Source organism: Pseudomonas sp. R9.37 (assembly GCF_963878885.1).
In the GTDB taxonomy this organism is placed as follows: Bacteria; Pseudomonadota; Gammaproteobacteria; order Pseudomonadales; family Pseudomonadaceae; genus Aquipseudomonas.
The window spans coordinates 681,699-780,182 of the sequence record NZ_CAWNZA010000011.1 but is presented as its reverse complement, the minus strand read 5'-3'; the positions used below and the strand labels follow the sequence as shown (position 1 = coordinate 780,182).

97 protein-coding genes and 1 pseudogene (1 of these 98 cut by a window edge) are annotated in these 98,484 nt (G+C 60.4%); 48 read left to right on the top strand and 50 right to left on the bottom strand.

The features are described from left to right. Window positions 1-237: 237 nt before the first annotated feature. Window positions 238-1,458 carry a CaiB/BaiF CoA transferase family protein gene (locus AACU78_RS10235; RefSeq protein ID WP_106576067.1) on the bottom strand — a complete coding sequence of 407 codons (1,221 nt, stop codon included), beginning with the start codon at window positions 1,456-1,458 and terminating at the stop codon, window positions 238-240. 12 nt (window positions 1,459-1,470) lie between these two features. Continuing rightward, window positions 1,471-2,652 (bottom strand): acyl-CoA dehydrogenase, encoded by a 1,182-nt coding sequence (locus AACU78_RS10230; RefSeq protein WP_053253703.1) that lies wholly within the window; start codon window positions 2,650-2,652, stop codon window positions 1,471-1,473. Between the two features lie 157 nt (window positions 2,653-2,809). Between AACU78_RS10230 and AACU78_RS10225 the strand changes: the two genes are divergently transcribed. The 20 genes from AACU78_RS10225 to AACU78_RS10130 all read left to right on the top strand — a co-directional run bounded on the left by AACU78_RS10225 (window position 2,810) and on the right by AACU78_RS10130 (window position 23,279). Then, window positions 2,810-3,709 (top strand): LysR family transcriptional regulator, encoded by a 900-nt coding sequence (locus AACU78_RS10225; protein ID WP_106576066.1) that lies wholly within the window; start codon window positions 2,810-2,812, stop codon window positions 3,707-3,709. A gap of 452 nt (window positions 3,710-4,161) precedes the next feature. Further along, complete coding sequence (locus AACU78_RS10220) at window positions 4,162-5,283, top strand: Re/Si-specific NAD(P)(+) transhydrogenase subunit alpha (RefSeq protein WP_106576065.1); 1,122 nt, start codon at window positions 4,162-4,164, stop codon at window positions 5,281-5,283. Window positions 5,284-5,298: 15 nt separating this feature from the next. Beyond that, window positions 5,299-5,619, top strand: coding sequence for an NAD(P) transhydrogenase subunit alpha (locus AACU78_RS10215; RefSeq protein ID WP_003187417.1), 321 nt, complete (start codon window positions 5,299-5,301; stop codon window positions 5,617-5,619). Beyond that, a complete protein-coding gene (locus tag AACU78_RS10210) occupies window positions 5,619-7,055 on the top strand; it encodes an NAD(P)(+) transhydrogenase (Re/Si-specific) subunit beta (RefSeq protein ID WP_106576064.1) in 1,437 nt (478 codons plus the stop codon). The genes AACU78_RS10215 and AACU78_RS10210 overlap by 1 nt, the downstream gene beginning before the upstream one ends. A 179-nt stretch (window positions 7,056-7,234) precedes the next feature. Next, window positions 7,235-8,728: an acetyl-CoA hydrolase/transferase family protein gene (locus tag AACU78_RS10205; RefSeq protein WP_106576063.1), complete on the top strand. Its 1,494-nt coding sequence runs from the start codon at window positions 7,235-7,237 to the stop codon at window positions 8,726-8,728. A 318-nt stretch (window positions 8,729-9,046) separates the two neighbouring features. Continuing rightward, window positions 9,047-9,262, top strand: a complete 216-nt coding sequence (locus AACU78_RS10200; protein ID WP_003214752.1) for a DUF1127 domain-containing protein — start codon at window positions 9,047-9,049, stop codon at window positions 9,260-9,262. 262 nt (window positions 9,263-9,524) lie between these two features. Further along, window positions 9,525-9,704 (top strand): DUF1127 domain-containing protein, encoded by a 180-nt coding sequence (locus AACU78_RS10195; protein WP_106576062.1) that lies wholly within the window; start codon window positions 9,525-9,527, stop codon window positions 9,702-9,704. Window positions 9,705-9,863: 159 nt separating this feature from the next. Then, window positions 9,864-10,184, top strand: a complete 321-nt coding sequence (locus tag AACU78_RS10190) for a DUF2388 domain-containing protein (protein WP_106576061.1) — start codon at window positions 9,864-9,866, stop codon at window positions 10,182-10,184. A 105-nt stretch (window positions 10,185-10,289) separates the two neighbouring features. Then, complete coding sequence (locus tag AACU78_RS10185) at window positions 10,290-10,598, top strand: DUF2388 domain-containing protein (protein ID WP_106576060.1); 309 nt, start codon at window positions 10,290-10,292, stop codon at window positions 10,596-10,598. 26 nt (window positions 10,599-10,624) lie between these two features. After that, window positions 10,625-10,945 carry a DUF2388 domain-containing protein gene (locus AACU78_RS10180; protein ID WP_106576059.1) on the top strand — a complete coding sequence of 107 codons (321 nt, stop codon included), beginning with the start codon at window positions 10,625-10,627 and terminating at the stop codon, window positions 10,943-10,945. Then, entirely contained in the window at window positions 10,942-12,903 is a 1,962-nt protein-coding gene (locus AACU78_RS10175) for a DUF7844 domain-containing protein (protein WP_106576058.1), read from the top strand. The genes AACU78_RS10180 and AACU78_RS10175 overlap by 4 nt, the downstream gene beginning before the upstream one ends. Before the next feature lie 274 nt (window positions 12,904-13,177). Then, a complete protein-coding gene (locus AACU78_RS10170; protein ID WP_106576057.1) occupies window positions 13,178-14,485 on the top strand; it encodes a CitMHS family transporter in 1,308 nt (435 codons plus the stop codon). A gap of 65 nt (window positions 14,486-14,550) precedes the next feature. Further along, a complete protein-coding gene (locus AACU78_RS10165; RefSeq protein WP_106576056.1) occupies window positions 14,551-15,318 on the top strand; it encodes a TerC family protein in 768 nt (255 codons plus the stop codon). Window positions 15,319-15,527: 209 nt separating this feature from the next. Further along, window positions 15,528-17,186: a Na/Pi cotransporter family protein gene (locus tag AACU78_RS10160; protein ID WP_106576055.1), complete on the top strand. Its 1,659-nt coding sequence runs from the start codon at window positions 15,528-15,530 to the stop codon at window positions 17,184-17,186. Between the two features lie 57 nt (window positions 17,187-17,243). Continuing rightward, a complete protein-coding gene (locus AACU78_RS10155; protein WP_106576054.1) occupies window positions 17,244-18,626 on the top strand; it encodes a M16 family metallopeptidase in 1,383 nt (460 codons plus the stop codon). 70 nt (window positions 18,627-18,696) lie between these two features. Then, window positions 18,697-19,728: a DUF5924 family protein gene (locus AACU78_RS10150; RefSeq protein ID WP_106576053.1), complete on the top strand. Its 1,032-nt coding sequence runs from the start codon at window positions 18,697-18,699 to the stop codon at window positions 19,726-19,728. A 54-nt stretch (window positions 19,729-19,782) separates the two neighbouring features. Then, on the top strand, window positions 19,783-20,931 hold the full coding sequence (locus tag AACU78_RS10145) for an ABC transporter permease (RefSeq protein ID WP_106576052.1): 1,149 nt from the start codon (window positions 19,783-19,785) through the stop codon (window positions 20,929-20,931). Beyond that, window positions 20,928-21,731: an ABC transporter ATP-binding protein gene (locus tag AACU78_RS10140; RefSeq protein WP_106576051.1), complete on the top strand. Its 804-nt coding sequence runs from the start codon at window positions 20,928-20,930 to the stop codon at window positions 21,729-21,731. Before AACU78_RS10145 ends, AACU78_RS10140 begins: the two co-directional genes overlap by 4 nt. 1 nt (window position 21,732) lies before the next feature. Continuing rightward, complete coding sequence (locus tag AACU78_RS10135; protein ID WP_106576050.1) at window positions 21,733-22,671, top strand: MlaD family protein; 939 nt, start codon at window positions 21,733-21,735, stop codon at window positions 22,669-22,671. After that, window positions 22,668-23,279, top strand: a complete 612-nt coding sequence (locus AACU78_RS10130) for an ABC-type transport auxiliary lipoprotein family protein (RefSeq protein ID WP_106576049.1) — start codon at window positions 22,668-22,670, stop codon at window positions 23,277-23,279. The genes AACU78_RS10135 and AACU78_RS10130 overlap by 4 nt, the downstream gene beginning before the upstream one ends. Window positions 23,280-23,382: 103 nt before the next feature. On the opposite strand, the gene AACU78_RS10125 is transcribed toward AACU78_RS10130, so the two are convergent. The 5 genes from AACU78_RS10125 to AACU78_RS10105 form a co-directional block, all read right to left on the bottom strand. Next, window positions 23,383-24,612, bottom strand: coding sequence for a nucleoside recognition domain-containing protein (locus AACU78_RS10125; protein ID WP_106576048.1), 1,230 nt, complete (start codon window positions 24,610-24,612; stop codon window positions 23,383-23,385). A gap of 97 nt (window positions 24,613-24,709) precedes the next feature. Continuing rightward, the gene (gene gltP, locus AACU78_RS10120; RefSeq protein ID WP_106576047.1) at window positions 24,710-26,041 is read right to left on the bottom strand and encodes a glutamate/aspartate:proton symporter GltP; all 1,332 of its coding nucleotides are present in this window, start codon (window positions 26,039-26,041) and stop codon (window positions 24,710-24,712) included. 730 nt (window positions 26,042-26,771) lie between these two features. Continuing rightward, window positions 26,772-27,239, bottom strand: a complete 468-nt coding sequence (locus tag AACU78_RS10115; protein WP_106576046.1) for an inhibitor of vertebrate lysozyme family protein — start codon at window positions 27,237-27,239, stop codon at window positions 26,772-26,774. 2 nt (window positions 27,240-27,241) lie between these two features. Then, window positions 27,242-27,406 (bottom strand): DUF1328 domain-containing protein, encoded by a 165-nt coding sequence (locus tag AACU78_RS10110; RefSeq protein ID WP_003170804.1) that lies wholly within the window; start codon window positions 27,404-27,406, stop codon window positions 27,242-27,244. A gap of 78 nt (window positions 27,407-27,484) precedes the next feature. Further along, on the bottom strand, window positions 27,485-27,769 hold the full coding sequence (locus tag AACU78_RS10105; RefSeq protein ID WP_106576045.1) for a hypothetical protein: 285 nt from the start codon (window positions 27,767-27,769) through the stop codon (window positions 27,485-27,487). Between the two features lie 392 nt (window positions 27,770-28,161). Here AACU78_RS10105 and algB point away from each other — a divergent pair, with 392 nt between their 5' ends. Then, window positions 28,162-29,508, top strand: coding sequence for a sigma-54-dependent response regulator transcription factor AlgB (gene algB / locus AACU78_RS10100; RefSeq protein WP_078740007.1), 1,347 nt, complete (start codon window positions 28,162-28,164; stop codon window positions 29,506-29,508). Window positions 29,509-29,518: 10 nt separating this feature from the next. After that, entirely contained in the window at window positions 29,519-31,306 is a 1,788-nt protein-coding gene (locus AACU78_RS10095; protein ID WP_106576044.1) for a KinB sensor domain-containing domain, read from the top strand. Window positions 31,307-31,309: 3 nt separating this feature from the next. On the opposite strand, the gene AACU78_RS10090 is transcribed toward AACU78_RS10095, so the two are convergent. From AACU78_RS10090 to AACU78_RS10065, 6 genes and pseudogenes are all read right to left on the bottom strand, one after another. After that, complete coding sequence (locus AACU78_RS10090; protein ID WP_106576043.1) at window positions 31,310-32,086, bottom strand: N-acetylmuramoyl-L-alanine amidase; 777 nt, start codon at window positions 32,084-32,086, stop codon at window positions 31,310-31,312. An 88-nt stretch (window positions 32,087-32,174) separates the two neighbouring features. Then, window positions 32,175-34,220 carry a GGDEF domain-containing protein gene (locus AACU78_RS10085; RefSeq protein WP_106576042.1) on the bottom strand — a complete coding sequence of 682 codons (2,046 nt, stop codon included), beginning with the start codon at window positions 34,218-34,220 and terminating at the stop codon, window positions 32,175-32,177. Beyond that, window positions 34,217-35,095 (bottom strand): endonuclease/exonuclease/phosphatase family protein, encoded by an 879-nt coding sequence (locus AACU78_RS10080; RefSeq protein ID WP_106576041.1) that lies wholly within the window; start codon window positions 35,093-35,095, stop codon window positions 34,217-34,219. The genes AACU78_RS10085 and AACU78_RS10080 overlap by 4 nt, the downstream gene beginning before the upstream one ends. A gap of 10 nt (window positions 35,096-35,105) precedes the next feature. Beyond that, on the bottom strand, window positions 35,106-35,744 hold the full coding sequence (locus AACU78_RS10075; protein ID WP_106576040.1) for a thiol:disulfide interchange protein DsbA/DsbL: 639 nt from the start codon (window positions 35,742-35,744) through the stop codon (window positions 35,106-35,108). Window positions 35,745-35,913: 169 nt separating this feature from the next. Continuing rightward, complete coding sequence (locus AACU78_RS10070) at window positions 35,914-36,540, bottom strand: c-type cytochrome (protein WP_106576039.1); 627 nt, start codon at window positions 36,538-36,540, stop codon at window positions 35,914-35,916. 33 nt (window positions 36,541-36,573) lie between these two features. Then, window positions 36,574-36,863, bottom strand: a pseudogene (locus tag AACU78_RS10065) (c-type cytochrome). Window positions 36,864-37,067: 204 nt separating this feature from the next. Between AACU78_RS10065 and yihA the strand changes: the two are divergent. Then, window positions 37,068-37,709 carry a ribosome biogenesis GTP-binding protein YihA/YsxC gene (yihA, locus tag AACU78_RS10060; RefSeq protein ID WP_106576038.1) on the top strand — a complete coding sequence of 214 codons (642 nt, stop codon included), beginning with the start codon at window positions 37,068-37,070 and terminating at the stop codon, window positions 37,707-37,709. Between the two features lie 269 nt (window positions 37,710-37,978). Here the strand turns inward: yihA and polA are convergent, their stop codons facing one another. Then, window positions 37,979-40,774 (bottom strand): DNA polymerase I, encoded by a 2,796-nt coding sequence (gene polA, locus AACU78_RS10055; RefSeq protein WP_106576037.1) that lies wholly within the window; start codon window positions 40,772-40,774, stop codon window positions 37,979-37,981. Between the two features lie 74 nt (window positions 40,775-40,848). Here polA and AACU78_RS10050 point away from each other — a divergent pair, with 74 nt between their 5' ends. Beyond that, complete coding sequence (locus AACU78_RS10050) at window positions 40,849-41,139, top strand: DUF2782 domain-containing protein (protein ID WP_106576036.1); 291 nt, start codon at window positions 40,849-40,851, stop codon at window positions 41,137-41,139. A gap of 55 nt (window positions 41,140-41,194) precedes the next feature. Then, window positions 41,195-42,148 carry a homoserine kinase gene (locus tag AACU78_RS10045; protein WP_106576035.1) on the top strand — a complete coding sequence of 318 codons (954 nt, stop codon included), beginning with the start codon at window positions 41,195-41,197 and terminating at the stop codon, window positions 42,146-42,148. Window positions 42,149-42,290: 142 nt separating this feature from the next. Here AACU78_RS10045 and AACU78_RS10040 read toward each other — a convergent pair whose 3' ends face one another. Next, window positions 42,291-43,220 (bottom strand): zinc ABC transporter substrate-binding protein ZnuA, encoded by a 930-nt coding sequence (locus AACU78_RS10040; RefSeq protein WP_106576034.1) that lies wholly within the window; start codon window positions 43,218-43,220, stop codon window positions 42,291-42,293. A gap of 58 nt (window positions 43,221-43,278) precedes the next feature. On the opposite strand from AACU78_RS10040, the gene AACU78_RS10035 reads away from it, so the two are divergent. The 4 genes from AACU78_RS10035 to AACU78_RS10020 are packed head-to-tail and all read left to right on the top strand — an operon-like array spanning window position 43,279 to window position 46,084. Continuing rightward, window positions 43,279-43,761, top strand: a complete 483-nt coding sequence (locus AACU78_RS10035) for a Fur family transcriptional regulator (protein WP_106576033.1) — start codon at window positions 43,279-43,281, stop codon at window positions 43,759-43,761. After that, window positions 43,761-44,546, top strand: a complete 786-nt coding sequence (gene znuC, locus AACU78_RS10030; protein ID WP_106576032.1) for a zinc ABC transporter ATP-binding protein ZnuC — start codon at window positions 43,761-43,763, stop codon at window positions 44,544-44,546. The genes AACU78_RS10035 and znuC overlap by 1 nt, the downstream gene beginning before the upstream one ends. Next, window positions 44,539-45,327, top strand: coding sequence for a zinc ABC transporter permease subunit ZnuB (gene znuB, locus AACU78_RS10025; RefSeq protein WP_106576031.1), 789 nt, complete (start codon window positions 44,539-44,541; stop codon window positions 45,325-45,327). The genes znuC and znuB overlap by 8 nt, the downstream gene beginning before the upstream one ends. 37 nt (window positions 45,328-45,364) lie before the next feature. Further along, entirely contained in the window at window positions 45,365-46,084 is a 720-nt protein-coding gene (locus AACU78_RS10020) for a PA5502 family lipoprotein (RefSeq protein WP_106576030.1), read from the top strand. 100 nt (window positions 46,085-46,184) lie between these two features. Here AACU78_RS10020 and katE read toward each other — a convergent pair whose 3' ends face one another. After that, window positions 46,185-48,326 carry a catalase HPII gene (katE, locus tag AACU78_RS10015; RefSeq protein WP_106576029.1) on the bottom strand — a complete coding sequence of 714 codons (2,142 nt, stop codon included), beginning with the start codon at window positions 48,324-48,326 and terminating at the stop codon, window positions 46,185-46,187. 264 nt (window positions 48,327-48,590) lie between these two features. On the opposite strand from katE, the gene AACU78_RS10010 reads away from it, so the two are divergent. Genes AACU78_RS10010 through AACU78_RS10000 form a run of 3 tightly spaced genes read left to right on the top strand, consistent with a single transcriptional unit; the run spans window position 48,591 to window position 51,096 of the window. Then, window positions 48,591-49,598: a methionine ABC transporter ATP-binding protein gene (locus AACU78_RS10010; protein ID WP_106576028.1), complete on the top strand. Its 1,008-nt coding sequence runs from the start codon at window positions 48,591-48,593 to the stop codon at window positions 49,596-49,598. Beyond that, window positions 49,598-50,272 carry a methionine ABC transporter permease gene (locus AACU78_RS10005; protein WP_106576027.1) on the top strand — a complete coding sequence of 225 codons (675 nt, stop codon included), beginning with the start codon at window positions 49,598-49,600 and terminating at the stop codon, window positions 50,270-50,272. The genes AACU78_RS10010 and AACU78_RS10005 overlap by 1 nt, the downstream gene beginning before the upstream one ends. Window positions 50,273-50,322: 50 nt before the next feature. After that, entirely contained in the window at window positions 50,323-51,096 is a 774-nt protein-coding gene (locus tag AACU78_RS10000; protein WP_106576026.1) for a MetQ/NlpA family ABC transporter substrate-binding protein, read from the top strand. Between the two features lie 812 nt (window positions 51,097-51,908). Here the strand turns inward: AACU78_RS10000 and AACU78_RS09995 are convergent. From AACU78_RS09995 to AACU78_RS09975, 5 genes are read right to left on the bottom strand one after another with little or no spacing between them, the layout of a single operon-like run. Next, entirely contained in the window at window positions 51,909-52,544 is a 636-nt protein-coding gene (locus AACU78_RS09995) for an SCO family protein (protein WP_106576025.1), read from the bottom strand. Beyond that, window positions 52,541-53,440 carry a heme o synthase gene (gene cyoE, locus AACU78_RS09990; protein ID WP_106576024.1) on the bottom strand — a complete coding sequence of 300 codons (900 nt, stop codon included), beginning with the start codon at window positions 53,438-53,440 and terminating at the stop codon, window positions 52,541-52,543. The genes AACU78_RS09995 and cyoE overlap by 4 nt, the downstream gene beginning before the upstream one ends. Then, the gene (locus AACU78_RS09985) at window positions 53,428-54,507 is read right to left on the bottom strand and encodes a COX15/CtaA family protein (protein WP_106576023.1); all 1,080 of its coding nucleotides are present in this window, start codon (window positions 54,505-54,507) and stop codon (window positions 53,428-53,430) included. The genes cyoE and AACU78_RS09985 overlap by 13 nt, the downstream gene beginning before the upstream one ends. A 10-nt stretch (window positions 54,508-54,517) precedes the next feature. Next, window positions 54,518-55,102: a hypothetical protein gene (locus tag AACU78_RS09980; RefSeq protein ID WP_106576081.1), complete on the bottom strand. Its 585-nt coding sequence runs from the start codon at window positions 55,100-55,102 to the stop codon at window positions 54,518-54,520. Beyond that, window positions 55,068-55,832, bottom strand: a complete 765-nt coding sequence (locus tag AACU78_RS09975; protein WP_106576022.1) for an SURF1 family protein — start codon at window positions 55,830-55,832, stop codon at window positions 55,068-55,070. Before AACU78_RS09975 ends, AACU78_RS09980 begins: the two co-directional genes overlap by 35 nt. A 28-nt stretch (window positions 55,833-55,860) precedes the next feature. Here AACU78_RS09975 and AACU78_RS09970 point away from each other — a divergent pair, with 28 nt between their 5' ends. Continuing rightward, on the top strand, window positions 55,861-56,064 hold the full coding sequence (locus tag AACU78_RS09970; RefSeq protein WP_016969525.1) for a twin transmembrane helix small protein: 204 nt from the start codon (window positions 55,861-55,863) through the stop codon (window positions 56,062-56,064). Between the two features lie 6 nt (window positions 56,065-56,070). Here the strand turns inward: AACU78_RS09970 and AACU78_RS09965 are convergent, their stop codons facing one another. The 4 genes from AACU78_RS09965 to coxB form a co-directional block, all read right to left on the bottom strand. Further along, on the bottom strand, window positions 56,071-56,958 hold the full coding sequence (locus tag AACU78_RS09965; protein ID WP_106576021.1) for a cytochrome c oxidase subunit 3: 888 nt from the start codon (window positions 56,956-56,958) through the stop codon (window positions 56,071-56,073). Window positions 56,959-56,993: 35 nt separating this feature from the next. Next, entirely contained in the window at window positions 56,994-57,545 is a 552-nt protein-coding gene (locus AACU78_RS09960; RefSeq protein WP_106576020.1) for a cytochrome c oxidase assembly protein, read from the bottom strand. A 150-nt stretch (window positions 57,546-57,695) separates the two neighbouring features. After that, a complete protein-coding gene (ctaD, locus tag AACU78_RS09955; RefSeq protein WP_106576019.1) occupies window positions 57,696-59,282 on the bottom strand; it encodes a cytochrome c oxidase subunit I in 1,587 nt (528 codons plus the stop codon). A gap of 58 nt (window positions 59,283-59,340) precedes the next feature. Next, entirely contained in the window at window positions 59,341-60,468 is a 1,128-nt protein-coding gene (gene coxB / locus AACU78_RS09950; protein WP_106576018.1) for a cytochrome c oxidase subunit II, read from the bottom strand. Between the two features lie 369 nt (window positions 60,469-60,837). Here coxB and AACU78_RS09945 point away from each other — a divergent pair, with 369 nt between their 5' ends. Further along, window positions 60,838-61,485 carry a hypothetical protein gene (locus AACU78_RS09945; protein ID WP_106576017.1) on the top strand — a complete coding sequence of 216 codons (648 nt, stop codon included), beginning with the start codon at window positions 60,838-60,840 and terminating at the stop codon, window positions 61,483-61,485. 131 nt (window positions 61,486-61,616) lie between these two features. On the opposite strand, the gene AACU78_RS09940 is transcribed toward AACU78_RS09945, so the two are convergent. The 6 genes from AACU78_RS09940 to AACU78_RS09915 all read right to left on the bottom strand — a co-directional run bounded on the left by AACU78_RS09940 (window position 61,617) and on the right by AACU78_RS09915 (window position 69,183). After that, window positions 61,617-63,158 (bottom strand): SulP family inorganic anion transporter, encoded by a 1,542-nt coding sequence (locus AACU78_RS09940; RefSeq protein ID WP_106576016.1) that lies wholly within the window; start codon window positions 63,156-63,158, stop codon window positions 61,617-61,619. 85 nt (window positions 63,159-63,243) lie between these two features. Then, entirely contained in the window at window positions 63,244-63,975 is a 732-nt protein-coding gene (locus AACU78_RS09935) for a carbonic anhydrase (RefSeq protein WP_106576015.1), read from the bottom strand. Window positions 63,976-64,203: 228 nt separating this feature from the next. After that, the gene (locus AACU78_RS09930; protein ID WP_158266152.1) at window positions 64,204-65,262 is read right to left on the bottom strand and encodes a PA0069 family radical SAM protein; all 1,059 of its coding nucleotides are present in this window, start codon (window positions 65,260-65,262) and stop codon (window positions 64,204-64,206) included. 70 nt (window positions 65,263-65,332) lie between these two features. After that, entirely contained in the window at window positions 65,333-66,631 is a 1,299-nt protein-coding gene (locus AACU78_RS09925; protein ID WP_106576013.1) for a cytochrome c, read from the bottom strand. Window positions 66,632-66,643: 12 nt separating this feature from the next. Then, window positions 66,644-68,428, bottom strand: coding sequence for a GMC family oxidoreductase (locus AACU78_RS09920; protein WP_106576012.1), 1,785 nt, complete (start codon window positions 68,426-68,428; stop codon window positions 66,644-66,646). Window positions 68,429-68,430: 2 nt separating this feature from the next. Continuing rightward, on the bottom strand, window positions 68,431-69,183 hold the full coding sequence (locus tag AACU78_RS09915; protein ID WP_106576011.1) for a gluconate 2-dehydrogenase subunit 3 family protein: 753 nt from the start codon (window positions 69,181-69,183) through the stop codon (window positions 68,431-68,433). A 273-nt stretch (window positions 69,184-69,456) separates the two neighbouring features. On the opposite strand from AACU78_RS09915, the gene AACU78_RS09910 reads away from it, so the two are divergent. Then, entirely contained in the window at window positions 69,457-70,143 is a 687-nt protein-coding gene (locus AACU78_RS09910) for a dual specificity protein phosphatase family protein (protein WP_106576010.1), read from the top strand. A 6-nt stretch (window positions 70,144-70,149) separates the two neighbouring features. On the opposite strand, the gene AACU78_RS09905 is transcribed toward AACU78_RS09910, so the two are convergent. Both AACU78_RS09905 and prlC read right to left on the bottom strand, forming a co-directional pair. Next, the gene (locus AACU78_RS09905; RefSeq protein ID WP_065902760.1) at window positions 70,150-70,422 is read right to left on the bottom strand and encodes a YheV family putative zinc ribbon protein; all 273 of its coding nucleotides are present in this window, start codon (window positions 70,420-70,422) and stop codon (window positions 70,150-70,152) included. After that, a complete protein-coding gene (gene prlC, locus AACU78_RS09900; RefSeq protein ID WP_177410055.1) occupies window positions 70,419-72,518 on the bottom strand; it encodes an oligopeptidase A in 2,100 nt (699 codons plus the stop codon). The genes AACU78_RS09905 and prlC overlap by 4 nt, the downstream gene beginning before the upstream one ends. A gap of 54 nt (window positions 72,519-72,572) precedes the next feature. Here prlC and AACU78_RS09895 point away from each other — a divergent pair, with 54 nt between their 5' ends. Further along, complete coding sequence (locus AACU78_RS09895) at window positions 72,573-73,115, top strand: gamma carbonic anhydrase family protein (RefSeq protein ID WP_106576008.1); 543 nt, start codon at window positions 72,573-72,575, stop codon at window positions 73,113-73,115. After that, on the top strand, window positions 73,112-73,771 hold the full coding sequence (locus AACU78_RS09890) for an HAD family hydrolase (RefSeq protein ID WP_106576007.1): 660 nt from the start codon (window positions 73,112-73,114) through the stop codon (window positions 73,769-73,771). Before AACU78_RS09895 ends, AACU78_RS09890 begins: the two co-directional genes overlap by 4 nt. 94 nt (window positions 73,772-73,865) lie before the next feature. On the opposite strand, the gene AACU78_RS09885 is transcribed toward AACU78_RS09890, so the two are convergent. Further along, entirely contained in the window at window positions 73,866-74,909 is a 1,044-nt protein-coding gene (locus AACU78_RS09885) for an aminopeptidase (RefSeq protein WP_106576006.1), read from the bottom strand. A 142-nt stretch (window positions 74,910-75,051) separates the two neighbouring features. On the opposite strand from AACU78_RS09885, the gene AACU78_RS09880 reads away from it, so the two are divergent. Continuing rightward, window positions 75,052-75,474, top strand: a complete 423-nt coding sequence (locus tag AACU78_RS09880) for a PA0061/PA0062 family lipoprotein (protein WP_106576005.1) — start codon at window positions 75,052-75,054, stop codon at window positions 75,472-75,474. Here AACU78_RS09880 and AACU78_RS09875 read toward each other — a convergent pair whose 3' ends face one another. Both AACU78_RS09875 and AACU78_RS09870 read right to left on the bottom strand, forming a co-directional pair. Next, on the bottom strand, window positions 75,475-75,714 hold the full coding sequence (locus AACU78_RS09875) for a DUF1161 domain-containing protein (protein WP_010207769.1): 240 nt from the start codon (window positions 75,712-75,714) through the stop codon (window positions 75,475-75,477). Window positions 75,715-75,965: 251 nt separating this feature from the next. Beyond that, window positions 75,966-76,397, bottom strand: coding sequence for an OsmC family protein (locus tag AACU78_RS09870; RefSeq protein WP_027608131.1), 432 nt, complete (start codon window positions 76,395-76,397; stop codon window positions 75,966-75,968). 216 nt (window positions 76,398-76,613) lie between these two features. Here AACU78_RS09870 and AACU78_RS09865 point away from each other — a divergent pair, with 216 nt between their 5' ends. Next, on the top strand, window positions 76,614-77,615 hold the full coding sequence (locus AACU78_RS09865) for an LLM class flavin-dependent oxidoreductase (protein WP_106576004.1): 1,002 nt from the start codon (window positions 76,614-76,616) through the stop codon (window positions 77,613-77,615). Between the two features lie 61 nt (window positions 77,616-77,676). Here AACU78_RS09865 and AACU78_RS09860 read toward each other — a convergent pair whose 3' ends face one another. Together AACU78_RS09860 and AACU78_RS09855 are read right to left on the bottom strand one after the other, a co-directional pair. Beyond that, entirely contained in the window at window positions 77,677-77,904 is a 228-nt protein-coding gene (locus AACU78_RS09860; protein ID WP_106576003.1) for a DUF1161 domain-containing protein, read from the bottom strand. A gap of 115 nt (window positions 77,905-78,019) precedes the next feature. Next, entirely contained in the window at window positions 78,020-78,235 is a 216-nt protein-coding gene (locus AACU78_RS09855) for a dodecin (protein ID WP_003187305.1), read from the bottom strand. Window positions 78,236-78,389: 154 nt separating this feature from the next. Here AACU78_RS09855 and AACU78_RS09850 point away from each other — a divergent pair, with 154 nt between their 5' ends. Continuing rightward, complete coding sequence (locus AACU78_RS09850) at window positions 78,390-78,716, top strand: DUF883 family protein (RefSeq protein ID WP_003170746.1); 327 nt, start codon at window positions 78,390-78,392, stop codon at window positions 78,714-78,716. Window positions 78,717-78,724: 8 nt separating this feature from the next. Here AACU78_RS09850 and AACU78_RS09845 read toward each other — a convergent pair whose 3' ends face one another. Continuing rightward, the gene (locus AACU78_RS09845) at window positions 78,725-79,621 is read right to left on the bottom strand and encodes a LysR family transcriptional regulator (RefSeq protein ID WP_106576002.1); all 897 of its coding nucleotides are present in this window, start codon (window positions 79,619-79,621) and stop codon (window positions 78,725-78,727) included. Window positions 79,622-79,730: 109 nt separating this feature from the next. On the opposite strand from AACU78_RS09845, the gene trpB reads away from it, so the two are divergent. From trpB to AACU78_RS09830, 3 genes are all read left to right on the top strand, one after another. Further along, on the top strand, window positions 79,731-80,957 hold the full coding sequence (trpB, locus tag AACU78_RS09840) for a tryptophan synthase subunit beta (RefSeq protein ID WP_106576001.1): 1,227 nt from the start codon (window positions 79,731-79,733) through the stop codon (window positions 80,955-80,957). Continuing rightward, window positions 80,957-81,766, top strand: a complete 810-nt coding sequence (trpA, locus tag AACU78_RS09835; protein ID WP_106576000.1) for a tryptophan synthase subunit alpha — start codon at window positions 80,957-80,959, stop codon at window positions 81,764-81,766. The genes trpB and trpA overlap by 1 nt, the downstream gene beginning before the upstream one ends. Before the next feature lie 138 nt (window positions 81,767-81,904). Then, entirely contained in the window at window positions 81,905-82,354 is a 450-nt protein-coding gene (locus AACU78_RS09830; RefSeq protein ID WP_106575999.1) for an anti-virulence regulator CigR family protein, read from the top strand. Window positions 82,355-82,577: 223 nt separating this feature from the next. On the opposite strand, the gene AACU78_RS09825 is transcribed toward AACU78_RS09830, so the two are convergent. The 6 genes from AACU78_RS09825 to AACU78_RS09800 form a co-directional block, all read right to left on the bottom strand. Then, window positions 82,578-83,888 (bottom strand): MFS transporter, encoded by a 1,311-nt coding sequence (locus AACU78_RS09825; protein WP_106575998.1) that lies wholly within the window; start codon window positions 83,886-83,888, stop codon window positions 82,578-82,580. A 174-nt stretch (window positions 83,889-84,062) separates the two neighbouring features. Beyond that, on the bottom strand, window positions 84,063-85,211 hold the full coding sequence (dgoD, locus tag AACU78_RS09820) for a galactonate dehydratase (protein ID WP_017137927.1): 1,149 nt from the start codon (window positions 85,209-85,211) through the stop codon (window positions 84,063-84,065). Window positions 85,212-85,272: 61 nt separating this feature from the next. Further along, entirely contained in the window at window positions 85,273-85,893 is a 621-nt protein-coding gene (locus tag AACU78_RS09815; RefSeq protein ID WP_106575997.1) for a 2-dehydro-3-deoxy-6-phosphogalactonate aldolase, read from the bottom strand. Window position 85,894: 1 nt separating this feature from the next. Next, entirely contained in the window at window positions 85,895-86,854 is a 960-nt protein-coding gene (locus AACU78_RS09810) for a 2-dehydro-3-deoxygalactonokinase (RefSeq protein WP_106575996.1), read from the bottom strand. A gap of 162 nt (window positions 86,855-87,016) precedes the next feature. Then, entirely contained in the window at window positions 87,017-87,343 is a 327-nt protein-coding gene (locus AACU78_RS09805) for a DOPA 4,5-dioxygenase family protein (RefSeq protein ID WP_106575995.1), read from the bottom strand. A gap of 30 nt (window positions 87,344-87,373) precedes the next feature. After that, window positions 87,374-88,324 carry a choline sulfate utilization transcriptional regulator gene (locus AACU78_RS09800; protein WP_106575994.1) on the bottom strand — a complete coding sequence of 317 codons (951 nt, stop codon included), beginning with the start codon at window positions 88,322-88,324 and terminating at the stop codon, window positions 87,374-87,376. A 103-nt stretch (window positions 88,325-88,427) separates the two neighbouring features. On the opposite strand from AACU78_RS09800, the gene betC reads away from it, so the two are divergent. The 3 genes from betC to AACU78_RS09785 all read left to right on the top strand — a co-directional run bounded on the left by betC (window position 88,428) and on the right by AACU78_RS09785 (window position 92,617). Next, the gene (gene betC, locus AACU78_RS09795) at window positions 88,428-89,942 is read left to right on the top strand and encodes a choline-sulfatase (RefSeq protein WP_106575993.1); all 1,515 of its coding nucleotides are present in this window, start codon (window positions 88,428-88,430) and stop codon (window positions 89,940-89,942) included. Window positions 89,943-89,960: 18 nt separating this feature from the next. Continuing rightward, complete coding sequence (choX, locus tag AACU78_RS09790; protein ID WP_106575992.1) at window positions 89,961-90,875, top strand: choline ABC transporter substrate-binding protein; 915 nt, start codon at window positions 89,961-89,963, stop codon at window positions 90,873-90,875. 173 nt (window positions 90,876-91,048) lie between these two features. Then, entirely contained in the window at window positions 91,049-92,617 is a 1,569-nt protein-coding gene (locus AACU78_RS09785) for a SulP family inorganic anion transporter (RefSeq protein WP_106576080.1), read from the top strand. Between the two features lie 128 nt (window positions 92,618-92,745). Here AACU78_RS09785 and aroE read toward each other — a convergent pair whose 3' ends face one another. Both aroE and hemF read right to left on the bottom strand, forming a co-directional pair. Next, complete coding sequence (aroE, locus tag AACU78_RS09780; protein WP_106575991.1) at window positions 92,746-93,564, bottom strand: shikimate dehydrogenase; 819 nt, start codon at window positions 93,562-93,564, stop codon at window positions 92,746-92,748. Further along, the gene (hemF, locus tag AACU78_RS09775) at window positions 93,564-94,496 is read right to left on the bottom strand and encodes an oxygen-dependent coproporphyrinogen oxidase (RefSeq protein ID WP_106575990.1); all 933 of its coding nucleotides are present in this window, start codon (window positions 94,494-94,496) and stop codon (window positions 93,564-93,566) included. Before hemF ends, aroE begins: the two co-directional genes overlap by 1 nt. Before the next feature lie 176 nt (window positions 94,497-94,672). Between hemF and AACU78_RS09770 the strand changes: the two genes are divergently transcribed. Then, entirely contained in the window at window positions 94,673-95,650 is a 978-nt protein-coding gene (locus tag AACU78_RS09770; protein ID WP_106575989.1) for an NADPH:quinone reductase, read from the top strand. A 132-nt stretch (window positions 95,651-95,782) separates the two neighbouring features. Here the strand turns inward: AACU78_RS09770 and AACU78_RS09765 are convergent, their stop codons facing one another. The 3 genes from AACU78_RS09765 to AACU78_RS09755 all read right to left on the bottom strand — a co-directional run bounded on the left by AACU78_RS09765 (window position 95,783) and on the right by AACU78_RS09755 (window position 98,320). Next, window positions 95,783-96,340, bottom strand: a complete 558-nt coding sequence (locus AACU78_RS09765) for an L-threonylcarbamoyladenylate synthase (protein ID WP_106575988.1) — start codon at window positions 96,338-96,340, stop codon at window positions 95,783-95,785. A 54-nt stretch (window positions 96,341-96,394) separates the two neighbouring features. Further along, window positions 96,395-97,489 carry a DNA-processing protein DprA gene (gene dprA / locus AACU78_RS09760; RefSeq protein ID WP_106575987.1) on the bottom strand — a complete coding sequence of 365 codons (1,095 nt, stop codon included), beginning with the start codon at window positions 97,487-97,489 and terminating at the stop codon, window positions 96,395-96,397. 63 nt (window positions 97,490-97,552) lie between these two features. Then, the gene (locus AACU78_RS09755) at window positions 97,553-98,320 is read right to left on the bottom strand and encodes a peptidoglycan-binding protein (protein WP_106575986.1); all 768 of its coding nucleotides are present in this window, start codon (window positions 98,318-98,320) and stop codon (window positions 97,553-97,555) included. Window positions 98,321-98,455: 135 nt separating this feature from the next. Here AACU78_RS09755 and def point away from each other — a divergent pair, with 135 nt between their 5' ends. Further along, window positions 98,456-98,484, top strand: the 5' portion of a protein-coding gene (gene def / locus AACU78_RS09750) for a peptide deformylase (RefSeq protein ID WP_016970668.1). It continues 478 nt past the right edge of the window; the window shows 29 of its 507 coding nt (coding positions 1-29); it begins with the start codon at window positions 98,456-98,458; the stop codon falls past the right edge of the window.

The following is a 98,484-nucleotide window of genomic DNA, read 5'->3' as shown; positions in this document are numbered from 1 at the left end:
CACTGCTCTACCAACTCCTTCTGGGCTTCGATGAACTGAAGCAACTCGCTGTCGAATTCTGCGTAACTCTTTGTTTACCAAGGAGTTTTCCGTTTCGACTGCGCCGGAAGTGGGGCGAATTATAGACTTCCAGAATCTGCCGTCAACCCTTAATTTTGCTTTTCTATCAATTAGTTAGGATTGATTAAAAAACGACCGATATGGAGCGCTTCACACACTCTATATAGAGGGAACCGCTCATATAACCCCCGCTTCCTTTAAAGCAGCCACACTCGCCGGCCCCAGCCCAAGCACTCCTTGCAGCACCTGAACCGTGTGCTCCCCCAATAGGGGAGGCGCGCTACGATACTCAACCGGCGTCTTGGACAGCCTGATCGGGCTCGCTACCTGAGGCACCATCCCCGCCAACGCGTGCGGCAATGCCATCGCCAGCCCCCGCGCCTTGACCTGTGGGTCGGCGAACACCTGTGCCAAGTCATTGATAGGCCCGCAAGGCACACCCACTCGCTCCAGCTGCGATACCCACTCAGCCGTGGTCTTGAAGACCGTAGCCTGGCGAATCAACGGAATCAGCTCTGCGCGATTAGCCACCCGCAGCTTATTAGTAGCAAAGCGCGGATCCTCTGCCCATTGAGGCTGACCCGCCACTTCAGCGAACTTGCGAAACTGCCCGTCGTTACCCACCGTGAGGATGAAGTCACCATCAGCCGTGGGGAAATCCTGATAAGGCACGATATTGGGATGAGCATTGCCCAAACGCTTTGGCGAAATACCTGTCGTCAGGTAATTCATCGCCTGGTTAGCCAGGCATGCCACCTGCACATCCAGCAACGCCATATCAATGTGCTGCCCGCCACCATCATGATCGCGATGGGCCAGCGCTGCGAGAATGGCCACCGTCGAGTAGAGCCCGGTCAGGATGTCGGTCAACGCCACGCCCACCTTCACAGGCCCGGCCCCTTCGTCACCCTCTGGCCGACCGGTCAGGCTCATCAGGCCACCCAGCCCCTGGATCATGAAGTCATAACCCGCGCGCGTCGCATAAGGCCCCGTCTGACCAAAGCCTGTGATCGAGCAATAGATCAACTCGGGATTGATCTCCTTCAGCGATTCATAGTCCAGCCCATATGCCGCCAGACCACCCACCTTGAAGTTCTCGATCAGGATGTCGGACTTGGCCGCCAGGTCACGCACCAGCTTCTGCCCCTCCGGTCGCGTGAAGTCGATAGTCACCGACTCCTTGTTACGGTTGGCCGACAAGTAATACGCCGCTTCACTGGTGTTCTCGCCAAATGCATCCTTGAGAAAGGGCGGCCCCCATGCACGCGTGTCGTCGCCATTACCAGGCCGCTCGACCTTGATCACTTCAGCCCCAAGGTCCGCAAGGATCTGCCCGGACCAGGGGCCCGCCAGCACTCGCGATAAGTCCAGCACCCGCAGATGTGAAAGCGCGCCCATACCGTGCTCCTATTAATAGAACGCCTGAAGACCGGTTTGCGCACGCCCAAGAATCAAGGCGTGCACGTCATGCGTTCCTTCATAGGTGTTGACCACCTCCAGGTTGACCAAATGGCGCGCCACCCCGAACTCATCGGAAATACCGTTGCCACCCAACATGTCACGCGCCATACGGGCGATATCCAGGGACTTGCCGCACGAGTTGCGCTTCATGATCGACGTGATCTCAACCGCCGCCGTTCCCTCATCCTTCATGCGCCCCAGACGCAGGCACCCTTGCAGCGCCAACGTGATCTCGGTCTGCATATCGGCCAGCTTCTTCTGGATCAGTTGGGTTGCCGCCAATGGACGCCCGAACTGATGACGATCCAGGGTGTACTGGCGAGCGGTATGCCAGCAGAACTCGGCAGCACCCAGCGCGCCCCAGGAGATGCCGTAACGCGCCGAGTTAAGGCAGGTGAAAGGCCCTTTCAAACCACGCACATCCGGGAAAATGTTTTCTTCCGGCACAAATACGTTATCCATGACGATTTCACCGGTAATGGAGGCCCGCAAGCCGACCTTGCCGTGAATCGCTGGAGCGCTCAGACCCTTCCAGCCCTTCTCAAGGACAAAACCACGGATATCCCCGGCATCGTCCTTGCCCCATACCACAAACACATCGGCGATCGGGCTATTGGTGATCCACATCTTGGCGCCAGTCAGGCTATAGCCGCCGTCTACCTTGCGCGCCCGCGTAATCATCGCGCCCGGATCAGAACCATGGTTAGGCTCCGTCAGGCCAAAGCAGCCGATCCATTCCCCGGATGCCAACTTCGGCAGGTACTTCTGCTTCTGCGCCTCGGTACCAAATTCGTTGATCGGCACCATGACCAGTGACGACTGCACACTCATCATCGAGCGATAGCCGGAGTCGACACGCTCGACCTCACGGGCGATCAGTCCATAACTGACGTAATTCAAGCCACTGCCACCGTACTGCTCAGGGATCATCGCGCCGAGCAGGCCGGTTTCGCCCATCTCGCGAAAGATCGCCGGGTCAGTCTTTTCATGGCGGAAGGCTTCGAGCACACGCGGCGCCAACTTGTCCTGGGCGAATTGCTCAGCACTGTCACGCACCATGCGCTCTTCTTCGGTGAGCTGTTGATCCAGCAGCAGCGGATCGATCCAGTTGAAGCTTGCCTTACCAGCCATGAATAAGCCCTCGCGGAAAAAATCAGAAGTCGTGGATGCAGCCTAGGCTGGGCAGACGCAGAGGGCAAACGAGGTTTCTGCATAGGGTTGTGCTAATTTCTCACTCCGAAACGACTGAGAAGGGCGCAGACGCGCTTTATAAGTGAGTACTCCGTACATGCGCAGAAAAATTCCCAGTACGACGGCCTTGGTCAGCTTTGAGGCTGCGGCCCGCCACGAGAGCTTTACCAAGGCGGCGCACGAGCTTTCCATCACTCAAGGCGCCATCTGTCGACAGATCGCCAGCCTTGAAGAGTTTTTGAGTGTCGAGCTATTTCGGCGCTCAAGGCGCGGGGTAAAACTGACGGAAGCGGGCCTGTCCTATAGCCGGCGTGTCGCCATGCAACTGGACGCCGTAGAGCGCGACACCTTGTCTGTAATGGGACAGCAGGGCGCCAACGTCATTGAACTGGCCGTGGTGCCGACCTTCGGCACGCAATGGCTGATCCCTCGACTAAAAGATTTTCAACGACAGCACCCAGAGGTGACCGTCAATCTCACCAACCGGACGCGCCCGTTTCTATTTGCCGATACCGAATTCGATGCTGCGATCTACTTCGGCGATGCGGACTGGTCCGGCACCGAGTCCCACCGCTTGATGGGGGAAAATCCGCTGCCGGTGTGCAGCCCGCGCTTGCTGGGTGACCGTGACCACTTCAGCCCTCAGCAGATCGCGCAATTGCCGCTACTGCAGCAAACCACTCGGCCATACGCCTGGCGCCAGTGGTTCAGCGCGCAACAACTGAACATACCCCGTGACATGACAGGCCCACGTTACGAGCTATTCTCGATGTTGTCTCAGGCCGCCATGCATGACATGGGCATTGCGCTGATTCCGCCATTCCTTATCCAGCGCGAGCTTGAGGAGAAGCAATTAGTGATCGCAAGCACCGAGGCTCTCAGCAGCTCGAAGGCGTACTACCTGATGATTCCCGATAGAAAAGTCGAATCCGCCTCACTGCACGCCTTCAGAGACTGGTTAATTGATCAATCACAGCGCTATAACCCCAATGTTTAAAGGCCCGACGCCACTTACTGACCCTGTAGTCAGGAAATTCTAAATCCTACAGATGTACGGATATGTCGCATTTACACAGACTGTACCTGCCAGCCAGAAATCCGGCGCGAAGCTATGATCCACATGGCTTGCAGCGCCGATGAGCAGCCAATGCCCGCCCATTCACCGCGACAATTGTAAAAAGTCTAAAAACAGCCTGAACCCCTCTAAACACCTGTATTTGAAGCGGTTATTAAAGGGCATTGCGACAATCAGTCACAGGGTGACTTGTAGTTAATTTTTCGTCACCCGTCATAATCCCTTGATGGCCGTAAAGTTCGCCTGCAAAATGCCGCGCCCCGCTGTCATTTCGGCGGGATCGTGCTGATCGGCCGCCCCAGTTGCGCCACTCGCGGTGCACTGGCCTTTTTACAAAAAGATCAAAAGCAAAAAGATCATGCAGGAGATTTGACGTGCACATTGGTGTTCCTCTCGAAACCCAGACCGGTGAAACGCGGGTGGCTGCCACCCCGGAAACCATCAAGAAGCTGATCGGCCAGGGCCATAAGGTCACGGTTCAAAGCGGTGCAGGCACTAAAGCCAGTGTCGTGGACAGTGCCTATGAAACGGCAGGCGCAACCATTGGCAGTGCCGAGGATGCGTTGGGTGCCGAGCTGATTCTCAAGGTGGTTGCCCCCAGCGACAGCGAACTGGCGCTGATCAAAAGCGGCACCGTGTTGGTGGGCATGCTCAACCCGTTCAGCAACGAAACCATCGCCAAACTCGCCGAGCGCGGCGTTACGGCCTTCGCCCTTGAAGCTGCACCGCGCACCTCGCGGGCCCAGAGTCTTGACGTGCTGTCATCGCAAGCGAACATCGCCGGCTATAAAGCGGTATTGCTGGCAGCCCATCACTACCCACGCTTCATGCCGATGCTGATGACTGCCGCCGGCACCGTCAAAGCCGCGCGCGTGCTGATCCTCGGCGCTGGCGTTGCAGGCTTGCAGGCGATTGCCACGGCCAAACGCCTGGGCGCAGTGATCGAAGCATCCGACGTGCGTCCGGCAGTAAAAGAGCAGATCGAATCCCTGGGTGCCAAGTTTGTCGACGTGCCCTACGAAACCGATGAAGAACGCGAATGCGCCGTCGGCGTCGGCGGTTATGCGCGCCCCATGCCTTCCAGCTGGATGCAGCGCCAGGCCCTGGCCGTGCACGAACGCGCCAAGCAAGCCGACATTGTTATCACCACCGCGCTGATCCCGGGCCGCAAGGCACCGACCCTGTTGAGTGCTGAAACCGTCGCACAAATGAAACCCGGCTCCGTGGTCATCGACCTCGCCGCAGCCCAGGGCGGTAACTGCCCGCTGACAGTCGCCGATCAGGTGATCGTGGAAAACGGCGTGACCATCTGCGGCCCGACCAACTTGGCCGGCGCAGTCGCTGCTGATGCGTCTGCTCTGTATGCACGCAACCTGCTGGACTTCCTGAAGCTGGTCTTCACCAAGGAAGGGCAGTTTGAAATCAACCTCGAAGACGACATCGTCGCCGCGTGCCTGATGTGCCGCGACGGCCAAGTCATCCGTAAAAACGCCTAAGCAGGGATTCAGACGATGGAAGAGCTTATCTCCCCCGGTATCTACAACCTGATCATCTTTGTGCTGGCGATTTACGTCGGTTACCACGTGGTTTGGAACGTCACCCCCGCGTTGCACACGCCATTGATGGCCGTGACCAACGCGATCTCGGCGATTGTGATCGTCGGCGCCATGCTGGCGGCGGCCCTTACCGTGACACCCCTGGGCAAGACCATGGGCACTCTGGCCGTGGCTCTGGCGGCGGTCAACGTGTTCGGCGGCTTTCTGGTAACGCGCAGGATGCTCGAGATGTTCAAGAAAAAAGCCCCGAAAGTAAAAGAAGAGGCGCCGAAGTAATGAGCATGAATCTTGTAACGACGCTCTACCTGATCGCGTCGATCTGCTTTATCCAGGCCCTTAAAGGCTTGTCACACCCCACTACGTCGCGACGCGGCAACCTGTTTGGCATGCTCGGCATGGCGCTGGCGGTGCTGACCACCGTGGGCCTCATCTATAAGCTGGGCGCAGAGTTGGCTACAGCAGGCATTGGTTACGTCATTGTCGGCCTATTGATCGGCGGCACCGCCGGTTCAATCATGGCCAAGCGCGTAGAAATGACCAAGATGCCCGAGCTGGTGGCCTTCATGCACAGCATGATCGGCCTGGCCGCAGTGTTTATCGCCGTCGCCGCCGTGGTCGAGCCGCAATCCCTGGGCATCGTCAAACACTTGGGCGACTCGATCCCTGCCGGTAACCGCCTGGAACTGTTCCTCGGCGCGGCCATCGGTGCCATCACCTTCTCCGGCTCGGTGATCGCTTTCGGCAAGCTCTCGGGCAAATACAAGTTCCGCCTGTTCCAGGGCGCACCGGTACAGTTCGGCGGCCAGCACAAGCTGAACCTGGTGCTGGGCCTTGCAACCCTGGGTCTGGGCCTGGCGTTCATGTTCACTGGCAACCTCAGCGCCTTCGCATTGATGCTGGCCCTGGCGTTTGTGCTTGGGGTGCTGATCATCATCCCGATTGGCGGCGCCGACATGCCGGTCGTCGTGTCGATGCTCAACAGCTACTCCGGCTGGGCGGCGGCGGGTATCGGCTTCTCGCTGAACAACTCGATGCTGATCATCGCCGGCTCGCTGGTAGGCTCCAGCGGCGCGATCCTGTCGTACATCATGTGCAAGGCGATGAACCGCTCGTTCTTCAATGTACTGCTCGGCGGCTTCGGCAACACAGCCGATGCGGCGGGTCCTGCGGGTTCGAAAGAAGCGCGCCCGGTCAAATCCGGCTCTGCCGACGACGCGACTTTCCTGCTGACCAACGCCGACACCGTGATCATCGTGCCGGGCTATGGCTTGGCGGTGGCACGTGCGCAACATGCGCTTAAAGAGCTGACCGAGAAGCTGACCCACCGCGGCGTGACCGTGAAGTATGCGATCCACCCGGTGGCGGGCCGTATGCCTGGCCATATGAACGTGCTACTGGCTGAGGCCGAAGTGCCTTATGACCAGGTGTTCGAGATGGAAGACATCAACTCCGAGTTCGGCCAGGCCGACGTGGTACTGGTGCTGGGCGCGAACGACGTGGTCAACCCGGCCGCCAAGAACGACCCTAACTCGCCGATTGCCGGCATGCCGATCCTTGAGGCGTTCAAGGCCAAGACCATCATCGTCAACAAGCGCTCGATGGCCAGCGGCTACGCGGGCCTGGACAACGAGTTGTTCTACCTGGACAAAACCATGATGGTCTTCGGTGATGCCAAGAAGGTCATCGAAGACATGGTCAAAGCCGTCGAATAACACTGCGCCAGCGCAATACCCGAAACCCTGGCCTGCAGTAGGCTGGGGTTTTTTATTGCTGGATTAAACCCGACCAAAGGCTCTAAATCGCCGCCTGGCATTCGACCATGGTAGCGGGCCGAATTTTTTTGAAATCACTACACTGCCCACCTTGCTTCCGTAGCCTGAGATAACAATTCATGTACCGTGATCGTATCCGCTTGCCTTCGTTGTTGAACAAGGTCATGAGCGCGGCAGACGCCGCCGCACTGATCGAGGACGGCATGACCGTCGGCATGAGCGGCTTCACCCGAGCCGGTGAAGCCAAGGCCGTCCCTCACGCCCTGGCCGAACGCGCCAAGACTTCGCCGCTGAAAATCACCCTGATGACCGGCGCCAGCCTGGGCAATGACCTGGACAAGCAACTGACCGAAGCCGGTGTGCTGTCCCGACGCATGCCATTTCAGGTCGACAGCACCCTGCGCAAGGCGATCAACGCCGGCGAGGTGATGTTTATCGATCAGCATTTGTCGGAAACCGTCGAGCAACTGCGCAACAACCAGCTCAAGCTGCCGGATATTGCCGTGATCGAAGCCGTCGCGATCACCGAGCAAGGCCATATCGTGCCGACCACCTCCGTGGGCAACTCGGCCAGCTTTGCGATTTTCGCCAAGCACGTGATCGTTGAGATCAACCTGGCGCACAACCCGAACCTGGAAGGGTTGCACGACATTTATATTCCAACCTACCGGCCGACGCGCACGCCGATCCCGCTGGTCAAGGTCGACGACCGCATCGGCAGCACCGCGATTCCGATCCCGCCGGAAAAGATTGTCGCTATCGTAATCACCAACCAGCCTGATTCCGCGTCCACCGTGACGCCGCCGGACGCCGATACCCAAGGCATCGCCAATCACCTGATCAATTTCCTCAAACAGGAAGTGGACGCCGGTCGCATGACCAACAAGCTCGGCCCGCTGCAGGCCGGGATTGGCAACATTGCCAACGCAGTGATGTGCGGTTTGATCGAATCGCCGTTTGAAGACCTGACGATGTATTCGGAAGTCCTGCAGGATTCGACTTTCGACCTGATCGATGCGGGCAAGCTGAGCTTCGCTTCCGGCAGCTCGATTACCTTGTCGCAACGGCGCAACGCCGACGTGTTCGGCAACCTGGAGCACTACAAGGACAAGCTGGTGCTGCGGCCACAGGAAATCTCCAACCACCCTGAGGTGGTGCGTCGCCTGGGCATTATCGGCATCAATACCGCGCTGGAATTCGACATCTACGGCAACGTCAATTCCACCCATGTATGTGGCACGCGGATGATGAACGGTATTGGCGGCTCCGGGGACTTCGCGCGCAATGCGCACCTGGCAATCTTCGTTACCAAGTCGATCGCCAAGGGCGGCGCCATCTCCAGCGTCGTGCCGATGGTCAGCCATGTGGACCACACTGAGCATGATGTCGACATCCTGGTCACCGAAATTGGCCTTGCCGACTTGCGCGGCCTAGCGCCACGGGAACGGGCCCGGGTGATCATCGACAACTGTGTGCATCCGGCGTACCGCGATGCGCTGAACAGCTACTTCAATGCCGCCTGTGCTATCGGCGGGCATACCCCGCATATCCTGCGCGAGGCACTGAGCTGGCACATTAACCTGGAAGAAACCGGGCATATGCTCAAGGCGTGATTGATACAGCTTCGAGCTGATGCACACACAGTGGCTTCAGCTCGAACGCACCCGAATCAATTCAGAGAAAAACTGTACTGCTGTACCGGTCATTTCCCACCGAATATTCCTGCATACCTCACCTAAATCGCCTATTTCGCACTGTTTCAGTGCGGACAGGTACAGTTGCCCCATTTCCGTACAGTACAGCGGGTATAAACAGTTAACTGGCCCTTCACAATACAGGTGAACTGTATCTACAGAGTCTTGCGCCGGAGGAGGATCATTGGCATCAGTTAAACCACTATCTAATCCCGCCACAAGCGGAAGGATGTCATCATGGAACGTACACTCAGTTCCGATCTGTTCTTCGAAGAAAAAGCTGTAAACACCCAGGCTTCCCTGCCTTTGCGCGTTCTCGCCAACCTGATGTTGTGGCAGCGCCGCATCTCCAGCCGCCATCAACTCGCTCGTCTGGATTCGCGTCTGCTGGCTGACGCCGGTATCAGCGAAGCTCAACGCTACGAAGAGCTGAGCAAGCCGTTCTGGCGCTAATTGGCGCCCGCTGGCCCTGACCCACCGGGTCCACTGCCAGCACCCTGATTTGTCAAAGCAAAGCCCGCCCCGGGTAGCCGGAGGCGGGCTTTGCTGTTTCTGGATTTCGGTTCTTGCATCGCCAAACAGATAAACTGTCTAGCGACCAGTACAGTTTAAAAAATACTACAGTTAAGCAGTACAATTTAGACTTGGTGTATCTGTATTGGTATCAAAGACGCGCCCAACATGGAGTTTCACTCCCTCATGAAAGGCCATCCCCATGCGCGCCTCGTCCAGTAAACGACTGCTTATTCGTACCGCCAGTGCCCTGGCTCGATGGGCTAAACGGGCCTATGAGCGCCAACAACTGGCCCAACTCAGCGTTCGGGAGCTGTCGGACGCAGGCATCAGCCAGGGCGACCGGATCGCCGAGCTGTCCAAACCGTTCTGGCGCGACTAAACCGCTGCGAGGCTTTCCGAATAGATAAACGGCAGCTTAAGATCGCGTCATCACGTGGCGAACCTTGTAGAACCGACGTCTGATGCTCAATTGCAACAACGTCGGTTTCACGGTGGCCGCTTTGCGCCGCTTTATTTGTTCATCTACAGGAGTCATTCCATGTCCCGTCTTCGCCTGCTGAGTGCCGCAGCCCTGTTGGCCGTGGCTGCCAATGCCAACGCAAGCAGCCTTATCGTGACCACCGATTCGATCGTCGGCGCGCTGAAAGCCACCTCCGATGCCAGCTCGGATGCCACCTCCTCCCTGCGTGACAACAAGGTCGTCCAGGCCGCTCGCGATGACGCCGCCAGCTTCGTTGCCAGCGAAGGCGCCATCCGTGGCGTGAAGCTGGAAAGCGCCCTGGCCCAGATCCGCCAACAAGCCCCGCAACTGAATGCCGCGAGTGACACGCAGCTCGCCCAAGCGATCCTGGCTATCTGACGCAGATCGGCATAAAAGCGCGCCAGCTGCTACCTCATGTGTCAGCGCTGGCTCTCGCCCGGGCGTTGCGCTAGCCTTGGCGCTCGCTTTCAGTTGTCGAGTCTCATGGTTTTTTCATACCGCCTGTTGATCGTTCCCGTATTATTTTCCGTCTGCTGGTCACCCTTGGCTTCGGCCTTTGATGTGTCCACCCAGAGCACCGTCATCAGTGCCTACGCCACCAGCAAGGTGACGTCAGCGCCCTTTGACAGAAAGTTGGTAATGGCCGCCCAGGATGACGCTGCCGCTTTTATCGCCACTGACGGCCAATGGCGGGGCGCTCGTCTGGAATCCGCGCTGGATTATCTGCGCCGCACCCAGCCAAAACTTCATGCAAGCGACCTTGAACTGGCGCAAGCAATTCTCGTCCAATAATCATCTTTGTATTTTGGAGTTATTCCATGCGTAGCCCGCTGATCGCCGCCGCTCTCGGCCTGCTGTTGTTGGCCGATGTCGCCCACGCGCAAACCTTGAAGGCCACCAGTAACATCGTCGTGCGTGCCTCGGCCCGCACCATTGACTTCACCTCGGACACCACCACGTCCATACGCGACTCCAAAGTCGTACGCGAAGCCCACGACGACGCCGCCAGTTTCGTCGCCACCAATGGCGAGATCCGTGGTGCGCAATTGGAAGCCGCCTTTGACACCCTGCGAACCCGCGTGCCGCAAGCTCGCGATGCCAGTGACCAGACGCTCGCCGAAGCCATCCTCGCTCTGTGAGGCGCCTGGTCGCCTGGCTATTGGCCGGGACTGTGCTGCTCTGTGCAGGCGCAGCCCAGGCCAGCCTGCAACTGCGGCTCAAGACCGATGGCTTGAGCCCGGCCGAACAGCAGGCCAGCCAGGCATTGCTTGATGAAGCGATGCGCGCCTTGCCGCCGCGCTTTGTCGAGCAACTGGACCGACGCATCGATGTCGGCTGGACCGACAAAATGCCTGAAAACGCCTATGGTCAGGCCTCACTGGTGTCCGAGCTTGATCTGAATCAGAACCTGCTCGCCAGCCTGACCGACGGCAGCGCCGCCACCCAAAAAACCAATCGCCCACACGGCACTGTGCGCCGCGAAATGCTCGCCACCGTGCTGCATGAGCTGACCCACATCTATGACCGTGCGCGCCTGTGGTCCAAAGACGACCGCGCGCTCATCCAGCGGTGTAGCCGCCAAAACAACATCACCGGCCTGATCGGTCTGCCCGATCAATGCCGTGGCCAGAATGATCGCCGCTTTACCTTGAGTGACGACCCGCGCCTGCTGGACCTCGCCGGCTGGCCGCAATACGTGGGCCGTCGCGGCGAGCGTGAACAACACAACCACCAGGTTGCCCGTAGCCCGGACATCTACGAAACCACCAGCCCGCTGGAGTTCGTGGCAGTCAACATGGAGTACTTCCTGCTCGACCCGAGCTACGCCTGCCGTCGCCCCGCGCTGTTTCGCTACTACAAGGAACACTTCGGCTGGGCGCCGCCCGAGCAAGACACCTGCGCCAAAACCTACGCCTTCCTGAATGCAGGCAACGATTTCGCCAAGACGCCACTGGGCCAGATCGATCCGGAGCGCGTGTACGAAATCGACTACCTGCTGGCCGAAGCCAACCAGAACCTGGTCAGCCGCTGGGGCCATAGCATGTTGCGCCTGGTGATCTGCGCGCCCGGTCGCCCGCGCGGCCCGGATTGCCGCCTGGACCTGGACCAACACCTGGTCCTGTCCTACCGCGCCTTTGTCGGTGACGTACAGCTGTCGAGCTGGGATGGCCTGGTGGGCAAATACCCGTCACGCCTGTTCGTGCTGCCCCTGGCCCAAGTCATCGACGAATACACCAAGACCGAACTGCGCGGGCTGGCATCCGTACCGCTGAAACTCACCCGCCAAGAGATCAACGACACCGTCGAGCATGCCGCCGAAATGCATTGGAGCTACGACGGCAACTACTTCTTCATCTCCAACAACTGTGCGGTCGAAAGCCTCAAACTCCTGCGCAGTGGCAGCGCCAACCCACAGCTGACCGGGCTGGACAACATCACCCCCAACGGTCTGCTGGAAGTGCTCAGCGCACGCGGCCTGGCCGACACCAGCGTCCTCAAGGACAAACGCGAGGCACTGCGCCTGGGTTATCACTTCGACTCGTTCCGCGAGCGTTACCAGGCGATGTTCGATGTCCTGCGCAAACACTTGCCGATCAAGCAGACCGAGGTCGAAGACTGGCTGTCCCTCAGCGCAGAAGAACGCCGCCAATGGTTCAGCCAGGCCGACCTGCGCACCAGCGCCGCGCTGTTGCTGCTGGAACAGGCGAGCTATCGCAAACAGCTGATGTTGGCCCAGGACGAAGTCAAACAACGCTACCTCGGTGCTCGCGAGCTGAAAAACGGCGGCATGGAAAAAGCCAACAACACCCTGCAACAGATCCTCGCCAACAGCGGCTTCCTCAGCCGCCCGGCGGAGCTACTGGGCAGCAGTGGCTACGGCCTGCCACAACCGTCGGAATCCAAACGCCTGGAATCGGAAAGCGCCGAGCGCCAGAAGCAGCTGCAATCTTTGACCGGCGATCTGGATAAAGAGGTGAGGGTGCTGCTCGAACCTTCCCGCGCCGCCGAAATTGCCGCGTGTGAAGCCAATCTCAAACAGGTGGGCGAGCACCTGAGGGCGCTGCACAAAGCGGCGGGGGGCCTGGAGCTTCCATAATTCGCCCCACACAAGCTGACTCGCCCTACAGAAGAACCAGAAAAACCTCTCATCATCTGATTACACAGCGAAAGCTGGCTGAAAGCTTCCACGTCTAGGATCGCCACCACTGTCGGCAACAGACCGGCTGTTAACAACAACAATGGTGATTCCCGATGTCCGCTCGTCCTTGCCTTTTCGCTCCAACTCCACCCGTACGCCACGTGCCTTTCGTACTGCGCTGACCCCAAACCGGTTCGCCATTCCCTAGCCGCGCTACGCCTGGAGTATTCCTATGCTGACTTTCCTTGGCTTTGCCATGGTCATCACGTTCATGTTCCTGATCATGACCAAGCGCCTTTCCGCGCTGATTGCCTTGATCATCGTGCCCATCCTGTTCGCCCTGTTTGGTGGCTTTGCACCCGAGATCGGGCCGATGATGCTTGCGGGCATCACCAAGCTTGCGCCGACCGGCGTGATGCTGATGTTCGCCATTCTGTACTTTGCCCTGATGATCGACTCCGGGCTGTTCGACCCGGCCGTGCGCAAGATCCTCAAGATGGTCAAGGGCGACCCGCTGAAAGTGTCGGTCGGTACCGCCGTGCTGGCACTGGTGGTGTCTCTCGACGGTGACGGCGCTACCACCTACATGATCTGCGTCGCCGCCATGCTGCCGTTGTACCAGCGCATCGGCATGAGCCCGCGGATCATGGCCGGCCTGATCATCCTCGCCGGTGGCGTAATGAACATGACGCCATGGGGCGGCCCGACCGCCCGCGCCGCCAGTGCGCTGCACGTAGACCCCTCGGATATTTTCGTACCGATGATCCCCGCCATGGCCGCCGGCGTCGTGGCCATCCTGGCGATTGCTTATATGTACGGTAAACGCGAACGAGCTCGCCTGGGCGAACTGCACCTGCAGGGTGACGAGATCGACCACAGCGAGATCAGCGTGTCGCAGTTCCCGGATGCTCGTCGTCCGAAGCTGATCTGGTTCAACGGCGCCCTGACCTTTGCCTTGATGTGCACCCTGATCGCCGGCTTGTTGCCGCTGCCAGTGCTGTTCATGGTGGCGTTCAGCATCGCGATGATCGTCAACTACCCGTGCCTGCAACAGCAGAAAGACCGCGTCGCTGCCCACGCAGGCAGCGTACTGGCGGTGGTGGGGCTGATCTTCGCTGCCGGTATTTTCACCGGCATCCTGTCGGGCACCGGCATGGTCGACGCCATGTCCAAAAGCTTGCTGGCGGTCATCCCCGAAGCGATGGGCCCTTACCTGGCGGTGATCACCGCGCTGGTGAGCATGCCGTTTACTTTCTTCATGTCCAACGATGCGTTTTACTACGGCGTACTGCCGGTACTCGCCGAAGCCGCCAGCCACTATGGCATCACCGCCGTGGAAATGGCCCGCGCGTCTATCGTCGGCCAGCCCGTGCATCTGCTCAGCCCGCTGGTCCCTTCGACCTACCTGCTGGTAGCCCTGGCCGGTATCGAATTTGGCGATCACCAACGCTTTACCCTCAAGTGGGCAGTGCTGGTATGCCTGTGCATAATGTTCGCCGCTTTGCTGATGGGGATTTTTCCGCTGTTCAGCACTCTATAATCGTACCCACTCACCCGCGCGGCGCTGCAGCTTGCGCGGTTTAACATTTGCTCAAAGGAATACACATGGAATGGCTGACCAATCCGGAAATCTGGATTGCCTTCTTCACCCTGACGGCCCTCGAGATCGTCCTGGGCATCGATAACATCATCATGATTTCGATCCTGGTCAGCCGCATGCCCAAGCATATGCAGGCGCGCACCCGGATCTTCGGCCTGGCCCTGGCCATGGTCACGCGAATCCTGCTGCTGCTGTCGATCACCTGGGTCATGCAACTGACCGCCGACCTGTTCGTGGTCTTCGGCCAAGGCATTTCCGGCCGCGACCTGATCCTGTTCTTCGGTGGCCTGTTCCTGCTGTGGAAAAGCTCCCAGGAGATGTACCACGCACTGGAAGGCGAAGACGAAACCCACGACGAGCCGAAAGGCGCCGGCGGCAAGTTCATCTACACCATCATTCAGATCGCCATCATCGACATCGTGTTCTCGCTGGACTCGGTGATTACTGCGGTTGGCATGGTTTCTCACGTGCCGGTGATGGTGGCAGCGATCGTGGTGGCCGTTCTGGTGATGATGCTGGCTGCTGGCACCATCAGCGAATTCATCGACAAGCACCCGTCGCTGAAGATGCTCGCGCTGTCGTTCCTGCTGGTAGTGGGTACGGTGCTGATTGCCGAATCCTTCGACGTGCACGTGCCAAAAGGCTACGTCTACTTCGCCATGGCGTTCTCGCTGGCGGTGGAAGCGATCAATATCAAGATGCGCACCGCCATCGCGAAAAAGAAGAAACAGCAGGATCCAGTGAAACTGCGCAAGGACATTCCGGGTCAATAACACCGACCCGCTGCTGAAAAGGGGCTTTCGAGCCCCTTTTTTCATCTGCAAAAAACTGATTTCATGACAGTTTTATTTCAAACACGACTTTAGCTATGCGATGCTGGCGCGCAGCCCATTCGCCAACTACAGCTTAAGTACAAGACGTAGAGCGGCACGCGGCAATTCTTATTTGCTCTTTTTGAGCTAACCCACACGGGGGGCCGAGCATGCTGACCTTGCTCAATCTGCTTTCCGCCGTGACCCTGCTTATCTGGGGCACGCATATCGTCCGTACCGGCATCTTGCGGGTCTACGGCTCCAACTTGCGCCAAGTCATCGGGCAGAACATGTCCAAGCGCTGGCTGGCGTTTGTCGCCGGTATCCTGGTGACGGCCATGGTGCAAAGCAGTAACGCCACGGCAATGCTGGTGACATCCTTTGTCGGCCAGGGCCTGATGGGGCTCACGCCTGCCTTGGCGACCATGCTCGGTGCCGACGTCGGTACAGCGTTGATGGCGCGCGTGCTGACCTTTGACCTGTCCTGGCTGTCGCCGCTGCTGATTTTTCTCGGGGTGATTTTCTTCCTGTCGCGCAAACAGACGCGAGCAGGGCAGATGGGCCGCGTCGGCATCGGCCTGGGCCTGATCATTCTGGCACTGCAACTGATTGTCGAAGCCGCCGGGCCCATCACTCACGCCCAAGGCGTCAAAGTGCTGTTTGCCTCGCTGACCGGCGACATCCTGCTGGATGCCCTGGTCGGTGCATTGTTCGCGATGATTTCCTACTCCAGCCTGGCTGCCGTACTGCTCACGGCAACCCTGGCCGGGGCGGGCGTGATCGGCCTGCACGTGGCCATCGGCCTGGTGATCGGCGCCAACATCGGCAGTGGCGTGCTGGCGTTTCTCAGTACCAGCATGCAGAACGCGGCCGGTCGGCAAGTGGCACTGGGCAGCCTGCTGTACAAACTGATCGGCTTGCTGCTGATCATCCCGGTGCTCGACCCGCTCGTGGGCTGGATGGACGGCCTGGACTACAGCGCCCAAGGCATGGTCATTACCTTCCACCTGCTCTACAACGTCAGCCGCTGCCTCATTCTGCTGCCGACGATCGGCCCAATGGCGCGCCTGTGCGCCTGGTTGCTACCGGAACAAGCCGAGACCAACGGCAAAGCCAAACCGCGCCACCTCGACCTTGCCGCACTCGACACCCCAAGCCTGGCATTGGCCAACGCCGCGCGCGAAACCCTGCGCCTGGGCGACCTGATCGACAACATGCTCACCGCAATGCTCGAAGTGTTGCGCGGCAAGCAAACCGCCATCACTCAGGAAATGCGCAGCCTCAGTGACGACGTTGAAGCCCTGTACAGCGCGATCAAGCTTTACCTGGCGCAAATGCCGCGTGAAGACCTCAGCGAACAGGACAGCCGTCGTTGGGCCGAGATCATCGAACTGTCGATCAACCTGAAACTGGCTGGCGACCTGATCGAGCGCATGCTGCGCAAAGTCCAGCAGCAGAAAACCTCGCAACGTCGGCAGTTCTCCGAAGTAGGCCTGGAGGAGCTGGCCGGCCTGCATACCCAGCTGATTGCCAACCTGCGTCTGGGCCTGTCGGTGTTCCTCAGTGCCGACCCGGAAAGCGCCCGCCAACTGCTGCGCGAGAAGCGCCGCTTCCGCGCTCAGGAACGCCGCTTGGCTCACGCCCACGTCAGCCGTCTGCAACGCAAGATCGTACAGAGCCTGGAAACCAGTTCCCTGCACTTGGAGCTGATTGCCGACATGAAACGCCTCAACTCGCTGTTCTGCAGCAGCGCCTACGTCGTGCTCGAAACGTCCGACACCGGCGCACTCTCGGCCGAAGATATCGCCGACATCACCCATTCACCCTGAACGTACGACGGTGAGTGAAGTCAGTTAACAGTGGACCTCACTCGCCAGGAAGCTGTTATGCGTCGCCTGTTATTCGCCTGCCTGCTCATGGGCTCGGCACATACCTTTGCCTTTGACCGCCTGCAAGTCGAGGGCTACACCTTGCCCAACGGCCTGCAATTGCTGCTCAAACCGGGCACCGAGCGCGGGCACGTGGCTATCCGCCTGGTGGTAGGCGTAGGCCTGGATGACTTCCCTTGTGAAGAAAAGGAGCTGCCGCACCTGCTCGAACACGTGTTGTTCAGTGGCATCGATGGCGGCGGCGAGGGCGACCTCGAAGAACGCATGCAGGCCTTGGGCGGCGACTGGAATGCCTACACCAGCAACGCCGACACCACTTTCGTGATTGAAGCGCCCGCACAAAACCAGCGCAAAGTGCTGGATTTGCTGTTGGCCATCATTACTCGCACAGAACTGACCGACGCCAACATCACTGCGGCCAAGCGCGTGGTCGAACGCGAAGACGGCGGGCATTACTCGCACCTGCAACGCCTGCTCGACCGCCAGGACCTTGGCCACACCGCCAGCAACCAATTAGCCGTCGAGCTAGGGCTCAAGTGCGCTGAACGCGCCGAGGTCGACCACTTGACCCGCGATCAATTGCAAGCGCTGCGCAAAAACTGGTACGCGCCCAACAACATGACCCTGATCATCGTCGGCGACCTCGACAAACTGCTGCCGGCCTACCTGGAACGCACCTACGGCCAACTTGATCCGATCGAGCCGAGCGAGCATTTGCCGCTTCCGGAAATCCAGCACGCCGCCGCCAGCCATCGCGACCTGATCCACGGCTGGATCGGTGACAGCGCCAAACTGCACTGGCTGTTCCCGGAACCGGTACTGGACGACCAGCATGATGAAACCTACGACCTGCTCAAGGACTACCTCGACTGGGCGCTGTACCGCCAACTGCGCCTCAAGCACGGTTTGTCCTACGGCCCCTGGAGCGAGCGTGAAGTGCTCGGCGGCGTCGGTTTCCTGAGCCTGAATGCCGACCTTGAGCGCGAAAACCTGCCGCAAGCCGAACAGGTGCTGCAAGCGCTCAAGGCGCAACTGCTCAAGGACGGCCTCGACGCGGCCACCTTCGCCCGCCTGCAGCAAGCTGCCATCGCGCGCCAGGCGTGGGCCGTGCAGGGCAACAGTGCGCTGGCCGATTACTACTGGAGTGCATCCGGCGACTACGCCGACGGCCACTTCAGCGACCCGGTCAAACGCATCAAGGCGGTCAACCTGAAGCAGGCCAACCAAGCCATGCGCCAACTGTTTGACCAGGCGGGTTACTGGCGTATCGAAAAACCGCTGCTGAGCTACGACAGCCTGACCTGGATCGGCGCGGGCGTGCTCGGGTTGATCGCTATTGTGTTGGGCGGCCTGCGGCTTTATCGCAAACGGATCGCGTAATGAGGCACCGAACACAGGGCTAAGACGCTATTCTGTCTGGGTTTTTTCCTACACACATTGTGGATCGCTCATGCCAAAGCTGCCGCCCCTTATCCAGCGCATTCTCGTCCTGATCAAGCGCTACCCTGGGGTCATCGCACTCGGTGGGTTTATCTCGGGTGTGTGCAGTTTCATGCTGGTGGATCGCCAGCAGGGCATGGCCAGCTGGATCGCCGTGATCATGCTGGTGAGCTGGCTGTGGCTGATGCTGGAAAACAGCTTCACCCAGCTGTTCGCCAAGGTCTTCAAACGCGAAATCCCCGAACCCTTGCTGCGCTACGCTACCCAGATGATCCACCAGGAAAGTCTGTTTTTTGTGCTGCCCTTCTTTTTCGTCACCACCACCTGGAACAGCGGCCAGTCGGTTTTCACCGGCCTGCTCGGCGCGGCGGCACTGGTGTCGATCACCGACCCGCTGTACTACAAATGGCTGGCGCCGAAACGCTCGCTGTTCCTGGCGCTGCACACACTGACCTTGTTCGCCGCGCTGCTCACCGCGTTGCCGATCATCCTGCACCTGACCACCGCTGAAAGTTACAAATTGGCACTGGGTGTGGCCATGGCGCTGTCGATCCCGAGCCTGGCGGTCAGCTTGCCGCTGCGCAGCTTCAAAGGTTGGGCGATGCTGCTGGGGGTGACGGCCGCCATCGGCTGCGCCGGCTGGTTCCTGCGCACGTGGGTACCGCCGGCCACGCTGTGGATGACCGAAGTGGCGATCAGCACCCAACTGCAGGACCGGACGCCCGGAGATGACCTCAAGGAAGTCACCGCCGCCCAACTGCGCAGTGGCGGGCTGTACGCCTACACCGCAATCAACGCGCCGCGCGGGCTGGATGAGCGGATTTACCATGTGTGGAAATTCAACGGCAAAGAGGTCGACCGCATTGCCCTGGATATCCACGGCGGGCGCGACGAAGGCTACCGCGCCTGGACGCACAAGCAGAACTTCCCCGCCGATGCGGTAGGCCGCTGGCAAGTGCGGGTGCTGACGGAGGACGGCCAGGTCATTGGCGTGCTGCGCTTCAAAGTCACTGACACAGCACAAACGGACACGCCAAAGTAGGCCGTATCGTGCTATTACGTAGGAATTCTGGATAGCCAAACAAGCTCGGAGCTTATGACCACCAGTACTACGGCGGGCGCCGCCCATCTCGACACGACCACCGCTCCTCCGTTACTCAGGATTACGGGGGACTGGACGCTTGCCCACTATGCAAACCTGAAGCAGCTGTCGGACACACTCGACGGCCAATACGACGCCGGCGCACGCATCGACCTCAATGGCCTGGGCGCCCTGGATACCGCGGGCGCGTCGCTGCTGGTAGAGCTGCTGGGCCCCGACCGTATCGAGCAATCGGCCGAACAGACCGATTGCAGCTTGTCCGCCGCCGACCGCGCACTGCTCAAGACCGTCTACCGCTCGCTGAATGATTTTTGTGTGCCGGACAAAGCCCCGGAAGAAGCCGCCGGCATCCAGGTGCTGGCGCGCATCGGCCGCGCGGTGGACACCGTGTGGCAAGACAGCAAGAAGCTGCTCGGCTTTATCGGCTTGATCCTGGAAACCTTTGCCCGCGGCATCTTGCGCCCCAAGCGCTGGCGCATTACGCCAATGGTCGCGCATATCGAACAGACCGGCCTCGACGCCGCCCCCATCGTGGCCTTGCTGACCTTCTTGGTCGGCGCAGTGGTGGCATTTCTCGGCGCTACGGTGCTCAAGAGTTTCGGCGCAACCATTTTTACCGTGGACTTGGTGGCGTTCTCTTTCCTGCGTGAATTTGGCGTGCTGCTCACTGCAATCCTGATCGCCGGCCGCACTGCCAGTGCCTTCACCGCGCAAATCGGCTCGATGAAGGCCAACGAAGAAATCGACGCCATCCGCACCCTGGGCCTGGACCCGATGGAGCTGCTGGTGTTGCCGCGCGTGATGGCGCTGCTGGTGTCGCTGCCGATGCTGACCTTTCTGGCGATGCTCTCGGGGATTGTCGGCGGCGGCGTGGTGTGCGCGGTGGCACTGGATATTTCACCGGCGATGTTTTTCTCGCTGCTGCAATCGGACATCGGTGTACAGCATTTTCTGGTGGGCATGGTGAAAGCGCCGATCTTTGCCTTCCTGATCGCCGCGATTGGCTGCCTCGAAGGCTTCAAGGTCAGCGGCAGCGCCGAATCGGTCGGCGCCCACACCACCTCTAGCGTGGTGCAATCGATTTTTGTGGTGATCGTGCTGGACGCGATTGCCGCGCTGTTCTTTATGGAGATGGGCTGGTGAGTCGTCTACACCGAGCGCCCACCGAGGCGGTGATCGAAGTGCGCGGCCTGTGCAACCGCTTTGGCAGCCAGAGCGTGCACGAGAACCTCGATCTGGATTTATACAAAGGCGAGATCCTCGCGGTGGTGGGCGGTTCCGGCAGCGGCAAGTCGGTGTTGCTGCGCAGCATCGTCGGCCTGCGCCGGCCCAGCGAAGGCGAGGTGCGGGTGTTCGGCAAGAACCTGCCGAGCCTGCCGGAACAGCAACGCTCACAGGTGGAGCGACGCTTTGGCGTGCTGTTTCAGAAGGGCGCGCTGTTTTCGTCGCTGACCGTCACCGAAAACGTCGCCCTGCCGCTGATCGAGCACGCGGGCCTCAGCCGCGCCGACGCCGAGCACCTGGCTGCAGTCAAGCTTGCCCTTGCGGGGTTGCCGCTGTCGGCGGCCGACAAATACCCGGCGTCGCTCTCCGGCGGCATGATCAAGCGTGCGGCCCTGGCCCGAGCCCTGGCGCTGGACCCGGACATCCTGTTTCTCGACGAACCCACCGCCGGCCTCGACCCGATTGGCGCGGCGCAATTCGACCAACTGATCCTGACCTTGCGCGATGCGCTGGGGCTGAGCGTGTTCCTGGTCACCCACGACCTCGACACGCTGTACACCATCACCGACCGTGTGGCGGTGCTGGCGCAGAAGAAAGTGCTGGTGGCCGATGCCATTGATGTCGTCTCGGAAACGAACGACCCCTGGATTCACGAATATTTCCACGGCCCCCGCGGCCGCGCGGCATTGGATGCCGCTCAATCGCTCAACGAGGTATGACATGGAAACCCGAGCCCATCATGTGATGATCGGTCTGTTCAGCGTAATCGTGGTGGTCGGCGCGATGCTGTTTGGCCTGTGGCTGGCCAAGTCCAGCGTCGACAGTGCCTTCCAGGATTATGAAGTGGTGTTCAACGAGGCGGTCAGCGGCCTGTCGCAAGGCAGCTCGGTGCAGTACAGCGGGATCAAGGTGGGCGACGTCACCAGCCTGCGCCTGGACCCCAACGACCCGCGCCGCGTACTGGCACGTATCCGCCTGGCCGGGCAGACGCCGATCAAGGAAGACACGCAGGCCAAACTGGCCCTGACCGGCATCACCGGCACCTCGATCATCCAGCTCAGCGGCGGTACACCGCAAAGCCCGGAGCTCAAGGGCAAGGACGGCAACCTGCCGGAAATCATCGCCTCACCATCGCCGATCGCGCGCCTGCTCAATAACAGCAACGACCTGATGACCAGCATCAACCTGCTGCTGCACAACGCCAACCACATGTTCTCCCGGGAGAACGTCGAGCGCCTGAGCAACACGCTGGACAACCTGCAACAAACCACTGGCGCCATCGCCGAGCAACGCGGTGACATCAAGGTGGTGATGCAGCAATTGATGCAGGTGAGCAAGCAGGCGACGGCCGCCCTGGAGCAAACCACCGTGCTGATGCGCAACGCCAACGGACTGTTGAACGATCAAGGCAAGCAAGCCTTCGGCAGCGCCGAGCAGGCAATGAAATCGCTCGAACAAAGCACCGCAACCATCAACACCTTGCTGACCAATAACAAGGACTCGGTGAACAGCGGCATGCAGGGCCTCAACGAACTGGCGCCGGCCGTGCGCGAACTGCGCGAAACCCTGGGTTCGCTGCGCGCCATCTCCCGCCGCCTGGAAGCCAGCCCCAGCGGCTACCTGCTGGGCAGCGACAAGAATAAGGAGTTCACGCCATGAAGCGCGCTTATCAACTGATCGCCCCTGTGGCCTTGGTGCTGATCAGCGCCTGCTCGATTTTGCCCAAGCCCGACCCTTCGGACGTGTACCGCCTGGCTTCGGCCCAGACGACCACCCAAGGCGCGCCGGTGAGCTGGTCGCTGCGCGTGAGCAAGCCGCAGAGCAGCGAGTTTCTCGACAGCCCGCGCATTGCCGTGGTGCCCAACGGTGACCTGATCAGCAGCTATGCGAACTCACGCTGGAGCGACCCGACGCCGGTGTTGCTGCGCAACCGGTTCATGGACGGTTTCCAGCGCGATGGGCGGGTGACGCTGTTGAGTACCGACGAGACCAACTTGCAGGCCGATTATGAGCTGGGCGGGCAATTGCAGGCGTTTCAGAGTGAGTACCATGGCAGCGCGGTAGAAGTGCTGATCCGCCTGGATGCGCGGTTGGTGCGCGGGAGTGATCAACGGATTATTGCCAGCCGCCGGTTTGAGGTCAGACAGCCGGTGGGTGACACCAAAGTGCCGGCGGTGGTTGCCGCGTTTGGGCAGGCGGGGGATCAGTTGAATAGGCAGGTGGTGGATTGGGTGGTGCAGCAGGGTCAAAGTGCTGCGAAACGCTGAGGGCCTCTTCGCGAGCAAGCCCGCTCCCACATTTGACCGCGTTTATTCTGACGAAATGCGTTCGAATGTGGGAGCGGGCTGGCTCGCGAAAGCGGTGTGAGCCTTAACCAAAGAACCAGTAGCACACCGCAATCGCCGCCACGACACCGGCAAACTCTGCCAGCAACGCACACCCCACCGCATGCCGCGCCCGCTGGATCCCCACCGAGCCGAAGTACACCGCCAACACGTAGAAGGTGGTTTCCGTACTGCCCTGAATCGTCGCCGCCACCAACGCCGGGAAGCTGTCCACGCCCTTGGTTTGCATGGTCTCGATCAGCAGCGCCCGCGCGGCACTGCCGGAGAAGGGCTTGACCATGGCGGTCGGCAACGCGTCGACAAAACGCGTGTCCATGCCCGTCCAGGCCACCAGGTGGCGAATGCCTTCAAGGCCGAAGTCCAACGCACCCGAGGCGCGTAACACGCCCACCGCGCACAGCATCGCCACCAGATACGGCAGCAGGTTCTTGGCAACGTCGAAGCCCTCTTTGGCGCCTTCGACGAACGCCTCGTACACCTTGACCTTGCGCAGCGCACCGATCAGCAAAAACAGCATGATCAACCCGAACAGCGTCAGGTTGCCAAGGATCGATGACAAACCGGCCAGCGCCGTGGCGGACAAGGTCGCCAGCAACGCCATAAAGCCACCGAGGATCAATGCGCCGGGCACCAGGTAGGCCAGCACCACCGGATCCCACAGCCGCAGGCGCTGCATCACCGCCACCGACAATAGGCCGACCAGGGTCGAGGCGCTGGTTGCCAGCAGGATCGGCAGAAACACCAGCGTCGGGTCCGCTGCGCCTTGCTGGGCGCGGTACATGAAGATGGTCACCGGCAACAGCGTCAGCGAAGACGCATTCAGCACAAGGAACAGAATCTGCGCGTTACTGGCGGTGTTGGGGATCGGGTTGAGTTCCTGCAGCGCCTTCATGGCTTTCAGGCCAATCGGCGTGGCGGCGTTGTCCAGCCCAAGGCCATTGGCGGCGAAGTTGAGGGTGATCAAGCCGATGGCGGGGTGGCCGGCCGGCACTTCCGGCATCAGGCGGCGAAACAGCGGGCCGAGGGCCTTGGCCAACCAGTCGACGATCCCGGCTTTTTCGGCGATGCGCAAAAAGCCCAGCCATAAGGTCAGGGTGCCGAACAGCAGCACCATGACTTCCACCGACAATTTGGCCATGGCGAAAATGCTTTCCACCATCGCCGCAAAAATCCCGGCATTACCGCCAATCAGCCATTGCGCCAGTGCTGACACCATTGCCACGACAAAGAAGCCAAGCCACAGGCCATTAAGCATCTGTTGAATCCCCCGAAAGATGGGGCGAATGATAGCGGGGCTGGCAGAAACGACAAACCCCGGAATTTTCCGGGGTTTGTGTTCACGCCGCGGGCTATCAGCCGCGGGTGGCTTGGGTGGCTGGCGAGGCCTCTTTGCTGCGCCAGTGCGGCAGGGAGTTCCAGTAGCGCTCGCCTTTGGCGTCGTCGTACATGCCTTCCCAACGGGAGATGACCAATACGGCCAAAGCGTTGCCGATCACGTTGAGTGCGGTACGCGCCATGTCCATCACACGGTCGACACCGGCGATGAACGCCAGGCCTTCCAGCGGAATGCCCACGCTGCCCAGGGTAGCCAGCAAGACGACGAAGGACACACCCGGCACACCGGCGATACCTTTGGAGGTCACCATCAGGGTCAGCACCAGCATCAGTTGCTGGCCGATCGACAGGTCAATGCCGTACAGCTGGGCGATAAAGATCGCCGCGATGCTCTGATACAGGGTCGAACCGTCGAGGTTGAACGAGTAGCCGGTCGGTACCACAAAGCTGCAGATGGCCTTCGGCGCGCCGTAAGCTTCCATCTTCTCGATGACGCGCGGCAGCACGGTTTCGGAACTGGCGGTGGAGTAGGCCAGCACCAGCTCATCCTTGAAGATGCGCATCAGCTTGATCACCGAGAAGCCGAACAGGCGAGCGATCAGGCCCAGCACCACGAAGGCGAAGAACAGAATGGCGACGTAAACCAGAATCACCAGCTTGGCCAGCGGCAGCAACGAGGCGAAGCCGAAGTTGGCGACGGTCACCGCGATCAAGGCAAATACGCCGATCGGGGCGTACTTCATGATCATGTGGGTGACTTTGAACATGCTCTCGGAAACGCCCTGGAACATTGTAACCAGAGGCTCGCGCAGTTCCGGCTTGAGGCTCGACAAGCCGAGGCCGAACAGCACCGAGAAGAAGATGATCGGCAGCATGTCGCCACGGGCGACGGCGGCGAAGATATTCGAAGGAATCAGGTTGAGGATGGTCTCGATGAACGCATGCTCATGCTGCACTTCGGCAGCGGTGGCGGTGTACTTGGAGATATCGACAGTACCCAGGGTACTCATGTCGATGCCAGCGCCTGGGTGGAACAGGTTGGCCAGCAACAGACCGACCACGATGGCGATGGTGGTGACCACTTCGAAGTAAAGGATGGTTTTGACGCCGATGCGACCGAGCTTCTTCGCGTCACCCACGCCGGCGATGCCAACGATCAGTGAGGAAATCACAATCGGGATCACGATCATCTTGATCAGGCGGATAAAGATATCGCCCGCCGGCTGCAACACATTGCTGATCCACCAGGCTTTTTCAGCACTGAAATGGTTGAGCACTGCACCGATTGCGATCCCCAGCACCAAACCGATGAGGATCTGCCAGGCGAGGCTTAGCTTTGCCTTCTTCATGTCATTACCCTTACTTCAAGTGGACTTAAGGCAAATGCGCCATCTGGAACGCTCGGAAGCGAAAAAGTGTGTGCATCTGCCTCCGTAGAAGGTCACCGCAGCGTGGCCGAAATGGCTTACTGGCAGGCGAAAAAAGGCGCAACTATTCCCATGCAAGGGGGCGACGTCTAATGCCGTAAACGCCTACCCTATGCCGAATCGGCATGGCTTTTTTTGAAAATAGTTGTCTGAACGGTCAGTTCGATTCCGCCATTCAACCCGGTGAATATGCCGTGAACCGGCCACTAGCGGCTCGCTCAGAGATGTTGGACGTCTGTGAGCTACTGGCAAAAATGCCTGGAATTAGATGGGGTTGGCGTCCGAAGAGTCCTATAGCGCGAGCATAATTTTCTAGATAGAAGGTCGCACCGACACACCAAGTAACGGTTAGGAGAAGGCGAGATAGAAAATAGCGACTATGGGCGACATACAAGAGGGTTAATGCGCACGATAAGCCCGCCGCAAGTTCATCAAGCTTGAGGACTTGTGAACTTGCGTCGCAGCTTTTCGCCTGACCCGGCCCTTGCGCAGGCACTCCCTGTACCCGTAGGTCACGCCGATCCGAATCGATCAGAGCAACCCGGCCCCCTGGTCATGCATCACTCTTGGCGAGTGGTGCAGACAGAAAGAAGCAAAGAGGCTTCTTTCTATGGACGCCGGCTCCGTTGACGACAGATGCGTCAGACGGAACCTAGTACCAATTCGGATCTTTCTTAAGCTGTTCCATCAGCAGTTTTTTCATGCCTTCGTTCGGTTTACCGATAAAACGGTAATCGGCGTGCCGCGTTGGGGATTTGTCTGCCGGCAAACCGGCCGGGACTTCAACCAACATGGCGTAGGCGTCTTCCTTGTCGTAGCTGAAGGCGACGATCAGGCGCTTGTTCAGGCACGTGTCTGCGGTCTCGCAGAGTGGCCCGACCAGGTATTTGTCGCCATCTTCTTCCACGGCATTCATTTGTTCGGCCGTACCGGACAGGTTCATCACCCATTCCGGCAGGCGCTGTTCTTTCTTCACCACGCTTTGCCAGGTTTCGCGGTACTGCTTGTCCGCACTGAGCAATTCGTTAGCCCGGGATTGGCCGTCATTGGCGGCCATCGCCAGGCCGCTACCGCCCAGAATCAGGGCGGCAGCACAGGCTTTGATAAACAAAGTGGTCATATTCAGCCTCGGCCGCGACGACCAAAGAAGAACGAAGCGATGAACATCACCAGGAAGACCACAAACAGAATTTTTGCGATACCCGTGGCGGTGCCCGCGATACCACCGAAGCCCAGGACTGCAGCCACAATGGCGATGATCAGAAATGTGATTGCCCAACTCAACATGGTGATTCTCCTTACGCTTTTATAGGGGTAACAGCGGTAGTGCCGTGCAGCCGCTCAACACAAGCGACCTTTTGTTGCCTAGAACACCCAACGTTCTTGAGCAGGCAACTCGCCAAGAGTCGAATCCTGGTCTGCCACTCTCAATTGCGGGGCGGTAACGTCGGCAGCCACGCTGCTGACGGAACTGAAATGGTGCTGGGTCATTACCGGACGTTCGAATTGCAGGGTTTGCTGCTGACTCTGCTGCCAATGCTGGAACTGCTGGCCCGCAATCAACGTGACCATCAAGGCCAAGCTGGCAAACAGGCCTTGCTGCAAGCGCAGTGGCGATACACGCAATTGGCTGAGGCTTTGGCGAGTCATGCTGCATTTCTCCCGCATTCTGATTATTCGGTCATGACACTGTTGAGGGGGATATTGCAGGGCGCGTGCCAGTTTTTTTACAAAATAAAACTCAATAAAATCAATAGGTTAACAATACATCTCGGATCGACGGCCCAGCATCCTGCACGATGCCCCTATCCAGGCCGTGCGAAATGCACGATGGTCAGTGGTCGGGTCAACGGATCGAAAAGAGAAATAGCGTTGCCGAAGTGGCTACTGGACATGAAAAAGCCATCAAATCGCGTGTTTGTAGGAGGTTGTGCAGATACCTGCGCGAAGATGGCTTTTATCGATCAGAATAAACCATGCAACTTGCCCGATTATTCCGGGACTAAACACCATCATTCATAGTTAAGGGGAGCGCGGGACAGATGGAATCAGCCAAGGAACTTCAAGGCCGCATTCTTTTAGTGGATGACGAATCCGCGATCCTTCGCACCTTCCGTTACTGCCTGGAAGATGAAGGCTACACCGTAGCCACCGCCAACAGCGCTGCGCAGGCGGATGCGCTGATGCAGCGCCAGGTGTTCGACCTATGCTTCCTGGACCTGCGCCTAGGCGAGGACAATGGCCTGGACGTGTTGGCGCAGATGCGCATCCAGGCGCCGTGGATGCGCGTGGTGATTGTGACCGCACACTCGGCCGTGGATACCGCGGTAGACGCGATCCAGGCTGGCGCCGCCGATTACCTGGTCAAGCCCTGCAGCCCAGACCAACTGCGCCTCGCTACCGCCAAGCAATTGGAAGTGCGCCAACTCTCCGCTCGCCTCGAAGCACTGGAAGGCGAAGTTCGCCAGCCAAAGGATGGCCTCGACTCCCACAGCCCGGCCATGATGGTAGTGCTGGAAACCGCGCGCCAAGTCGCGGGCACCGACGCCAACATCTTGATCCTTGGTGAATCAGGCACAGGTAAGGGTGAATTGGCCCGCGCCATTCACGGCTGGAGCAAGCGCTCGAAGAAGTCCTGCGTGACCATCAACTGCCCATCACTGACGGCAGAGCTGATGGAAAGCGAACTGTTCGGTCACAGCCGCGGCGCCTTTACCGGTGCCAGCGAAAGCACCTTGGGCCGCGTCAACCAGGCGGATGGCGGCACGCTATTTCTCGACGAAATCGGCGATTTTCCCCTCACCTTGCAACCAAAGTTGCTGCGCTTCATTCAAGACAAGGAATATGAACGCGTGGGCGACCCGGTCACCCGACGCGCCGATGTACGCATTCTTGCGGCGACCAACCTCAACCTGGAAGACATGGTGCGCGACGGCCGCTTCCGTGAAGATTTGCTCTACCGCCTGAATGTCATCACCTTGCACTTGCCACCGCTGCGTGAGCGCAGTGAAGACATTTTGACGTTGGCCGACCGCTTCCTGGCGCGCTTCGTCAAGGAATACGCCCGACCGGCACGCGGCTTCAGCGATGAAGCGCGCGAAGCACTGCTCAACTACCGCTGGCCGGGGAATATCCGAGAACTGCGTAACGTTGTGGAGCGAGCCAGCATCATCTGCCCTCAGGAAAAGGTTGAAATCAGCCACCTCGGGATGGCCGAGCAGCCGACCAACAATGCACCGCGCATTGGTGCGGCACTGAGCCTGGATGAGCTTGAGAAAGCCCACATTGGCGCGGTACTCGCCACCAGTGACACGCTGGACCAGGCGGCCCGCACTCTCGGTATCGACGCGTCGACCCTGTACCGCAAACGTAAACAGTACAACTTGTGAGCTGTACCCTATGAAGCTAGCGATGAAACTGCGCACTCGTTTGTTCCTGAGTATCTCAGCGCTGATCACCGTCGCCCTGCTGGGACTGGTCCTGGGACTGGTCAGTGTCATGCAAATGGCCAAGAGCCAGGAGTCACTGATCCGCAGCAACTTCATCACCCTAGACCTTGGCCTCAAGCTGCGTCAGACCCTGGGTGACCAGTTGATCCTGATGCTGCAGGAGCAACCGGACCCCGAGGTACTGAAAACTTCAAAAGAGCAATATTTCGCCTTGCTGGATGAGGGCATCGCGCATGAACAGCAAGACGGCAAGCTCAGCGGGTTCAGTCAGGCACGCATTGACTACCTGAACTTCCTCAAGGCATTTGACGAAGCCCAGCAAAGCCCACTGGCAAATAGCAAAGACCCGAAGCTGACCGAAACCTTCAACGCCTTGCGCAATGGCCTGATCGCCGAGCACAAGCACGCGCTGGAGAATATCAACGAGAGTGAACACAAATCCCGCGACCGGGCGCTGCTGATTGCCGGTCTTCTCGGCCTGGTCGGGCTGGCAGTGTTGATCATCGGCTTCATCACTGCACACGGTATCGCCCGACGCTTTGGTGGCCCCATCGAAGCCTTGGCCAAAGCCGCCGACAAGATCGGGCAGGGTGATTTCGAAGTGACGCTGCCCATCTCGTCTGCCGCGGAGATGAACCAGTTGACCCGCCGCTTCGGCATCATGGCCGAAGCGTTGCGCCAGCATCAGGCAACCAATGTCGACGAACTGCTGGCCGGCCAGCAGCGTCTGCAAGCGGTGCTCGACAGCATCGACGATGGCCTGCTGATGATCGACCGCCAAGGCCGCCTCGAACACCTCAACCCCGTAGCACAGCGCCAGCTGGGCTGGGACGAGGCACGGCTGGGGCAGGGTTTGGGCGAAGCATTGGGTCGCCCGGAAATGGATGAGCAGCTGCAACTGGTGCTGCGCGGCGGCAACCTGGAGCGGGCACCTGAGGACTTGGAAGTGGAGGTCGAGGGCGAATTGCGCCTGCTGACCTACAGCCTGACGCCAGTCAGTCATACCCAGGGGCATATTCTTGGGGCGGTGATGGTGCTGCACGATGTGACCGAGCAGCGCGCTTTCGAGCGCGTGCGTAGCGAATTCGTCTTGCGGGCCTCCCACGAACTGCGTACGCCCGTCACCGGTATGCACATGGCCTTCGGGCTGTTTCGCGAGCGCGCGAAGTTTCCCGCAGAGTCCCGTGAAGCGGACCTGCTGGATACGGTTAATGAAGAAATGCAGCGCTTGATGCAATTGATCAACGACTTGCTCAACTTCTCGCGCTACCAGAATGGCCTGCAAAAACTCACGCTAGGGCCGTGCGATGTCACCGATCTGCTGGAGCATGCACGAGCCCGCTTTACCGAGCTGGCAAATGCTCAGCACATCGAACTGCTGGTGGAAGCCCAATCTGACTTGCCCAGGCTGTACGCAGACCAGGCCCAGCTTGAGCGCGTACTCGACAACCTTTTAGGCAATGCATTGCGACATACCGCCGATGGCGGGCAAATTCGCCTGCAGGCGCGCCGTCATGGTGAACGGGTGATTATCAGCGTCGAGGATAACGGCGAAGGTATCGCCTATGGCCAGCAAGGACGTATCTTCGAACCTTTCGTGCAGGTTGGACGCAAGAAAGGCGGCGCCGGCCTGGGGCTGGCGCTGTGCAAGGAAATTGTGCAACTGCACGGCGGGCGCATGGGCGTCTACTCGCGGCCGGGGCAGGGCACGCAGTTCTACATGGCGCTGCCGCTTTAGCGCCTAACTCCGATTCAGTGCGCGCAGGATCGCAGCGCTTTCTGCATCCGGCGTGCCATCAAACAGCGATGGCCGGAAATGCATCTGGAACGCCGCGATCACATGCCGCGTGGCAACATCCAGCTCGCCGGTCTGTGGTGTCTGATAGCCCAACCGCGCCAACTCTTCCTGGAACCAGGTGATGCTCGGCAGGTTAGCGGCGTACTGCGTCTGGAATCGAGCGACGGCCTGCGCATTCGGCCAAGCTCCCAGACCCTCAGCTGCCAAGCGCTTCCACGGGAACAACGGGCCCGGATCGAGCTTGCGCAGCGGCGCGATATCGCTATGACCAATGATGTTCTTGGGGTCGATGCCATTGCGCTTGCTGATGTCCTTGAGCAACACCACCAACGACTGCACCTGCGCCTCGGAATACGGGTACCAGACGCGGCCAGTCGGCGTGTCGCGATAACCCGGGTTGACGATCTCGATACCAATGGAGCTGGAGTTGAGCCACGTACGGCCCATCCACTGGCTTTCTCCGGCGTGCCAGGCACGTTGGCTCTCATCCACCAGCTTATAGATGGTGCCTGAAGCATCGTCGCCGATCAGGTAATGACTGCTGACCTGGCCATGCGTCAATAGCGCCAGGGAGCGTTCAAGGTTGGTGGAGGTGTAATGGACGACAACGAACTGCACACGATTGTCGTGATTGAGCGAAGGATGGTTGGTGTCCAGGCGAGGGCCGCTCGCGCAGCCGGCGAGCAGGAGCAATACGAAGGCGAGGTAAAAGGATTTCATGGCAGAAGACATTACGCTGAAGACGATAATGCAACAGTGTAACGTACGGATTGTGCCTGAGCGGTCAAATTACAAAATGGAACATCTTTTACGCCGCCTGCACCTGATTACGTCCCGCCGCCTTCGCTCGATAAAGCGCTTCGTCGGCACGCTTTAGCGCCAAGTCACTGCGCTCACCCGGCTGGAACTGCGCCACACCCATGGACACCGTTATCGTCACCGGTTCGCCCTTGAAATGGAAAGGGCAAGCCTCGATTGCCGCGCGCAACACCTCACCCACGCCCAAGGCGTCCGACAAAGCGGAGTCAGGCATCAGCAATACAAACTCTTCACCGCCAAACCGCGCGATAAAGTCAGTCGGGCGCAGGTACTTGCGCAACACATTGGCGATGATCTTCAACACTTTGTCGCCCGCCAAGTGTCCGTAGCCGTCATTGACGCGCTTGAAGTGATCAAGGTCCAGCATGGCCAGCGACAGGCTGTTGCCGCGCTGGTGCCAGGCGTTGACTTCGTGGTCCAGACGCTCGCTCCAGGCTGCCCGGTTGGGCAGGCCGGTGAGCGGATCGATCAACGCCTTCTGGCGCTGGACTTCCAGATGCTCGCGATACCCTTGGGCTTCCTGCTCCATATTCGCCACCCGCTCAGCCAGCCCCTTGAGGCGCGCCGCCACTTCCTGCTCTCGCTGATCACGCTGCTGCTGATGTTGATCCATGGTGCCGAGCAGGCCTTCAAGGTGGCTCTCTAGCACGTGCTTGAGGCTGTCCAGGTCGGCCGCCTCCTGCACGCTGCTTTGCAGGCCGTCGACTTGTTCACGAATCTGCGTGTCCAGCTCACGCGCGGCCGAGCGGCTGTCAGCGTGACCATCACTGGCTACTTGCAGATGGCCCTGGAACGCTTCGAGGCGCTCATTGAGCTGTTTGAGGTAAGCCTCGAACTCGTGCTGGCCACTGTCGGTGATCGCCAGCATCAACACCGCCAAGTCATCGAGAATCGGCAGCAGTTCGTACCAGTTCAAGCCATGAGCCAGGCGTTCGCGCATGGCCTCAGCCTGGGGACGGTGACGCTCGGGCAGTGACAGGTCTTCCAGCAGGCCAAGCAAGGTGTCTTCGATGTGCTTGGCAACCGAGCTGTACGAAGGTTCGGGCGAGTCGGGCAGTGCGTAGACGCCATCCGATTCCAACGCATCGGGGTCAGGCTCCAGACCTTCCAGCACAGGCGGGAGCGACAAGCTGCCAATGGCGGTTTCGTTTGGAGTGTCGACCTCGACCTGCGCCTCTTCGATAAAGGCGGCAAGTGCGCTTTCTGGAGCGGTTTCTTCTACCAGCACCTCCACCGCTTCAGGTTCAGGCACCTCGACAGGCCCCTCTGCAGCCGGTGCCTCGAAGACAAAGGTTTCGCCGGCAACCTCCGCCACTTTGACAGGCACAACGTGTTCGGGTTGTGACGTTGCCGGGGTGTTCGGCAGTGGCGCAAAGGCGCGCAAGGCTTGGGTCAGTTCTTCCGATTGCTCCGGTTCCTGAGGCTCAGGGGCGAGCTTGGGCGCCGTGGATTTTGGCGCAGCCGGCGCTGGTGTAGCTTCAACCACCGGCGCTTCATTCGAACCCTCTTTCGCGCCAAACAGGCGTTGCAGCAAACCCGGCCCAGGGCGCGGGGTTTCGCCATCCGAATCCAGGTTATTCAGCGCCTGCCCTTGCAAGCTGCTCAGCTCGCTGAGCAACAATGGAATCTCGCGTGCCTGGCCGACACGCCCCTCCAGTTGCTTGGCAAAGGTTTTCAGCGGGCGTGCGACTTCACGCGGCAGCGGCAGCTTTTGCAACTGCGCGACCAGGGCCGTGAGCGCATTGCTGATCTGGTCGACCCGGGTTTCGCGGCGCTGTTCTGAATCCAGCACGGCCTTTTCCAGGCGCGGCAGCAAGGCTGCGAGGGCCGCGTCCATGTCGTCGGTACGCACGACGTCGCGCATCTCTTTCATGCATTGGTCAACCGCGCGATCGGTGCCCTCAGCCGCCAGCGTGCTGCGCACCAGGCCTCGACGTAACAAGTCGAGGCGGGCAGCCCAGCGACGTTCGAGCTTGTCTTGCTGCTCGACGCTTTTCAGGTATTTCTCTTTCCAGCGCTGGGCGTCGTCGCTCATGCAAGGGGTCCGCGAGGGCCTGGGCTCAACGCGGGTAATGCATCAGCCGTAAGCGAACCCGGCAGACGAATCTCTACCGCGACGGGCAGGTGATCGGAGATGGGCTGCGCCAGTACTTGCACACTTTCGAGTGTGAGTGTCGGACTGAGCAGGATGTGGTCGAGACAGCGTTGCGGGCGCCAACTGGGGAACGTGGCTTCGACTTGCGGCGCCAGCAACCCGAGGTCCCTCAACGGGGAATTCTGCAACAGGTCGTTGGCATGGGTGTTCATGTCACCCATCAGTACCTGGTGCTTGTAGTTGCCAATTAATTCACGAATGTAGGCGAGCTGCAGGTTGCGCGTACGCCCCCCGAGTGCCAGGTGCATCATCACCACCACAAAGGCTTCGGGGCCTTCGCCGAAACGCACGAGGATCGCCCCGCGCCCTTTGGGGCCTGGCAAGGGGTGATCTTCGATGGCAGTCGGCTTCAAGCGGCTGAGCACGCCATTGCTGTGCTGCGCCAGACGCCCGAGGTTGCGGTTGAGTTGCTGATACCAGTACGGGAACGCACCGAGCTGCGCCAGGTGTTCCACCTGGTTGATGTAGCCGGAGCGTATGCTGCCGCCGTCAGCTTCCTGCAGGGCGACCAAATCGAAGTCGTTCAGCAGGTTGCCGATTTTTTGCAGGTTAACGGCACGCCCATTGTGGGGCAGCAAATGCTGCCAGCCACGGGTGAGGTAGTGCCGATACTTTTCAGTGCTGATGCCCACCTGAATATTGAAGCTGAGCAAGCGCAAGCGGCTATCTGCCGGAAGGCCTGTGGATTCCAGGTGATGCTCGTTGACCTTCGCATCATGCAGGCCAACGACACGTTCAGTACCCCAGCGGCGCATGGTAGGCCCCTTACTTGGCTGCGCGCTCTTTGGCGATCAGTTGGTCGGCAACGTTCAGCGCTTGCTCTTCGCCACCAGCACTGCCGATGTCGAAACGGTATTTACCGTTGACGATCAGCGTAGGTACGCCTTGTACGCCGTACTTCTGGGCGAGCTCTTTGTATTGGGCCATCTTGCCCTTCACAGCGAACGAGTTGAACGTTTCAAGGAATTTGGTTTTATCGACGCCCTGAGTGGCGACGAAATCAGCCATGTCTTCAGGTTTGACCAGGCGCTTGCCTTCTTTCTGAATGGCATTGAACACCGCTGCGTGCACTTTGTGCTCTACACCCATGGTGTCCAGCGTGATGAAGAGTTGACCATGAGCATCCCATGGGCCGCCGAACAACGCTGGGACGCGTTTGAAATTCACATCCTCAGGCAGCTTATCGACCCATGGATTGATGACCGGCTCAAAAGCATAGCAATGCGGGCAGCCATACCAGAACAGCTCCACGACTTCGATCTTGCCCGGCACCGAAACCGGCACCGGGTTGGCCAATTCAACGTAGGTTTTACCGGCTTCAAGCGGCACATTGTCGGCAGCTTGTGCGGTCATGCCGAAGAGGCTGGCAGTGATGAGAGCGGCGCTGAGGATCAGATTACGCATGCTTTACTCCTGGACAAATAAAGTCGCCTCACGCGACCTTTAGGTGTGACAGGTCTACGCGGGCATGAGTTCGTTAGTGTAACGGCACCGGCCACAAAAAAGGGCGGCCTAAGCCACCCTTTTTATGCTTGCATCGACGGATTAATCGAGCGTTAACGTCCTGCCCGGATCAGTGCAGGCCTTGAATGTAGCTGGACAGCGCTTCGATGTCTTTATCCGAAAGCTTGGCCGCAATATCAGTCATCATTTTGTTACCCGCGTCGCCATCGATATAGCGAACCTTCTCGCGAAAATCCTTCAATTGCTTGGCCGTGTACTGAGCATGTTGACCACTCAGGTGAGGGAAGCCCGCCGCTGCGACACCGCCGCCGTCCGGAATGTGGCAAGCCTTGCACGCCGGCATGCCGCCGATAGGCTGGTCTTCGGCGAGCTTGCCACCGCGGAACAACGCTTGGCCTTTTTCCACCAGTTTCGGATCGGCAGCTCCCACACTGCCTTTCTGGCTGGCAAAATACGCCGCGATGTCCGCCAGGTCTTGATCGCTGAGGTTGGTCAGCAGGCCGGTCATTTCCAGCACCGTGCGCTTGCCGTCCTTGATGTCGTGCATCTGCTTGGTCAGGTAACGTTCACCCTGGCCGGCGAGTTTGGGGAAGTTTGGTGCCGGGCTATTGCCATCCGGTCCATGGCAAGCACCACACACGGCGGCTTTCGCCTGACCCGCTGTAGCGTCGCCTGCAGCATGGGCAACACCGGTGATGCCCAAGGTCAACAGCAGACTCACGATCAGTTTGTTCATCAGCTAATCCAACTACGGCTAAGGGTTTAAGAGTTATCTACCGGGTTTACTCACCATCAATTCAATGATGGCCTGGTAATCCTCAGTACTGCAGTCCATCCACAAACCACGCGGCGGCATCGCCTTGAAACCCTGGTCACGTGTTGCACCAACGTGTCCATGCCCTTGGCCAGTCTTGGCTGCCAGGCTGCCTGGTCACCCCGTTTAGGGGCGTTAGGCAGCTGGCCGGCATGGCAAGCTACGCAAACTCGGTTGTACACCGCCTCCGGATCCTGTGTAGCCTGAGCGCCGTAAAGCGGAATCAGGACACCAAAAGCGAGCAACTATCGGGTCATACATCGACCTTTTCAGGGTTTGAGAGCGTTTTGCGTTCTAATGCGCAATGAAGGTCTTTCGCTCCCGTGAACCTCATCCTTCGCTGGGACAAAGCACACACAAAATCTGCGGCATTATATACTGGCGCTACTGAAACGGAAACGACACCGCTTGCCGCACCCTTTTTCGGCACCGCCCACATCGGAAATCTCATGCAACTCAAGAATCCCATCCTCGGCCTGTGCCAACAGTCCACGTTCATGCTCAGCGCCGCCAAAGTAGACCAATGCCCCGATGACGAAGGCTTTGAAGTCGCCTTTGCCGGTCGTTCCAACGCCGGCAAGTCCAGCGCGCTGAACACCCTGACCCATGCCAGCCTGGCACGCACCTCGAAAACCCCGGGCCGCACGCAACTTCTCAATTTCTTCAAGCTAGACGATGATCGGCGTCTGGTCGACCTGCCGGGCTACGGTTACGCAAAAGTACCTATCCCGTTGAAGCTGCACTGGCAGCGTCACCTGGAGGCTTACCTGGGTGGCCGGGAGAGTTTGAAGGGTTTGATTTTGATGATGGACATCCGTCATCCAATGACCGACTTCGACCTGCTGATGCTCGATTGGGCCGTCGCCAGCGGCATGCCGATGCATATCCTGCTGACCAAGGCAGACAAGCTGACCTACGGCGCAGCCAAGAACACCCTGCTCAAAGTGCAGTCCGACATCCGTAAGGGTTGGGGTGATGCAATCACCATCCAGCTGTTCTCCGCGCCCAAGCGCATGGGCCTGGAAGACGCCTACACGGTGTTGGCCGGTTGGATGGAATTGGCGGACAAGGGCGCTGAAGTCGCGGAATAACTTTTCTGCGGGCAAAAAAAACCCCGGACTTCGTATGGGGAGGGGAAGTTCGGGGTCCAAGTTCCGGACCGCTAGGGCGGGGTCCAGATATCTGCCAACACTTAACACAACATAGGAGCATTGAAGGGCTTCACCACCCATTCAGTAACTCTGAGTAGCAGTTCACAGGTTAAGTTCCGGCAGCTTAAAAAAACTATTGGAAATAACTGACACCGGTTTCCGATCTAAAGCGCTCTGCCACCACCCCCGGCAGTGACAGAGCCGCGAAATCAGTGCGCCTCGTCCCAGTTATCGCCCACGCCTACGTCCACGACCAACGGTACATCCAGCTTGGCCGCTGCGCTCATGTGCTCGCGGATCTTCTCGCTGACTTGCGCAACCAAGTCCTCGCGCACCTCAAGCACCAGTTCATCGTGCACTTGCAGGATGACCTTGGCATCCAGGCCCGACTCCGTCAGCCAGTTATCCACCAACACCATGGCCTTCTTGATGATGTCAGCCGCGGTGCCCTGCATCGGCGCGTTGATCGCCGTGCGCTCGGCCGCCGCGCGCTCCTGAGGCTTGTTGGAATTGATGTCCGGCAAGTACAGCCGACGCCCGAAGAAGGTTTCTACATAGCCTTGGTCTGCCGCTTGGGCCCGCGTGCGCTCCATGTACTCGCGAACGCCAGGGTAGCGCGCGAAATACACGTCGATATACGCCTTGGCGGTCTTGGTATCGACGCCGATATCCTTGCCCAGCTTCTGCGCGCCCATGCCGTAGATCAGGCCAAAGTTGATCGCCTTGGCACTGCGACGCTGGTTGGAACTGACCTCAGCCAACTCAACCTTGAACACCTCAGCCGCTGTAGCGGTGTGCACGTCCAAATCGTTGCGGAACGCGTTCATCAAGCCCTCGTCCTTGGACAAGTGCGCCATGATCCGCAGCTCGATCTGCGAATAGTCCGCCGCCAGCAGCTTGTAGCCCTTGGGCGCGACAAACGCCTGGCGAATTCGCCGCCCTTCAGCGGTTCGCACCGGAATGTTCTGCAGGTTCGGATCGCTCGAAGACAAGCGTCCAGTCGCCGCCACAGCCTGATGATAAGAGGTGTGAATACGCCCGGTACGCGGGTTGATCTGCTCGGGCAGCCGATCGGTGTAGGTGCTTTTCAGCTTACTCATGCTGCGGTACTGCATCAGCACTTTGGGCAGCAGGAAATCATCTTCGGCCAACTTGGCCAGCACTTCCTCGGCCGTGGACGCCTGCCCCTTGCCCGTCTTTTTCAGCACCGGCAAGCCGAGCTTTTCGTAGAGAATCGCCCCGAGCTGCTTGGGCGAACCCAGGTTGAATTCTTCACCGGCGATCTCGAACGCCTGGCGCTCCAGCTCAACCATCTTGTTACCCAGCTCGATGCTCTGGATGCCCAGCAGGTCCTTATCCACAAACGCGCCCTGGCGCTCGATACGAGCCAGCACCGGCACCAACGGGATTTCGATATCGGTCAGCACACTGGCCAGGCTCGGTATGGCTGCCAGCTGTGCATGCAACGCCTGGTGCAGGCGCAGCGTTATATCCGCATCTTCAGCCGCGTACGGGCCAGCCTGCTCAAGCGCGATCTGGTCGAATGTCAGTTGCTTGGCGCCTCTGCCGGCGATGTCCTGGAAGCTGACAGTGTCGTAGTCCAGGTACTTCTTGGCCAGGCTGTCCATGTCGTGCCGGGTTGCGGTGGAATTCAACACGTAGGATTCAAGCATGGTGTCGAAGGCGATGCCGCGCACGGTGATGCCGTGCGCAGGGTCACCACCGATGGCGCAATTGGCCAGGATGTTCATGTCGAACTTGGCGTGCTGGCCGACCTTGAGTTTGGTCGGGTCTTCGAGCAGAGGCTTCAACGCCAACAGAACCGTGTCGCGATCCAACTGCTCGGGCGCACCGACGTAGGAATGGGTCAACGGGATGTAGGCGGCTTCATGGGGCTGCACGGCGAAGGAAACACCGACCAACTGCGCTTTTTGCGCGTCGATCCCGGTGGTTTCGGTATCGAATGCGAACAGCTTGGCGTCGTTGAGTTTCTTCAGCCAGCTATCGAATGTCGCCTGGTCCAGGATGGTCGTGTAGGACGCCTCCACCGGCGCGGCCGCTACCACCTCAACGACGGTTTCGGCAGACGGCGCCGCCTCGGTCGAGGCCTTGAGCTCGACACGCTTGGCGTCGCGCTGAATCTCATCAATCCAGCTCTTGAACTCCAGCAGCGTGTACAGCTCAAGCAGCTTTTCGCGGTCAGGCTCGATCAGGTGCAGATCTTCCAGGCCTACATCCAGCGGTACGTCGATTTTGATCGTCGCCAGTTGATAGGACAGAAACGCCATCTCCTTGTGCTCTTCCAGCTTGGCCGGCAGATTCTTGGCCCCGCGAATCGGCAGGGTCGGCACGATATCCAGCTGTTCATAAAGCTCTTTGAGGCCGCCATTCACGCCTACGAGCAAGCCGGAGGCGGTCTTCGGGCCAATGCCCGGAACGCCCGGGATGTTGTCGGACGAATCGCCCATCAGCGCCAGGTAATCGATGATCTGCTCGGGAGCGACACCGAATTTCTCCTTCACGCCCTCAATGTCCATCGCGCTACCGGTCATGGTGTTGACCAAGGTAATGTGCCCGTCGACCAACTGCGCCATGTCCTTGTCGCCAGTAGAAATCACTACCGGGCGGTCTGCCGCCGCACTGCTGCGGGCCAAAGTGCCGATGACGTCATCAGCCTCGACGCCTTCGACGCACAGCAGCGGGAAGCCCAGCGCGATGACGCTTTGGTGCAGCGGCTCGATTTGCAGGCGCATGTCATCGGGCATGCTCGGGCGGTTGGCCTTGTATTCGGCGAACATCTCATCGCGGAAGGTCCCACCCTTGGCGTCGAACACGACGGCGAACGGGCTGTCCGGGTACTGCCTGCGCAGGCTTTTGAGCATGTTCAACACGCCCTTGACCGCACCGGTTGGCAGGCCTTTGGAGGTGGTCAGCGGTGGCAGCGCGTGAAAGGCGCGGTACAGATAAGAAGAACCGTCCACCAGGACGAGGGGGGCTTGGCTCATGAGCAGGATCAACCTTTTCGGCGGGTCAGGCGCTAGAATAGCCGGACCAATGACGACAAAGGGACAAGGTTATCATGCGTACAGTAAATCGCCTGTTGTTGACCGGCTTGATTGCGCTCTTGCCGCTGGCCGCCACGGCAGCTGACAGCGCACCCTCGGGAGACCCGGAAGTCACGATCCGCACCGAAGGTGACAGAACCATCCAGGAGTACCGCCAAAACGGTTTCCTGTACGCGATCAAGGTCACCGTGAAGGGCGCGCCGCCGTATTTCCTGGTGCGCGCGGACGGATCCGATGCAAACTTCATCCGTTCTGACCAGCCGGATATGCTAATCCCGTCATGGAAGATCTTCGAATGGAAATGATTTCTTAACTTAAATTGGCGCCGCCCCTCGCGGCGCCCGTACTGGCAGTTTAACCATGTCTGTGTTCACCCCGCTGGCTCGGCCCGAGCTGGAAACCTTTCTCGCCCCTTACGGGCTCGGCCGCCTGCTTGATTTCCAGGGGATTGCCGCCGGTAGCGAAAACACCAACTTCTTCATCAGCCTGGAACAGGGCGAATTCGTCCTGACCCTGGTTGAGCGCGGCCCAGTCGCAGAAATGCCGTTTTTCATCGAACTGCTCGACGTGCTCCATGACGCTGACTTGCCCGTACCCTATGCGCTGCGCACCACCGACGGCGTGGCCTTGCGCGAATTGAAGGGCAAACCGGCGCTGCTGCAACCCCGTCTGGCCGGCAAACACATCAAGGAAGCCAACGCACAGCATTGCGCCCAGGTTGGCGACCTGCTCGGCCATTTGCACCTGGCGACTCAAGGCGAGAAAGTGCTGGAGCGCAAGACCGATCGAGGGCTGGACTGGATGCTCACCGAAGGTGCGCAGCTGATTTCGCACCTTAACGACGCGCAGCAGCGCCTGCTGAAAGAGGCGCTGAGCGAGATCGAAGCCCACAAGGCTCAAATCCTCGCACTGCCACGCGCCAACGTTCACGCCGATCTGTTCCGCGATAATGCGATGTTCGAAGGCACGCACCTGACCGGGCTGATCGACTTTTACAACGCTTGCTCAGGCCCGATGCTGTACGACGTGGCGATCGCCTTGAATGACTGGTGTTCGGACGCCGACGGCGTGATTGATGGGCAACGCGCCCGTGCGCTGCTAGGTGCCTACGCGGGCCTGCGGCCGTTCACGGCCAAGGAAGCGGAGTTGTGGCCAACGATGCTGCGGGTAGCGTGTGTGCGCTTCTGGCTGTCACGCCTGATCGCGGCGGAGTCGTTTGCCGGGCAGGACGTGTTGATTCATGACCCTGCAGAGTTCGAGCATCGGCTGGCGCAGCGCCAGCAAGTCAGCGTCCACCTGCCGTTCGCGCTCTAAAGCTGCACCCGGTCAGAAATTGTGGGAGCGGGCTTGCTCGCGAATGCGGTGGATCAGTAACAGAGGTATTGACTGACACTCCCATTCGCGAGCAAGCCCGCTCCCACACATGCCCGCTCACACAGTGGTTCTGTGTCGGCTATTACAACGACTCCAGGCACCCAGCCAGGTCATTCCCCAATTTCTCCAATACCTGCTCGTAACCCTGCGCCGTGGCCGGGGTGTAACCACCCAACGCATCCAATTCCGCCAACTTCACCGGCAACCCGGCCACCAACGTCTCAGCCAATCGCGGACGCAACGGCGGTTCGCTGAATACACAGGTCTTGCCGACTTCCTGCAGCCGTGTACGCATTGCTGCCACGTGCTGGGCGCCTGGCTGCACTTCGGCGGCCACGCTGAACACGCCAGTGTGCTTGAGCCCGTAAGCGTCTTCGAAGTAATCAAAGGCCTCGTGGAACACGAAGTAAGGTTTGTCGCCCACGCTCGCCAAGCGCGTTTTCAAACGGGCATCCAACGCATCCAGACGCTCATCGAATGCCTGCACGTTGCTCTGGTAACGCGCAGCATTGGCCGGGTCGGCAGCGCTCAAATCAGCCGCCATGCGCGCCGCAATCACCCGAGCATTGACAGTCGACAACCACAAGTGCGCATCCAGGCTGCCTGGGCGGTGATCATGGTCATGTTCATCAGCATCATCGGCGTGCGAGTGGCTATCTTCGGCGAAACGCCGCAATTTCATCCCCGCAAGATCCTGCACCGCCACGGTAGGCAGGCTTCGGCCTTTAAGCACGCGTGGCAGAAAGCTTTCCATGTCCGGGCCGATCCAATAAAGCAGGTCCACCGACTGCACGCGCCGTACGTCGGATGGACGCAAGGCGTAGTTGTGCGGTGATGCGCCGGGCGGCAGCAACACCTCGGGAATGGCCACACCGTCCTGCACAGCCGCGGCAATCAACTGCAACGGCTTGATGCTCGTCAGCACCTTGACCTCGGCCTGAGCGGCCCCAGCAATGAACAAACTGGTGACAAATACGACAAAAACGGGAAAAAGTCGGGACACGATGACCACTCAATGACGTAGGAACGGGTAACATAATAACGTCTCTATCAAATGTCTGTCGCCGCTCATGCCTAAAACACCCATTGCCAGCCGCCCCCACGACCACTCTCACTGCGTGCACACCGCGCTGTCGGAGGCCGATACCCTGTGCGCACAGAAGGGCCTGCGCCTGACCGCGCTGCGTCGCCGGGTGTTGGAACTGGTGTGGCAAAGCCACAAGCCGCTGGGCGCCTACGACATTCTTGGCGTGCTCAGCGAGCAGGACGGCCGCCGCGCCGCGCCGCCGACGGTGTACCGCGCGCTGGATTTCCTGCTGGAAAACGGCCTGGTGCACCGCATCGCCTCGCTCAATGCCTTTGTTGGCTGCAACCACCCGGAACACGCGCATCAGGGCCAGTTCCTGATTTGCCGCGAGTGCCATGCCGCCATCGAGCTTGAACAAAAAAGCATCAGCGACGCCATTATCAAAAGCTCGGCCGATGTCGGCTTCAGGGTCGAAGGGCAAACGGTCGAAGTGGTCGGGCTCTGCTCGGGTTGCCAGGGGGCTTGATGAGCACTGCGTTAATCCGCCTCGAAGGGGTCGGTGTCACGTTCGCCGGGCAAGACGTGCTGGATAACATCGCGCTGAGCGTCGAGCCGGGCCAGATCGTCACGCTGATCGGCCCCAATGGCGCCGGCAAGACTACGCTGGTGCGCGCAGTACTCGGCTTATTGAAGCCGGACAGTGGCAGCGTATGGCGCAAGCCCAAGCTGCGCGTCGGTTACATGCCGCAAAAATTGCACGTCGACCCGACACTGCCGCTGTCCGTGCTGCGTTTTTTGCGCCTGGTGCCCGGTGTAGACCGCACCCGCGCGCAGGATGCGCTCAAGGAAGTCGGTGCCGAACAGGTGATCGACAGCCCGGTGCAAAGCATCTCCGGCGGCGAAATGCAGCGCGTGCTGCTGGCCCGCGCCTTGCTGCGCGAGCCTGAACTGCTGGTGCTCGATGAACCCGTGCAAGGCGTTGACGTTGCCGGCCAGGCCGAGCTGTACAGCCTGATTACCCGCCTGCGTGACCGCCACGGCTGCGGCGTATTGATGGTCTCCCACGACCTGCACTTGGTCATGAGCACCACCGATCAGGTGGTGTGCCTCAACCGCCACGTTTGCTGCTCCGGCCACCCGGAACAAGTCAGTAGCGACCCGGCGTTTGTCGAGTTGTTCGGCAAAAATGCCCCGAGCCTGGCGATCTACCACCACCATCACGACCACGCCCATGATTTGCACGGCGCCGTGGTTGGCGATCCCGCCACCCCTCATACACACGTTCATGGAGATAGCTGCAAGCATGGCTGATTTTCTGCTCTACGCCCTGCTGGCAGGCTTGGCTCTGGCGCTGGTGGCGGGCCCGTTGGGCTCGTTTGTGGTGTGGCGGCGCATGGCCTATTTTGGCGACACGTTGTCGCATGCCGCGCTGTTGGGCGTGGCCATGGGCTTTTTGCTGGACGTGAGCCCGACCATCGCCGTCACCGTGGGCTGCCTGCTGCTGGCCGTGCTGCTGGTGACCCTGCAACAGCGCCAACCGCTAGCCTCCGACACACTGCTGGGAATCCTGGCGCCGAGCACGCTGTCCCTGGGCCTGGTGGTGCTGAGCTTTATGCATGAAGTGCGCATCGACTTGATGGCCTACCTGTTCGGTGACCTGCTGGCGATCAGCCCTACAGACCTTGCGTGGATACTCGGTGGCAGCGCTGCGGTGCTGCTCTTGCTGGTGGCCCTGTGGCGCCCACTGCTGGCAATCACCGTGCATGAAGAACTGGCCACGGTGGAAGGTTTGCCCGTGCCGGCACTGCGCATGACCCTGATGCTGTTGATCGCGGTGGTGATTGCTGTCGCGATGAAGATTGTCGGCGTATTGTTGATCACCTCGCTGCTGATCATTCCCGCAGCCGCCGCCCAACGCCATGCGCGCTCACCCGAGCAAATGGCCGTCGGCGCCAGCCTGTTGGGCATGCTTGCAGTGTGCGGGGGCCTGGCGCTGTCGTGGTTCAAGGACACGCCAGCCGGCCCGTCGATTGTCGTCACGGCGGCCGCCCTCTTTCTGCTGAGTTTTGTCCTGCCCCGTCGAGGGGTGTAGACTTGCTCGCTTTTTGCGCAAATAGAGAGTCGCAGGAATGAAGCTGTTCAACGCCCGTTATCTGCTCCTTGCCGCATTTTCCCTGCTGCTGGGCGCCTGTCAAAGTACGCCGCCCGCCGCCCCCGAGGTACCGGACGCACGCGCTGCGGCCATCGCGCAGCTGGAGCAAAACCTGGCCAGCAGTGAGCTTGCCACCGCCGAAGACGAACTGGCTGCGTTACAGGCCCAGTCGCCCAACGACCCGGCCCTTGAGCCTTACCAGCGTCAATTGGCCGAAGCCTACCTGCAGCGCAGCCAGATTGTGCTGCAAAAAGGCGATGTCAACGCCGCCGCTACGGCCCTGAGCCGTGCCCGTGCACTGATGCCCAAGGCCCCGGCGCTCACCGGTGGCGTCAACAGCGCCATCAGCCATGCGCGCAAAGCCGAGCTGGATAAAGCCGAAGCCGCCTTGAAAGCCGCTGAAGCCAAGCCGCCCGCCAAGGTCATCGACCCGGCCGCTGAAAGCACCACAGTGGCGCTGAACCTCGTCGATATCGAAGAACTTCGCCATCAACTGGATGCGATCGCCACCGACGTGGTGAATTACCAGTGTGACGTGACCATTCAGGCGCCGCGCACGCAGGACTACCCATGGCTGGCCACATTGCTGACCAAACGGGTGAAGCGAATTGATTCGGGGTATGACCTGAAGATACACCGGCAGATTGTGAAACACATTCCGGCGCAGGTAGTGCTGACTCCGCGCAAGGCGCAATAAAAGTATCGCAGGCAAGCCCGCTCCCCTAGTTGAGTGTATTCACACTTCAACTGTGGGAGCGGGCTCGCCCGCGATAGCTGTCTAACACACAACCAATGAATTAAGCCGGAATCGCCTTGGCCTTCGGCTCACGATCCCAAACCCGGTGCTGTGCAATCGCGGCGAAGAACGCCTTGAACGCTTTCGCATCCGACCCCACGATCAGCCCCGCATCCACCTCAAGCTTCAGCAGATCCAGCAACGGCTTGGCATCATTGGCAACCGTAATCGCCTTCAGGTGCTTGTACGCCTCCAGCAGGAAGTGCAACGCCACACCGTCCCCGCTCAATGCCTGCACCGATTTGGCGCCGCCCGGCACGAACACCGCGTCAAAGGCAATCGACGGCATGCCTTCCATCGACGCATCCACCTTCAGGCTCTTGCCATCGGCGGTGGTCACCGGCGCCGAAGTCGGCCCCAGCAACTTGGCGTGCGCGCCCTCAGCCTCCAGCGCTTTCTTCAACGCAGCAATTGCCGCGCCGTCCACACCGTTAGCCGCGAGGATCGCGACTTTGCGCGTTTTGATATCGCCCGACAGCAGGTTCACCTGGCTCAACGCCGGCGACTCTTTGAGCGACGATTCACGCGGTGGCACGGTGCCTTTGGTTGGCGCTGGCAAACCGAGGTTCTGTGCTACGCGCTTGGCCAGCTCCAGGTCGATATTGGCCAGAATCTCGTTGACCTGACGGGCGCGGATAAACTCACGCTCCACCTTGCCCAACTCGAAGCTGTACGCCGCGATGATGTGCTCTTTCTCGTGGTGGCTCATGCTGTGGAAAAACAGCGTCGCTTGTGAGAAGTGATCGCCAAACGACTCGCTGCGCTCACGCACTTTATTGGCGTCGACACGTTCGTAATAGGTCTCGAAACCGCCATCCTGCGCAGCCGGTGGCGTTTCTTTCGGCCAGCCGCCATCAATCGAGTTCGGCTCGTAGGCAGCGCGGCCTTTGTCGATCACAGTGCGATGCTGAGCGTCGCGCTGGCCGTTATGGAACGGCGTGACCGGCCGATTGATCGGCAGCTCATGAAAGTTCGGGCCACCGAGACGGCTGATCTGCGTATCCGTGTAGGAAAACAGACGGCCTTGCAGCAGTGGGTCGTTGGTGAAGTCGATACCCGGCACAATATGGCCTGGGCAAAAAGCGACCTGTTCAACCTCAGCGAAGAAGTTATCCGGGTTACGGTTAAGCACCATCTTGCCCAGCGGCGTAATCGGCACCAGCTCTTCAGGGATGATCTTGGTCGGGTCGAGCAGGTCGAAGTCGAACTTGTGCTCGTCTTCTTCCGCAACGATTTGCACGCCCAGTTCCCACTCAGGGTAGTCGCCGCTCTCGATCGCTTCCCACAGGTCGCGACGGTGGTAATCGGTATCTTTACCGGCAAGCTTTTGCGCTTCGTCCCACACCAGCGAGCAGGTGCCCACTTTTGGATGCCAGTGGAACTTCACAAAGCTCGACTTACCCTCAGTATTGATCAAGCGGAAGGTGTGAATGCCAAAGCCCTGCATGGCGCGCAGGCTTTTGGGGATGGCACGGTCGGACATGGCCCACAGCACCATGTGCGCAGATTCTGGCTGCAGCGAGACGAAATCCCAGAACGTGTCGTGGGCAGAACCGCCGGTAGGAATCTCGTTATGCGGCTCAGGTTTGACCGCGTGCACGAAGTCGGGAAACTTGATCGCGTCCTGAATAAAGAACACCGGCATGTTGTTGCCCACCAGGTCGAAGTTACCTTCGTCGGTGAAGAACTTCACGGCAAAACCGCGCACGTCACGCACCGTGTCGCCCGAGCCGCGCGGGCCCTGCACGGTGGAGAAACGCACAAACACAGGCGTTTTATGCTCGGGGTTGCGCAGGAAACCGGCCTTGCTCAGCGCCGAATGGTTCTCATACGTCTGGAAGTAGCCGTGGGCGCCAGTACCGCGAGCATGCACGATGCGCTCCGGGATACGCTCATGGTCAAAGTGCGTGATTTTTTCACGCATGATGAAGTCTTCCAGCAGCGATGGGCCACGGGCGCCGACTTTCAGGGTGTTCTGGTTGTCAGAAATCTTTACACCTTGATTGGTGCGCAGCGCCTGGCCGGTTGCGTCGGAACGGAACTCTTCCAGGGCCTGCAGCTTGGCGTTGGTGTTGCCACGGTCCAGGGTGTCGGTGCCCGCGAGTTCACTCTTCGGCGGGGTAGCTGGCTTCTTGGTACTCATCAGTCAAAACTCCTTATCAAATTGGCCAGAGCGGTCCCCGGCTCGTTTGAGCAAACCCCCAGGCACGGCACCCGGGAAATTGAGTTGCTTAAGTAGTGACTGACACGGTTTTGCACCGTTCCTTTTTTATGACCTTTGATCGCGTTATTGCCAAATCGCTGGTTGAATGCGAAATAAATGCTAAGAAACACTATACGGACAGGCTAAAATGCGCGCCCGGCTAACCGCTGATCCCTTTTCCATGCGCCCCACAAGGTTCGCTACGTGATCGAGTTTCATAACGTCCATAAAACCTACCGCGTTGCCGGTAAGGAAATCCCCGCGCTGCACCCCACCAGCCTGCGTGTCGAAAACGGCCAGGTGTTCGGCCTGATTGGCCACTCCGGTGCGGGAAAAAGTACCCTGTTGCGTCTGATCAACCGCCTGGAGCAACCCAGCGGTGGCCAGATCAATGTCGACGGCGAAGAAGTCACCGCCCTGGACGCCAACGGCCTGCGCCGTTTCCGCCAGCAAGTCGGGATAATCTTCCAGCACTTCAACCTGCTTGCCTCCAAGACCGTCGCCGACAACGTGGCGCTGCCGCTGACGCTGGCTGGCGAACTGTCGCGCAAGGAAATCGACCAGCGCGTGGCTGAGTTGCTCGCCCGTGTTGGCCTGTCGGATCACGCCAAGAAATACCCGGCGCAGTTGTCCGGCGGCCAGAAGCAGCGCGTCGGCATCGCCCGCGCCCTGGCAACCAAGCCAAAGATCCTGCTGTGCGACGAAGCCACCAGCGCCCTCGACCCGCAAACCACCGCCTCGGTGCTGCAACTGCTGGCTGAGATCAACCGCGAGTTGAAGCTGACCATCGTGCTGATCACCCATGAAATGGACGTGATCCGCCGCGTGTGCGACCAAGTGGCGGTGATGGATGCCGGCGTGATCGTCGAGCAAGGCTCCGTGGCCGATGTGTTCCTGCACCCCAAGCACCCGACCACCAAGCGCTTCGTGCAAGAAGCCGAGCAGGTCGACGAAGGCGAGCAGCGCGATGACTTCGCTAACGTACCAGGCCGTATCGTGCGCCTGACGTTCCAGGGCGAAGCAACCTACGCGCCGCTGCTGGGTACCGTCGCCCGCGAAACAGGCGTGGACTACAGCATCCTCGCCGGTCGTATTGACCGCATCAAAGACATTCCCTACGGCCAACTGACCCTCGCCGTGACCGGTGGGGACATGGACGCCGCCTTCGCCCGCTTTACCGCGGCAGACGTCCACATGGAGGTTCTGCGCTAATGGAAATCCTGTTGAGTTTCTTCGCCAATATCGACTGGTCCGAGATCTGGCTCGCCACCGGCGACACCATGACCATGCTGCTCGGTTCGCTGTTCTTCACCATCCTGCTCGGCCTGCCACTGGGTGTGCTGCTGTTTCTTACCAGCCCGCGCCAACTGTTCGAACAAAAAGGCCTGTACGCGCTGCTGTCGCTGATCGTGAACATCCTGCGTTCGCTGCCGTTCATCATTCTGCTGATCGTGATGATCCCGTTCACCATATTGATCACCGGCACCTCGCTGGGCGTGGCCGGTGCGATTCCGCCACTGGTCGTAGGCGCGACGCCGTTCTTCGCGCGCCTGGTGGAAACCGCCCTGCGTGAAGTGGACCGCGGCATCATCGAAGCCACGCAGTCCATGGGTGCCAGCACGCGTCAGATCATCATCAATGCACTGCTGCCCGAAGCCCGCCCCGGTATTTTCGCTGCGATTACGGTGACGGCCATTACACTGGTTTCCTACACGGCCATGGCCGGTGTAGTCGGTGCCGGCGGCTTGGGCGACCTGGCGATCCGCTTTGGTTACCAGCGCTTCCAGACCGACGTGATGGTTGTCACCGTGGTGATGCTGTTGATCCTGGTGCAAATTCTGCAAACCGTCGGCGATAAGCTGGTGGTGCACTTTTCTCGAAAATAACGGCCATGGCCGGCCCCCGCCGGCGCATGCCCGAACAAGGAGCTTGCTGGATGAAAAAACTACTGGTTGCTTTCGCCGCCGTTGCCGCGTTTTCCGCCCACGCTGCCGAGACCCTCACGGTCGCCGCGTCGCCAGTGCCGCACGCGGAAATCCTGGAGTTTGTGAAGCCCGCACTCGCCAAAGAAGGCGTCGACCTGCAGGTCAAGGTTTTCACCGACTACGTGCAGCCGAACGTACAGGTGGCTGAAAAGCGCCTGGACGCCAACTTCTTCCAGCACCAGCCGTACCTGGATGAGTTCAACAAGGCCAAGGGCACTCACCTGGTGAGCGTCGGCGCCGTGCACCTGGAGCCTCTGGGCGCCTACTCCAGCAAGTACAAAAAACTCGAAGACCTGCCGGATGGCGCCAATGTCGTGATCCCGAACGACGCCACCAACGGTGGCCGCGCGTTGCTGCTGCTGGCCAAGCACAACCTGATCACCCTGAAGGACCCGACCAACATCCTGTCGACCATCAAGGACATCTCCGGTAACCCGAAAAACCTGAAATTCCGCGAACTGGAAGCCGCCACACTGCCGCGCGTGCTGACCCAGGTCGACCTGGCGCTGATCAACACCAACTACGCCCTGGAAGCCAAACTGGACCCATCCAAGGACGCCCTGGTGATCGAAGGCAACGACTCGCCTTACGTGAACATCCTGGTGACCCGCGAAGACAACAAAGACTCGGACGCCGTGAAGAAGCTGGTTGCAGCCCTGCACACGCCGGAAGTGAAAGCGTTCATTCTTGAAAAGTACAAAGGCGCGATTCTGCCGGCGTTCTGATCTGACCCGATCTGCAACACACTGAAGATCAAAAAATGTGGGAGCGGGCTTGCTCGCGAAAGCGCTGTGTCAGTCACCGAATTTATCGACTGAACCACCGTCTTCGGGGGCAAGCCCCCTCCCATATTTGTTGTGTGCTGCTTGAAAAACCAGGCCCGCACTCTTAACTGCTTACGCATCGCTCAAACCTTGCACAAACCCCCTGTGGGAGCGGGCTTGCTCGCGAAAGCGCTGTGTCAGTCACCGAATTTATTGACTGAACCACCGTCTTCGGGGGCAAGCCCCCTCCCACATTTGTTGTGTGCTGCTTGAAAGATCAGGCTCGCACTCTTAACTGCTTACGCATCGCTCAAACCTTGCACTAACCCCCTGTGGGAGCGGGCTTGCTCGCGAAAGCGCTGTGTCAGTCACCGAATTTATTGACTGAACCACCGCCTTCGGGGGCAAGCCCCCTCCCACATTTGTTTTTGCGTTGCTTGGAAGATCAGGCTCGTACTCTTAACTGCTTACGCATCGCTCAAACCTTGCACTAACCCCCTGTGGGAGCGGGCTTGCTCGCGAAAGCGCTGTGTTAGTCACCGAATTTATCGACTGAACCACCGCCTTCGGGGGCAAGCCCCCTCCCACATTTGTTTTTGCATGGCTTGGAAGATCAGGCCAGCACACTTGCCTGCTTACGCATTGTTCAACCCTTGCACAAAGCACTGTGGGAGCTGGCTTGCGGGCGATGACGGTAGGTCAGTCAGCCTATTAGCCCCTGAACCACCGCCATCGCCGGCACGCCAGCTCCCACATGTATGGTGCGGTGCCTGTTATTTCCGCTGCAGCAACCCCGGCAACTGCGCCACCAGCTTTTGATTGTTCAGCGGCGCACGAATAAACCCGCGCTGCGTGCCGTCCGGTCCGATCAGCGCCAGGTTGCCGCTGTGGTCGACGGTGTAGTTGGGCTTGCTGGTATCCGCTGGAATAAACGGGATGCTCACCGCATTCGAGACCTTCTGCACATCGTCCACATTCGCGCCGGTCAGGCCTTCGAACTGCGGATCGAAGTAGCCCAGGTATTGCTTGAGCTGAGCCGGGGTGTCGCGGTTCGGGTCGACGCTGACCAGAATCACCTGCAACTTATCCACCGCCTCTTTGGGCAGCTCGCTCTTGATCTGGCGCAGCTGGGCGAGGGTGGTGGGGCAGATGTCGGGGCAGAAGGTATAGCCGAAAAACAGCAGGCTCCATTTGCCTTTCAACTCGTTGACCACCACCGGCTGGCCGTTCTGGTCTGTCATGGTCACCGGCGGCAGCTGGCGGCTTTGCGGCAGCAGGATGATGCCCGCGTCGATCAGCGCAGTAGGGTCGCCCTGGCCCTTGCTGTTCAGCACTTTGTTGACGGTCAGGCCCATGATCAACGCGACGATGGCCACCAGGATAAAGACGGTTTTTTGAGTTCGAGTCATAGGTTCAACAGTAAGTAGTGGTCTACGAGCAGGGCGATAAACAGCACAAACAGGTACCAGATAGAGTACTTGAAGGTGTTGATCGCCGCGTGCGGCTGGCTGCCACGGTACAGCACCCAGGCCCATTGCAGAAAGCGCGCGCCCAACACCAGCGCACACGCCAGGTACAGCAGGCCGCTCATGTGAATCACATACGGCATCAGGCTTACTGCCAGCAGGGCGAAGGTGTAGAGCAGGATGTGCACCTTGGTGTAATGCTCGCCGTGGGTGACCGGCAGCATCGGGATGTCGGCCTTGGCGTATTCCTCCTTGCGGTGAATGGCCAGGGCCCAGAAGTGCGGCGGGGTCCAGGCGAAGATGATCAGCACCAGCAGCAGCGGCTCGGCGCTGACATGCCCGGTAACGGCAACCCAGCCCAGCAGCGGCGGCGCCGCGCCAGCGAGGCCACCGATGACGATATTTTGTGGCGTGGCGCGCTTGAGAAAGCCGGTGTAGATCACCGCATAACCGAGCAGCGAGGCCAGCGTCAGCCACGCCGCCAAAGGGTTGGTAAACGCCAGCAACAGGGCCAAACCTGCAACAGCCAGAAACAAAGCAAAGGCCAGGGCGGCCACCGGCGACACCCGCCCTTCGGCCATCGGCCGCTTATGTGTGCGCGCCATCACCGCATCGATGCGCCGATCCACCACATGGTTGACCGCCGCCGCACCGCCGGCACACAGTGCAATGCCCAGGTTGCCAAAAATCAGCACCGCCCATGGCACCCCGGCGCGGGTGGCGAGGAACATGCCCACCAAGGAGGTGATGAGCATCAGCACCACCACTTTTGGCTTGGTCAGTTCCAAATAGTCTCGCCAGATCGCCTGATCGCGGCGCGCGTCGATCAAGGTCGCCATGGCGTCTCTCCTTTAAGGGTGATGAGGCCCGAAACGTGTTTGCGTGGAATAAAGCGCCAGCCGAACGGCAACTGATGGCGCACCCGGACCAGGCTGGTACGCGCGTGGTAATTGACCAGCACCAATGTCAGCAGCAACGCTGCGCCGCCTGCGTTGTGGCCGACCGCCACCGGCAGCGGCAAGCCGAACGCCACATTGCTCACCCCCAGGCTGATTTGCACCGCCAGGGCGATCAGCAACAAGCCCGCCAGTCGCGTCATGCCCACTGCGCGCAATTGCCAGGCCAGCCCCAACAGCACCAGTGTCACCAGCATCGCGCCCAGGCGGTGGGTCAGGTGGATAGCGGTACGCGCTTCACTGTCGAGCTGGCCGCCGAGGTAATTGGGGCCGATATGCTGGGTGAGGTGAAAGCCGTTCGCAAAGTCCGCCGCCGGCCACCACTCACCATGGCAGGTGGGCAGGTCGACACAGGCCACCGCCGCATAGTTGGAACTCACCCAGCCGCCCAGCGCAATCTGGCCGATCACCAACACCAGCCCGGCCGTGGCCCAATATTGCAGGCGCTTGGGCACGATCAACGCGGGCAACACGCCAGACAGTCGCAGGGTCAGCAGAAACAATAAGCTCAAGGTGGCAAAACCGCCGAGCAGATGGCCCGTTACAACTTGCGGCCACAACTTCAATGTCACCGTCCACATGCCAAACGCGGCCTGGGCGAACACCACCGCCAACACAAACAGCGGCAATTTCACCGGCTGGCCCGGATCACGCCGATGGCTCCACGAACGCGCCGCCAACAGCACGATGAGCAAACCCAAGGTGCCGGCAAAGTAGCGATGGGTCATCTCTGCCCAGCCCTTGTCAGCCTGCACCGGTGTGTCGGGAAAATGCAGCTCGGCATGCGCCAGCTGGGCTTCGCTCTGCGGCACGCTGATAAAACCGTAGCAGCCGGGCCAGTCCGGGCAACCGAGGCCGGCGTGGGTCAGGCGCGTATAGGCGCCGAGCAGCACAACGATCAGCGCCAGCAAGGTGGCAAACAACGCGAGGCGAAATCCAGGTTTGGCCATGACGATGCCCTTATCCGATGTTCGACAGTTTCAGCAGCAAGCGCAGGTCGTTGAGCAGGTCCTTGCCCTTGACCTTGGCGTCGTAGCGCAGCACCAGATTGCCGTGTGGGTCGACGATCCACAGTTGCGCATCGCCGGGTGCGGCGGCGTCCCTGGTGAAGGTCGACAGGTCCAGCGGGTAGCGTTGCAGTTGCGGGTATTCGGCCTTGAGCTTGGTCTCGTAGGCGGTGCTCACTGGCTGCGCGCTGGCCAAGGCATGGCTGGCGCGCGAGGCATCACGGCCCAGGCTGATTTGCAGCTGGCGCGCCAGGTACACCAACTGCTGGCACTCAGCGGCGCAGGCAGTGGGCGCGGTGACCAGCAGTTGCCAGCGATCTTCATCGGCCTGCACGCCAATGTCGGCGCGGGTCTGGCCGTTACCGATCAGTTCGCCGTGGTAGCTGCGGCTGTCCGGCACCCAGAACTGCAACTTGTACATGAACGTGGCCAGCGCCATCGGGCCGACCACCATCATCAGGATCAAGATCAGCTGCCAGCGGCCTTTGCGCCGGTCGGGCGCCTCAGACATGCTGGGTGGATTCATGGCCGCTCCCATGGGACTTCTCCTTTTTGTTGTGCCATCCGAGGTAGAGGTAAAGCGCCAGCAGCGCCAAGGCCATGGCGAACCACTGCACGGCGTACCCCAAATGTTTTTCCGGGCCCATGGCGACCACCGGCCACGTGGTGTCGTACGTGCCCGGGCCGGGTTCGGCGCGCAGTTCGTAGGCAAAGCCGCCACGCCCTAACTCAGCCCACAGTGCGGCGGGATGCAGCGCGGTGAGCAGGCGCGGCCATTGCGTGGTGGCCGGGTCAGCGTGCAGTTGGAAGGTTTCACCGGGGGCGACGTAGACCCACGCGTCGAGGTTCAACGGCTGATCGGGTGTAGTGAAGGCTGGTGGCGTACGCCGGTCTGGCCACGGCAGCCAGCCTCGATTGAGCAACAGCCACTGGCCGCTGGCCTGCTCGTGAAAGGGTTGCAGCAACTCGACGCCGGCCTTGCCGTCGCGCATGCGGTTGTCGAGCAACACGCTGTGCTCGGCGTCGAACTGGCCGCGCAGGCGCACGCGGCGAAAGGCGGGGTCGGGCATCTCATTGAGCTGGACACTGCTGATGGGGTCGGCCACGCGGCGTTCGGCGTAACTGTCCACCAGCAACTGTTTTTCATGGCCGCGCGCCAGTTGCCAGAACCCCAGGCCTACCATCAACGGCAGCAGCACCAGCACCACCAGCGTGGGTGCGAGTCCTGGGCGAAAGTCTTTTATGGCGCTGGCTATACTTGTTTTCATTGCCCGCCCATCCGAAGGGAACCTGACCATGCTCAAAGCAGCCATTGCCCTGATGCTGATCGCGACTGTCGTGAGCCTGTTCAGTGGCTTGTTCTTTCTGGTCAAGGACGAGGGCAACTCCAACCGCCTCGTCACCGCCTTGACCGTGCGTGTCGTACTGGCCGCGATCACCGTGGGCTTGATCGCCTGGGGCTTTTTCAGCGGCCAGCTGGTGTCTCACGCGCCGTGGTAAGGCGCCTTACAGCACATAAACGAAGAAGAACAGGCCGATCCACACCACATCCACAAAGTGCCAATACCAGCTGGCTGCCTCGAAACCAAACTGGTGCTCGGCATTGAAATGCCCGCGCAGGATGCGCATCAGCATCACGAACAGAATGATGGTGCCGATGGTCACGTGGGCGCCGTGAAAGCCCGTGAGCATGAAGAAGGTTGCGCCGTACACGCCCGAGCCGAGGGTCAGGCCCAGTTCTTTGTAGGCATGCATGTACTCCTCGGCCTGGAAGGCCAGGAACGCCCAGCCCAGCAGCACGGTCAGCGCCAGCCAGATTTTCAGTGCGCCGCGATGGCCCTTGCGCAAGGCATGGTGGGCGAGGGTGATGGTGACGCTGGAGCTGACCAGCAAGACCGTGTTGATCAGCGGCAAGCCCCAGGGGCTGATGGTGCCCTCCGGTGGCGGGTACATTTTTGGGTCAGGGTTGTTGAGCAGCGGCCAGGTGAACTGAAAGTTCGGCCACAGCATGTGCGCGATGCCCTTGTGCCCTTCACCGCCCAGCCATGGCCCCGACATGTGCCGCACATAAAACAGTGCGCCAAAGAACGCGACGAAGAACATCACCTCGGAAAAGATGAACCAGGTCATGCCCCAGCGAAACGAGCGGTCCATCTGCGGGCTGTACAAACCGGCGCGGCTTTCCTTGATCACCGCGCCAAACCAGCCGAACAGCATGTAGGCCAGCAGCAGCCCACCAACGAAAAAGATCCACGGCCCGTGGGATTCCGGGCGCGCCGCCTTCAGATCGTTGAACCACACAGCCAAACCGTACACGGTGGTGAGCATGCCCAAGGTGGCAATTATTGGCCATTTGCTTTGCGCTGGTACGTAGTACGTATCATGAGACGACATGTATTCGCTCTCCTGATTGAGGGGGCAAACAGTAGCTAGCCGCCGGTATGGACGGCCACCGGCGGTTGGCGCGCAGTGATGTCAAACAGCGTGTACGCCAGGGTCAAATGCTTCACATCCTTGGGCATGTCGCGGTCGACGATAAAACGCACCGGCATTTCAATCCGCTGACCGGGCTGCAGCACTTGCTGGGTGAAGCAAAAGCACTCGGTCTTGTGGAAGTACATCGCCGCTTCGGCCGGGGAAATGCTCGGTACTGCCTGGGCTTTCATGACCTTGTCGGTGGGGTTGTAGGCGACGAACAGCATCTCGGTGACCGCGCCGGGGTTGACCACCACTTCGTCAGCCTTGGAATGAAACTCCCACACCATGTCGATGGCATTGGTCGACAGAAACTGCACTCGCACCTGGCGCGTGGGGTCGACGATTTGCTCACCTTCGTACTGCCCGGCGGTCTTGCCGTTGATGCCGAACGCCTTGCACATCACGTCGTAAATCGGCACCAGGGCGAAGCCGAAGGCGAACATTGCCACCACCAGAATCAGCAGGCGGGTGACGAGGCGCTTGATGGGGATGGACTCAAGCATGGCGATCACCTGAACCGAACGCGGACAATGTGGGAGCGGGCTTGCTCGCGAATGCGGTAGGCCAGGCCCCATTTGCGGCGACTGAAACACCGCTCTCGCGAGCAAGCCCGCTCCCACAGGGGATTTGTACAGGCATGGCGAACCGGGTATTCACTTGACCTCCGGCGGCGTGGTGAACGTGTGATACGGCGCGGGCGAGGGGATGCTCCACTCCAAACCTTCGGCACCATCCCACGGCTTGGCGGGCGCCGGCGGGCCGCCGCGGATGCACTTGATGACGATGAACAAGAAGAAGATCTGCGTGGCGCCAAACATGAATGCACCAATCGAGGAGACCATGTTGAAGTCGGCAAACTGCAGGTTGTAGTCCGGTACCCGGCGCGGCATGCCGGCCAGCCCCACGAAGTGCATCGGGAAGAACGCCATGTTCATGCCGATGAAGGACAGCCAGAAGTGCAGCTTGCCCAGGGTTTCGTCGTACATGTGCCCAGTCCATTTAGGCAGCCAGTAGTAGGCCGAAGCGAAGATGCCGAAGATCGCGCCAGGCACCAGTACGTAATGGAAATGCGCCACCACAAAGTAGGTGTCGTGGTACTGAAAGTCCGCTGGAGCAATCGCCAGCATCAGCCCCGAAAAGCCGCCAATGGTGAACAGGATCACGAAGGCCACGGCGAACAGCATCGGCGTCTCGAAGGTCAGCGAGCCTTGCCACATGGTGCTGACCCAGTTGAACACCTTCACGCCCGTCGGTACGGCGATCAGCAGCGTGGCGTACATGAAGAACAGCTCGCCCACCAGCGGGATGCCGACCACGAACATGTGGTGCGCCCACACAATGAACGACAGGAACGCGATGCTCGCCGTGGCGTAGACCATCGAGGTGTAGCCGAACAGCGGCTTGCGCGAGAAGGTCGGGATGATCGAGCTGACGGCGCCGAAGGCCGGCAGGATCATGATGTACACCTCGGGGTGGCCGAAGAACCAGAACACATGCTGGAACAGCACCGGGTCACCGCCACCGGCGGCGCTGAAGAAGCTGGTGCCGAAGTGGATGTCCATCAGCATCATGGTCACGCAGCCGGCCAGCACCGGCATCACCGCGATCAACAGGAACGCGGTGATCAACCAGGTCCACACGAACAGTGGCATTTTCATCAGAGTCATGCCCGGCGCGCGCAGGTTGAGAATGGTCGCGACCACGTTGATCGCGCCCATGATCGAGCTGATGCCCATCAGGTGGATGGCAAAGATAAAGAACGTCACACTTTCGGGCGCGTAGGTGGTGGACAGCGGGGCGTAGAAGGTCCAGCCGAAATTCGGCCCGCCGCCGGGTGTGAACAACGTGGAAACCAGCAGCAGGAACGCCGCTGGCAGCAGCCAGAAACTGAAGTTGTTCATGCGCGGCAGGGCCATGTCCGGCGCGCCGATCATCAGCGGGATCATCCAGTTGGCCAGGCCCACGAAAGCAGGCATCACCGCGCCAAACACCATGATCAGGCCGTGCATGGTGGTCATCTGATTGAAGAACGCCGGCTGCACGATCTGCAGGCCGGGCTGGAACAGCTCGGCGCGGATCACCATGGCGAACGAGCCGCCAAGCAGGAACATGGTGAAGGCGAACCACAGGTACATCGTGCCGATGTCTTTGTGGTTGGTGGTCAGCACCCAGCGCATCAGGCCTTTAGCGGGGCCATGGGCATGGTCGGCGTGACCATGGTCATCGATCACAGTGCTCATGGCCGTTCTCCTGCAAAGGAATGGGCTGTGCGGTTCAGGGCATACGCAGTTGAGGCCGTCATTTGCTTTCCGCCTGTTTCAAAGCCAGCACGTCTTTGGGCGTGACCATGTCGCCTTTGTTGTTGCCCCAGGCGTTGCGTTCGTAGGTCACCACGGCGGCGATGTCCACTTCCGACAGCTGTTTGCCGAAGGCGGCCATGGCGGTGCCGGGCTTGCCGAAATACACGCGGTGCAGGTGATCTTCCTTAGGCCCGGTGGCGATCGGCGAACCTTTGAGCGCCGGGAACATCGGCGGCAGGCCTTGGCCCTCAGCCTGGTGACAGGCCACGCAGGTGGTGTGGTAGACCTTGTCGCCACGCGCCACCAGCTCTTCGAGCGTCCATTCTTTGGAGGTCAGCTCTTTAAGCTTGGCCGCTTCTGCCTTGCGCTCGCCGAGCCAAGTGTCGTAGTCGGCCTGGGATTTGACCTCGACCACAATCGGCATGAAGCCGTGGTCCTTACCGCACAATTCTGCGCACTGGCCACGGTAGATGCCGGGCTTCTCGATGCGCGTCCAGGCCTCGTTGACGAAGCCGGGAATGGCGTCGCGCTTGACCGCAAAGGCCGGCACCCACCACGAATGGATCACGTCGGCGGCAGTCACCAGAAAGCGCACTTTGGCGCCCACCGGCAGCACCAAAGGCTGATCGACTTCGAGCAGATAGTGCTCGCCCTTGGTGGCCTGGTTATGGATTTGCTCGGCGGGCGTGGCCAGGTTGCTGAAGAATTCCACGTCCTGGCCCAGGTATTTGTAATGCCACTTCCACTGGTAACCGGTGACCTGGATATCGATATCCGACTCGGTGCTGTCGTAGATGTTGATCAGGGTCTTGGTCGCCGGAATGGCCATCGCTACCAGGATCAGCAGGGGCACCACGGTCCAGAGGATTTCCACGGTCGTGCTCTCGTGAAATTTGGCAGCCACCTGGCCCGTGGACCGGCGGTGCAGGATCATCGACCAGAACATCGCGCCAAACACGACAATGCCGATCACCACACAAATCCAGAAGATGGTCATGTGCAGGTCAAACACGGCGTGACTGACTTCAGTAGCCCCTGGCGCCATATTCGTTGTCCAGGCGGCGTGCGCCTGGCCGAATACCGAACACAACAGTAGGCCCATCCAAACGTGTGGATGTCGCGTCATTGCGGGTTCCCCTTTATGTTTCTTGTTATCCCGCCGGTTTGCACCTGCGGCGAAGGGAGCGGCTTCCATACTGCTTACAACCGCCAAGCCTTGCCTGCTTCATGCAGTTGGGCGTCATCAGCTAATTGCGTACAAAATCGAGTATAGACAGCCGGGGCAACCCCGCAATGTGTAGGGGCAAATGAGCACAAACAGACGGGCGGGCCCAATAAATACGGGGGCGCAAACGTTTATCCGACGAACGATGGCGATTCGATATAACGCATGCGCATAACCATGAAATAATTATGACAAACGCGTCTTAGGCCCTCGTATAAACGAGCTACCTTGTCCTTTCCCTTTTCCCACGCCTGTTTCACTGGAGCTTTCATGAACACCGCCGCATTGCGCGAGCAGATTTCCCGTGCCCATCAACACGAAGCCAGCACTGGCCAGCTTGCCCAGCAACTGGAAAAACAATTGCCGCACCTGCATTCGGCCATTTCCCTGGCTGACGGTGATCGCAACATTGTCATGACCCGTTTTGTTACCGCCTATATCGAGCTTGTCCCTGACTTGCTGGAAGCCGCCAATGACGTGGCCCGCGAAGCTGGCATCGAAAGCCAGATCAAGCCGGTACTGAAAATCGCCGAGCATTTCTTCCTGCAACCGCCCGCGATTCTTGCTGGCCACGAAGGCCTCGACGGCCTGTTGGACGAGGCCTACCTGGCCCATCGCCTGGTAGAAGAAGTCAACGATCTGTACATCAAGCACTTTGGTCAGCCGTTGATTCCGGCGGACACCACCGTGGCCAACTTGATCGCTCATCAGCTGATCGGCGAAGCATTTGCCAACCAGTTGGACGAAGCCGTGCATTTGGCGGTGGATGAAATGCTCAACGAAGACAGCTTTGCGCTGGAGTCGGTCGAGGCTTACCGCGAGACGCTCAAGAGCCCGAACACGGAAGCGGCGTGGAAGCGCTGGCCGTGCCTGTCGCGTCAGTTGGGCGTTGAGCTGGCGTTGGATCAGCCGGCGTAAACGTGCGGACTGCACAGCAATCACTGTGGGAGCCGGGCTTGCCCGCGATGGCGGTGGATCAGTCAGTTAATGGGTTGACTGACACGCCTTTAATCGCGGGCAAGCCCGGCTCCCACATTGGTTTGTGGTGTTCAGACGGGCGCCGAACCTATCCCCACGGTCGTGCGCACCCGGCCTTCAAGCCTGCGCTTCAAGCCGCGCGCCTCGATTACCAGTTGTGAGCCCTTGGCCGCATTGGCCCGGCCCCATTCCTCGAGTAATTCCAGGCAGGAATGGTCGATGTAACTCAAGTTGCTCAGCGGCACGTGCAACGCGGTCCCCGCAGGCACCGTCGACAGCACTTGGGTCAGTGCCGGCACTTTCAGGAAGGTCGCCGCACCGGTCAGGCGCAACTCCATCTCACCGTCCTGGGGCAGGTCGATCAGGCTGATTTTCAGTCGCGACGCCTTGAAGGCCAACTTGACCAACGTCAGCCCGAAGCCCACCAGTACACCGGTCAGCAAATCGGTAAAGATGATCGCCAGCGCCGTCGCGGCATAGGTGAACATCGGCATCCGCCCGTATCGGCCCAAGGCGCGAAACGCTTTCACGTCCACCAGCTTGATCCCGGTGTACACCAGCACGCCCGCCAAGCTCGCCACCGGGATGCTTTGCAGCACGCTCGACAGCAGCAGCACGAACCCCAGCAGCCATACACCGTGGAACATCGCCGACAAGCGCGTGGTCGCACCGGCCTGCACGTTGGCCGAGCTGCGCACGATCACGCCGGTCATCGGCAGCGCGCCGACCAGGCCACAAAGCATGTTGCCTACACCTTGTGCGGACAATTCCTTGTCGAAATCGGAGCGCTGACCGCTGTGCATGCGGTCAACCGCAGCAGCCGACAGCAGGGTTTCGGCACTGGCGATAAAGGCCACGGCGAACGCGGCGATCAACAGTTGCGGATCGGCCAGGTTCAGCAAGTCGCTGGGGCGTAGCCAGTCAATGGCATCGGCAAGGTTTTCCGGGACTTCCACACGCTTGACCTGCAACGCCAGCACCAGGCTGGTGACCGTCGCCAAGCCCACGCCCAACAACGCGCCTGGCACAAATCGCAGTTTTTGCGGGCGTAATTTATCCCACAGGTACATCACCAGCATCGTCGACAGCCCCAGCAAACCCGCTTGCCAGCCAAGGCCACCGCCCAGGGTCGGCATCGCCTCAACCACGGCGGCCGGGAAGCCCGCCAGGTTATCCAGCCCGGAAGGCTTGGGCGCGCCGTCGAGCATCACATGGACCTGCGACAGCACAATCAGCACGCCGATCCCCGCCAGCATGCCGTACACCACCGCCGGCGCCGTGACACGGAACCAGCAGCCCAGACGCAATCGCCCGGCGACCAATTGCAGGAACCCCGCCAGCAACAGAATAGGGCCGAGCATCATCATGCCGTGCTGGCGCACCAGTTCGAACACCAACACTGCCAAACCTGCGGCGGGCCCGCTGACTTGCAGCGGCGACCCAGCCAGCCAACCCACCACCAGGCCACCGATGATCCCGGTGATCAGCCCTTTGGCCGGCGGCATGCCAGACGCAATCGCGATGCCCATGCACAAGGGCAGGGCGACCAGAAACACAACCACGGACGCGAGCAGCTCCCGAGGCAATACAGCTTTCAATTGAGCAGCACGCATAATGACTCTCCCAAGGCATTCGCCGGGCGCGGCAATGCCTGGCTGCATCCATGGCAGCCACCGCATTACCCGGCAGGGAAGTGTTTTAGAAGCGCGCTTTAGGCGTCGCGCAAGGGATGGGGCCGTCGCCGCTCAGCGGTCGAAATGCCGCCTGATCTGCATCGTAGGCTCGAATTTCGCTGGTCTCGATGTTGTAGATCCAGCCATGGATAAACAAATGACCATTGGCCATGCGTGAGGCCACGGAAGGGTGGGTGCGCAAATGCTGCAACTGGGCGATGACGTTTTCTTCGGTCAGCACCTTCATGCTTTCGCCTTCATTGGCGCAGTCGCAGTTGTCCTCAACCATCGACTTGGCGACCTCGGCATGACGCAGCCAAGCCCGGACTGTCGGCATTTTTTCCAGGCTCTGGGGGTTGAGTACCGCGCGCATGGCGCCGCAGTCGGAATGCCCGCACACGATAATGTGCTGCACGCCCAGGGCGAGAACCGCGTACTCGATGGCCGTGGAAACGCCGCCGTTCATCTGTCCGTAGGGCGGCACCACGTTGCCGACGTTACGCGTGACGAACAGGTCGCCAGGGGAGCTTTGGGTGATCAGCTCAGGCACGATCCGCGAATCGGCACAGGTGATAAACATCGCCCGTGGGCTCTGGGCCGTGGCGAGTTTTTTGAAGAGTTCTTCCTGCTGGGGGAAGACGTCGTGATGGAAATGCAAAAAGCCGTCAACGATGTGCTTTAGCGCTGCATCGGCGGATTCGGCCACCTGAGGGGCTGAAGCCGACGCAGCCAACGGCTGTTTATCCTTGTCACTCATGATTCATCCTCTTGATTAATGCAGGGAGAGTGTTCAGGTCATTTCGACGCTGGGCCAGTGGATTAGTTGTAAAACGCTGAAGACCACGGTTTCGACCCACCCGTCACTCGCTGAACAAGGTAACCGTCGAAACTTAACTCAAACTGAATGAACCGCTCTAGATCGCGGGTTTCAGTGATATCAAAACGCGACTATTCCTACAGACCTATCGCGCTCTTCGTCGTCAGTTTACAACAATGCCATCTGCCTGCCCGGTGGGCAGAACGCCGTGCAATCCAGATTAAACCCTTCCCGGCGATTAAGCCCCAGGCGCTTGATCGCCTTGCTGAAGCGCTGCGCCAGCAGATCGGCGAACGGCCCCTCACCCCGCATGCGCACACCGAAGCGGCTGTCATACACCTCACCCCCGCGCACCTGGCGTACCAGGCTCATCACATGGGCCGCCCGCTGCGGGTAATGCGCCGCCAGCCACTCCTCGAACAGCGGCGCCACCTCCAGCGGCAGGCGCAGCATCATGTAGGCCGCACTTTGGGCACCCGCCGCGTGGGCTTCGGTCAGCAGACTTTCGAGCTCGCTGTCGTTGATCATCGGAATCATCGGTGAACACAACACGCCCACCGGAATGCCGGCCTTACGCATTACCCGAATCGCCCGCAACCGCGCCTTGGGCGCCGCCGTGCGCGGTTCCAGAATGCGCTTGAGCTCATCGTCCAGGCTGGTGAGGCTGATCATCACTGCCACCAGCCGCTGCCGGGCCAGCTCGGTCAGCAGGTCGAGGTCACGCAAAATCAGCGAGCCCTTGGTGATGATGGTCACCGGGTGGCGGTAGCGCAGCAGCACTTCGAGGGTCTGCCGGGTGATCGTGTACTCGCGCTCGATGGGCTGGTAAGGGTCGGTATTGGAGCCCAGATTGATCGGCGCGCACACATACCCCGGCTTCGACAGCTGTTGCTCCAGCACCTGGGCGGCATTGGTCTTGGCGATCAGCTTGGTTTCGAAATCCAGCCCCGGCGACATGTCCCAGTAGGCGTGACTGGGCCGCGCGTAGCAGTAGATGCAACCGTGCTCGCAGCCGCGATAGGGGTTGATCGAGCGATCGAACGGCAGGTCCGGCGAGTTATTGCGGGTGATGATGCTTTTGGCCGTTTCGATGCGCACTTCGGTGCCTTGGGTAGGCGGCACTTCCTGAAACCAGCCGTCATCCTCGGCCACACTGACGGTAGGCGCAAAGCGATTATGCAGGTTGGTGGCCGTGCCCCGGCCACGGGGCGGTAAAGGTGTAGACATGAAAACGCCCCAATACTGTTTTTATATACAGTAAAGGGGCGTGATGGTTATGACCAGTGCCGTCTGGCGGTCAATGCTTTTGCGTCACTTGCCCCAGGTCATCGCCCGAGGTGGTGCGCATATCGCTCTTGCGCAGGTCCGCCACGTCGCTGGCTTTTACTGGCGCGCCTTTGTTACCCCAGCTGCCGCGGACGAAACTGACTACATCCGCCACTTCCTGGTCCGACAACCGCCAGGCAAACGCCGGCATGGTGAACGTCGAAGGCGCCGTGTGCGTAGCCGGCAAGGTGCCGCCGTTCAACACAATGTTGATCAGCGACGTGGCATCCGCTGTCTGCAACACCGGGTTACCCGCCAGCGCCGGGAACACCCGCGTATAGCCATGGCCATCGGTGCGGTGGCACGCCGCGCAATTGTCGATGTACACCGACGCGCCCGGCTTGCTGTCGTCACCTTTCCACAACGCCTCGGCGACCTGTTTGTCGTACTGATGCGGCTGATCCTTGGGATCCACCGCCGGCAGGCTTTTGAGGTAGCGGGCGATAGCGGTCAGGTCGTCCTGCGACATGTACTGCATGCTGTGCACCACCACATCGCTCATACCGCCAAACACGGCGCTGCGATCACTGCGGCCGGTCTTGAGGAATTGCACCAGTTGCTCTTCGCTCCAGCTGCCGAGGCCGTCCTTGTGATCGCCACGCAGGCTTTTCGCGATCCAGCCTTCCAACGGCGCGCTGCCGGACAGGAAGGCGTTGCCGTCAGTGGCGCTGAGGGCTTTTTCCTGCATGGTCAGGGCGCGCGGCGTATGGCAGGCACCGCAGTGTCCCAAGCCTTCAACCAGATACGCGCCCCGGCTGACCACCGGATCGGCGGCCGGCTGTGCCGGATGCTCCTCAACGGCCGGCGCAAACATCCAGCGCCAGGCCGCCAACGGCCAGCGCATGCTCAAGGGCCAGGGAATATCGCTGTCCTTGTTCTCTTGGGCGACCGGCTCCACACCCTTCATGAAGTAGGCATACAACGCCTGCATGTCGCTGTCGCTGACACGCGCGTAAGACGGATAGGGCATCGCCGGGTAAAGCGTACTACCGTTCTTGGCGACGCCATGGCGCACGGCCTTGTCGAAATCTTCGAAGCTGTAGTCGCCCAGGCCGGTCTTGTCCGGGGTGATGTTGGTGGAGTAGATCACGCCGATCGGAGTTTCCATCGGCAGCCCGCCGGCAAAGGGTTTGCCACCCTTGGCGGTGTGGCAGGCCACGCAGTCACCGGCGCGGGCCAGGTATTCACCCTGCTTGACCAGGTCGGTTTCAGCGGCGCTTACCGAACAGCTGCTCAAGAGGGCCAGGGAGGCGATAACAAGTGCTTTCATGGTCATCGCTCCTTATGCCTGAACCAGTGGGCCGGGGTTTTTCAGGTACTGCTCGCGGATCGCCCGCGCCGACCAATAGGTCAGTGCCGCCACCAGGCCGGTAGGGTTGTAGCCCAAGCCTTGTGGGAAAGCTGACGCGCCTGGGACAAACACGTTGTGTACGTCCCAGCTCTGCAGGTAGCGGTTCAACGCACTGGTTTTCGGGTCGGTGCCCATGATCGCGCCACCGTTGAGGTGAGTGGTCTGGTAGGCCGCTGTGTTGAAGTGCTCACCGACCTTTTTGCCGAGCACAGCAATGGCCTTGGGGTTCATCGCTTCGGCGACCTTGCCCATTTTCTCCATCATGAAGCGGTTCATCTTGATGTCGTTTTCCTGCCAGTCAAACGTCATCCGCAGCAATGGGAGGCCGTAGGCATCGCGGTACACCGGGTCCAGATCCAGGTAGTTGCCCCGGTAGGACTGGTGCGCGCCGTGGGCGTCCATCGACACCTGGTGGGTGTAGTAATCGGCGGTGGCGCGTTTCCACGCACTGCCCCAGGCCGGCGTACCGGGTGGGTTGGACGTACCGGCAATCGGGCGGCTGCCTGCCTGGTTGACCCACATCGGCGAACCGCCGACGAAACCGTGTGGCCCGTGGTCGAAGTTGTCCGCGTTGAAGTCATCAAGGGCCACGCCGTTGCCGCCTGCACCGATGAAGTTATTGGTGTGGGTGTCCTTGTCGAAGAAGGCTTTGATGGTGCCCATGTTCTGGTAGGCGAAGTTGCGGCCCACCACGCCCTCATTGGTAATCGGGTCGTAGGGTTTGCCGATACCCGAGAGCAACATGAGGCGCACATTGTTGAACTGGAAAGAGCCGATGATCACCAGGTCAGCCGGCTGCTCGCATTCGCGACCCTGGGCGTCGATATAGGTCACGCCGGTGGCCTTGCTCTTGGTGCTGTCGAGGTTGACCTTGAGCACGTGGGAATTGGCCCGCAGCTCAAAGTTCGGTACCTGACGCAGCGCCGGCAGGATGTTCACATTCGGCGAAGCCTTGGAGTACATGTAGCACACATAACCGCTGCAGAAACCGCAGAAGTTGCACGGGCCCATCTGTGCGCCGTAGGGGTTGGTGTACGGCCCCGACGTATTGGCAGACGGCAGGTTGTAGGGCTTGTAACCAACCTCGGCGGCCGCTTTCTGAAACAGCTGTGCGGAGACGGTGTTTTTCTGCGACTCCAACGGGAACGGGTTGGAGCGATCCGGCGCATACGGGTTGCCACCACGGCCTTCGCCCACCACCTGACCTTTTACGGTCCAGGCCTGGCCGGAGGTGCCGAAGACTTTTTCCGCGTAGTCGAAAAACGGTTCCAGCTCTTCGTAGCTGACGCCGAAGTCCTGGATGGTCATGTCCTTGGGAATGAAGTTTTTGCCGTAGCGCTCTTCGTAGTGGCTGCGCATGCGCAACTCGATAGGGTCGACACGAAAGTGCACACCCGACCAGTGCAGGCCCGCGCCGCCCACGCCATTGCCCGGCAGAAACGCACCCAGCTGGCGGTTGGGCAGGGCGACGTCATTCACGCTATGGCGAATGGTCACCGTTTCTTTGGAGATGTCCTGGAAGAGTTTTTTACGCACGCTGTAGGTCAATTCGTCGATGACCTGCGGATAGTTGCCGTCCGGGTAGGTGTCCTGCATCGGGCCGCGCTCCAGCGCTACCACGTTGAGGCCAGCTTCCGTGAGTTCCTTGGCCATGATCGCGCCGGTCCAGCCGAAGCCCACGATTACCGCGTCCACTTTCTTCATGATGGTCGCCACGTTTATGCCCTCTCGCCGCGAATGGAAACAGCCGGGAAGGGGTATTGCTCGTTGCGTTCAACCCAGTCCATAAAGTCGGCGCGGGCGCCGGGGAAGCCGATCATGGTCCAGCCAACCATGCCTTTGTTGCCGCCGTGGATCGGGTCGCAGAAGAACCCTTCCTTGGTGTTTTGCAGCAGCAGGTTGAAGAACATCTTTGCCGGCACCGTCTCAAAGTGCGCAGCCACTTCGCTGCCCCCTGCTTCAAGGCGACGCAGCATATCGTCTTGGGTAGCGCTGTCTTGCGCAGCAAAGGCCTTGCCGTTGAACGCCTTCGACCACGCATCCGTCGCGGCAATGCCCAGGCGATAAATATCCTTGGGCACCAGCTTGCTCTGCCAGCCCATCTCCGGGGCCGCATCGGCGTTGAACGGGCCCTGCATGAACCACAGCGCGCCCGCGGCGTAAGGCGTGTTCATCTGGCGGTCGATGTACTCCGGCGCACCGGCCTCCAGGGCGCCAGGGCCTTGGGCATCAGCGGGAATCAAACGCGCGACCGCGGCGTTGAGAAACGCCCACTCTTCGGCGGTGAAGTAGCTCGGTTCGTAGGCTTTGTCGCTGACCGGCGGTTTAGCCTCGGCAGCCTGCACCGGTTCCGGCGTGGCCATCAGCATCGAACCACCAAAGCCGGTGCTGGCAACCGTGACCACCGGGATCAAGGTCAAGGATTTGCGCAAAAAATCACGCCGGGGGTTGTCTTGATCTTGATCAGACATGGGTGCACCTCATCATGTGGTCACGGGTTTATCAGCCGCTTCTGGGAGCAGCGTGAAGGCTTGCCAGGAAATGGGATCCAAAGGGATAGAACACAGTGGCAAACAATAGTTACAAATGATAGCAGGCTAAGAATTGAGAAGAATCGGTTCAGCGAGAAAAACAGCAGATCAGATCGGTCTTCACGATTCTTTGACGAGTACCTCACGCCGCATTGACCCCGCGTAGGCGAATCTTTGGCCCATCAGCCATTTCCCTATTCGGTTACAACGCGCATGTTCGAGATTCGATTGCTGCCTGCCCTCGGCATGGCGTTCCTGGCCTTGTTCGCCACCGCGCACGCCCGGGCTGACGGCGCCTCTTCCCTACGCTCACCGGAGTGGGCTCAGCCTGTGGGCGACCAGTTCAATCTGCACCAAATGACGCCCACGCTGTATCGCAGCGCGCTGCCCAACAGCAATGCGCTTCCCGTATTGGAAAATCTGAAGATCGCCACGGTGATCAACTTTCTGCCGGAATCTGATGCGACGTGGCTAAAGACATCTGATATCAAACAGGTGCAGCTGACGTATCGCACCAATCACGTCGACGATTCGGACGTGCTCGCGGCATTAAGGGCCATCCAGGATGCAGAAATCAAAGGCCCGGTGCTGATGCACTGCAAACACGGCTCGGACCGCACAGGTCTGATGGCGGCGATGTACCGCGTGGTGATCCAGGGCTGGAGCAAGGAAGATGCGCTGAACGAAATGACCCTGGGCGGTTTTGGTACCAGCAACGGTTTCAGGGACAGTGTTCGCTACATGATGAAAGCCGATGTCGACAAATTGCGTACGGCCTTGGCGAATGGCGATTGCAGCACCAGTGCGTTTGCCCTGTGCTCGATGAACAGTTGGCTCAACACGGCCAATAGCAGCCGTGTCGACACCAAAAAAGACGCTGAACTGGTGCTGACACCCTGATGGGCGTCAGTCTTTTTTCAGCTTAGGATTGGGAAAAAACTGCACGGCCTGCACCTTCGGGTCCGGCGCTTTCAATGCCGATGTATTCACCCGCGTGCCCAACTCCTTGGGCACCGACAGACCTTGGTCATTCAACGTATCGGTATAACCGCAGGCCACACATTCGCGGTGCGGCACGTTGTCTTCGGTCCACATCTTCAACTTGTCTGGCTCACTGCACGCCGGGCAGACCGCCCCGGCGATAAATTGCTTTTTGGTAATCACAGGCCCTTCGCTCATGCTGCCGCGTCCTCACTCAGGCCGCTGTGGCGCAAGAGTGCGTCAATCGACGGCGCACGTCCGCGGAAGTCGACGAACAGCACCATCGGGGCCTGCGAACCGCCGCGCGCCAGAATGGCTTCGCGGAAGGCGCGGCCGGTCTCGGCGTTCAGCACGCCGTCTTCTTCAAACTTGGAGAAGGCATCCGCCGACAGTACTTCCGCCCACTTGTAGCTGTAGTAACCCGCCGCGTACCCGCCGGCAAAGATGTGCGCGAAGCTGTTAGGGAAGCGGTTGTACGCCGGTGGACGCATGACCGAGACCTCATCGCGCACGCCTTCAAGCACTTGCGCAACGCTGCGGCCATCGCCGTGGGTGGCATGCAGCTCGAAGTCGAACAGCGAGAATTCGAGCTGGCGCACCATCATCAGGCCGGACTGGAAGTTCTTCGCCGCAAGCATTTTTTCCAGCAGGTCCTGGGGCAGCGGCTCGCCGGTTTCATAATGACCGGAGATCAGCGCCAGGCCTTCCGGCTCCCAGCACCAGTTCTCCATGAACTGGCTCGGCAATTCCACTGCATCCCAGGCCACGCCGTTGATGCCGGAAACGCCGGCGTGTTCGACACGGGTCAGCAGGTGATGCAGGCCGTGGCCGAATTCGTGGAACAGCGTGGTCACTTCATCGTGGGTCAGCAGGGCAGGCTTGCCGCTGTCGGCCGGGGTGAAGTTGCACACCAGGTTAGCCACCGGGCTTTGCAGCACGCCGTCAACCGTGCGGCGACGGTCACGCGCGCCGTCCATCCAGGCGCCGCCACGCTTGTTGGCGCGGGCGTACAGGTCGAAGAAAAAGCGGCCGACGTGCTGGCCATTTTCCTTGATTTCGAACAGGCGAACGTCCGGGTGCCAGGTGTCGAAACCTTTTTGCTCGGCAATCTCGATGCCGTACAGGCGCTGAACGATGGCAAACAGGCCGCCCAACACTTTGTCGATCGGGAAGTAGGCGCGCAGGGCTTCCTGGGACACGCTGTAGCGCTGCTCGCGGAGCTTTTCGCCGTAGAAACCACTGTCCCAGCTTTGCAGATCGGCACAGCCTTGTTCGGCGGCATACGCCTTGAGCTGTTGCAGGTCCTGGGCGGCAAACGGCTTGCTGCGCTTGGCCAGGTCGCGCAGGAAGCTCAGCACCTGGTCGCTGGACTCGGCCATTTTGGTCGCCAGGCTCAACTCGGAGAACGACGCATAGCCCAGCAGTTGGGCCAGCTCCTGACGCAGGTCGAGGATCTGTTCCATCACCGGGCCGTTATCATTCTTACCGGCATTCGGGCCTTGGTCCGACGCGCGGGTGCAGTAGGCCGCGTAAACCTCTTCGCGCAGGGCGCGGTCGTGGGCGTAGGTCATTACCGCGTAGTAGCTGGGGAACTCCAGGGTGATCAGCCAGCCATCGAGGCCTTTGGCCTGGGCGGCGGCGGCCATTTGCGCCTTGGCCGAGTCGGTCAGGCCGGCGAGGGTGGCTTCATCGGTGACGTGCTTGGTCCAGGCCTGGGTGGCATCCAACAGTTGGTTGGAAAATTTGCTGCCCAGCTCGGACAGCTTGCTTTGCACTTCGGCGTAGCGCTTTTGCTGCTCAGGCGGCAAATCGATACCCGACAGGCGGAAGTCGCGCAGCGAGTGCTCAAGGATAGTTTTTTGCGCCACGTCGAAATTGGCAGCCTCGGGGCTGTTGGCCAAGGCTTCGAAGGCCTGGAACAGTGCGCGGTTCTGGCCCATCTCGGTGGAGTAGGCGCTCAACGCCGGCAGGCAAGCCTCGTAGGCTTCGCGCAATTCAGCGCTGTTGCACACGGCATTGAGGTGGCTGACCGGGCTCCAGGCGGCGCCCAGGCGGTCATTCAATTCGTCCATGGCCAGCACCAGGCCAGCCCATGTCGGATGTTTACCCTGGCTTTGCAGGATGCCTTCGATGGCAACACGGTTGTCGGCGAGGATCTGTTCGATGGCCGGTTGCACGTGCTCGGCACGGATCGCCGAGAACGGCGGCAGGTCGTAGGACTGCAGAAGAGGGTTGTTCGCGCTCACGGTGGGCACCTTGGCTGAAGAAACATGTAAGAACAAAGATGGGGCCATCTTAATTACAATCAACACCCACCGCAGCTATCAGCAGAAGAGAGAGAGGCTATCGTGACCCTTCGCACCTATCAGAACCACACGCCAACCCTGGGCGCCGGGGCTTTTGTCGATATTTCGGCGGTGGTGATCGGCGATGTCGAAATCGGCGCCGACAGCTCGGTCTGGCCGCTGACGGTGATTCGCGGCGACATGCACCGCATCCGTATCGGTGCACGCACCAGCGTGCAGGACGGCTGCGTGTTGCACATCACTCATGCCGGGCCATTCAACCCGGACGGCTTCCCCCTGCTGATCGGCGATGACGTAACCATCGCCCACAAGGTCATGCTGCATGGCTGCACGGTGGGCAACCGCATCCTGATCGGCATGGGCAGCATCGTGATGGACGGCGCCGTGGTGGAGGACGACGTGATCATCGGCGCCGGCAGCCTGGTGCCGCCGGGCAAGAAGCTCGACAGCGGTTTTTTGTACGTGGGCAGTCCGGTAAAACAAGTCCGCGCGCTGACTGACAAGGAACGCGCCTTTTTCACCTACAGCGCGGCGAACTACGTGAAGCTCAAAGACCTGCACCTGGCTGAAGGATTCGATCAATGACCCAGCGTTACCAAACCGTCCTGTTCGACCTGGATGGCACCCTGACCGACCCGCGTGAGGGCATCACCCGTTCGATCCAGTACGCCCTCGCCAAACTCGGCATCGACGAACCGGACCTGACCCAGCTGGAACACTTCATCGGCCCGCCATTGCTGCAAGCCTTCATGCAGTTCTACGGTTTTGACGAGGCCAAGGCGTGGGAGGCGGTGAATTTCTATCGCGAGCGCTTCAAGGTTACCGGGCTGTATGAAAACCGCGTGTTCGACGGCGTGATGCCGCTGCTCGAAGCGCTCAATGGCCAGGGCCGCCAGCTGTATGTGGCCACGTCCAAGCCTTGGGTATTCGCCCGCGAGATTGCCCGGCACTTCGATTTTGCCAAGCACTTCAAGGTGATCTACGGCAGCGAGCTGGACGGCACGCGCACCAACAAAGTTGAGTTGATTGCACACTTGATGAATGAAGAGCGCCTGGACCCGGCGACCACGTTGATGATTGGGGATCGCAAGCATGACCTGATCGGCGCGCGCAGCAATGGGCTTGACTCGGCGGCGGTGGGGTATGGGTTTGGCAGTTTTGAAGAGTTGAGCGCTGAGGCGCCGACTTGGCATTTTGAGACGCTGGATGAGATGCATCAGGCGTTTTTGCAGCGCGCTTGATACCGCTTTCGCGAGCAAGCCCGCTCCCACACTGACCGAGTTTCAACATGAGCATGCGGTCGAATGTGGGCGCGGGCTTGCTCGCGAAGAGGCCCTAGTGGCCACCACCCACCAACTGCCGCAACGCCGCCTTACGCTGCTCCACCGGCAACCCACCCAGCTTCTCCACCGCTGCATAGAACTTCACCCAGTCCCCGCCTTCCTGCGCAAACAACGCCGCAAACGCCGGCACCCATTGGTCATACAGCCCAAACGGCAGCAACCGCGCGTTGTTCATCGGTTGGTTGATCCACACGTCGTAACGTTTATCACCTCCCCACTGGCTATCGCGCATTTGCCGGTAATCGCTGCGCAAACGCTCGAACTCCGCCGCTTTGGCCTGTCGCATCACATCAACTGCCAAGGGCTGTGCGTAGAGCTTTTCGAGGCGTTTACGGGTATCCAGCACCAATCGGATAAATTGATCACGCTGCTGCAACGCTGCATCGCTCAGAGGCGCCAAGCCCAGCGCCGCACGCCATTGACGCGTGCCTTCCTGCTCGACGAAGTTGGCATACGACTCGTTGAACTCGGTGTCGTCCTTCACATAAAAACGCTGGTGCGCCAGCTCATGAAAAATCAGTGTGGCCAGACGCTCATCGCCCCAGTTCATCATCGAATTCATGATCGGGTCGTTGAACCAGCCCAAGGTGGAATAGGCCTCGACGCCACCAATCGACACGTCCATGCCTCGTTGCTGCAGCAACGCCGCCTCACCGCGCGCCGCGCCCTGGTTGTAATAACCGCGATAGGCGACGCATCCGGCAATCGGGAAGCAATGGGTTTCGGGAGAGAGGGAAAATTCCGTCGTAGCGAATACATTCCAGACTACGTAAGGCCGGCCAATGTCCGCGTACAACCTGTAACTCTGGTTGTCGGGCAAGTGCAGGAGCTCACTGGCGAACGTGCGGGCTTTTTGCGACTGCACCAAGTGCTCACGCAATACCTGTGGGCGAGAAGGGTCGGCAATCACCTCGGCAACCGGCTCACGGGCCCGCAGCAATTGCCATTGGCCGCTGGCGAGCTGGCTGTAATAACTGACACTCGAGCAGCCGCTGAGCAGCACCACCATCAACCCTGGAAGAAAACGCCTCAACATGCTCCGACTGCTCCTGGGTAATTTGCTCGCCAGCCTATCCTGCCTGCACGGAATTTTTCCATGGCGTAGCGTGTTTATACTCAAGAGGAGTCTGCTGCCATCGGCGCCGGGCTCAATTCCTTCCTATCGTTGAGTGCCTGCCATGCGCCAGCTCCTGTTACCTGTCACCGTCCTGTTTCTCAGCGCCTGTGCTTCTACGCCGATTCCCCCGGTGGATCCGCACCAAGCCTGGGTCGACTTCGCCACCCCGACACCCGGCGCCAAACTGGTGATGGCCCAGCGCCTGGACGGCAAGAATCTGAATGACGGGCGTTTTTTCCAAGTGCCACCCGGCAGCCACGAGCTGATGGTGCGCTTTGATTTCGAAGTGAACACGGGTACAGGCTTTGGCGGGCTGGACCAGACGCACGACCGCACCTGTTTCATGACCCTGCAGTACGACAATTTCCAGGCAGGCCAGCGCTATGTGCTGGAAGGGCGCTCGCTGGCCTTCACGCCCAACATTCGGCTGTATAACTCAGCGCGTCAGTTGCTGGCGCAGGAACGCAGCGTGAATTGCATCTGATCAGTCGTTGTTCTTCTGATACACGATGGCTTTGGTGCCGTTTTCACAGCTGCCGACGACCATGGCGCTGTCATGCTTGTCAGCTTCTTCCTTGCTGACGATTTCCAAGGTGTAGGACGGCACGGCGTTAGCCTGGATCTTGACCTCGATCTCTTTTCTAAGCTCTTCACAATCTTTTGGAGCGGCCACGGCCGAAGTGGCCAAAACACCGCAGATGATCGCCAAGGCAAAACGTTTCATGTGTGAAGCTCCCTGAATGCATGCGCACGAGTGTGCACCTAGCTGCATAGGCTATAGGACCACATAGGGGAAACACGAGTTCTGATTTAAAGCAGAACTAAATGTGGGAGTGGGCGTGTGTGAGAAACTGGCTTGCCTGCGATGGCAGCGCCTCGGTGCAACTGCAAAACCGAGGTGTACCTATCGCGGGCAAGCCCGGCTCCCACACACACCCACTCCCACACTGGATCTACGCGGTTACGCAGACCGCATTAGCTGACGAGCGTCGCATCCAGGCTGATCTTGGCATTCAGCACCTTGGACACCGGGCAGCCTTCCTTCGCCTTCTTGCTCAGTTCGTCGAACTGCGCCTGGCTTGCGCCCGGGATCTTGGCTTTCAACACCAAATGCACGGCAGTAATTGCAAAGCCACCGTCGACCTGGTCCAGCGTCACTTCAGCCTGGGTGTCGATGCTGTCAGCCTTGAGGCCGGCGTCGCCCAGAATCATCGAAAACGCCATGGAGAAGCAGCCGGCGTGCGCCGCACCAATCAGTTCCTCAGGGTTTGTGCCCTTGCCGCCTTCGAAACGGGCCTTGAAGCCGTAGGGCGCTTCACGCAGTACGCCGGTTTCAGTGGAAATGGAACCCAGGCCTGTCTTCAGATCACCTTCCCAATGCGCGGATGCTTTTTTAACGATACTCATAGCGGTCTCCTCGAACGGTGGTTTTGCTTCAGTAAGGTTCTGAGGATAGAAGCTCTGGCAAAGTTCATCTTGTCGGAGAAACCTAGCATTCCAGTAGGAAATTTCCCCACCTGCTATTGAATCTCGGGTATATGCCCTCATTGCATAGAACATGCACATGAAGCGGCAGGTTTTGGTTCGTCTATAAGCCTGCGCACCTATTGGAGAAGCAGGCTTATGAAATCGCTGTCCGACGTGAAATTCTCGACCCTGGACCTGGTGCCCGTGCGCGCCAACGGCAGCCCGGCGCAGTCGTTGCGCAATTCCCTGGACCTGGCCCAGCACGTGGAAAAGTTTGGCTACAACCGTTTCTGGGTCGCCGAACACCACAACATGGATGGCATCGCCAGCTCTGCCACCTCGGTATTGCTCGGCTACCTGGCCGGTGGCACCTCGACCATCCGTGTCGGCTCCGGCGGCGTAATGCTGCCCAACCATGCACCGTTGGTGATCGCTGAGCAGTTCGGCACCCTGGAAAGCCTGTATCCGGGCCGGATCGACCTGGGCCTGGGCCGCGCGCCGGGTTCTGATCAGATGACCGCCCGCGCCCTGCGCCGCGAACGCTCGGGCAGCGCCGACGACTTCCCTGATGATGTGGCCGAGCTGATGGCTTATCTGGGCCCTCGCACGCCGGATCAACGGGTTATTGCCGTGCCGGGCACCGGAACCAACGTGCCCGTGTGGTTGCTTGGCTCCAGTTTGTTCAGCGCGCAATTGGCCGGTGAGCGCGGTTTGCCCTACGCGTTCGCCTCGCATTTCGCACCACGCCTGATGCATGAAGCTATTCGCGTGTACCGCAATCACTTCAAGCCTTCAGCCGTATTGGACAAGCCCTACGTGATGCTGGGCATCCCGCTGGTGGCCGCCGATACCGACGAGCAGGCCGATTACCTGGCCACCTCGGTGTACCAGCGCATCCTCGCGCTGATGCGCGGGCAAAGCCTGGTGCAACGTCCGCCGGTCAAGACCATGGACGGCCTGTGGCTGCCCCATGAAAAAGACGCGGTCGGCAGCTTCCTCGGCCTGGCGATGGTCGGCAGCCCGGCGAAGATCCGCGCGAAACTGGACGTGCTGGTTGAGCAGACCGGTGCCGATGAGCTGATCTTTACCTGCGACCTGTACGAGCATGCCGACCGGATTCATTCCTACGAGCTGCTGGCGCAGTTGATGAAGGGCTAACATCGGCAGGCAAAAAAAAACGACGCACCTGTGCGTCGTTTTTTATGTCTGGAGCAAGGGGTTAACCGCGCTTGTAGACGATTTCCTTGGTGCCGGCTTCGCAGCTACCGACGACTTTGTGGTCGCTGGGTGCCGCGCCTTTGTCTACCACCTCCAGCGAGTAACCCGAGGCGCCCTTGGCGTCGATTTTCGCTGCGATTTCGCCTTTCAGCTCTTCACAAGGCTTGCCCGCCGCCAGGGCTGTGCCCGCAATGCTCAACAAACCTACCGCTAACAGGAACTTCTTCATCCGTTACTTTCCTTGCGCTGATCGAAAAGAGCGTGCCGACGCTTTCGCATCGGCACCCATTGGTTGTAGCGCAGGTTATGGCAATCGGCCAGTCGGCAAAGTTCAACCGACGTGATCAACTACTGGCGATTCGGAATCCCACCTTGAGCGTGACCTGGAAGTGCGCGGCCTTGCCGTCCTTGATGTGCCCACGGGTTTCAGTCACTTCGAACCATTCCAGGTGCTTGATGCTTTTGTTCGCTTCGGCGAGGGCATTGTTGATGGCGTCTTCGATGCTGGTCGCCGACGAACCCACCAATTCGACTTTCTTGTACGTGTGATGATCAGACATGGCGTTTCTCCTGAGGTCTTTAGTGAGCGTAGCAGTCAATGTTCGTACTGCTTCTGGCGACTATTCCCACTCAAAAGTTCAGATTTACTGCACTTTCTGAAAACGCTGGAGTCGGTATCTACACATGCCACTCAATCACTTCAGGAGAGTCCACATGGCCAACACTTCTTTACGCAAAGCGTCGCTGGAAAGCATGGAAGCCGAGATTTCGAGCCTTCTCAAGTCCCTTGAGAGCCTTAAGGACGATGCGTCCGACGAGTCGCGCAAAACGCTGAAGGCCCTGAAAAGCAATGCCGAGAATGCCCTCAAGCACTCCCGTCATCTGATCAGCGATGCCTACGAAGAAAGCAAAGTCAAAATCCGCGAAACCGGTGTTGCAACCCGGGACTACGCACAAGAGCACCCATGGACTACCGCCGGCGTCGCCGTTGGCGCGCTGGGTCTGCTGGCGGCTTACCTGCTGTGCAAACGCGGCGACTGAAATACCGGCTACACCGGCTGGCGCAACAGCTCTGCCTTGAGCCACTGCGCCAGTTGACCCGCGCGCCCGTCTGCGGCGCGCTTGGGTAGCCACAGCGCCAGGTGCGCCGGCGTTTCGCTGAAACCCCACGGCGCCACCAGGCGACCCGCACGCAGGTCCTCTGCCACCAGCGGTTCTGGCGCAATTGCCACCCCAAGCCCTGCCACCGCCGCCTCCAGTAAATAATACAAATGCTCAAACCCCTGGCCGTGTTTCAACGCGCCGGGTGCGATGCCGTATTGCTGCGCCCAACTGGGCCAGGCTTGCGGGCGCGAGGTGGTGTGCAACAAGGCTTCGCCGCACAGGGCTTGCGCCGGGGCTTGGCGCAAACGCTCGTAACCGGCGAAGCGCGGGCTCATCACCGGGCCGATGCGCTCACTGGCCAACTCGTACACCTGCATGTCCGCCGGCCACGGCGGCTCAGCGAACACCAGCAGGGCGTCGAGGCCGGGACGCCTGGGGTCGAGATCGCCGTCACCTGCTGACAGGTGCAAGCGCAAGTCCGGCAGGTCGGCGTTCAAGCGGCCCAGGCGCGGGATCAACCAACGCGCCAACAAACTGCCCGAACAGCCCAGCACGAACGGCGCGTCGACGCTGGCCTGGGTCAGCTCGGCGCAGACATCCCTCAAACGTTCGAACGCCTCTGCGCTGGCATCGCGTAGCCGAACACCGGCATCTGTGAGTTTAAGGCCGCGTCCATCCTTGGCGAACAGGCTGACACCCAAATGCTCCTCCAGCACCTTCAACTGGCGGCTGACGGCGCCGTGGGTCACATGGAGTTGCTCGGCAGCCTGGCTTACGCTGTTGAGCCGGGCTGTGGCTTCAAATGCACGCAAGGCATTGAGGGGTGGAAGGTCTCGGCTCATCTGTGAGTTTTCCTGACAGGTTGCGGCGATCTTATCGGTTTTCAGCGTAGCGCGTCAGGGGTAGAGTGGCGCTCATTGCCTCTCCTCACATTCTTTACTGGAGCGCCCCATGACTCAGTCCCAGACCGATCTACGCAACGGCCCAGACGCCAACGGCTTGTTTGGCGCGTTCGGCGGCCGCTACGTCGCTGAAACCCTGATGCCGTTGATCCTCGACCTGGCCCGCGAATACGAAGCGGCCAAGATCGATCCGGCATTCAACGAAGAGTTGGCCTACTTCCAGCGCGACTACGTCGGACGTCCAAGCCCGCTGTATTTCGCTGAGCGTCTGACTGAATTCTGCGGCGGCGCCAAGATTTACCTCAAGCGCGAAGAGCTCAACCACACCGGCGCGCACAAGATCAACAATTGCATCGGCCAGATCCTGCTGGCGCGGCGCATGGGCAAGAAACGCATCATCGCCGAGACCGGCGCCGGCATGCACGGCGTGGCCACCGCCACCGTGGCCGCGCGCTTTGGCCTCGACTGCGTGATCTACATGGGCACCACCGACATCGAGCGCCAGCAGGCCAACGTGTTCCGCATGAAGCTGCTGGGCGCCGAAGTGATCCCGGTGGTCGCCGGCACCGGCACCCTCAAAGACGCGATGAACGAAGCCCTGCGTGACTGGGTAACCAACGTCGACGATACCTTCTACCTGATCGGCACCGTAGCCGGCCCACACCCCTACCCGGCGATGGTGCGCGACTTCCAGGCCGTGATCGGCAAAGAAACCCGCGACCAACTGCAAGCCCAGGAAGGCCGCCTGCCGGACAGCCTGGTGGCGTGCATCGGCGGCGGTTCCAATGCCATGGGCCTGTTCCACCCGTTCCTGGATGACACCAGCGTCGAGATCATCGGCGTTGAAGCGGCCGGCCACGGCATCGAAACCGGCAAGCACGCCGCCAGCCTAAACGGTGGCGTACCTGGCGTGCTGCACGGCAACCGCACCTTCCTGCTGCAGGATGACGACGGCCAGATCATTGACGCCCACTCGATTTCCGCCGGCCTCGACTACCCGGGCATCGGCCCTGAACACGCCTGGTTGCATGATATCGGCCGCGTCCAGTACACCTCGGTGACCGACGACGAAGCCCTCGAGGCGTTCCACAAATGCTGCCGCCTGGAAGGGATTATTCCTGCACTGGAAAGCGCACACGCCCTGGCCGAAGTGTTCAAACGCGCACCGAACCTGCCGAAAGATCACCTGATGGTGCTCAACCTTTCTGGCCGTGGCGACAAAGACATGCAAACCGTGATGCACCATATGGAACAGTCGAAGCAGGAGAAACACTGATGAGCCGCCTGCAAACACGTTTTGCGCAACTCAAAGAACAAAATCGCGCCGCCCTGGTGACTTTCGTCACTGCCGGCGACCCGGGTTATGACACCTCGCTGGCGATCCTCAAAGGCCTGCCGGCAGCTGGTGCCGACGTGATCGAGCTGGGCATGCCCTTCACCGACCCGATGGCCGACGGCCCGGCGATTCAGCTGGCCAACATCCGCGCGCTGGAAGCCAAGCAGAACCTGGCGAAAACCCTGCAGATGGTTCGCGAGTTCCGCAAAGACAACAACGACACGCCGCTGGTGCTGATGGGCTACTTCAACCCGATCCACAAATATGGCGTGCCGCAGTTCATCAGCGACGCCAAGGAAGCCGGCGTAGACGGCCTGATCGTGGTCGACATGCCGCCTGAGCATAACGGCGAGCTGTGCGACCCGGCCCAGGCAGCAGGCATCGACTTTATCCGCCTGACCACGCCGACCACCGATGACGTGCGTCTGCCGACCGTGCTCAATGGCAGCTCCGGCTTTGTGTACTACGTGTCGGTGGCCGGTGTGACCGGTGCCGGTGCGGCCACCCTGCAGCACGTTGAAGAAGCCGTGACTCGCCTGCGTCGGCATACCGATCTGCCGATCAGCATTGGCTTTGGTATCCGCACGCCGGAACAGGCCGCCGCTATCGCGCGCCTGGCAGACGGTGTGGTGGTGGGTTCGGCGTTGATCGATCACATCGCCACTGCCAAAAATGATCAGCAGGCAATTGATGGCGTGCTGACCTTGTGCGCGGCGCTGTCGGAAGGCGTTCGCAACGCCCGTAAGTAAACGCCATGTAGCAGTAGGTAAAGTTCCTGATACAGAGGAATCATACTGTCGAATCAGTACCTAAACTGACAAGACCAAGGGATTTCGAACCCGGTTCGAAATCCCTTTTTTGTTCGTGCAGTATTGAGGAAACACCCCATGAAAATGCCTAAACGCTTGATCGCTGGTCTCGGCGTGCTGATGCTCGGCGCGAGTGCCTTGGTGCAGGCCGCGCCGCCCGACCAACGGGGCGATGACAATGGCCCTGGCCGTGGCGGTCCGCAAGGCCAGCACGAGCAACGTGGCGATGACCACCGTGGCCCGCAGGACAACCGTCGCGGCCCGCCTCAGGACTTCGGCCCGGTACGGCAGATCATCCACGACAACCACGGCCAGTTCGCCCGTGGCGCACCGCCGCCACCGAATGTACGCCTGGTCCGCGGCCAGCCACTGCCACGCGGCTACTACGGCGAACGTCTGGACAACCGCGCCCTGGCACGCCTGCCGGTTTACCAGGGTTATGAATGGCGCCGTTCCGGCCCGGACGTGGTCTTAATCGCTGTCGGCACGGGCATCGTCTACGAGATTCTGGACGGCGTACTCAACTAATCCCTCGCACTACCTGTGGTGAGCGGGCTTGTCGTGGCGAAGGAGCTTGGCGTGGTGAGCGGGCTTGCCCCGCGTTGGAGTGCGAAGCGCCCCCGGAACCGGATAACGCGGTGTCCCTGAAAAACCGCAGCAGCCTTGATGGGGCTGCTGCGCAGCCCAACGCGGGGCAAGCCCGCTCGCCACAGCAAGCCCCGCTCGCCACAGGAGGCCCGCTCGCGACAGGCTATTCCTTCAGTTCTATACGTTCGACTTTGCCTACAAGCAACACATAGGACAGCGCGCCCAACAACGCCAGCACCGCGATGTAGGTAATCGCCGGCGCAAACGAATCACCACTGGCCAAAAAGCCAATCACAATCGGCGTAGTAATCGCCGACAAGTTACCGATGAAGTTAAACACTCCACCGGTCAACCCCAGCAGCCGCGCCGGCGCCAAGGTCGACACCAGCGACCAGGTAATCGACGCCAAGCCATTCCCAAAGAACGCCACCGCCAGAAACGCAATCACCCACGTCGTCGAATCCACATAGTTGGCGCCAATGATCGCGGTGGAAATCAACAGCCCACCAATAATCGGCAACTTGCGCGCAAAGCCTACCGACGTGCCTCGGCGAATCAGCCAGTCAGAAAACAGCCCCGAACACAGCACACCCACAAACGCCGCCAGAAAGGGCAGCGACGCCAGCAAGCCCGACTTGATGAAGTCCATGCCGCGATATTTCACCAGGTAGGTCGGGAACCACGTCAGAAAAAACCACAACGTGGAGTTCAGGCAGAACTGCCCCAGGTAGATGCCCCACAGTTTGCGCTTGCTCAGCACGATCCCAAGATCGACCCAACTGAATGGCGCCTTGACCGCCTTGGCCTGCATATCCACCAGCCCGCCGCCTTCGCGGATCAGCTCGATTTCAGCCGCATTGGCGCCTTTGAAGTCCTTCGGCTCGCGGTACACCGCGTACCAGATCAGCGCCCACACAATGCCCACGCCACCGGTGGCGACAAACACCATGTGCCAGCCGAACGCGTGTTGCAGCCAGGCCAGTACCGGCGTGAGAAACGCCAGCCCGACAAACTGGCCAGAGGTGTAAACGCCAATGGCCGTGGCACGCTCGCGTTCGGGAAACCAGGTGGTGACCACGCGACTGTTGATCGGATAGGCCGGCGCTTCCAGCGCGCCGACCGCCATGCGCAGCACAAACAGCGCGATAAAGCTGGCGGCAAAACCGAGCATCACGGTGGCAATCGACCACAGCAGCAAGGCCACGGTGTAGAGAATGCGGGGCGGCACACGGTCCACCAGCCAGCCGCCGGGGATCTGCATGGCGGCGTAGGTCCAGCCGAACGCCGAGAAGATCAGCCCGACATGCACCGGGTCGATGCCCAGCTCGCTGGTCAACGCCGGGGCGGCAATCGACAGGTTGCTGCGGTCGAGGTAGTTGATCACCACGGTGATAAACAGCAGCACCATGATGAAGAAACGCTTTCTGCTGGGCGTGACAAGAGAAGCCTGCCCGGTGAAGGATTCAGGGTGCATGGGGGGGTTGCCTCTTCTTATGTTTATTGAGGACAGGTCTTACTGAGTAAACCGGGATGTGGGAGGGGGCTTGCCCCCGATGAGGAGTGCCAGTCACCGAATGCATCAACTGATACACCGCCATCGGGGGCAAGCCCCCTCGCACATTTTGTGTCCGATTTCGTCAGGGGTTGATTACCACTCGGCAAAGCTGCCGTCGGCATGCCGCCAGATCGGGTTGCGCCAGCGGTGGCCGATAGCCGCGCGCTCGATCACGTATTCCTCGTTGATCTCGATGCCCAGGCCTGGCCCGTTGGGGATTTTCACAAAGCCTTTGTCATAGTCGAACACGCCCGGGTCACGCACATAGTCGAGCAGGTCGTTGCTCTCGTTGTAGTGGATGCCCAGGCTTTGTTCCTGGATAAACGCGTTGTAGCAAACCGCGTCCAATTGCAGGCAGGCCGCCAGGGCGATCGGGCCGAGCGGGCAGTGCAGGGCCAGGGCCACGTCGTAGGCTTCGGCCATGTTGGCGATCTTGCGGGTTTCGGTGATGCCGCCGGCGTGGGAGGCGTCCGGCTGGATGATGTCGACGTAACCTTCGCTGAGCACGCGCTTGAAGTCCCAGCGCGAGAACAGGCGCTCGCCCAAGGCAATCGGCGTGCTGGTCAGCGGCGCCAGTTCTTTGAGCGCTTCGTAGTTTTCGCTGAGCACCGGCTCTTCGATAAACATCAGTTTGTAAGGGTCGAGTTCTTTCATCAGCACCTTGGCCATGGGCTTGTGCACGCGACCATGGAAGTCGACGCCAATGCCGACGTTCGGGCCCACCGCATCGCGCACGGCGGCAACGTTAGCCAGGGCCAGGTCGACTTTTTCGAAACTGTCGACAAACTGCAGCTCCTCGGTGCCGTTCATTTTCACGGCAGTGAAGCCACGGGCCACGGCCTCTTTGGCGGCACGCGCGGTATCGGCGGGGCGGTCGCCGCCGATCCATGAATACACGCGAATCTTGTCGCGCACCTGGCCGCCCAACAGATCGCTGACCGACACGCCCAACGCCTTGCCCTTAATGTCCCACAGCGCCTGGTCGATACCCGCGAGAGCGCTCATGTGCACGGCGCCGCCCCGGTAGAAGCCGCCGCGATAGAGCACCGTCCAGATGTCTTCGATATTGCGTGGGTCTTTGCCGATCAGGTAGTCGGAAAGTTCTTCGACAGCCGCCGCCACAGTGTGCGCGCGGCCCTCGACCACAGGTTCACCCCAGCCGGTCACGCCCTGGTCGGTTTCGACCTTTAGGAAGCACCAGCGCGGCGGGACGATGAAGGTGGTCAGTTTGGTGATTTTCATCTTTTTATCTCTCTTGTCGATGCAGCGCCGAGGGCGCAAAACTTGTGTTCTTTTCAGGGCATCAATTCAGCGCATTCCAGGCGGCGACATACGCCTGGGCACTGCTCGCCACTTGACCCACAGACATGCCCGGCTTGAACAACCCGGACCCCAGGCCGAAGCCCTTGGCGCCTGCGTCGAAATACACCTGCATGTTGTCCGGGGTCACGCCGCCGACCGGCAGCAGCAATGTGCCGGCTGGCAATACCGCCAGCCACGCCTTGATCACTGCCGGGCCCATTTGCTCGGCCGGGAACAGCTTCAGCACGTCGGCGCCCTCGGCCAACGCGGCGAAGGCTTCGGTGGGCGTGGCCACACCCGGCGACAGGTACAAGCCCGCCGCTTTCGCGGCGCGTAGCACCTTGGCATCGCTGTGGGGCATGACGATCACTTGGCCACCGGCGGCTTTGACGTGCTCGACCTGCTCGGGCGTCAACACGGTGCCCGCGCCGATCAGGCAATCGGCGGGCAGGCTGTCGCGCAGCGTGCGGATGCTGGTGTAAGGGTCCGGCGAATTGAGCGGAACTTCGATCACGCGAAAGCCGGCCTGGTAGAGCACTTGGCCGATTGCTTCAGCTTCGTCCGGCCGTACACCGCGCAGGATTGCGATCAAACCGTTGTGTGCGAGTGCTTGCTTGAGCATGTCAGGCCTCCAGGGCCGGTTGAGTGAGCCCGGCCGCCACGGCCAATTGCCACAGGCCGCGTTCGGTGGCGGCTTGCGCCAGGCTGACGTGGGCGAAACCGCAGAGGGCGAGGGCGCGCTGGTAACGGGCGCAGAGCGCTGCGGTGCCGACCAGGACGATGGGCTTGTGTTTTGCAGGGGCCGGCAAGCCGGCGAGTTCATGCCCGATCAGCAGGCCGGACAGGTAATCCGGTTGCTGGTCGGGAGCCAGTTCGGCGGTCAGCCCGAGTGTGCGGGCGCTGAACAATGTCGAGAGCACGCCACGCTGGCCGTCGTTGGAGAGTGCCACCTGCACGCCGCGATCAAAGGCCTCGGCCTGGAAGTGGTCGGCGGTTTTTTGCGTACGGCCGAGAATGCTGTGCTGGCTCAGCACGGCAAACAGTTCGCCGGTCATGAAGGTGTCAAAGTGCGTGATGCAGCCATCCACCACCTCGACCCATTTGGAATGGCTGCCCGGCAGGCCGATCAATACCTCAGCCGCGAGGCCTTGCAGCACGCCCAGCACCTGGGTTTCTTCGCCGCGCATCACATTGGGCAAGCCCACCTGTTCGATCACGCCGGGCACGATATGCACCGTCACCCCGCGCAGGCTGCGCACGCTGTGCAGCGCCTGGCCGAGGCTCGCGACATCGACCGGCGTGTTGCGATACGCCGCTTCACTCCAGCCCTGGGCACTGCCGACCATGCCGCAGGCGATCACCGGCAAGTCGGGCTGGGCGTCGAGCCAGTCGCCGCAGGCCGCGTCAAACGCCAACTCGAAGCCATCGCTGCAACGCACACCGGCAATGTCCCGGGGTTCGCTGGGCAGGTGCATGATGCCGAACGCCAGTGCGCGCTGGTCGAGCACCTTGCCGGCCGGGCCGAGTTTATAAGCACGAAGGGAGCTGGTCCCCCAGTCGAGCGCGATCAATTGCGCCTGCATCGCTTCACCTGAAATGAGTGGGTGCTGAAAAAAGCAGATGGGCGAATATAAACCTATGACTGGCGATATCTCAATATATAAATAACAGTCCCATATAGTGGGTTAAATCATAAAAAATCCCATCGCCTCTGCCCAAGGGGATGGGATTTTTATACGCGCTGGTTAAAAAATAGACAGGTCCAGCTCGCGCATCGCGCCCATCCAGATCGCGTAGTCGGTGTGATCCTTCAGGTCATCGCCGGTATCAGGGTGCAGGAACACCACCAGCCCCTCGCGATGCAAAGCCAGCCATGGCAACACCACACCGATGTATTCCGGCTCGAACGCCAGCTGGCAACTCCAGTCTGGGTGCGGGCCCACCGGGCGTTCATGCACGCGGCCCATGCGCAACGGAAACAGCTTGGCCGCGTCCTCGCAGAGCTGGCGCGCCTGGTCGATGGTACTGGCGTCGAAGTAGATATGAGCGTGGTAGCCCTTGATACGTTGCATGGCGAAATCCGGATCCAATATGCGCCGATCCTAGACCGCAATCGACGGCAGGGCCAGCCCGGTCAGCGACTGTGCGCTGCGGGCTTGCTCGGCCACCAGCCAGTCGACAAAGCGTTCGACCAACTGCCCCCGGCGTTTGCGCTGGGGCTGGACCACGTAATAACCGAAGCGTGAGATCACCGTGTCGCTGATCGGCCGACACAGCCAGTTCTGCTCCAGCAGGTTATCCACCAAGTGGCGCCAACCAATGGCCACGCCCTGGCCGGCAATCGCGGCCTGGATCAACAGGGTGTAGTTGTCGAAGCGCAGTTGGCCGGGTGTGGGCGCGGTGGTAATGCCCAGCTCGCGAAACACGCCGCTCCAGTCGAACCACTGGCTATTGTTTTCCTGGCGCAGGTGCAGCAGCGGACAGTCCTGCAGCGTCTGCACGGTCAGCGGCGTGGTCTGGTCCTTGAGCCATTGCGGGCTGCACACCGGAAACACTTCCTCGTTGAACAGCCAGAGGCTGTCGCCCTGTTTGAAACGGCCATCGCCAAACAACACCGCCACGTCGATATCGCTGCGCAAAGTCGCATGGTTGCGTTCGCTGGTGACCAGGCTCACGTCTACCTGCGGGTTGGCCTGGTGAAAGCGGTGCAGGCGCGGCATCAGCCAATAGGCGGCGAAGGCGAAGTCGGTGGCCACTTGCAGCACTTCATGCTGGTCTTGCTGGGTGATCGCGCTCAGGCCTTGGTTGATGGCCTGCAAACCGCCCTGCGCATGCTCAAACAGCAGCGCACCCGCGTCGGTCAGCTCGATGCCACGGTAGATGCGATCGAACAAACGCAGCCCAAGCTGTTCTTCGAGGCGTTTGATCTGCTGGCTGATGGCCGGCTGGGTGGTGCCCAGCTCCACGGCGGCAGCGGTAAAGCTGCGGTGGCGTGCCGCCGCCTCGAATGCGCGCAGCAGGTCGAGGGAAAGGTCGCCAAGAGCTTCATACATAAGCTGTGCTTATCCTAGACATTGCTTTTCATGGGCTTTACCCCATTTTCCCTGGGCCGCATGCTCATTCGCATAAACACCGCCTATGGAATGCCGAAGACTCATGAAGTGCAAGAACATTCTTTTCATCATGGCCGATCAAATGGCCGCGCCGCTGCTTCCGTTCTACGGACCTTCCCCGATCAAACTGCCAAACCTGAGCCGCCTCGCCGAACAGGGTGTGGTGTTCGACGCCGCCTATTGCAACAGCCCGCTGTGCGCGCCATCGCGGTTCACGCTGGTCAGCGGCCAGTTGCCGAGCAAGATCGGCGCCTACGACAACGCGGCAGACTTCCCTGGCGATGTGCCGACCTATGCCCACTACCTGCGCCGCCTCGGCTACCGCACCGCGCTGTCGGGCAAGATGCACTTCTGCGGCCCTGACCAGTTGCACGGCTATGAAGAACGCCTGACCAGCGACATTTACCCCGCCGACTATGGCTGGGCGGTGAACTGGGATGAGCCGGACGTGCGCCCCACTTGGTATCACAACATGGCATCGGTGCTGCAAGCCGGCCCGTGCGTGCGCACCAACCAGCTGGATTTCGACGAAGAGGTGGTGTTCAAGGCCCAGCAGTACCTGTTCGACCATATCCGCAATGAGGGTGACCAGCCGTTCTGCCTGACCGTGTCGATGACTCACCCACACGACCCGTACACCATTCCCAAGCCGTTTTGGGACCTGTACGACGATGCCGACATCCCATTGCCTACGACGCCGGCCCAGGCCGACCTCGACCCGCATTCGCAGCGCCTGCTCAAGGTCTACGACCTGTGGGACAAGCCGCTGCCGCTGAACAAGATCCGTGATGCGCGCCGCGCCTATTTTGGCGCGTGCAGCTACATCGACAGCAACGTCGGCAAACTCCTGCAAACCCTGGAAGACACCGGCCTTGCCGATGACACGATCATCATCTTCTCCGGCGACCACGGCGACATGCTCGGCGAGCGCGGCCTCTGGTACAAAATGCACTGGTTTGAAATGGCCGCCCGCGTGCCGCTGCTGGTCAGTGCGCCGGGGCAATTCGCGGCGGGCCGCGTAACCAAAGCGGTTTCCACGGCCGACCTGTTGCCGACGTTGGTGGAGCTGGCCGGCGGCGAGCCGGACCCACGCTTGCCGCTGGACGGACGCTCGCTGGTTCCGCACTTGCAGGGGCAGGGCGGGCACGACGAAGTGTTTGGCGAATACATGGCCGAAGGCACCATCAGCCCGCTGATGATGATTCGCCGTGGCGCGTACAAGTTCATCTACAGCGAGGACGATCCTTGTCTACTGTTCGATGTGCACAACGACCCGCACGAGCGGGAAAACCTCAGCCAGTCACCGGAACACCGGCCACTGTTCGAGGCGTTTTTGAGTGAGGCGCGGGCCAAATGGGACATCCCGGCGATCCACCAGCAGGTGCTCGCCAGCCAACGCCGTCGCCGCCTGGTGTTTGAGGCGCTGACCCAAGGCAAGCTGAAGAGCTGGGATCACCAGCCACTGGTGGACGCCAGTCAGCAATACATGCGCAACCATATCGACCTCGACGACCTGGAGCGTAAGGCACGTTACCCACAACCCTGCCAACACCAATAAATAGACAGAGGGAAGGCCATGCAAAAGTTGACTGTAGTGCTGGGCATGTTGGTGTTCAGTAGCGCCAATGCGTACGCGGACACTGGCTGCGACACGGTGAAGATGGCCGATCCAGGCTGGAGCGATATCGCCGCCACCAATGCCATCACCGGTTTTCTGTTGAACGGCATGGGCTACAAGGCCAAGGTCGACACCCTGGCGGTGCCGATCACCTTTGGCGGGCTCAAGGACGGCCAGGTGGATGTGTTCCTGGGCAATTGGATGCCGGCGCAGCAGGGCTTCTATGACAAGTTCGTGGCCAATGGCGATGTGGTGCAACTGGCAAAAAACCTCGACGGCACAGAGTTCACCCTCGCGGTGCCGGACTACGTGTGGGACGCCGGGGTGCATGACTTTGCCGACCTGAACAAGTTTGCCGACAAGTTCGACAAGAAGATCTACGGCATCGGCTCCGGCGCGCCGGCCAATATCTCGCTGCAGGACATCATCAAGAAGAACGACTTCGACCTCGGCCAGTGGAAGCTGATCGAGTCGAGTGAGCAGGCGATGCTGGCCGAAGTGTCGCGGGCGGTTAAAAAACAGAAATTCGTGACCTTCCTCGGCTGGACGCCGCACCCGATGAACGTGCAGTTGAAAATGCATTACCTCAAGGGTGGCGAGAAGTACTTCGGTGACACCGGCAGTGTTTATACCTTGACCCGCAAGGGCTATGCACAAGCCTGCCCGAATGTCGGAAAACTGCTGACCAACCTGAGTTTCACCCAGGAAATGGAGAACAGCATCATGGCGGAGGTGGTAAATAAAAAAGTCAGCAACGCTGATGCGGCGAAGGCGTGGATCAAGGCCAATCCAGCGGTGCTGGATAAGTGGCTCGATGGCGTAAAAACCGTGGACGGCCAGGATGCGTTGGCGGCAGTCAAAGCCAAGCTCTAACCCCCCGACATCGATCCTTTTGGGAACTGGCTTTTGTGGGAGCTGGCTTGCCCGCGATGCAGACAACTCGGTCTGTCAGTTAGACACGGGTGATGCTATCGCAGGCAAGCCAGCTCCCACGGGGGGCTGTGTGTGCTGATACCCTGATGCAAACCTTTCGAACCGAGCCTTTCATGCCCCGGCCCAACCGACACACTCTCTTGCCCTTCCTCGCCTGGCTCCCGCGCCAAACCCGCGCCAGCGTCGGCCGGGACGCGATGGTTGGCTTAAGCGGTGCCGTGCTCGCGCTGCCGCAGTCGATTGCCTACGCGCTGATCGCCGGTCTCCCACCCGAATACGGCTTGTACGCCGCCATCGTCCCGGTACTGATCGCCTGCCTGTGGGGTTCCTCCTGGCACCTGATCTGCGGGCCTACCGCCGCCATCTCCATCGTGCTCTACGCCAGCGTCAGCCCCTTGGCCGTGCCAGGGTCGAAGGACTACATCACGCTGATCCTGCTGCTGACCGTCCTCGCCGGCGTTTTCCAGTGGCTGCTGGGTCTGCTGCGCTTCGGCGCGCTGGTCAATTTCGTCTCTCATTCGGTGGTGCTGGGCTTCACCCTCGGCGCTGCCGTAGTGATCGCCTTGGGGCAATTGCCCAACCTGCTGGGGTTGGACCTGCCCAGCCAAGCCACAGCGATCAAGAGTTTGCTGGCGCTCATCGATCACGCCGGCGAATGGGACCACGCCTCCCTCGCCTTGGGCCTGGGCACTTTGCTGGTGGGCGCGCTGCTCAAATACCGGGTACCACGCTGGCCAACACTGTTGATCGCCCTGGCCTTGGGCAGCCTGGCGGCGTGGTTGTGGCCGTCGATGTTCGGGCATGTGGCGCGGGTCAGTTCGTTTGTGGGCACACTGCCGCCGTTCAGCCCATTGCCGATGGACCTGGACATGCTCCTGCGCCTGCTGCCGAGCGCGGTGGCGGTGGGCATGCTCGGGCTGGTGACCAGTTTGTCGATTGCGCGCTCGCTGTCGGCACGTTCGCAGCAATTGCTCGACGCCAATCAGGAAGTCCGCGCGCAGGGCTTATCCAATATCGTCGGCGGATTTTTCTCTGGCTACTTGTCGGCCGGTTCCTTTACACGCTCCGGCCTCAGTTACGAGGCGGGCGCTTGCTCACCCTTGGCAGGCGTGTTTTCCGCCGGCTGGGTGGCGTTGTTTGCCGTATTTGGGGCGGCATTGATCGCGCACATACCAATCCCCAGCATGGCCGCGAGCATCCTGCTGATTTGCTGGGGCCTGGTGGATCACCGCGGCATCCGCGCGCTGTTTCGCGTGAGCCGCGCAGAATTTGTGGTGATGAGCCTGACGTGCGTTGCCATCTTGCTGCTGGAGCTGCAAACGGCGATTTACGCCGGGGTGCTGGCGTCGCTGTTCTTCTATCTCAAACGCACCTCGCAACCGCGTGTTCAGCAGTGGCGCGACGGTGACGAAGACGTGTTGCGGGTCGGCGGTTCGATCTTTTTTGGCGCCAGCCATTACCTGCAAGTGCGCCTGCAAAGCCTGCAGGGCGAGCGGGTGGTGATCGAAGCGCAGCAGATCAACTTTATCGACTATTCCGGGGTGGAGATGCTGCACCAGGAGGCGCGTCGATTGAAGGGGTTGGGGCGTAGCCTGACGTTGCGCAGGGCCAGGCCGCAGGTGGTGGAAGAGCTGAAAAAACTCGAAGGGGCCGATAAATGCCCCATCCATTTCGAAGAATAAACACGGTTAAAACTGTGGGAGCGGGCTTGCTCGCGAAAGCGGTATGTCAGTCAACAATTACTTAACTGAGCTACCGCTTTCGCGAGCAAGCCCGCTCCCACACTGACTGTGACTACATTCGCGTTGTGTCAGGCCAACTGGCGGCGCAACTCAGCCAACACCGGCGCCGACTCCGGGCGCACACCGCGCCACAGGAAGAACGCTTCCGCCGCCTGCTCCACGAGCATGCCCAGGCCATCCATCGCCACTGCTGCGCCATGCTCTGTCGCCCAACGGCAGAACGCGGTGGGTTCCTTGGCGTACATCATGTCGTAGCAAAAGGTCTTGCCCGGCTCGATCAGGCTGCTGGCAATCGGCGGTACATCGCCTGACAGGCTCGCGGACGTGGCATTGATGATCAGGTCCACCGGCTCACGCAGCCAGTCGAAACCGCTGGCCGACACAGAGCCCAGATCGTCAAACAGCTCGGCGAGCAACTCGGCCTTTTCCACCGTGCGGTTGGCGATGATCAGCGCGGCAGGCTGCTCGGCCAGCAGGGGCTCCAACGTCCCACGCACCGCGCCGCCAGCACCGAGCAACAGGATGCGTTTGCCTTGCAGGTTCAACCCGGCATTCACCTTCAGGTCGCGCACCAGGCCGGCGCCGTCGGTGTTGTCACCCAGCAGGGTGCCGTCGGCCAGCTTGCTCAGGGTGTTCACCGCGCCGGCGCGCTGGGCACGCTCAGTCAGGCTGTTGGCCAAGCGGTAGGCGTCTTCCTTGAATGGCACCGTGACATTGGCGCCACGGCCTTGCTGAAAAAACTCACGGGCACAGCCGGTGAAATCCTCCAAAGGCGCGAGCAAGGTGCTGTAGTCCAGTTGCTCGCCGGTCTGCTCGGCGAACATGCGATGAATCAACGGCGACTTGCTGTGGCCGATAGGGTTGCCGAACACCACATAACGGTCCATCAGACAGCCGCCTTGGGCGCGGCGAGGCCGAGCCAGTCGCGGTCTTGCAGGAAGTAATCGGTGAGACGCGCTTCTTCGCTACCGGCCTCGGCCTTCCAGTCATAGCTCCAGCGCACTTGCGGTGGCAGCGACATCAGGATCGACTCGGTGCGCCCGCCCGACTGCAGGCCGAACAGGGTGCCACGGTCGTAGACCAGGTTGAATTCGACGTAGCGTCCTCGGCGGAACTCCTGGAACTGGCGCTGCTGTTCGGTGTAAGCCATGGCCTTGCGGCGCTGCACGATCGGCAGGTAGGCGTCGATGTATGCATCGCCGATGGCGCGGATGAAGGCGAAGCAGGTGTCGAAGTCCCACTCGTTCAGATCGTCGAAGAACAGGCCGCCGATGCCGCGCGGTTCGTTGCGGTGCTTGATATGGAAATACGTATCGCACCAGGCTTTGTAGCGCGCGTACACGTCCGGCCCGAACCGCGCACAGGCCTGCTCGGCAACGCGGTGCCAGTGGATGCAGTCTTCCTCGTTGCCGTAGTAGGGCGTGAGGTCGAAGCCGCCCCCGAACCACCACACCGGTTCTTCGCCTTCTTTTTCGGCGATGAAAAAGCGCACATTGGCGTGGGACGTCGGCACATGCGGGTTGTGCGGGTGGATCACCAACGACACGCCCAAGGCTTCAAACCCGCGACCGGCCAGCTCGGGGCGATGCGCGCTGGCGGACGGTGGGAGACCGCTGCCGAACACGTGGGAAAAGTTAACGCCGCCTTTTTCGATGACCGTACCATTTTCGATCACACGGGTGCGACCGCCGCCACCGGCAGGCCGGGTCCAGGCGTCTTCGATAAAGCGAGTGTCCGTCTCGAAGGTTTCCAGGGCGCTGCAAATGCGGTCTTGCAGGTCGAGCAGGTAGGCTTTAACAGCCTCGGTGCGGGTAGTCATGGCATCACCTTGAATCGGGCAAAGCTACGCGAGGCCATGCGGCGTCGGCGGCAAATGGGCGCACAGGATACCACTGCGATTACGTGGCACTGCACTTAGGTGCGCCGCAGTTGACGAAGATCAAGCATAGGAGTGGGATAGAGGGCTACGCGAATTCGACCTCAGGAGAAGTGCAGATGGCCAAACGTATCCAGTTCAGCGCCCATGGCGGCCCCGAAGTGCTTGAATATGTGGACTACACGCCGGCAGAGCCCGGCCCGCAGCAGGTTCGTGTGCGCAACGAGGCCATCGGCCTGAACTTCATCGACACCTACTTCCGCAGCGGCCTTTACGCGCCGCCGGCCCTGCCCTCGGGCCTGGGCGCAGAGGGCGCCGGTGTGGTCGATGCCGTGGGCAGCGAGGTTACGCAATTCAAAGTCGGCGACCGCGTGGCTTACGGCAGCGGCCCGCTGGGCGCCTACAGCGAATTGCACGTACTGCCCGCCGCCAACCTGGTGCACCTGCCGGACGGCATCAGCTTCGAACAGGCTGCCGGTGCGATGCTCAAAGGCCTGACCGTGCAGTACCTGCTGCGTCAAACCTACGAATTGAAGGGCGGCGAAACCATTCTGTTCCACGCCGCCGCCGGTGGTGTGGGCTCGCTGGCCTGCCAATGGGCCAAAGCCCTGGGCGTGAAGCTCATCGGTACGGTGAGCTCGCCGGAAAAAGCCGCCTTGGCCAAATCCCTCGGCGCCTGGGAAACGATCGACTACAGCAAGGAAAACGTCGCACAACGCGTACTGGAATTGACCGACGGCAAAAAAGTCCCGGTGGTGTACGACGGCGTCGGCAAGGACACCTGGCTGACCTCGCTGGACAGCGTGGCGCCACGTGGGCTGGTGGTGAGTTTTGGTAATGCGTCGGGCGCGGTGGACGGGGTGAACCTGGGCATTCTGGCGGCCAAGGGCTCGCTGTATGTCACCCGGCCGACCTTGGCGACTTACGCCAGCAACCCGAAAGACTTGCAGGCGATGGCAGATGATTTGTTCTCGATGATCAAGAGCGGCAAGGTGCGCATTGATATCAACCAGCGGTTTTCGCTGGCGGACGCGGCGAAAGCGCAGACTGAGCTGTCGGGGCGGCGGACTACCGGGTCGACCATTTTGTTGCCGTAAGGCGATAGATCGCTGGGGTCAGTAATGGCCTCATCGCGGGCAAGCCCGGCTCCCACACTTTGATCGCATTTCAACTGAAGGAACGCGACCGAATGTGGGAGCGGGCTTGCCCGCGATGGCCGCACCGGGCTCTCAGGAAGGCCGCACCACCTCACCCGTCGCCAAATCGCGAATCAGGCTCGGGTTCTTGCGCCCACCCAGAGCGCCGCCCAATACCCGATCTACCTGGCCACGGAAGTATTGCTCCACGCGAAGCCGCGTGCGCGCAGCCGGGCGCCCTTGCGGGTTCGCCGAGGTGGAAATCAGCGGCCCGACCAGCGAGCACAAATCCCGCACCAGCGGATGATCAGTCACCCGCAACGCCACCGTGTCATGCACACCCGTTACCCACTCAGGCAGCAAGTCCTGATGGGGCACCAGCCAGGTATTGGGCCCAGGCCAGGTGCTGGCCATGCGCTCGATCCAGGTGTCCGGGAAGTCTTCAAAGAGAAAATCGAACTGGCGAATATTGTCCGCCACCAGGATCAGGCCCTTGTCCACCGACCGATTCTTGATCGCCAGCAGCCGGTCCACCGCTTCTTCGTTCCACGGATCGCAGCCAAGGCCCCAGACCGCTTCGGTCGGGTAGGCAATCACCGCGCCTGCGCGAATTTCCCGTGCGGTTTCCAGCACACGCCACCTGTTGACCATTACTCACTCTCCGGACTAAAGCTCTGCGCAGTTTACCGATCTTCTTTACAAAACCTAGCAGCGCGCAAGCCAGCGCCCGCTTTCGCAGATCACCTGGCCTTCGAGCTCAAGCTCGGTGAGGGTAGCCAGCACCTGGGACAACGGCCGCCCGCTGGCAAGGGCCAAGCCCTCGCTGGTGTGAGGCGCGGCATGCAGCAGCGCCACCAGCGGATGCGTGACCGGCAGGGGCGCCGGCCGGGACAGCGCCTGCCAGCCACGTAACCCTTCCAGAATGTGCTCGATGGATTCCACCAGCGTCGCGCCATCGCGGATCAATTGGTGGCAGCCTTTGGCACCGGGGTGATGGATCGAACCCGGGATCGCATACACCTCGCGCCCTTGCTCGGCCGCCAGCCGCGCGGTGATCAGCGAGCCACTGGCCATGCTGGCTTCCACCACCAGCACGCCCAGCGACAGGCCACTGATGATCCGGTTGCGCCGGGGGAAGTTGCCAGCCTGTGGCGAGGCGTCCAACGGAAACTCGGAAACCACCGCGCTGCCCTGGGCAATCATCGTGGCTGCGAGCTGCCGGTGGCGCTGTGGATAAAAGTTTTCAAGCCCGGTGCCGAGCACGCCGATTGTCTGGCCGCCGGCATCCAGCGCTGCCTGGTGAGCCGCGCCGTCTATGCCCAACGCAAGACCACTGGTGATGACAAAACCGGCGCTCGCCAAGCTGCGGGAAAAGGCCGCTGCGGTGTCCATGCCGGGTCGCGAAGCACGGCGACTGCCGACCATGGCCAACTGCGGTTTTTCCAGGATTTTGGGGTCACCGGCGACGAACAATAGCGGCGGGGCATCGTCGATCTGGGCGAGGAGTGCCGGGTACTCAGGTTGGTCCCACATCAGCAAATGCTGGGCCGGCTGCTCCAACCACGCCAATGCTTCACTGGCACCGTCGCGTATTTCAGGGCTGCGGCGGGCATCGGCGCTGACGGCCGGCAACCCGAGGGAACGCCATGCACTGGCAGGGGCGCTGATGGCTTTTGAGGCAGAGCCGAAGGCTTCGAGCAACACACGAAAACGCTTGGAACCCAGTTCTGGCAGCCTGTGCAAGCGTAGTCGAGCTTCCAGTTCTGACGGGGAAATTTCGCTGCTGTTTATCGGATACATTTGATCATCCTTGACCGGAACAAGCTGTGGATAACTCTGTTGGTAACTTATTTAGCAGGCTATTTATTGTGTTTGTTGGGCAGTCTCGAATCGGTCCATGACTGCCAGCGAGCGTGAGGCGCTGAGAACCAGGCCATAGCTGAGCTTTTCATAGGTGCGAAACACCAGCAGCGTGCCGGCGCGTTCATCGGGGAGTTGGGTTGCCGCGCCGGTGAGGGTATCGCGGATCGTCTCGCCGGCTTTGATCACGGTCAGCAATTGGCCTTCAACCAGCCCGTCGCGTCGGCCTTTGTTCAGGGTAACGGCGTCCAGTACGCCAATCTGGGTGACGCCTTTGGGAATGTCGATGATGTGCCCCTTAACAAAGGACGCACGCTTCACCGGGGCCGGCTCAACCGGAGGTTCGGCGCGCAGCAGCCGATCGCCGGGACGTACTTCCTGGGTGACTCGCTGCACCGCCAGCGTGGTGAGATCCCCGGCCATTACGAAGCGCGCGGTGCCGATGTTGTCGGCGTTGATGCCCAGCAATTCCTGAGTGTCGGGGTCCGTGTAGGCCTTGGCGCGGCGAAAAATCCCGTAATTGGGCTGTGTGGGGTCCAGGGCGCCCCTTGCATACACACGGTCGCCGTTGGCACCCAGCACCCGGCCCGCGTCGGCCGCGACAATGTAAGGCGCGTTGTCCAGGTCGTGGGCCGTGTCGAGTATGCGGTTGTGCAGCAAAAAGTACTGGATGGCCTGCTGCGTCGCCGGCTCCAGGCGCTGGCCAGGCGGTGAGATCAAGGCCATCGTGAGCGGCGTCCACAGCAGCAAGACGAGTAGCGATTTCCTCATGGGGTCAATCTCCTTTATTATGTGCGTTCGCGTGAAATGCCATAGCCTTCGCGGCTTTCGAACCTTTCACACCGGCTGCCTGGGTCCATCCCACCGCCGATTTGCCTCTACCTCACATGTGCAGCAATTACGCTTATGGCTATTTTGAACATCCTCGAATTTCC

What these genes read in the sequence shown, in the direction of transcription:
- AACU78_RS09850 (WP_003170746.1), top strand. Translation starts at nt 78,390, where the DNA reads ATGGCCAACACTTCTTTACGCAAAGCGTCGCTGGAAAGCATGGAAGCC.
- AACU78_RS10160 (WP_106576055.1), top strand. Translation starts at nt 15,528, where the DNA reads ATGCTGACCTTGCTCAATCTGCTTTCCGCCGTGACCCTGCTTATCTGG.
- AACU78_RS09885 (WP_106576006.1), bottom strand. Translation starts at nt 74,909, where the DNA reads ATGTTGAGGCGTTTTCTTCCAGGGTTGATGGTGGTGCTGCTCAGCGGC.
- AACU78_RS09880 (WP_106576005.1), top strand. Translation starts at nt 75,052, where the DNA reads ATGCGCCAGCTCCTGTTACCTGTCACCGTCCTGTTTCTCAGCGCCTGT.
- AACU78_RS10185 (WP_106576060.1), top strand. Translation starts at nt 10,290, where the DNA reads ATGGTTTTTTCATACCGCCTGTTGATCGTTCCCGTATTATTTTCCGTC.
- AACU78_RS10105 (WP_106576045.1), bottom strand. Translation starts at nt 27,769, where the DNA reads ATGACTCGCCAAAGCCTCAGCCAATTGCGTGTATCGCCACTGCGCTTG.
- algB (WP_078740007.1), top strand. Translation starts at nt 28,162, where the DNA reads ATGGAATCAGCCAAGGAACTTCAAGGCCGCATTCTTTTAGTGGATGAC.
- gltP (WP_106576047.1), bottom strand. Translation starts at nt 26,041, where the DNA reads ATGAAGAAGGCAAAGCTAAGCCTCGCCTGGCAGATCCTCATCGGTTTG.
- aroE (WP_106575991.1), bottom strand. Translation starts at nt 93,564, where the DNA reads ATGGACCGTTATGTGGTGTTCGGCAACCCTATCGGCCACAGCAAGTCG.
- AACU78_RS10235 (WP_106576067.1), bottom strand. Translation starts at nt 1,458, where the DNA reads ATGGGCGCGCTTTCACATCTGCGGGTGCTGGACTTATCGCGAGTGCTG.
- dgoD (WP_017137927.1), bottom strand. Translation starts at nt 85,211, where the DNA reads ATGAAAATCACCAAACTGACCACCTTCATCGTCCCGCCGCGCTGGTGC.
- AACU78_RS09770 (WP_106575989.1), top strand. Translation starts at nt 94,673, where the DNA reads ATGGCCAAACGTATCCAGTTCAGCGCCCATGGCGGCCCCGAAGTGCTT.
- AACU78_RS09825 (WP_106575998.1), bottom strand. Translation starts at nt 83,888, where the DNA reads ATGCACCCTGAATCCTTCACCGGGCAGGCTTCTCTTGTCACGCCCAGC.
- AACU78_RS10110 (WP_003170804.1), bottom strand. Translation starts at nt 27,406, where the DNA reads ATGTTGAGTTGGGCAATCACATTTCTGATCATCGCCATTGTGGCTGCA.
- AACU78_RS10005 (WP_106576027.1), top strand. Translation starts at nt 49,598, where the DNA reads ATGGAAATCCTGTTGAGTTTCTTCGCCAATATCGACTGGTCCGAGATC.
- AACU78_RS10150 (WP_106576053.1), top strand. Translation starts at nt 18,697, where the DNA reads ATGCCAAAGCTGCCGCCCCTTATCCAGCGCATTCTCGTCCTGATCAAG.
- AACU78_RS09755 (WP_106575986.1), bottom strand. Translation starts at nt 98,320, where the DNA reads ATGAGGAAATCGCTACTCGTCTTGCTGCTGTGGACGCCGCTCACGATG.
- AACU78_RS10070 (WP_106576039.1), bottom strand. Translation starts at nt 36,540, where the DNA reads ATGAACAAACTGATCGTGAGTCTGCTGTTGACCTTGGGCATCACCGGT.
- AACU78_RS09810 (WP_106575996.1), bottom strand. Translation starts at nt 86,854, where the DNA reads ATGCAGGCGCAATTGATCGCGCTCGACTGGGGGACCAGCTCCCTTCGT.
- AACU78_RS09765 (WP_106575988.1), bottom strand. Translation starts at nt 96,340, where the DNA reads ATGGTCAACAGGTGGCGTGTGCTGGAAACCGCACGGGAAATTCGCGCA.
- trpA (WP_106576000.1), top strand. Translation starts at nt 80,957, where the DNA reads ATGAGCCGCCTGCAAACACGTTTTGCGCAACTCAAAGAACAAAATCGC.
- polA (WP_106576037.1), bottom strand. Translation starts at nt 40,774, where the DNA reads ATGAGCCAAGCCCCCCTCGTCCTGGTGGACGGTTCTTCTTATCTGTAC.
- AACU78_RS10225 (WP_106576066.1), top strand. Translation starts at nt 2,810, where the DNA reads ATGCGCAGAAAAATTCCCAGTACGACGGCCTTGGTCAGCTTTGAGGCT.
- AACU78_RS10085 (WP_106576042.1), bottom strand. Translation starts at nt 34,220, where the DNA reads ATGAGCGACGACGCCCAGCGCTGGAAAGAGAAATACCTGAAAAGCGTC.
- AACU78_RS10200 (WP_003214752.1), top strand. Translation starts at nt 9,047, where the DNA reads ATGGAACGTACACTCAGTTCCGATCTGTTCTTCGAAGAAAAAGCTGTA.
- AACU78_RS10195 (WP_106576062.1), top strand. Translation starts at nt 9,525, where the DNA reads ATGCGCGCCTCGTCCAGTAAACGACTGCTTATTCGTACCGCCAGTGCC.
- AACU78_RS10000 (WP_106576026.1), top strand. Translation starts at nt 50,323, where the DNA reads ATGAAAAAACTACTGGTTGCTTTCGCCGCCGTTGCCGCGTTTTCCGCC.
- AACU78_RS09945 (WP_106576017.1), top strand. Translation starts at nt 60,838, where the DNA reads ATGAACACCGCCGCATTGCGCGAGCAGATTTCCCGTGCCCATCAACAC.
- coxB (WP_106576018.1), bottom strand. Translation starts at nt 60,468, where the DNA reads ATGACGCGACATCCACACGTTTGGATGGGCCTACTGTTGTGTTCGGTA.
- AACU78_RS09980 (WP_106576081.1), bottom strand. Translation starts at nt 55,102, where the DNA reads ATGGGAGCGGCCATGAATCCACCCAGCATGTCTGAGGCGCCCGACCGG.
- choX (WP_106575992.1), top strand. Translation starts at nt 89,961, where the DNA reads ATGCAAAAGTTGACTGTAGTGCTGGGCATGTTGGTGTTCAGTAGCGCC.
- AACU78_RS10170 (WP_106576057.1), top strand. Translation starts at nt 13,178, where the DNA reads ATGCTGACTTTCCTTGGCTTTGCCATGGTCATCACGTTCATGTTCCTG.
- AACU78_RS10080 (WP_106576041.1), bottom strand. Translation starts at nt 35,095, where the DNA reads ATGCGCCGCTGGGGTACTGAACGTGTCGTTGGCCTGCATGATGCGAAG.
- AACU78_RS10095 (WP_106576044.1), top strand. Translation starts at nt 29,519, where the DNA reads ATGAAGCTAGCGATGAAACTGCGCACTCGTTTGTTCCTGAGTATCTCA.
- AACU78_RS09910 (WP_106576010.1), top strand. Translation starts at nt 69,457, where the DNA reads ATGTTCGAGATTCGATTGCTGCCTGCCCTCGGCATGGCGTTCCTGGCC.
- ctaD (WP_106576019.1), bottom strand. Translation starts at nt 59,282, where the DNA reads ATGAGCACTGTGATCGATGACCATGGTCACGCCGACCATGCCCATGGC.
- AACU78_RS10115 (WP_106576046.1), bottom strand. Translation starts at nt 27,239, where the DNA reads ATGACCACTTTGTTTATCAAAGCCTGTGCTGCCGCCCTGATTCTGGGC.
- AACU78_RS10190 (WP_106576061.1), top strand. Translation starts at nt 9,864, where the DNA reads ATGTCCCGTCTTCGCCTGCTGAGTGCCGCAGCCCTGTTGGCCGTGGCT.
- AACU78_RS09960 (WP_106576020.1), bottom strand. Translation starts at nt 57,545, where the DNA reads ATGCTTGAGTCCATCCCCATCAAGCGCCTCGTCACCCGCCTGCTGATT.
- AACU78_RS09855 (WP_003187305.1), bottom strand. Translation starts at nt 78,235, where the DNA reads ATGTCTGATCATCACACGTACAAGAAAGTCGAATTGGTGGGTTCGTCG.
- AACU78_RS09845 (WP_106576002.1), bottom strand. Translation starts at nt 79,621, where the DNA reads ATGAGCCGAGACCTTCCACCCCTCAATGCCTTGCGTGCATTTGAAGCC.
- AACU78_RS09800 (WP_106575994.1), bottom strand. Translation starts at nt 88,324, where the DNA reads ATGTATGAAGCTCTTGGCGACCTTTCCCTCGACCTGCTGCGCGCATTC.
- betC (WP_106575993.1), top strand. Translation starts at nt 88,428, where the DNA reads ATGAAGTGCAAGAACATTCTTTTCATCATGGCCGATCAAATGGCCGCG.
- AACU78_RS10135 (WP_106576050.1), top strand. Translation starts at nt 21,733, where the DNA reads ATGGAAACCCGAGCCCATCATGTGATGATCGGTCTGTTCAGCGTAATC.
- katE (WP_106576029.1), bottom strand. Translation starts at nt 48,326, where the DNA reads ATGAGTACCAAGAAGCCAGCTACCCCGCCGAAGAGTGAACTCGCGGGC.
- AACU78_RS10020 (WP_106576030.1), top strand. Translation starts at nt 45,365, where the DNA reads ATGAAGCTGTTCAACGCCCGTTATCTGCTCCTTGCCGCATTTTCCCTG.
- dprA (WP_106575987.1), bottom strand. Translation starts at nt 97,489, where the DNA reads ATGTATCCGATAAACAGCAGCGAAATTTCCCCGTCAGAACTGGAAGCT.
- AACU78_RS09890 (WP_106576007.1), top strand. Translation starts at nt 73,112, where the DNA reads ATGACCCAGCGTTACCAAACCGTCCTGTTCGACCTGGATGGCACCCTG.
- AACU78_RS10125 (WP_106576048.1), bottom strand. Translation starts at nt 24,612, where the DNA reads ATGCTTAATGGCCTGTGGCTTGGCTTCTTTGTCGTGGCAATGGTGTCA.
- AACU78_RS09995 (WP_106576025.1), bottom strand. Translation starts at nt 52,544, where the DNA reads ATGACTCGAACTCAAAAAACCGTCTTTATCCTGGTGGCCATCGTCGCG.
- AACU78_RS10090 (WP_106576043.1), bottom strand. Translation starts at nt 32,086, where the DNA reads ATGAAATCCTTTTACCTCGCCTTCGTATTGCTCCTGCTCGCCGGCTGC.
- AACU78_RS10155 (WP_106576054.1), top strand. Translation starts at nt 17,244, where the DNA reads ATGCGTCGCCTGTTATTCGCCTGCCTGCTCATGGGCTCGGCACATACC.
- AACU78_RS09975 (WP_106576022.1), bottom strand. Translation starts at nt 55,832, where the DNA reads ATGAAAACAAGTATAGCCAGCGCCATAAAAGACTTTCGCCCAGGACTC.
- AACU78_RS09815 (WP_106575997.1), bottom strand. Translation starts at nt 85,893, where the DNA reads ATGCTCAAGCAAGCACTCGCACACAACGGTTTGATCGCAATCCTGCGC.
- hemF (WP_106575990.1), bottom strand. Translation starts at nt 94,496, where the DNA reads ATGACTACCCGCACCGAGGCTGTTAAAGCCTACCTGCTCGACCTGCAA.
- AACU78_RS09925 (WP_106576013.1), bottom strand. Translation starts at nt 66,631, where the DNA reads ATGAAAGCACTTGTTATCGCCTCCCTGGCCCTCTTGAGCAGCTGTTCG.
- trpB (WP_106576001.1), top strand. Translation starts at nt 79,731, where the DNA reads ATGACTCAGTCCCAGACCGATCTACGCAACGGCCCAGACGCCAACGGC.
- AACU78_RS10215 (WP_003187417.1), top strand. Translation starts at nt 5,299, where the DNA reads ATGGAAGAGCTTATCTCCCCCGGTATCTACAACCTGATCATCTTTGTG.
- AACU78_RS10075 (WP_106576040.1), bottom strand. Translation starts at nt 35,744, where the DNA reads ATGCGTAATCTGATCCTCAGCGCCGCTCTCATCACTGCCAGCCTCTTC.
- AACU78_RS10230 (WP_053253703.1), bottom strand. Translation starts at nt 2,652, where the DNA reads ATGGCTGGTAAGGCAAGCTTCAACTGGATCGATCCGCTGCTGCTGGAT.
- AACU78_RS09785 (WP_106576080.1), top strand. Translation starts at nt 91,049, where the DNA reads ATGCCCCGGCCCAACCGACACACTCTCTTGCCCTTCCTCGCCTGGCTC.
- yihA (WP_106576038.1), top strand. Translation starts at nt 37,068, where the DNA reads ATGCAACTCAAGAATCCCATCCTCGGCCTGTGCCAACAGTCCACGTTC.
- AACU78_RS10035 (WP_106576033.1), top strand. Translation starts at nt 43,279, where the DNA reads ATGCCTAAAACACCCATTGCCAGCCGCCCCCACGACCACTCTCACTGC.
- AACU78_RS09985 (WP_106576023.1), bottom strand. Translation starts at nt 54,507, where the DNA reads ATGGCCAAACCTGGATTTCGCCTCGCGTTGTTTGCCACCTTGCTGGCG.
- znuC (WP_106576032.1), top strand. Translation starts at nt 43,761, where the DNA reads ATGAGCACTGCGTTAATCCGCCTCGAAGGGGTCGGTGTCACGTTCGCC.
- AACU78_RS09860 (WP_106576003.1), bottom strand. Translation starts at nt 77,904, where the DNA reads ATGAAGAAGTTCCTGTTAGCGGTAGGTTTGTTGAGCATTGCGGGCACA.
- AACU78_RS09935 (WP_106576015.1), bottom strand. Translation starts at nt 63,975, where the DNA reads ATGAGTGACAAGGATAAACAGCCGTTGGCTGCGTCGGCTTCAGCCCCT.
- AACU78_RS09905 (WP_065902760.1), bottom strand. Translation starts at nt 70,422, where the DNA reads ATGAGCGAAGGGCCTGTGATTACCAAAAAGCAATTTATCGCCGGGGCG.
- AACU78_RS10130 (WP_106576049.1), top strand. Translation starts at nt 22,668, where the DNA reads ATGAAGCGCGCTTATCAACTGATCGCCCCTGTGGCCTTGGTGCTGATC.
- AACU78_RS10180 (WP_106576059.1), top strand. Translation starts at nt 10,625, where the DNA reads ATGCGTAGCCCGCTGATCGCCGCCGCTCTCGGCCTGCTGTTGTTGGCC.
- AACU78_RS09805 (WP_106575995.1), bottom strand. Translation starts at nt 87,343, where the DNA reads ATGCAACGTATCAAGGGCTACCACGCTCATATCTACTTCGACGCCAGT.
- znuB (WP_106576031.1), top strand. Translation starts at nt 44,539, where the DNA reads ATGGCTGATTTTCTGCTCTACGCCCTGCTGGCAGGCTTGGCTCTGGCG.
- AACU78_RS10165 (WP_106576056.1), top strand. Translation starts at nt 14,551, where the DNA reads ATGGAATGGCTGACCAATCCGGAAATCTGGATTGCCTTCTTCACCCTG.
- AACU78_RS09870 (WP_027608131.1), bottom strand. Translation starts at nt 76,397, where the DNA reads ATGAGTATCGTTAAAAAAGCATCCGCGCATTGGGAAGGTGATCTGAAG.
- AACU78_RS09875 (WP_010207769.1), bottom strand. Translation starts at nt 75,714, where the DNA reads ATGAAACGTTTTGCCTTGGCGATCATCTGCGGTGTTTTGGCCACTTCG.
- AACU78_RS10205 (WP_106576063.1), top strand. Translation starts at nt 7,235, where the DNA reads ATGTACCGTGATCGTATCCGCTTGCCTTCGTTGTTGAACAAGGTCATG.
- cyoE (WP_106576024.1), bottom strand. Translation starts at nt 53,440, where the DNA reads ATGGCGACCTTGATCGACGCGCGCCGCGATCAGGCGATCTGGCGAGAC.
- AACU78_RS09830 (WP_106575999.1), top strand. Translation starts at nt 81,905, where the DNA reads ATGAAAATGCCTAAACGCTTGATCGCTGGTCTCGGCGTGCTGATGCTC.
- AACU78_RS10045 (WP_106576035.1), top strand. Translation starts at nt 41,195, where the DNA reads ATGTCTGTGTTCACCCCGCTGGCTCGGCCCGAGCTGGAAACCTTTCTC.
- prlC (WP_177410055.1), bottom strand. Translation starts at nt 72,518, where the DNA reads ATGGCCCCATCTTTGTTCTTACATGTTTCTTCAGCCAAGGTGCCCACC.
- AACU78_RS09930 (WP_158266152.1), bottom strand. Translation starts at nt 65,262, where the DNA reads ATGTCTACACCTTTACCGCCCCGTGGCCGGGGCACGGCCACCAACCTG.
- AACU78_RS09970 (WP_016969525.1), top strand. Translation starts at nt 55,861, where the DNA reads ATGCTCAAAGCAGCCATTGCCCTGATGCTGATCGCGACTGTCGTGAGC.
- AACU78_RS10050 (WP_106576036.1), top strand. Translation starts at nt 40,849, where the DNA reads ATGCGTACAGTAAATCGCCTGTTGTTGACCGGCTTGATTGCGCTCTTG.
- AACU78_RS09940 (WP_106576016.1), bottom strand. Translation starts at nt 63,158, where the DNA reads ATGCGTGCTGCTCAATTGAAAGCTGTATTGCCTCGGGAGCTGCTCGCG.
- AACU78_RS10145 (WP_106576052.1), top strand. Translation starts at nt 19,783, where the DNA reads ATGACCACCAGTACTACGGCGGGCGCCGCCCATCTCGACACGACCACC.
- AACU78_RS10210 (WP_106576064.1), top strand. Translation starts at nt 5,619, where the DNA reads ATGAGCATGAATCTTGTAACGACGCTCTACCTGATCGCGTCGATCTGC.
- AACU78_RS09915 (WP_106576011.1), bottom strand. Translation starts at nt 69,183, where the DNA reads ATGTCTGATCAAGATCAAGACAACCCCCGGCGTGATTTTTTGCGCAAA.
- AACU78_RS09865 (WP_106576004.1), top strand. Translation starts at nt 76,614, where the DNA reads ATGAAATCGCTGTCCGACGTGAAATTCTCGACCCTGGACCTGGTGCCC.
- AACU78_RS09965 (WP_106576021.1), bottom strand. Translation starts at nt 56,958, where the DNA reads ATGTCGTCTCATGATACGTACTACGTACCAGCGCAAAGCAAATGGCCA.